This is a genomic window from Oxalicibacterium flavum, from assembly GCF_014635065.1.
In the GTDB taxonomy this organism is placed as follows: Bacteria; Pseudomonadota; Gammaproteobacteria; order Burkholderiales; family Burkholderiaceae_D; genus Oxalicibacterium; species Oxalicibacterium flavum.
In genome coordinates this window covers 170,290-285,632 of record NZ_BMCG01000005.1, presented here as the reverse complement: position 1 = coordinate 285,632, position 115,343 = coordinate 170,290, and the positions used below count along the sequence as shown (strand labels likewise).

105 protein-coding genes and 1 riboswitch (2 of these 106 only partly in view) are annotated in these 115,343 nt (G+C 61.5%); of the genes, 48 read left to right on the top strand and 57 right to left on the bottom strand.

The features are described 5' to 3' along the window. The 5 genes in view from IEV38_RS13500 to IEV38_RS13480 are tightly spaced (at most 18 nt apart) and all read right to left on the bottom strand, a layout consistent with a single transcriptional unit that may run on beyond the window. Window positions 1-1,459, bottom strand: the 5' portion of a protein-coding gene (locus IEV38_RS13500) for an ABC transporter substrate-binding protein (protein WP_188396917.1). 272 nt of this gene lie to the left of the window's left edge; 1,459 of the gene's 1,731 nt are visible here — the first part of the coding sequence; its start codon is at window positions 1,457-1,459; the stop codon falls past the left edge of the window. A gap of 18 nt (window positions 1,460-1,477) precedes the next feature. Then, window positions 1,478-3,610: a TonB-dependent receptor family protein gene (locus IEV38_RS13495; RefSeq protein ID WP_188396915.1), complete on the bottom strand. Its 2,133-nt coding sequence runs from the start codon at window positions 3,608-3,610 to the stop codon at window positions 1,478-1,480. Then, the gene (locus tag IEV38_RS13490) at window positions 3,600-5,327 is read right to left on the bottom strand and encodes a dipeptide ABC transporter ATP-binding protein (protein WP_229729051.1); all 1,728 of its coding nucleotides are present in this window, start codon (window positions 5,325-5,327) and stop codon (window positions 3,600-3,602) included. Before IEV38_RS13490 ends, IEV38_RS13495 begins: the two co-directional genes overlap by 11 nt. 8 nt (window positions 5,328-5,335) lie before the next feature. Further along, window positions 5,336-6,241, bottom strand: a complete 906-nt coding sequence (locus IEV38_RS13485) for an ABC transporter permease (RefSeq protein WP_188396910.1) — start codon at window positions 6,239-6,241, stop codon at window positions 5,336-5,338. A 17-nt stretch (window positions 6,242-6,258) separates the two neighbouring features. Then, complete coding sequence (locus tag IEV38_RS13480) at window positions 6,259-7,611, bottom strand: LLM class flavin-dependent oxidoreductase (RefSeq protein ID WP_188396908.1); 1,353 nt, start codon at window positions 7,609-7,611, stop codon at window positions 6,259-6,261. 536 nt (window positions 7,612-8,147) lie between these two features. On the opposite strand from IEV38_RS13480, the gene IEV38_RS13475 reads away from it, so the two are divergent. Together IEV38_RS13475 and IEV38_RS13470 are read left to right on the top strand one after the other, a co-directional pair. Then, window positions 8,148-9,062 carry a CysB family HTH-type transcriptional regulator gene (locus IEV38_RS13475; RefSeq protein ID WP_188396906.1) on the top strand — a complete coding sequence of 305 codons (915 nt, stop codon included), beginning with the start codon at window positions 8,148-8,150 and terminating at the stop codon, window positions 9,060-9,062. After that, a complete protein-coding gene (locus IEV38_RS13470) occupies window positions 9,059-9,631 on the top strand; it encodes a GNAT family N-acetyltransferase (protein WP_188396904.1) in 573 nt (190 codons plus the stop codon). The genes IEV38_RS13475 and IEV38_RS13470 overlap by 4 nt, the downstream gene beginning before the upstream one ends. 36 nt (window positions 9,632-9,667) lie before the next feature. On the opposite strand, the gene IEV38_RS13465 is transcribed toward IEV38_RS13470, so the two are convergent. The 12 genes from IEV38_RS13465 to IEV38_RS13410 all read right to left on the bottom strand — a co-directional run bounded on the left by IEV38_RS13465 (window position 9,668) and on the right by IEV38_RS13410 (window position 22,053). Continuing rightward, window positions 9,668-10,399 (bottom strand): class I SAM-dependent methyltransferase, encoded by a 732-nt coding sequence (locus tag IEV38_RS13465; protein ID WP_188396902.1) that lies wholly within the window; start codon window positions 10,397-10,399, stop codon window positions 9,668-9,670. 23 nt (window positions 10,400-10,422) lie between these two features. Further along, window positions 10,423-12,264, bottom strand: coding sequence for an ABC transporter ATP-binding protein (locus IEV38_RS13460; protein ID WP_229729050.1), 1,842 nt, complete (start codon window positions 12,262-12,264; stop codon window positions 10,423-10,425). Beyond that, window positions 12,261-14,228, bottom strand: coding sequence for an ABC transporter ATP-binding protein (locus IEV38_RS13455; RefSeq protein WP_188396901.1), 1,968 nt, complete (start codon window positions 14,226-14,228; stop codon window positions 12,261-12,263). The genes IEV38_RS13460 and IEV38_RS13455 overlap by 4 nt, the downstream gene beginning before the upstream one ends. A gap of 43 nt (window positions 14,229-14,271) precedes the next feature. After that, window positions 14,272-15,297 (bottom strand): aldo/keto reductase, encoded by a 1,026-nt coding sequence (locus IEV38_RS13450; RefSeq protein WP_188396899.1) that lies wholly within the window; start codon window positions 15,295-15,297, stop codon window positions 14,272-14,274. Window positions 15,298-15,414: 117 nt separating this feature from the next. Continuing rightward, entirely contained in the window at window positions 15,415-16,791 is a 1,377-nt protein-coding gene (locus tag IEV38_RS13445; RefSeq protein ID WP_229729049.1) for an LLM class flavin-dependent oxidoreductase, read from the bottom strand. Between the two features lie 305 nt (window positions 16,792-17,096). After that, window positions 17,097-18,110: an aldo/keto reductase gene (locus tag IEV38_RS13440; protein ID WP_188396897.1), complete on the bottom strand. Its 1,014-nt coding sequence runs from the start codon at window positions 18,108-18,110 to the stop codon at window positions 17,097-17,099. Between the two features lie 133 nt (window positions 18,111-18,243). Continuing rightward, window positions 18,244-18,720, bottom strand: a complete 477-nt coding sequence (msrC, locus tag IEV38_RS13435) for a free L-methionine (R)-S-oxide reductase MsrC (protein ID WP_188396895.1) — start codon at window positions 18,718-18,720, stop codon at window positions 18,244-18,246. 24 nt (window positions 18,721-18,744) lie between these two features. Then, on the bottom strand, window positions 18,745-19,176 hold the full coding sequence (locus tag IEV38_RS13430) for an ExbD/TolR family protein (protein WP_188396893.1): 432 nt from the start codon (window positions 19,174-19,176) through the stop codon (window positions 18,745-18,747). Between the two features lie 41 nt (window positions 19,177-19,217). Beyond that, complete coding sequence (locus IEV38_RS13425; protein WP_188396891.1) at window positions 19,218-19,649, bottom strand: ExbD/TolR family protein; 432 nt, start codon at window positions 19,647-19,649, stop codon at window positions 19,218-19,220. 1 nt (window position 19,650) lies between these two features. Further along, window positions 19,651-20,514: a MotA/TolQ/ExbB proton channel family protein gene (locus tag IEV38_RS13420; RefSeq protein ID WP_188396889.1), complete on the bottom strand. Its 864-nt coding sequence runs from the start codon at window positions 20,512-20,514 to the stop codon at window positions 19,651-19,653. A 67-nt stretch (window positions 20,515-20,581) separates the two neighbouring features. Continuing rightward, window positions 20,582-21,211 (bottom strand): energy transducer TonB, encoded by a 630-nt coding sequence (locus IEV38_RS13415; RefSeq protein ID WP_188396887.1) that lies wholly within the window; start codon window positions 21,209-21,211, stop codon window positions 20,582-20,584. 347 nt (window positions 21,212-21,558) lie between these two features. Next, entirely contained in the window at window positions 21,559-22,053 is a 495-nt protein-coding gene (locus IEV38_RS13410) for a Dps family protein (RefSeq protein WP_188396885.1), read from the bottom strand. 228 nt (window positions 22,054-22,281) lie between these two features. Here IEV38_RS13410 and IEV38_RS13405 point away from each other — a divergent pair, with 228 nt between their 5' ends. The 12 genes from IEV38_RS13405 (at window position 22,282) to IEV38_RS13355 (ending at window position 33,848) form a co-directional block, all read left to right on the top strand. Further along, on the top strand, window positions 22,282-22,656 hold the full coding sequence (locus IEV38_RS13405; RefSeq protein WP_188396883.1) for a hypothetical protein: 375 nt from the start codon (window positions 22,282-22,284) through the stop codon (window positions 22,654-22,656). Window positions 22,657-22,688: 32 nt separating this feature from the next. After that, window positions 22,689-24,029, top strand: a complete 1,341-nt coding sequence (gene miaB, locus IEV38_RS13400) for a tRNA (N6-isopentenyl adenosine(37)-C2)-methylthiotransferase MiaB (protein ID WP_188396881.1) — start codon at window positions 22,689-22,691, stop codon at window positions 24,027-24,029. A gap of 33 nt (window positions 24,030-24,062) precedes the next feature. Continuing rightward, window positions 24,063-25,172, top strand: coding sequence for a PhoH family protein (locus tag IEV38_RS13395; protein ID WP_188396880.1), 1,110 nt, complete (start codon window positions 24,063-24,065; stop codon window positions 25,170-25,172). Further along, window positions 25,159-25,614 (top strand): rRNA maturation RNase YbeY, encoded by a 456-nt coding sequence (ybeY, locus tag IEV38_RS13390; protein WP_188396878.1) that lies wholly within the window; start codon window positions 25,159-25,161, stop codon window positions 25,612-25,614. Before IEV38_RS13395 ends, ybeY begins: the two co-directional genes overlap by 14 nt. Before the next feature lie 13 nt (window positions 25,615-25,627). Then, the gene (locus IEV38_RS15410) at window positions 25,628-25,756 is read left to right on the top strand and encodes a hypothetical protein (protein ID WP_268234732.1); all 129 of its coding nucleotides are present in this window, start codon (window positions 25,628-25,630) and stop codon (window positions 25,754-25,756) included. A gap of 136 nt (window positions 25,757-25,892) precedes the next feature. Next, on the top strand, window positions 25,893-26,777 hold the full coding sequence (locus IEV38_RS13385) for a CorC family transporter (RefSeq protein ID WP_188396875.1): 885 nt from the start codon (window positions 25,893-25,895) through the stop codon (window positions 26,775-26,777). Between the two features lie 111 nt (window positions 26,778-26,888). Then, window positions 26,889-28,391 carry an apolipoprotein N-acyltransferase gene (gene lnt / locus IEV38_RS13380; protein WP_188397064.1) on the top strand — a complete coding sequence of 501 codons (1,503 nt, stop codon included), beginning with the start codon at window positions 26,889-26,891 and terminating at the stop codon, window positions 28,389-28,391. A 130-nt stretch (window positions 28,392-28,521) separates the two neighbouring features. Further along, a complete protein-coding gene (glyQ, locus tag IEV38_RS13375; RefSeq protein WP_188396873.1) occupies window positions 28,522-29,457 on the top strand; it encodes a glycine--tRNA ligase subunit alpha in 936 nt (311 codons plus the stop codon). Next, entirely contained in the window at window positions 29,454-31,556 is a 2,103-nt protein-coding gene (gene glyS, locus IEV38_RS13370) for a glycine--tRNA ligase subunit beta (protein WP_188396871.1), read from the top strand. The genes glyQ and glyS overlap by 4 nt, the downstream gene beginning before the upstream one ends. 37 nt (window positions 31,557-31,593) lie before the next feature. Next, window positions 31,594-32,175 (top strand): D-glycero-beta-D-manno-heptose 1,7-bisphosphate 7-phosphatase, encoded by a 582-nt coding sequence (gmhB, locus tag IEV38_RS13365; RefSeq protein WP_188396868.1) that lies wholly within the window; start codon window positions 31,594-31,596, stop codon window positions 32,173-32,175. Next, window positions 32,175-32,921: a lysophospholipid acyltransferase family protein gene (locus IEV38_RS13360; RefSeq protein WP_188396866.1), complete on the top strand. Its 747-nt coding sequence runs from the start codon at window positions 32,175-32,177 to the stop codon at window positions 32,919-32,921. Before gmhB ends, IEV38_RS13360 begins: the two co-directional genes overlap by 1 nt. A gap of 33 nt (window positions 32,922-32,954) precedes the next feature. Then, window positions 32,955-33,848, top strand: coding sequence for a M48 family metallopeptidase (locus IEV38_RS13355; protein WP_188396864.1), 894 nt, complete (start codon window positions 32,955-32,957; stop codon window positions 33,846-33,848). A gap of 82 nt (window positions 33,849-33,930) precedes the next feature. Here IEV38_RS13355 and gloA read toward each other — a convergent pair whose 3' ends face one another. The 5 genes from gloA to IEV38_RS13330 form a co-directional block, all read right to left on the bottom strand. Next, window positions 33,931-34,338 (bottom strand): lactoylglutathione lyase, encoded by a 408-nt coding sequence (gloA, locus tag IEV38_RS13350; RefSeq protein ID WP_188396862.1) that lies wholly within the window; start codon window positions 34,336-34,338, stop codon window positions 33,931-33,933. An 87-nt stretch (window positions 34,339-34,425) separates the two neighbouring features. Further along, entirely contained in the window at window positions 34,426-35,199 is a 774-nt protein-coding gene (rsmA, locus tag IEV38_RS13345; RefSeq protein ID WP_188396860.1) for a 16S rRNA (adenine(1518)-N(6)/adenine(1519)-N(6))-dimethyltransferase RsmA, read from the bottom strand. 38 nt (window positions 35,200-35,237) lie between these two features. Next, a complete protein-coding gene (gene pdxA, locus IEV38_RS13340) occupies window positions 35,238-36,272 on the bottom strand; it encodes a 4-hydroxythreonine-4-phosphate dehydrogenase PdxA (RefSeq protein ID WP_188396858.1) in 1,035 nt (344 codons plus the stop codon). Window positions 36,273-36,287: 15 nt separating this feature from the next. Next, window positions 36,288-37,715 (bottom strand): peptidylprolyl isomerase, encoded by a 1,428-nt coding sequence (locus IEV38_RS13335; protein WP_188396856.1) that lies wholly within the window; start codon window positions 37,713-37,715, stop codon window positions 36,288-36,290. A gap of 17 nt (window positions 37,716-37,732) precedes the next feature. Beyond that, on the bottom strand, window positions 37,733-40,015 hold the full coding sequence (locus IEV38_RS13330; protein ID WP_229729047.1) for an LPS-assembly protein LptD: 2,283 nt from the start codon (window positions 40,013-40,015) through the stop codon (window positions 37,733-37,735). 140 nt (window positions 40,016-40,155) lie between these two features. Here IEV38_RS13330 and IEV38_RS13325 point away from each other — a divergent pair, with 140 nt between their 5' ends. From IEV38_RS13325 to IEV38_RS13285, 9 genes are all read left to right on the top strand, one after another. Then, entirely contained in the window at window positions 40,156-41,205 is a 1,050-nt protein-coding gene (locus IEV38_RS13325) for an aminoglycoside phosphotransferase family protein (protein WP_188396854.1), read from the top strand. A gap of 31 nt (window positions 41,206-41,236) precedes the next feature. Further along, window positions 41,237-41,956: an N-acetylmuramate alpha-1-phosphate uridylyltransferase MurU gene (murU, locus tag IEV38_RS13320; RefSeq protein WP_188396852.1), complete on the top strand. Its 720-nt coding sequence runs from the start codon at window positions 41,237-41,239 to the stop codon at window positions 41,954-41,956. After that, window positions 41,953-43,293: a Xaa-Pro aminopeptidase gene (gene pepP, locus IEV38_RS13315; RefSeq protein WP_188396849.1), complete on the top strand. Its 1,341-nt coding sequence runs from the start codon at window positions 41,953-41,955 to the stop codon at window positions 43,291-43,293. The genes murU and pepP overlap by 4 nt, the downstream gene beginning before the upstream one ends. Before the next feature lie 4 nt (window positions 43,294-43,297). Continuing rightward, window positions 43,298-44,437 carry an FAD-dependent monooxygenase gene (locus IEV38_RS13310; protein WP_188396847.1) on the top strand — a complete coding sequence of 380 codons (1,140 nt, stop codon included), beginning with the start codon at window positions 43,298-43,300 and terminating at the stop codon, window positions 44,435-44,437. Between the two features lie 122 nt (window positions 44,438-44,559). Continuing rightward, window positions 44,560-44,982: a hypothetical protein gene (locus IEV38_RS13305; RefSeq protein WP_188396845.1), complete on the top strand. Its 423-nt coding sequence runs from the start codon at window positions 44,560-44,562 to the stop codon at window positions 44,980-44,982. Between the two features lie 92 nt (window positions 44,983-45,074). Next, a complete protein-coding gene (locus IEV38_RS13300; protein WP_188396843.1) occupies window positions 45,075-46,316 on the top strand; it encodes a TolC family protein in 1,242 nt (413 codons plus the stop codon). Beyond that, window positions 46,313-47,461: an efflux RND transporter periplasmic adaptor subunit gene (locus tag IEV38_RS13295; RefSeq protein WP_188396842.1), complete on the top strand. Its 1,149-nt coding sequence runs from the start codon at window positions 46,313-46,315 to the stop codon at window positions 47,459-47,461. The genes IEV38_RS13300 and IEV38_RS13295 overlap by 4 nt, the downstream gene beginning before the upstream one ends. A gap of 3 nt (window positions 47,462-47,464) precedes the next feature. After that, window positions 47,465-50,566: an efflux RND transporter permease subunit gene (locus tag IEV38_RS13290; RefSeq protein WP_188396839.1), complete on the top strand. Its 3,102-nt coding sequence runs from the start codon at window positions 47,465-47,467 to the stop codon at window positions 50,564-50,566. Between the two features lie 67 nt (window positions 50,567-50,633). Beyond that, window positions 50,634-50,960: a P-II family nitrogen regulator gene (locus IEV38_RS13285; RefSeq protein ID WP_188396838.1), complete on the top strand. Its 327-nt coding sequence runs from the start codon at window positions 50,634-50,636 to the stop codon at window positions 50,958-50,960. A gap of 64 nt (window positions 50,961-51,024) precedes the next feature. On the opposite strand, the gene IEV38_RS13280 is transcribed toward IEV38_RS13285, so the two are convergent. Then, the gene (locus IEV38_RS13280) at window positions 51,025-51,360 is read right to left on the bottom strand and encodes an HAD family hydrolase (protein WP_188396836.1); all 336 of its coding nucleotides are present in this window, start codon (window positions 51,358-51,360) and stop codon (window positions 51,025-51,027) included. A 256-nt stretch (window positions 51,361-51,616) separates the two neighbouring features. On the opposite strand from IEV38_RS13280, the gene IEV38_RS13275 reads away from it, so the two are divergent. Next, on the top strand, window positions 51,617-52,885 hold the full coding sequence (locus tag IEV38_RS13275) for a D-amino acid dehydrogenase (RefSeq protein ID WP_188396834.1): 1,269 nt from the start codon (window positions 51,617-51,619) through the stop codon (window positions 52,883-52,885). 7 nt (window positions 52,886-52,892) lie between these two features. On the opposite strand, the gene IEV38_RS13270 is transcribed toward IEV38_RS13275, so the two are convergent. From IEV38_RS13270 to oxc, 4 genes are all read right to left on the bottom strand, one after another. Beyond that, the gene (locus IEV38_RS13270) at window positions 52,893-54,035 is read right to left on the bottom strand and encodes an ABC transporter substrate-binding protein (RefSeq protein WP_188396832.1); all 1,143 of its coding nucleotides are present in this window, start codon (window positions 54,033-54,035) and stop codon (window positions 52,893-52,895) included. 236 nt (window positions 54,036-54,271) lie between these two features. Continuing rightward, entirely contained in the window at window positions 54,272-55,522 is a 1,251-nt protein-coding gene (frc, locus tag IEV38_RS13265; RefSeq protein ID WP_188396830.1) for a formyl-CoA transferase, read from the bottom strand. Between the two features lie 389 nt (window positions 55,523-55,911). Further along, window positions 55,912-57,165 (bottom strand): formyl-CoA transferase, encoded by a 1,254-nt coding sequence (gene frc / locus IEV38_RS13260; protein WP_188396828.1) that lies wholly within the window; start codon window positions 57,163-57,165, stop codon window positions 55,912-55,914. Window positions 57,166-57,467: 302 nt separating this feature from the next. Then, window positions 57,468-59,177 carry an oxalyl-CoA decarboxylase gene (gene oxc, locus IEV38_RS13255; RefSeq protein WP_188396826.1) on the bottom strand — a complete coding sequence of 570 codons (1,710 nt, stop codon included), beginning with the start codon at window positions 59,175-59,177 and terminating at the stop codon, window positions 57,468-57,470. A gap of 271 nt (window positions 59,178-59,448) precedes the next feature. Here oxc and IEV38_RS13250 point away from each other — a divergent pair, with 271 nt between their 5' ends. Further along, window positions 59,449-60,057: a Crp/Fnr family transcriptional regulator gene (locus IEV38_RS13250; protein WP_188396824.1), complete on the top strand. Its 609-nt coding sequence runs from the start codon at window positions 59,449-59,451 to the stop codon at window positions 60,055-60,057. 212 nt (window positions 60,058-60,269) lie between these two features. Here IEV38_RS13250 and IEV38_RS13245 read toward each other — a convergent pair whose 3' ends face one another. The 8 genes from IEV38_RS13245 to IEV38_RS13210 all read right to left on the bottom strand — a co-directional run bounded on the left by IEV38_RS13245 (window position 60,270) and on the right by IEV38_RS13210 (window position 68,938). Further along, complete coding sequence (locus tag IEV38_RS13245) at window positions 60,270-61,799, bottom strand: tripartite tricarboxylate transporter permease (protein ID WP_188396822.1); 1,530 nt, start codon at window positions 61,797-61,799, stop codon at window positions 60,270-60,272. 55 nt (window positions 61,800-61,854) lie between these two features. Continuing rightward, complete coding sequence (locus tag IEV38_RS13240) at window positions 61,855-62,376, bottom strand: tripartite tricarboxylate transporter TctB family protein (protein ID WP_188396820.1); 522 nt, start codon at window positions 62,374-62,376, stop codon at window positions 61,855-61,857. Window positions 62,377-62,487: 111 nt separating this feature from the next. Then, complete coding sequence (locus IEV38_RS13235; protein ID WP_188396818.1) at window positions 62,488-63,510, bottom strand: Bug family tripartite tricarboxylate transporter substrate binding protein; 1,023 nt, start codon at window positions 63,508-63,510, stop codon at window positions 62,488-62,490. A gap of 641 nt (window positions 63,511-64,151) precedes the next feature. Further along, the gene (locus IEV38_RS13230; protein ID WP_188396816.1) at window positions 64,152-65,162 is read right to left on the bottom strand and encodes a 2-dehydropantoate 2-reductase; all 1,011 of its coding nucleotides are present in this window, start codon (window positions 65,160-65,162) and stop codon (window positions 64,152-64,154) included. A 17-nt stretch (window positions 65,163-65,179) separates the two neighbouring features. After that, window positions 65,180-65,947, bottom strand: coding sequence for a fumarylacetoacetate hydrolase family protein (locus tag IEV38_RS13225; protein ID WP_188396814.1), 768 nt, complete (start codon window positions 65,945-65,947; stop codon window positions 65,180-65,182). A gap of 192 nt (window positions 65,948-66,139) precedes the next feature. After that, entirely contained in the window at window positions 66,140-67,015 is an 876-nt protein-coding gene (gene sucD / locus IEV38_RS13220; protein WP_188396812.1) for a succinate--CoA ligase subunit alpha, read from the bottom strand. Window positions 67,016-67,018: 3 nt separating this feature from the next. Beyond that, complete coding sequence (gene sucC / locus IEV38_RS13215) at window positions 67,019-68,185, bottom strand: ADP-forming succinate--CoA ligase subunit beta (RefSeq protein ID WP_188396810.1); 1,167 nt, start codon at window positions 68,183-68,185, stop codon at window positions 67,019-67,021. A gap of 417 nt (window positions 68,186-68,602) precedes the next feature. Beyond that, complete coding sequence (locus tag IEV38_RS13210) at window positions 68,603-68,938, bottom strand: HAD family hydrolase (RefSeq protein ID WP_188396808.1); 336 nt, start codon at window positions 68,936-68,938, stop codon at window positions 68,603-68,605. Between the two features lie 130 nt (window positions 68,939-69,068). Here IEV38_RS13210 and IEV38_RS13205 point away from each other — a divergent pair, with 130 nt between their 5' ends. Beyond that, window positions 69,069-70,052 (top strand): LysR family transcriptional regulator, encoded by a 984-nt coding sequence (locus tag IEV38_RS13205; protein ID WP_188396806.1) that lies wholly within the window; start codon window positions 69,069-69,071, stop codon window positions 70,050-70,052. 35 nt (window positions 70,053-70,087) lie between these two features. Here the strand turns inward: IEV38_RS13205 and IEV38_RS13200 are convergent, their stop codons facing one another. From IEV38_RS13200 to gcl, 12 genes are all read right to left on the bottom strand, one after another. Beyond that, window positions 70,088-72,487, bottom strand: coding sequence for a TonB-dependent receptor (locus tag IEV38_RS13200; protein WP_229729046.1), 2,400 nt, complete (start codon window positions 72,485-72,487; stop codon window positions 70,088-70,090). Window positions 72,488-72,636: 149 nt separating this feature from the next. Continuing rightward, on the bottom strand, window positions 72,637-73,608 hold the full coding sequence (locus tag IEV38_RS13195) for a FecR domain-containing protein (protein ID WP_188396804.1): 972 nt from the start codon (window positions 73,606-73,608) through the stop codon (window positions 72,637-72,639). A 4-nt stretch (window positions 73,609-73,612) separates the two neighbouring features. After that, entirely contained in the window at window positions 73,613-74,140 is a 528-nt protein-coding gene (locus IEV38_RS13190; RefSeq protein WP_229729045.1) for a sigma-70 family RNA polymerase sigma factor, read from the bottom strand. A 182-nt stretch (window positions 74,141-74,322) separates the two neighbouring features. Continuing rightward, entirely contained in the window at window positions 74,323-75,303 is a 981-nt protein-coding gene (locus tag IEV38_RS13185; protein WP_188396802.1) for an NAD(P)H-quinone oxidoreductase, read from the bottom strand. A gap of 74 nt (window positions 75,304-75,377) precedes the next feature. Further along, entirely contained in the window at window positions 75,378-76,169 is a 792-nt protein-coding gene (locus IEV38_RS13180) for a thiazole synthase (protein ID WP_188396800.1), read from the bottom strand. A 109-nt stretch (window positions 76,170-76,278) separates the two neighbouring features. After that, window positions 76,279-76,485 (bottom strand): sulfur carrier protein ThiS, encoded by a 207-nt coding sequence (gene thiS / locus IEV38_RS13175; RefSeq protein WP_371869886.1) that lies wholly within the window; start codon window positions 76,483-76,485, stop codon window positions 76,279-76,281. Next, complete coding sequence (gene thiC / locus IEV38_RS13170) at window positions 76,482-78,395, bottom strand: phosphomethylpyrimidine synthase ThiC (protein WP_188396798.1); 1,914 nt, start codon at window positions 78,393-78,395, stop codon at window positions 76,482-76,484. Before thiC ends, thiS begins: the two co-directional genes overlap by 4 nt. Window positions 78,396-78,478: 83 nt before the next feature. Then, a riboswitch (TPP riboswitch) is annotated at window positions 78,479-78,586 on the bottom strand. A 235-nt stretch (window positions 78,587-78,821) separates the two neighbouring features. Beyond that, window positions 78,822-80,237: a pyruvate kinase gene (gene pyk, locus IEV38_RS13165; protein WP_188396796.1), complete on the bottom strand. Its 1,416-nt coding sequence runs from the start codon at window positions 80,235-80,237 to the stop codon at window positions 78,822-78,824. 75 nt (window positions 80,238-80,312) lie between these two features. Further along, window positions 80,313-81,578, bottom strand: coding sequence for a glycerate kinase type-2 family protein (locus IEV38_RS13160; RefSeq protein ID WP_188396794.1), 1,266 nt, complete (start codon window positions 81,576-81,578; stop codon window positions 80,313-80,315). A 118-nt stretch (window positions 81,579-81,696) separates the two neighbouring features. Continuing rightward, window positions 81,697-82,584: a 2-hydroxy-3-oxopropionate reductase gene (gene glxR, locus IEV38_RS13155; RefSeq protein WP_188396792.1), complete on the bottom strand. Its 888-nt coding sequence runs from the start codon at window positions 82,582-82,584 to the stop codon at window positions 81,697-81,699. 133 nt (window positions 82,585-82,717) lie between these two features. Next, window positions 82,718-83,497 (bottom strand): hydroxypyruvate isomerase, encoded by a 780-nt coding sequence (gene hyi / locus IEV38_RS13150; RefSeq protein ID WP_188396790.1) that lies wholly within the window; start codon window positions 83,495-83,497, stop codon window positions 82,718-82,720. Window positions 83,498-83,501: 4 nt separating this feature from the next. Then, window positions 83,502-85,274, bottom strand: a complete 1,773-nt coding sequence (gcl, locus tag IEV38_RS13145; protein WP_188397054.1) for a glyoxylate carboligase — start codon at window positions 85,272-85,274, stop codon at window positions 83,502-83,504. Window positions 85,275-85,379: 105 nt separating this feature from the next. Between gcl and IEV38_RS13140 the strand changes: the two genes are divergently transcribed. Continuing rightward, window positions 85,380-86,285, top strand: a complete 906-nt coding sequence (locus IEV38_RS13140; protein ID WP_188396788.1) for a LysR family transcriptional regulator — start codon at window positions 85,380-85,382, stop codon at window positions 86,283-86,285. A 78-nt stretch (window positions 86,286-86,363) separates the two neighbouring features. Here the strand turns inward: IEV38_RS13140 and pntB are convergent, their stop codons facing one another. From pntB to panD, 3 genes are all read right to left on the bottom strand, one after another. Beyond that, the gene (gene pntB / locus IEV38_RS13135; protein ID WP_188396786.1) at window positions 86,364-87,770 is read right to left on the bottom strand and encodes a Re/Si-specific NAD(P)(+) transhydrogenase subunit beta; all 1,407 of its coding nucleotides are present in this window, start codon (window positions 87,768-87,770) and stop codon (window positions 86,364-86,366) included. 14 nt (window positions 87,771-87,784) lie between these two features. Then, window positions 87,785-89,386: a Re/Si-specific NAD(P)(+) transhydrogenase subunit alpha gene (locus tag IEV38_RS13130; protein ID WP_188396783.1), complete on the bottom strand. Its 1,602-nt coding sequence runs from the start codon at window positions 89,384-89,386 to the stop codon at window positions 87,785-87,787. Window positions 89,387-89,503: 117 nt separating this feature from the next. Continuing rightward, a complete protein-coding gene (gene panD, locus IEV38_RS13125) occupies window positions 89,504-89,866 on the bottom strand; it encodes an aspartate 1-decarboxylase (RefSeq protein WP_188396781.1) in 363 nt (120 codons plus the stop codon). Between the two features lie 363 nt (window positions 89,867-90,229). On the opposite strand from panD, the gene IEV38_RS13120 reads away from it, so the two are divergent. Beyond that, window positions 90,230-90,727: an NUDIX hydrolase gene (locus IEV38_RS13120; protein ID WP_188396779.1), complete on the top strand. Its 498-nt coding sequence runs from the start codon at window positions 90,230-90,232 to the stop codon at window positions 90,725-90,727. Next, window positions 90,720-91,838, top strand: coding sequence for a tRNA 2-thiouridine(34) synthase MnmA (gene mnmA / locus IEV38_RS13115; RefSeq protein WP_229729044.1), 1,119 nt, complete (start codon window positions 90,720-90,722; stop codon window positions 91,836-91,838). The genes IEV38_RS13120 and mnmA overlap by 8 nt, the downstream gene beginning before the upstream one ends. A 56-nt stretch (window positions 91,839-91,894) precedes the next feature. On the opposite strand, the gene IEV38_RS13110 is transcribed toward mnmA, so the two are convergent. Then, window positions 91,895-92,815 (bottom strand): GGDEF domain-containing protein, encoded by a 921-nt coding sequence (locus IEV38_RS13110; RefSeq protein WP_188396777.1) that lies wholly within the window; start codon window positions 92,813-92,815, stop codon window positions 91,895-91,897. A gap of 164 nt (window positions 92,816-92,979) precedes the next feature. Between IEV38_RS13110 and IEV38_RS13105 the strand changes: the two genes are divergently transcribed. The 8 genes from IEV38_RS13105 to bfr all read left to right on the top strand — a co-directional run bounded on the left by IEV38_RS13105 (window position 92,980) and on the right by bfr (window position 98,339). Further along, the gene (locus tag IEV38_RS13105; RefSeq protein WP_229729056.1) at window positions 92,980-94,611 is read left to right on the top strand and encodes an FMN-binding glutamate synthase family protein; all 1,632 of its coding nucleotides are present in this window, start codon (window positions 92,980-92,982) and stop codon (window positions 94,609-94,611) included. Window positions 94,612-94,798: 187 nt separating this feature from the next. Next, the gene (gene hemP / locus IEV38_RS13100; RefSeq protein WP_188396773.1) at window positions 94,799-94,993 is read left to right on the top strand and encodes a hemin uptake protein HemP; all 195 of its coding nucleotides are present in this window, start codon (window positions 94,799-94,801) and stop codon (window positions 94,991-94,993) included. Window positions 94,994-95,073: 80 nt separating this feature from the next. After that, on the top strand, window positions 95,074-95,397 hold the full coding sequence (locus IEV38_RS13095; RefSeq protein WP_188396771.1) for a hypothetical protein: 324 nt from the start codon (window positions 95,074-95,076) through the stop codon (window positions 95,395-95,397). A 110-nt stretch (window positions 95,398-95,507) separates the two neighbouring features. After that, complete coding sequence (locus tag IEV38_RS13090) at window positions 95,508-95,717, top strand: (2Fe-2S)-binding protein (protein ID WP_188396769.1); 210 nt, start codon at window positions 95,508-95,510, stop codon at window positions 95,715-95,717. A gap of 10 nt (window positions 95,718-95,727) precedes the next feature. Then, window positions 95,728-96,432, top strand: a complete 705-nt coding sequence (locus IEV38_RS13085) for an energy transducer TonB (protein WP_188396767.1) — start codon at window positions 95,728-95,730, stop codon at window positions 96,430-96,432. Window positions 96,433-96,444: 12 nt separating this feature from the next. Next, a complete protein-coding gene (locus tag IEV38_RS13080) occupies window positions 96,445-97,176 on the top strand; it encodes a MotA/TolQ/ExbB proton channel family protein (protein ID WP_188396765.1) in 732 nt (243 codons plus the stop codon). Next, window positions 97,176-97,586, top strand: coding sequence for an ExbD/TolR family protein (locus IEV38_RS13075; RefSeq protein ID WP_188396763.1), 411 nt, complete (start codon window positions 97,176-97,178; stop codon window positions 97,584-97,586). Before IEV38_RS13080 ends, IEV38_RS13075 begins: the two co-directional genes overlap by 1 nt. Window positions 97,587-97,862: 276 nt before the next feature. Further along, a complete protein-coding gene (gene bfr / locus IEV38_RS13070) occupies window positions 97,863-98,339 on the top strand; it encodes a bacterioferritin (RefSeq protein ID WP_188396761.1) in 477 nt (158 codons plus the stop codon). Window positions 98,340-98,401: 62 nt separating this feature from the next. Here bfr and IEV38_RS13065 read toward each other — a convergent pair whose 3' ends face one another. Further along, window positions 98,402-99,010, bottom strand: coding sequence for a glutathione S-transferase N-terminal domain-containing protein (locus IEV38_RS13065; protein ID WP_188396759.1), 609 nt, complete (start codon window positions 99,008-99,010; stop codon window positions 98,402-98,404). A gap of 205 nt (window positions 99,011-99,215) precedes the next feature. On the opposite strand from IEV38_RS13065, the gene purB reads away from it, so the two are divergent. From purB to nhaA, 6 genes are all read left to right on the top strand, one after another. Next, a complete protein-coding gene (gene purB, locus IEV38_RS13060) occupies window positions 99,216-100,583 on the top strand; it encodes an adenylosuccinate lyase (RefSeq protein WP_188396757.1) in 1,368 nt (455 codons plus the stop codon). A 162-nt stretch (window positions 100,584-100,745) separates the two neighbouring features. Further along, window positions 100,746-101,282 (top strand): cytochrome b, encoded by a 537-nt coding sequence (locus IEV38_RS13055; RefSeq protein ID WP_188396755.1) that lies wholly within the window; start codon window positions 100,746-100,748, stop codon window positions 101,280-101,282. Window positions 101,283-101,305: 23 nt separating this feature from the next. Further along, window positions 101,306-101,866 carry a YceI family protein gene (locus tag IEV38_RS13050; RefSeq protein WP_188396753.1) on the top strand — a complete coding sequence of 187 codons (561 nt, stop codon included), beginning with the start codon at window positions 101,306-101,308 and terminating at the stop codon, window positions 101,864-101,866. A gap of 49 nt (window positions 101,867-101,915) precedes the next feature. Beyond that, window positions 101,916-102,482 (top strand): YceI family protein, encoded by a 567-nt coding sequence (locus tag IEV38_RS13045; protein WP_188396751.1) that lies wholly within the window; start codon window positions 101,916-101,918, stop codon window positions 102,480-102,482. Window positions 102,483-102,555: 73 nt separating this feature from the next. After that, window positions 102,556-103,029: a MarR family winged helix-turn-helix transcriptional regulator gene (locus tag IEV38_RS13040; RefSeq protein WP_188396749.1), complete on the top strand. Its 474-nt coding sequence runs from the start codon at window positions 102,556-102,558 to the stop codon at window positions 103,027-103,029. Between the two features lie 83 nt (window positions 103,030-103,112). Continuing rightward, window positions 103,113-104,456 (top strand): Na+/H+ antiporter NhaA, encoded by a 1,344-nt coding sequence (gene nhaA, locus IEV38_RS13035; RefSeq protein ID WP_188396747.1) that lies wholly within the window; start codon window positions 103,113-103,115, stop codon window positions 104,454-104,456. A 67-nt stretch (window positions 104,457-104,523) separates the two neighbouring features. On the opposite strand, the gene secF is transcribed toward nhaA, so the two are convergent. The 5 genes from secF to queA all read right to left on the bottom strand — a co-directional run bounded on the left by secF (window position 104,524) and on the right by queA (window position 110,050). Then, window positions 104,524-105,468 carry a protein translocase subunit SecF gene (gene secF, locus IEV38_RS13030; RefSeq protein WP_188396746.1) on the bottom strand — a complete coding sequence of 315 codons (945 nt, stop codon included), beginning with the start codon at window positions 105,466-105,468 and terminating at the stop codon, window positions 104,524-104,526. An 86-nt stretch (window positions 105,469-105,554) separates the two neighbouring features. Beyond that, entirely contained in the window at window positions 105,555-107,414 is a 1,860-nt protein-coding gene (secD, locus tag IEV38_RS13025) for a protein translocase subunit SecD (RefSeq protein ID WP_188396744.1), read from the bottom strand. 78 nt (window positions 107,415-107,492) lie between these two features. Next, window positions 107,493-107,774 (bottom strand): preprotein translocase subunit YajC, encoded by a 282-nt coding sequence (gene yajC, locus IEV38_RS13020; protein WP_229729055.1) that lies wholly within the window; start codon window positions 107,772-107,774, stop codon window positions 107,493-107,495. A 129-nt stretch (window positions 107,775-107,903) separates the two neighbouring features. After that, window positions 107,904-109,031, bottom strand: a complete 1,128-nt coding sequence (gene tgt, locus IEV38_RS13015; protein WP_188396740.1) for a tRNA guanosine(34) transglycosylase Tgt — start codon at window positions 109,029-109,031, stop codon at window positions 107,904-107,906. Beyond that, window positions 109,025-110,050: a tRNA preQ1(34) S-adenosylmethionine ribosyltransferase-isomerase QueA gene (gene queA, locus IEV38_RS13010; RefSeq protein WP_188396738.1), complete on the bottom strand. Its 1,026-nt coding sequence runs from the start codon at window positions 110,048-110,050 to the stop codon at window positions 109,025-109,027. Before queA ends, tgt begins: the two co-directional genes overlap by 7 nt. Window positions 110,051-110,222: 172 nt before the next feature. Between queA and recG the strand changes: the two genes are divergently transcribed. The 5 genes from recG to IEV38_RS12985 form a co-directional block, all read left to right on the top strand. Next, window positions 110,223-112,316 (top strand): ATP-dependent DNA helicase RecG, encoded by a 2,094-nt coding sequence (gene recG / locus IEV38_RS13005; protein ID WP_229729043.1) that lies wholly within the window; start codon window positions 110,223-110,225, stop codon window positions 112,314-112,316. A 54-nt stretch (window positions 112,317-112,370) separates the two neighbouring features. Beyond that, window positions 112,371-113,318 (top strand): LysR substrate-binding domain-containing protein, encoded by a 948-nt coding sequence (locus IEV38_RS13000; RefSeq protein WP_188396734.1) that lies wholly within the window; start codon window positions 112,371-112,373, stop codon window positions 113,316-113,318. 46 nt (window positions 113,319-113,364) lie between these two features. Next, window positions 113,365-114,225 carry a 4-hydroxybenzoate octaprenyltransferase gene (gene ubiA, locus IEV38_RS12995; protein WP_188396732.1) on the top strand — a complete coding sequence of 287 codons (861 nt, stop codon included), beginning with the start codon at window positions 113,365-113,367 and terminating at the stop codon, window positions 114,223-114,225. Between the two features lie 107 nt (window positions 114,226-114,332). After that, window positions 114,333-115,094 (top strand): meso-2,3-butanediol dehydrogenase, encoded by a 762-nt coding sequence (budC, locus tag IEV38_RS12990; protein ID WP_188396730.1) that lies wholly within the window; start codon window positions 114,333-114,335, stop codon window positions 115,092-115,094. An 86-nt stretch (window positions 115,095-115,180) separates the two neighbouring features. Continuing rightward, a protein-coding gene (locus tag IEV38_RS12985; protein WP_188396729.1) for an MFS transporter crosses the window boundary here: on the top strand, window positions 115,181-115,343 show its 5' end (the start). 1,244 nt of this gene lie beyond the right edge of the window; 163 of the gene's 1,407 nt are visible here — the first part of the coding sequence; its start codon is at window positions 115,181-115,183; its stop codon lies off the right edge, out of view.

Genomic DNA, 115,343 nt, shown 5'->3' with positions numbered 1-115,343 from the left:
AGATGATCTCGTTGCTGTGATAGAGGATGTAGAGCCCGTCCGCCGTGTTGGTATGCCAGACGCCGGCGCCAAGCGCCTGATAGTCGTTGTCCCGCCGGCGATCCGATATCTGTGCGAGCGGCAGCTGAACGATGTTCAGATCGAAGCCGACCTTCTTCACATCGGACTGGATGGCGACGATGTCCGCGAGCGAACCGGCGCCCGAGACCAGCACGTCGGCCGCCAGCCGTTGCCCGTTCTTCACGCGATATCCTTGCGCGTCGCGCTCTTTCCAGCCGGCCTCGTCAAGGAGACGGTTGGCCTCGTCCGGAGCGAACTGCAGCGCCTTGACGAACGATGCGTCGTAGTAGCGCGTATTTGCGGCAAGGTAGTCGCTTTTCGGCTGGTACTCGCCGAAGCCGCTGATCCTGACGATGCCTTCGCGATCCACCGCCAGCGCGAACGCCCTGCGCACGTTCACGTCGTCGAACGGAAATTTTTCCGTATTGAAGGTTATTCCCCGATTCGGATTGCCCTTGCGAATGCGGCTGTCGAACAGCAGACGTGCGTCGTTGCGAATGGCTGCTGCATTCTGGGTCGGCGCATCGATGGTCAGGTCGTACTGACCGGCCGACAGCGAGGTGTAGCGGATCACCGCATCGGGAACGAAATCGATGTCGATGCGTTCCAGATAGGCCGCCCCTTCATGCCGCAGAAAATCCGGCGCCCATGCATAGTCGTCGCGACGCACCAGGCGAATACCCTGCTGGCGCGTATAACTTTGCACAACGAATGGCCCGGACCCGGCCGGCAATTCGGCGATCTGGCGAGGATTTTCCTTGATCTGTCTGGGCGACAGCATGGCCAGCCAGGACTGCGCCAGCACGTCGAGAAATGGTGCATACGGTTCGCGCAGGTGCGCGCGGAACGTATAGTCGTCGAGCACTTCGCCATTGATGTAAGGCGCGATGTAAGCCGCCGCCAGAGGCGACTTGGTGGCCGGATCGCGCATGTGCTCGAGATTGAGGCGCACCGCTTCGGCATTGAATTTCGCGCCGTCGCTGAACGTCACGTCGTCGCGCAGATGAAAGGTGTAGGTCTTGCCATCCGGCGAGATTTCCCACGATCTCGCCAACCACGGTGTCGGCTCCCCCTTGTCGTTCAGATAGACGAGGTTGTCGTACATCAGCCGCCCCAGCCACTGGGCGTTGGTGTGCGAGATCGCATGCATGTCAAGCGAGTTGGTATCGGAGGACACCGAGACCCGCAGCACGCCGCCCCGCTTTCCAGGTCCGGCCTCGAAGTAATCGCTGGCCGGATACTGGAAACTTTTCGCCGCCCCATCCTGCGGGCCCGACGCTGCACCACTGCCCGAGTCGCCCTGGCAGCCGGTCAGGAGTAGGCCTGCGGCAATCAATCTGATCACCGCCGCAGACCAGGCACCCATCCAGCCAGCCACGCTCGCTTTTTTCTGAATCATCCTGCTATCCGCCATTTCCTAGAACCGGAATGCAACACCGCTGTAGATGGAAAACCCATCACCCGGATAGAAGTTGGCCGAGTCGTTGCCGCCTGCGTTATAGGTGGTGTTGGCAGCGGTGGCGTATTTCTTGTCGCCGAGATTGCGGAAATCGAGGAAGGCTTTCCATTTGCGGTCGGGACTCTCGTAACCGAACTTGGCACCCCAGATCGTGGCCGACGGCGCCTTCAGCGTATTGGCGTAATCCACGTAGTAGCTGGACAGTGCGCGCACGTTCAGCCCCGCATAGAAACCGCCGGCCTGCTGGAACAGCAACTCGCCCTGATAGACATGCTTGGGCAAGCTCGGCAACTCGTTCTTGCCGAAGGTTGGATCGTCGCGGTAGTAGAAATCGTTGAAGGTATAAGCCTGGCGATAGGTCAGGCGATCGCCATCGGCGCCCTTCCACAATTTGGAAGCCAGTGCCGCTTCGATACCCTGGTGGATGGTCTTGCTGGCGTTGGCATTGGCGGTCAGTCCCGGATCGGAACCGGATGCCTGGCGGATCACGATGGTCAACAGCTCATTGCTGACGTTGGAGCGATAGAAAGATAGGCTGCCCTCATGCGTGTCGTTGCTGGCGCGCAGTCCGATCTCCGCGGTGGTGGCCTTTTGCGGCTGCAGCGGACGCACATAGGGAACGCCGGTGCTGCCCATCTGCCAGGTCACCGGCGGGTCGACCGAACGCGTGACGTTGCCGAACACCTGCAGGTTGTCGGATGCCTGATAACGCAGGCCCACGCGCGGCGCCACTGTACGATCAACATAACGTACCTCGCGCGGGAAAGTTTCGGTCGTGGTCAGGATGGTGCGCTCGATGCGCACGGCGCGGTCCACCTCGATCAGCGACAGGCCGGTCGACAGCGCATACTTGTCGGTCAGCTGCAGTTCATTGCCGACCGCCAGCACCGTATCGCGCGAGCCACTGTACTTGGTGTATTGGCGCTCGTTGGAACGCACGCCGTTGGCCTGGTTGTAGGCGGTCACGTCACCGTCCAGCAGACGCGTATCGCTGAAGCTGACGGTGGTGTCGCTAGGCTTCCCGAACAGCGTGTCGCCAGTGCGCAAGTAGCGCAGCGAAATGCTCGCATCCTTGGAGCGCCAGTCCTGCGGCTGCGCCGAATAGACCCAGCCGTTATCCAGCGGATAGTCGTTGTAGGCAAAGCCGGCTTCGAGCTTGGACTTGTCATCCAGCGTGAAGGTGGTCTTGTTGGTGATCAGCGTGGTGCCTGGCTTGCGGCGGCCGGACACGGCATTGTTGGCACGCGGATCGTTGCGGATCTGCGCCAGCGTCAGCGTGCTGCCGTTCTGCAATTCCTCGCCGCGATGGCGGATCACGAAACGCGTCTCGACGCGGTCGTTGAAGCGATGCCCGAGGTTCACGACGTAGCTTTCACCCGAGTTCGGCGTATCGCGCTGGAAGCCGTCGCGCTCGTTGTGCACATAGGCAAAGTAATAGTCGGTGTCGCCCGAGGCGGAAACGCCGCCGTGGCTGACCTGGTACTTGCGGTAACCGTAGCTGCCGGCCTCGAGGCTGACGAGGCTGCCGGGCGACGAACGTCCTGTATGCGTGACGAAGTTGATTGCACCGCCCAGCGACAGTGCCGAGTAGGCGAAGGCATTGGCGCCGTTGAGAATCTCCGTATAGTCCACGCCGTCCAGCGTCAGCAGGTCTTCCTGCGTGCCGCCCGGCCCCGTGATCGGCAGGCCGTCGTACAGATACTTGATGCCCAGCGAGTAACCCTGGTAGAAGGTATTCAGGCCGGAGCCGCGAATCGAGATCTTGTTGGCGCCGGTGCCGCTGGTGGCGGCGGCAAACACGCCCGGCTGATAGGCCAGCACGTCTTCGGCATTGGCGGCGCGGCCGCGTTCGACTTCCGCATTGTTGACCACGCTGGCGGTGCCCGTCACGTTCTTGAGACGCTCCTTGGCACGCTCCGCATCCTTCAGCGCCTTGGCCTTGACGACCACGGTTTCCTCGACCTGGGTTGCCGTGTCCTGTGCGGCCACTGCGCCGCTCGCCAGGCACAGCACGGCGCCGACGCTCAGAGTTCTCCATGCCATCGCATATCGCAACGACGACGACTTCACCAGCACGGGCTCAGGCAGCATCCCGTTCACCTTCTTCTTCATTCTGACCACTCCCCACGACAATTGAATTGGCTACGCGTTTTCTGACACCCAACTGCGGCACTGCACTCAGCAACGCCTGCGTATAAACGTGCTGAGGATTATCGAAGACTTCATGTACGCCGCCCGACTCGACCACCACGCCATCCTTCATGACCATGATGCGATCGCTGACGCGATGGATGACACCAAGATCGTGCGAGATGAAGAGGCAGGACAGGCCAAGCCGGTCCTTCAGATCGACCAGCAGGTCGAGGATCTGCGCCTGCACCGAGACGTCGAGCGCCGATACCGGCTCGTCGCAGATCAGGATGTCCGGCTGCGGCGCCAGCGCACGCGCGATGGCGACACGCTGGCGCTGTCCGCCCGACAGCTCGATCGGGCGGCGGTCAAGCAGCTGCGGATCGAGCCGCACCATCTGCAGCAGCTCGGCCGACCTCGCACGTGCGGCGGCAGCCGTGCGGTAGCCGGCAATTTCCAGCGGTTCTGCCAATACGCGCGCCACCGTGTAGCGCGGATCGAAGGAGGCCAGCGGGTCCTGGAACACCACCTGGATACGCCTGCGCTCGGCGCGCTGCTCGGCCGGCGTCATGCCCGCCCACAACCTGTCGTTCAGGCGCACGTCGCCGGCATCGGGCTTTTCCAGTCCAAGGATCATGCGCATCAGCGTGGTCTTGCCGGACCCCGATTCACCGACGATGCCGAGCGTCTCGCCCTTGCGCAGCGCAAAGGACACCTCGGACACCGCCTTGCGGCGCTCGCCGTTCGGCAATACGAAACTCTTGATGAGATTGTTGGCTTCCACCACCACCGGAGCCTGCCGCGCCAGCGCCGGCGTCATCTCGCTCGGCCGCAAGGCAAAGTGGCCGTCCGCGGTCTGCGCCACGCGCTGCCGGCCCTGGTCGCGCTTCTGGATCGAGAGCACGGCACCGAGCAAGGACTTGGTATAAGGATGCTGCGGATCGTGCAGAATCTGCTCGAGCGGTCCCTGCTCGACGATCTCGCCGTGATGCATGACGGCCACGCGGTCCGCCAGGCGCGAGACCACCGCAAAATCGTGGCTGACCAGCAGCATCGATCTCTGCGGCGTCTGCAGCGATTCCAGCAGATCGAGCACCTGCGCCTGAACGGCGGCATCGAGCGCGGTGGTCGGCTCGTCGGCCAGCAGCAGGTCGGGATGGCAGGCCAGTGCGGACGCGATCAGCGCGCGCTGGCGCAGACCGCCCGACAACTGGTGCGGATACTGGTGCAGACGCGTCTCGGGTTCCGGCATGCCGACCGAACGCAGCAGGTCGATCGCGCGCTCTGCACGCTGCCTCTTGTCGAGTTTGGTATGCAGGCGCAATGGTTCGGCCACTTCCTCGCCCACGGTACGCAGAGGATCGAGCGAACCCAGCGCATCCTGCATGACGAAGCCAATTTGACTGCCACGAATCGAGCGCCAGTCGGCCTCGCGGAAGGAGCGCAGATCGGCACCGTCGAATTGAAGACGCTCGGCCGTCACCTGGCTGCGCCGTCCCGTCAGGCCGACCAGCGTTCTGGCGGTCACGCTCTTGCCGGAACCGGATTCGCCGACCAGCGCCAGGCATTCGCCACGTCGGATCGAGAAGGAGATGCCCTTGACGACCTCCTTTCCGCTCTCGCCGAATCGCACTCTCAGGTCGACCACTTCCACCAACGGAGACGCCTTGCTGCTCACAAAACCATTCATTCGGCCTTGCCCTCGCTGCGCAACAACAGTTGTCTTCCCAGTGCCGTGATGGAGATGACCGTCAAGGTAATCGCCAGTGCGGGTGCGGTAACGATCCACCATGCGTTGGAAATGAAATTGCGGCCGACCGACAGCATCGCGCCCCATTCCGGCGAAGGCGGCGGCGCACCGAAGCCAAGGAAGCTCAGCGCCGCGCCCGCTGCGATCTTGCCGCCAACGCCGATCGCGGCAAGGATCAGAACCGGCTTGATCGAATTGGGCAGGATGTGACGGAAAATCAGCGTTATGGGCCGCAAGCCCAACGTGGTCGCCGCCTCGACGTATTGCGCGTGCCGGATCGCATGCGTCTGCGCACGGATCAGTCGTGCATAGCGCGGCACGCTGGCAATGCCGATCGCGACCACCGCATTGAACATGCCCTGCCCCCAGAAAGTGATGATCACCAGCGCCAGCAGCAGATCGGGGAATGCCAGCAGCACATCGATGCCGCGCATCAGCGTACTGTCGACAAGACGATGACCAAGCCCGGCGAGCAACCCGATCGCCACGCCGAGCATGAGACCGATCACGGTCGCCGCGATACCCATCAGCAGCGACGGACGCACGCCGTAGATGAGACGTGTCAGGATGTCGCGCCCGTTCTCGTCGGTACCCAGCCAGTGCGCGGCACTCGGCGCGCGGAAGGCATCGCGTGCCGAAGCGGCCAGCGGATCGCCCGATACAAGCAGACTTGGCCACAATGCGGCCACGATCAGGAACGAGACAAACAGGCCTGCCAGCAGAAGTCCCGGCCGCAACGTACGGAGCGCTGCGGGGAAACGCCAGCGAACCTTGCCGGCCGCGAAGTCGGCGCCGCCGACAAATTCCCTGCCTTCGAGTTGAAGCGTGGTTCCGGTTTGCATGAGAATCCCGCCTTCCCTCAGCCCGCCAGCAAGGCGTTGCGTTCTTCTTCGTACTGGCTGCGCGGGCGAGTCAGGCCCAGGTGATCGCGCAGTGTCGTGCCCGTGTATTCGGTACGGAAGATGCCGCGCTTGCGCAGCAATGGCACCACCTCATCGACGAAGATCTGCGCGCCCGACGGAAACATGTCCGGCATGATGTTGAAGCCGTCGGCCGCACCGGACAGGAACCATTCGGTCAGGGTGTCCGCGATCTGCTCGGGCGTGCCGACCGACAGCCGATGACCGCTGCGGATGCGGCGCGAGAGCTGGCGCACCGTCAGATTCTCGCGCCGCGCCAGATTGATTTGCGCCTCGAAGAAACCGTGCGAACTCTTGGTGACATCGCGCACATCGCCGATCTTGTGCCACGGCAGCGGTGCATCCAGATCGAGCTCCGACACGGCGATGCCGATGCGCGCCGCAATCTGTCCCGCCAGTCCCAGCTCGCCCTGATAGGAATCGAGTTCGTCGCAACGGCGATGCGCCTCTTCCTCGGTGCTGCCGATGACCGTCGACAGGCCTGGCATGATCTTCAGCGAATCCGGATCGCGCCCCCACTGCTGCGCGCGCTGCTTCATTTCCTTGTAAAAGGCCTGGCCGTCGGGCAGCGTGGTCTGCGTGGTGAAGATGGCATCGGCATAACGCGAGCCGAGCGACTTGCCGCCTTCGGACGAGCCTGCCTGCACCAGTACCGGACGCCCCTGCGGCGAACGCGGCACGTTGAGCGGACCTCTGACCGAAAAATGCGCGCCCGCATGGTTGATTTCGTGGATCTTGGATTTGTCGGCAAACACGCCGTTCTGCCAGTCGTTGATGATGGCGTCGTCTTCCCAGCTGTCCCACAGCCGGCGCGCGATGTCGACGAACTCGGCGGCGCGGCCGTAGCGATCCGCATGCAGCGGCGCACCGGTCAGGCCGAAGTTCTGCGCTGCGATGTCACCCGCCGTGGTCACGATATTCCACGCCGCGCGACCGCCACTGATGTGGTCGATGGAGGCGAGACGCCGCGCGAGGTTGTAGGGATCGTTGTAGGTGGTGGACGCCGTGGCGATCACGCCGATATGCTTGGTCGCCAGCGCCACCGCCGTCAGCAGCACGGTCGGTTCCAGCCGACCGCCAGGATGATGCGACACATCCCCGCCCAGCGCCGGACCGTCGGCCAGGAAGATCGCATCCAGCGTACCGCGCTCGGAAATCTTCGCGATGTTGACGAAGTAATCGACATCGAGCAGCGAACTGGAAGGCACCTCCGCCAGCCGCCATGCGGATGCGTGGCCGCCCAGGCCGAGAATGTTCATGCCGATGCTCATTTGACGTTGAGACGCTGCCATCACCCTTTTCCTGTTCTGCGGCATTGCCGCATTGCTGATTAGAGGACGAAACTTACAGGCAGCGAACGCGCGTCACAAACAATAAAAAATGCGATCCATAGCACGCAAAGTCGAATATCGTTCAGCGAAATATGTCATTGATGAATCCGCTGCAGAAATCGACACGCAAAAAAAAGCCCGCATCTAAATGCGGGCCAAGGTCTTCAATACAGAGGACGTTCAAGAGACGACTTGACTATATGCTCAACCATCCATGATGGCGACGAATCATTTCGCAGTAGCACATGCGAAATACGAATATGGCAAAGGCATCGCTGCCGGATGCACATTTCTTGAGCAAGGTTATGAGCGCCTCCTTTATAAGCATATTCAGACAAATTCGTTGTCATTGGAATCGAACCGTTTCTATGATTACCCGCATCCCTCGCAAGAGGATCGCAGTCCATGTTCGGATGCAAAGCAGTACCGCAGGTTGAAACCCCTGCGCCGAACGGGACATCGTTTTCACATTGCATTGAATCAATACAAGAGGTGTCATGAATTTTCAGCAGCTAAGGTTTGTGCGTGAGGCCGTCCGCAACAATCTCAACCTGACCGAGGTTGCCGCCGTGCTCTACACCTCGCAATCCGGCGTCAGCAAACAGATCAAGGATCTGGAGGACGAACTCGGCATCGATCTGTTCGTACGCTCCGGCAAACGTCTCACTTCGCTGACGCGCGCCGGTACCGGCGCGGTCGAGATCGTGCAGCGCATCCTGATGGAAACCGAAAACCTGCGCCGCTACGCGAGCCATTACTCCGGCGTGGATTCCGGGCGCCTGATCATCGCCGCCACCCACACGCAGGCGCGCTACACGCTGCCCAAGGTCATCGAGGCCTTCACAACCGAATTCCCGAAGGTGAAGCTGGAGCTGCACCAGGGCACGCCGAATCAGGTGGCGACGATGATCAACAGCGGCGAGGCCGACATCGGCATTGCCAGCGAAGTGCTTGACCAGTCGCCGGAGATTCAGGCCTTCCCATGCTTTTCATGGAGTCACCAGGTCATCGTGCCGAAGGATCACCCGCTCCTGAAGAAGGCGCCGGTCTCGCTGGAAGACCTGTCGCATTTCCCGCTGATCACCTACAACCCGCAGTTCACCGGCCGCAAATGCGTCGACGCCGCCTTCAGCAGTGCCGGCCTGGAGCCGGATTTCCGCCTGACCGCCATGGACGCCGACGTCATCAAGACCTACGTCAAGCGTGGCCTGGGCATCGGCATCGTTGCCGAAATGGCGCTCGACGGCATCGAAAACGAAGGCCTTGTGGTGTTGCCGACACAAGGACCGTTGTTCGGTTCGTGCACCACGCTGGTGGCGGTGCGCAGCGGCGTCTTCCTGCCCTCGTTCGCCTATCGCTTCATCGAAACCTTTGCGCCCAAGCTCAAGCTCGAAGACCTCAAGGCGGCATGAGTGCCCCGCTCCTGTCCGTCATTCCGGAAAGCTTCGAAACCGAACGCCTGCTGATTCGGGCGCCGCTGCCGGGTGACGGAGCAGCGGTCAACCATGCCATCCGGGACAGTATCGATGAACTTCGCCCCTGGATGCCATGGGCACAGGCCGTACCCAGCGTGGAACAGTCGGAAGAAAACATACTGCAGGCACGGCAAAAATTCCTGGACAGGACCGACTTGCGCCTGCTGCTGATCCGCAAGGAAACGGGCCAATTGATCGGCAGCAGCGGGCTGCATCGGATCGACTGGACCGTGCGTGCATTCGAGATTGGCTACTGGGTCCGCAGCACCGAGGCGAGACATGGCTATATCACGGAAGCGGTCCGCGGCATCGCCCGATATGCCATTGATGAGCTGGGGGCGAATCGGATCGAGATTCGCTGCGATGCACGCAATATACGCAGCGAGAACGTCGCGCGCCGCAGTGGCTTCACGTTCGAGGGTATCCTGCGCAATGAAAAGCGCGGCATGGACGGCACGCTGAGGAACACGCTCTTGTTTTCCAGAGTACGCGGCGTGGAATACTGATCATCCTTCGACCGGCCGCGAAGACGCCGATGCCGTTCAGCCGATACGGCGCGCATGCACCAGCAGAAAAGGCGGCCTGTGCCGCTCCCTTTCCCATTCGGGCCGCTGTGCCACCTGCTGCGTATCCGGCCCCCATTCATCCAGGTGCACGAGCGCAAAGCCGGCGGCAAGCAAGGGATTCAGGTAACCGGCAATCGTGCGGTGCTGTTTGACGACACCCGGCGCAAGCCAATCCGTCGTGCGCGCTCCTTCCTGCAGATAATCGTTGACCGGCCAGACCGGCCCGCCATGTCGCTCCTCCCATCCCTGACGATCCGGTGCCGTCACCAGCGGATGCTCGACGGAAAACAGAAAATCGCCCCCCTCCTCCAGCGCTCCATGGATTTCCCCGAACAGCCGCGGCAAGTTTTCCAGGTAATGCAGGACCAGGGAACTGTAGACGAGATCGAAGCCGCTTCTGCCCAGACGTACATGCTCGAGATCGGCATGGCGGTATGCGATACGCCTGTCCGTTGTACTGGCGCGGGCGCGGGTCAGCATGTTTTCCGATACGTCCAGGCCGAGCACCGTATCCGCACCCTGCTCCGCAGCCCAGCGGCAGAACCAGCCGAAACCGCAACCGAGATCGAGTACACGCGCACCGCGCAGATCTTGAATCCTCGCCCGCAGGGCCGGCCACTCCGGCGCGCCGTCCAGCCCTTTCAAAGACCGTTCGAGTCCGCTGTAGGCCTCGAAGAAACTGGCGTCATCGTAGATGTTCTGCGTCATCTCCGCGCTTTTCTTGTCGGTATTCAGGTATGCGGAACGTGCTCCGCCTCGTCTTCCGCCACCACGTCGTCGAACGACTCGTTGCTGCTAGCATGCAGCTTGGCATACAGCCCATCGTTTTCCAGCAGCTGTTCGTGTGTTCCCTTCTCGAGGATGCGGCCCTTCTGCAGCACGACGATGACGTCTGCGTCGCGAATGGTCGCCAAACGGTGGGCGATGATGATCGTGGTGCGTCCCTTGCGCAGCACGTTGAGCGCGCGCTGGATCTCCAGTTCGGTGAAGCTGTCGATGTTGGCGGTCGCCTCGTCGAGGATCAGAATCTTCGGCTTGGCAAGCAGCGCGCGTGCGAAGCTCAACAACTGGCGCTGGCCGATCGACAGGTTGCGACCGCGCTGGCCGAGCACGGTGTCGTAGCCGTCGGGAAGACGCACGATGAAGTCGTGTGCGCGCACGGCCTTGGCTGCTTCGATCACGTCTTCCATGCTGGCGTCGGGAATCCCGTAACGCAGATTGTCGATCACCGTGCCGCTGAACAGGAACGGCTCCTGCAGCACCATGCCGACGCAGCGGCCCAGCGAATCCAGCGTAAGGTCGCGCACGTCCTGCCCGCCGACTTTCACTTCGCCCTCCCACACATCGTAGAAACGATGGATGAGCGCGGCGATGCTGGTCTTGCCCGATCCGGTGGGACCGACCAGCGCCACGGTCTGATACGGCGCGATGTGCAGATCTAGCTCGTGCAGCACGGGCTGCCCCGGCCGGTAGCCGAAGGTGACGCGGTTGAAATCCACCGAGGGCGGCACGTCCTGCAATTGCACGGCATCCGGCTTGTCGCTCAGGTCAACCGGAATGTCGAGCACCTCGAAGATGCGATTGCCCGAAGCCATCGCGCGCTGCATGACCGTATATTGCATGGTCAGCGTGCGGATCGGATCGAAGAAGCGCTGCACGCAAAAGATGAAGGCGACCATGACGCCGACGTCGAGCTCGCCGGAGACGACGGAAGAGCCGCCGACCACGACCACGATCGCCATCGCGATCCCGGTCAGCGTATCCACGGTCGGCATCATGACCTGTGAGGCGCGCGAGGAACCGATCTGTGCCTGCAGGTTCTCGGTGGCGCGCACGTCGTAGCGTTCGAGGTTGACTGCCTCGCGGCGGTTTTCCTGGACCGTGCGGATGCCGTTGATGTTCTCCGCCAGTGCCGCATTGACGCTGGACGATGCCTCGCGTGCACGCGTGAACGCCTTGCGCGCCCACGGCAGCCAGACGCGCCGGATGACGAACAGCAGCGGCAACACCGCCAGCGTCAGCAGGCCGAGCTTGGTATCCATCGTCAGCAGCACGCCGATGATGCCCAGCAGCAGGAAGAAATCGCCGACGGCCGAGACCGAGGTTTCCATGAATTCCTGCAGCGAGTTCACGTCGCCCTGCAGGCGCGACATGAGCCGCCCAACCTGAGTCCGATCAAGGATGGACAGCGAGACCTGCTGCAGATGGTTGAACATGGCGCGCCGCAGATCGAAGATCACGCGCTGCGCCAGGCGCGCCGCCACCCATTCCTGGAAGAAATTGGACACCGCGTTCAGCACGATCAGCGCCACGAATACCGCCAGCACCGCATTGAACGGATAGGTGGCATTGCCAACCGCGCTGTCAACCGCGTACCGCACCGTGACCGGGATCGATACCTGCGCCAGCGTGAACACCGCCACGGTCAGGACCGTCGCCGCCAGTGCGCCCTTGTGCGGACTGATGTACTTCCACAGGCGCGACATGACACGGCTGTCGTATCGCGCAAAAATTTCCTCGCCGCGCTCGATGGCGGCTGGCTGGCCTTTCGGCTGTGCTTGCTTGCTGCTCAAAATGTCAACTCCGCTTGGTGTGTGCCGTCCTTGGCAGAAGTGGTTTCCTGGTGAGCTGGTGCGTGCGGCTGTTCTCCGCGATTCTGCAGCGCCCACAACTCCGCGTAATGGCCATCTGCTGCGACCAGTTCGTCGTGCGTGCCACGTTCGACGATGCGGCCTTCATCGAGCACGATGATGTGATCGGCGTGGCGCAGCGAGCTCAGGCGATGCGCGATGATGATGGTGGCGGTGTTCTTCAGCGTTTCCTTCAGTGCGGCGCGCACGCGCTGCTCGGTGGCCGGATCGATGGCGGCGGTGGAATCGTCGAGGATCAGCAGCGCCGGATTGTCAAGCAGGGCGCGCGCGATCGTCATGCGCTGGCGCTGGCCGCCCGACAGCGCCACGCCTCGTTCGCCGACGCGCGTGGTGTAGCCCTGCGGCAGTTGTGCCACATGCTCGTGGATCTGCGCGGTGTCGGCCGCCTCGATCACGCGCTCTTCCTCGGCCTGCGGTTCGGCATAGGCGACGTTGTTGTGCACCGAGGTATCGAACAGGAAGTTCTCCTGCTGCACCAGCCGCACCGCCTTGCGCAGCGATGCCAGTTGCAGGGTGCGCAGGTCCTGGCCATCGATGGAGATGCTGCCGGCAGCCGGATCGTAGAAGCGCGGGATCAGATGCGCGATCGTGGATTTGCCGCTGCCCGGCGGACCGACGATGCCGAGCACCTCGCCCTTGCGTACCGTGAAGCTGACGTCGGACAGCACTTTCTTGGCGGCCTCGCCTTTTGCATACGAAAAGCCAACCGAGTCGAACCGCAGCAATCCTTGCGTGACGACCAGCGGTTTCGCCTCGGGCGCATCCTGAATATCCGGCACGGAATCCAGCACGTCGAACAGACGAGCGCCGGACCCGGTTGCGCGCGCACTGGCATTGATGATCATGCCCACCTGGCGCAGCGGTTGCTGGAGAATGGTGATGAAGGTCAGGAACTCCGTCAGCAACCCCACCGTCAGCGTGCCGGCTGCGATCTGCTGACCGCCCACCCACAGCACCAGCGCCATGGAAATGTAATAGGCGAGCGTCATCGCGCTCAGCGAACTCATGCGCTGCGTGATGCGATGATTGGACAGCCGCAATGCAGCGTCCGAAATGCGATCGAACTTGGCCATCTCGAATGCGCCGGTGGTAAAGGCACGCACCACGCGCACACCCTGCAGGTTCTCTTCCATGTTCAGCGTCAGCTCCGCCATCATCTTCTGCAGACGCTGCCAGCTCACGCGCAGCTTGAGTCCCGTGGTCACGGCATTCCATGCCACAAACGGCACGAAGCTCAGGGCCAGCAGGCCCAGCGTGACGTCGATGCTGAGCAGGCGCCACGAGCCGACACCGAGCAGCAGGGTCAGCGTAATGACACGCAGCACGCCGAACTCCAGAAAAGCGCGTACACCTTCGAGATCAAGCATGCCGCGCGCGATCAGGTCGCCGGTGTGAATCTTGTCGTGGTAGCTGAAGCTCAGGCGCTGCAGTTTTTCGAAGAAGGCCATGCGCAGGTCATAGCCGACCTTCTGCGCCAGCGTCTCTCCCAGGTAGCCCTGCAATCCCGTCATGATGCCGCGTACCGCGCACACACCGACGATCAATGCGCCGCTGACAAGCAGCGACACCTTGACGGCACTGAAATCGCCCTGCGCCTCGGCCACCAGATGGCCGGCCTGATCGACCGCATTGCCGAGCAGCAGCGGCATCAGCAGGTTGAACACGGCGGCACCCAGCGCCGCCATGATCGCGAACGTGCAATGCCACGGATAGCGGATCGCCAGCCGTGTCAGACGGCCCAGCACTTCGGGCATGGCCTGCACGTCGATGTGCTCCGAGTGGTGTGGCAGCACCTTGGTTCTTTTCGTCCGATCCGGTTTGACTGCGGAATCGGTGGCGGCCGCGTCTTCGGGCTCACCCGTCGCGGCAGTGGAAGAAATACTCATGTCTTGTCCAGTTCCAAATGTTATTGATGTTCCGTCCCCGCGATCAGCCGGCGGCATGGGGCGCCACACGCGGCACGCGTCCCGTCACCGGATAGGAGGGATCGGTATAACCGGGCGTGCTCGGGTGGCCCGGCGGCACCAGGCGGTCGAACAGCGCCTCGTCCTCGGCCGTGAAGCGATAGGCCAGTCCCTTCAAATAGCCCTGCCATTGCTCGAGCGTGCGCGGCCCGCCGATGACCGAGGTCACGATGCGGTTGTTCAGCACCCAGCCGATCGCCAGCTCGATGCTGCTCGCGCCGTTCTTCTTCGCATGTTCCTGCAGTGCCTGCGCCAGCTGCAGCGACTCCTCCCGCCACTCGGTCTGCAGTGCACGCTTGTCGCCACGACCGATCCTGCTGCCTTCTTCCGGCTGGCTGCCCGGCAGATACTTGGCGGTCAGCACGCCCCTTGCCAGCGGGCTGTACGGCACCACGCCAAGGCCGTGATAGGCGCATGCCGGCAGATGCTCGACTTCGGGCATGCGATTGGCGGCGTTGTAGTAAGGCTGGGAAACGATGGGACCGTCGATGCCGAGCGCCTTGGCGATGTTGACGATCTCGCCCACCTGCCAGGCACTGAAGTTCGACAGCCCGTAGTAGCGGATCTTGCCCTGCGCAACGAGGTCGCCCAGCGTACGCACGGTCTCGACCAGCGGCGTGGCCGGGTCGGGCCGGTGCAGGTAATAGATGTCGATGTAGTCCGTTCCCAGTCTTTGCAGGCTCTGCTCGACGGCCTGTATGAGCCGCCGGCGCGACAGACCCTTCTGGTTCGGCCACGCATCGCTGCCGTTGCCGACCTTGGTTGCCAGTACCCATTTGTCGCGATTGGCGGCGATTGCCCTGCCGACGATGCGTTCGGATTCGCCCGCGTTATAGATGTCGGCCGTATCGATGAAGTTGATTCCCTGATCAAGCGCATGGTCGATGATCGCTTTGGAAACGGTTTCGTCAGCGGTACCGCCGAACATCATCGTGCCAAGACACAGACGAGAGACGAACAGGCCGCTATGTCCGAGTTTTTCGTATTGCATTCCTTTATCCTTTTCTGATCGCTTCCGCCGACCCGACCGCGAAATGTCCGAATGACAAGCGGCGCATTCACCTTGCATGCCGCATCTTCGTTACGACATGCCAAACGCGCGCCTGGTTCACGCCCGGTAACGCGATCCAATGTGGCTGGCGGGAAGCTTGTCGCCACGACCGAACAACTTGTGTCGCAGGCTTCCTTCTTCGTATGCTTCCTTGTACAGGCTGCGGTTCTGCAGTTCCGGAATCACGAGATCGATGAAATCGCGATAGCTCTCCGGTGCCACCGTGCGCGTCAGGTTGAAGCCGTCGATGTCGGTTTCTTCCACGTACTTCGCGATTTCATCGACGACCTGCGAAGGCGTGCCGACGATGGCACCGTTGCCGGAGCCGAAGCCGCGCGTCTCCAGCAGTTGTCGCCGTGTGGTGCCTTCCAGGAAACGACCGCCGCGCGCATTGCCGGTACGCTTGAGGCGGCCCGGATACATGGCCTCGAGCTTCTCCGACGTGATTTCCTCGTCCAGCCCGAAGCGTTCGAGGTCGATCGCCGCGCCGCTGCACATGTGCGCCAGCGATCCTTCCGCGCTTGCGTACTGCTTGTAGTCCTCGTACTTTTCCTGCGCAGCTTTTTCGCTGGTATCGACCACCACCGTCAGGCCCGAGAACACCTTGATATCATCGGCCTGCCGCCCCGCATCCACTGCCAGCTTGCGGATGTTGCCGACGATCTTCGCCAGCGCCTCGCGCGACGGCCCGCCGGTGAACACGCACTCCGCGTGGCGTGCGGCGAACTGGTTGCCGCGCTGCGAGGCACCTGCCTGGTAGAGCACCGGCGTGCGCTGCCGCGACGGCTCGGTCAGGTTATAGACGCCATCGACCTTGTAATACGGCCCCTCGTGCGTGATGCGATGGATCTTCTCGTGGTCGGCATAGATGCCGCGCTGCCTGTCGCGCAGGACCGCGCCATCCTCCCAGCTTCCCTCGAGAAGCTTGTAGAACACGTCCATGAAATCGTCGCCGCGGTCGTAACGATCGTCATGATCGATCTGCTGCTTGAGCCCCATCGCGCGCGCCGCACTGTCGAGATAGCCGGTCACGATGTTCCAGCCGACACGCCCCTTGCTCAGGTGATCGAGCGTTGCCATGCGCCGTGCGAACAGATAAGGCTGCTCGTAAGTCAGGTTGCAGGTCACGCCGAAGCCGATGTTCTTCGTCACATGCGCCATCAGCGGCACCACGTACAGCGGGTCGTTGACCGGCAATTGCACCGCCTCGCGCGCGGTCGCGCGGATGCCGTCGCCCAGCACGTCATAGACGCCGACGATATCGGCCAGGAAAACGGCATCGAACAGCCCTTTCTCCAGCAGCTTCGCCAGTTCGATCCAGTAATCGGCATCGTTGTAGTCAATCGAGTTGTCGCGGGGATGTTTCCACAGGCCGTGGTGAATATGGCCCACGCAGTTCATGTTGAATGCGTTCAATCGAATCTTCTTGGTCATTCCCTTTTTTCTCTTTTGGCGACAAACGATGGGACACAGATACAAGCGGCGCGGCAATAGCGGATTCGCCCGAGGCATTGCCGATACGGCGCAATGGGTCGGGACGGAAACCGGCTTCTGAATGCTGGATGACTGCAACTGCGGGGAGATCGCGACAATCCTTCCGTCGCGACTTGTCCGAATCGGACAAGATAGCAATGGCGGTTCAAAGAAAGAACCAAGCAAATTTCATTTTCATATTCCACGGTGGACCAATCTTCATATGCGCCACCGTGGAATGCTTAGCTCGCCCTGTGCTTAGGCAATCACCAGCGGTACTGGCTGGCACCGAAGTTGGCTTCGTAGAACGGCGCCACGTGCGTGCCGGGTGCAATGATCTGGTCGATGCGCTTCACGTCCTCGTCGGTCAACACCAGATCGATGGCGGCCAGCGCATCTTCCAGTTGCGCCAGTGTGCGCGGCCCCGTGATCGCGCTCGTGATGCCGGGACGCGAAGCGGTCCATGCCAGCGCCAGTTGCGACAACGGCACGTTCTTCTCGGCTGCCAGTTCGGCCAGCGGCTCGATCACGTCGAACACGGTGGCGACGAAACGCCTGGCCTGCATCGGATTCGGATTGGTGTAGCGCGAATCCGGCGGCAGCGGCTGGCCCTTGCGATATTTGCCGGACAGGATGCCGCCGCCGATCGGGCTCCACGGAATCACCGCCAGCCCGTAGGTCTGCGCCACCGGCAGCAGTTCGCGTTCGATACGACGGTCCAGCAGGTTGTAGGGCGGCTGTTCGGAGACGAAGCGGTTCAGCCCCAGCTCCTTGCTGGCCCACAGCGCTTCCACCACCTGCCAGCCGGCGAAGGTGGTCGAACCGATGTAGCGCACCTTGCCCGAGCGCACCAGGTCGTCGAGCGCGCGCAGGGTTTCGTCGATCGCGGTGCCCGGCTCCGGGCGATGGATCTGGTACAGATCGAGGTAATCGGTCTGCAGCCGGCGCAGGCTGTTTTCGACCTGCTGGATGATGTGGCGTCGCGAACTGCCGCGCAGGTTGGGATCGCTGTCGTGCATTGGCAGATGCACCTTGGACGCGAGGAAGATGTCGTGCCGCTTGCCGTTGCGCTTGAGGGCCTCGCCGGTGAATTCCTCGCTGCGGCCGCGTGCATAGACGTTGGCAGTGTCGATGAAATTGATGCCGGCATCGATGGCACGGTCGATGATGCGGATGGATTCGTCCAGTTCCGTCTTGTTGCCGAACATCATGCAGCCCAGCGTGAGCGGCGAGACCTTGACGCCGGTGCGTCCGAAATTGCGGTAATCGTTGATTGTCATGGTTTCAAAGAAATGGATCGCGTGGCGGCCAAGAGGTCATCACGCAAAGGAAAACGGCCGCTAGGCCGGGGAAAGATAAAACAGGGGAAATCTGCGAAAGATGGCGCAACGGTGTTGAAAAAGCCGGGCAGGATCAGACAAGCAGGGCCACCACCTCTTCGAGCCAGACACGGTCCACCTCGGAAAAATCATCGAGCCGCTCGCTGTCGATATCGAGCACGCCCGCCACGGCACCATTGCTGTCGAAGTAAGGCACCACGATCTCCGAGCGCGAGCGCGCGCTGCATGCGATATGACCGGGAAACAGATCGACGTCAGGCACGATGACGGTCGCTCCACGTTCCCACGCCGTTCCGCACACGCCACGCCCCTTGCCAATGCGGGTGCAGGCGACCGGTCCCTGGAAAGGCCCGAGCACCAGTTCTTCGCCCTGCACGCGATAGAAGCCGATCCAGTGGAAGCCGAACTGCGCGGACAGCGCCGCCGATACATTGGCCTGATTGGCGGTCAGGTCAGACTCGTCCGCTATCAGGGCGCGTAGCTGCGGCAGCAATTGCGCGTAGGCCGATACCCTGGTCGCAGACGGCACGATGCGCAGGGATTCAGCCATGGCGATGGCTCCGGCGATCGAATCTCATTGCGCGAACTGCTCGTTGCCCACCAGCCCCAGCTTGTTGGCGCCCAGACGTTGTGCAGATGCCAGCACCGATGCCACGGCGCGGTAAGGTGCATCCTTGTCGGCCCGCAGATGCAGCTCGGGCTGGTTGGGCTGCGCAGCGGCGGCCGCGAGCTTTTCGTCCAGCACGTGCTTGTCGATAATCTCTTCGCCGTTCCAGCTGACGATACCGCCGGCATCGACGTTCACCTCCACCACGTCGGGCAGCACGGCCGGTGGCGGCGGATTGCCGACCGGCATGTTGAGATTCACGTTGTGCAGCTGGATCGGAATGGTGATGATCAGCATGATCAGCAGCACCAGCATCACATCGATCAGCGGCGTGGTGTTCATATCGACCATGACGTCAGGCTCGCCGGAACCGCCCTCGGTTCCTACATTCATGCCCATTGTTTCGGCTCCTTCAATTCAGTATGCGTACCTGGCGGCGCTCATGCACCGCGTGCCGCCGGTTCGGTCACGAAGCCGATCTTCACGATGCCTGCGCGCTGGCAGGCGACGATGACTCGACCGATCGATTCGTAGCGGGCATTGGTGTCGCCGCGTATCTCGACTTCCGGCTGCGGGTCCTTCTGCGAAATTTCCTTCAGCCGCGCCGTCAGCGCATTCGCATCCGCCACCGGCTCCAGTCCCCAGAAGATCGCGCCGCTGCTATCGACAGACAGCGTAATGTTCTCCGGCTTGGTTTCGCGGACGTGGTTGGTCTCGTTGGGCAGCTTGACGTCGATGGTGTTGGTCACCACCGGGATCGTGATCAGGAAGATGATCAACAGCACCAGCATGACGTCCACCAGCGGCGTCGTGTTGATCTCGGAGACGACGTTGTCGTCGTCTCCCTTGTCGAACGTCAGTGCAGCCGCCATGTCATGCCGCCTTGAGCGCAGCGGCAGGCGAAGACGTCGTGGTCGTGCTCAGCAGAACGGCATGCAGCGTGGTGCTGAAATCCTGTACGCGCTCGAGCGCCGCCTTGTTGCGGCGAACCAGCAGGTTGTAGCCGAGCACGGCAGGTACGGCCACCGCCAGGCCGATGGCCGTCATGATCAGCGCCTCGCCAACCGGACCGGCCACCTTGTCGATCGAGGCCTGGCCGGAAAGGCCAATCGCGGTCAGCGCGTGGTAAATCCCCCAAACCGTACCGAACAGTCCGATGAAGGGTGCCGTCGAACCCACCGTCGCCAGAAAGGCCAGGCCATCCTGCAGGCGGCTTTTCACGGTATCGACCGAGCTGTGCAGGGCCTGCACCACCCAGGTGTTGAGATCGACGTGCTCGAGCAAGCCGCTGTGATGCTCGGTCGCCTTCAGTGCAACGGAACCGATGAAATGGAAGGGCGTACCGCTTTCCAGCGTATCCAGACCCTGGCGAACGGAACCGGCATCCCAGAACGTGCGTTGCGTATCGCGCGCCTGCTTGTGCAATTTACGTTGTGCCAGCAGCTTGGCGACGATGATGTACCAGCTGCCGATCGAGAACAGCAACAGGATCAACAGGGTTCCCTTCGCCACGGCATCGCTGCCGTTCCACAGTGCGCTCAGGCCATAGGGGTTCTCGACCGCCGGCACTTCAACCGATGCTGCATCGGCAGATGCCGCCTTGACAGCAGCAGGCGCCGCTTCCGTCGGCACGGAAGCGGCCGTACCGGCAGGAGCCGCTGGCGATGCCTGAACGGCGCCAGCCAGCGATAGGAAAAACGTAACGGCCAGAATGGACAAACGATAACGACTTAACATGACTTTCTCCACAATAAGAATTTGATGCTGATACAAATTGGCGACGACGTTGTTTCCCGCTGCCGCGTCACTCCACCTGGAATTCGAAAGGAACCTGGACCACGACATCCTGCCCCTGGCCGTTACAGCCGAAACGGCGGGCCGCATCCAGGGCGGCGCGGTTCAGCAGCGGATGGGCAGAGCGCAACAGGGTGAAGTCGCGTGACGTGCCATCCGTTCCCACCACGAACTGCACCAGTACGTTGCCCGTGATGTTGTTCTGCAGTGCCTGGCGCGGATACTCGAGCAACTGGCGGATGCGGGTCGAATTCGGACAGGCAACGCCGACCTTTGCCACGGCCGGAGCCGGCGGCGCTGGCGGTGCCGGCGGCACGTAAGGCTCGGGAGGCGTCTCGGCGACTGCCGCAATCGTGTTCTGCGGCGGCTGCACATTGACCGGCACTTCGGGCGGCGGCACGTAGGCCGGCGGCGGTTTTACCTTGGGCGGAGGTGGCGCCTTGGGCGGCGGAGGCGGCGGCGCCGTCTTGACCTCCTCGATGATCCGCGTCTCGATCGGCTTGGAAATGACGCTGATCATGTCGCGCGCCAGACCCGTGACCAGGGCATATCCGATCAGCAGATGGACCAGTACCGCGACACCGATACTGGTCAGCGATTTCCTGGAAAACTGCGGCTGTTGTTCTAACGTAAAATCCACTTTCTTCTCCGACATCCGCCCGCGCACGTTCGTCGCCGGCAATCCACCACCCCTCGCAAACCCTTTAAAACAAAGGCTTTGCAAGCCATCTGGGGCAATTTGGAAAGTCAGAATAGCACCGCGTTTTCCGATTCAATACCAACAAAATTTCATTTCTTTATCAACGATTCCTCATATCCAAATCTGCGAATCTGAAATTGCTCAACTGTTTTGTGCATGTCCGCACGGCACAGAGGAACCGGCGATGCCGCCGGCAACGGAAAACAAAAAAGCCGTAGCAGACGAACTGCTACGGCTTTCTTGGTCGGCCTCCTGTGAAGAGGCGGAGCGGATGCTTGTACTGTCGCTCAGCCTTCCAGCAGGCTGCGCAGCATCCACGCGGTCTTTTCATGCACTTCCAGACGGCGTGTCAGCAGGTCGGCGGTCGGCTGGTCGTTGGCCTTGTCAACAAGAGGGAAGATGTTGCGGCCGGTGCGTGCGGTGGCTTCGTGCGCGGTCACCAGGTGCGCGACCATGTCGAGCGCGGCGGGCACGCCGGTGACTTCCTTGATCGAGGCGAGCTTGGCGAATTGGGAATAAGTACCGGGCGCCGGGTAGCCCAGCGCGCGGATACGTTCGGCGATTTCGTCGAGCGCGCCCCACAGTTCGGTGTATTGCGTCATGAACATGGTGTGCAGGCTCGTGAACATCGGGCCGGTCACGTTCCAGTGGAAATTGTGGGTCATCAGATACAGGGTGTAGCTGTCGGCCAGGAAGCCGGACAGGCCTTCCGCGATCTTGGCGCGGTCTTTTTCCGAAATACCGATATCGATTTTGGTTGGGTTGGTTTTCCTGGTTGCCATGGTGGTCCCCTTCAAAGTGGAACCATGATGATAGCGCCATTTCTTGACACAGGCACAACGTCGGATCAAATGACATTGCCCGGCAAACAATCGGTACCGCGTGATATCATTACGGGTCGCCTAGGACGCGCATTTTCATTGTATTTTCAGTGACTTGCATGTCACCGCGAACGCGTTCCGCCATCGATTTCGATCCCGCAACGTCCCCGTCCTCAGAACGGAAATGACATGTCGATACTCCGCCCCGTGATGGTTTGCATGCTGCTCATTGCATCGCTTTCCCTGCCTGCGCATGCTTTCGAACGGCCGTTTCCTCAGATCGCCAAGCGCGGCACCATGACGCCGGACCTGCACCCGCACGTGACGATCAACGGCAAGCAGCGCACGCTATCGGCCGGCGCGCGCATCTGGAACCAGGACAACATGATCGAGATGCCGGCCGCGCTGCGCGGCAGCGATCTGGCGGTGCGCTACACGGAAGACATGAACGGCGAGGTCGATCGCATCTGGCTGCTGACGGACGACGAAATCAAGCGTCCGCCGGCGAAGGATGAGGTCGAAGCAATGCCGCTGCCGGCGCCGCTCGAGCAGGACCGGCCGTAACCGGCGCGGGCCGTTTCAACACAGAAGATTTCATGCAGAAAAAGATATACATCAAAACCTTCGGCTGCCAGATGAACGAGTACGACTCGGACAAGATGGCGGACGTGCTGGGCGCTTCCGACGGATTGGTCAAGACCGATCGTCCGGAGGAAGCCGACGTCATCCTGCTCAACACCTGCTCGGTGCGCGAGAAGGCGCAGGAAAAAGTGTTCTCCGACCTCGGCCGCCTGCGCGAACTCAAGCGCGGCAATCCCGATCTGCTGATCGGCGTCGGCGGCTGCGTGGCCTCGCAGGAAGGCGATGCCATCGTCAAGCGCGCGCCCTACGTCGATCTGGTGTTCGGTCCGCAAACCCTGCACCGCCTGCCGGACATGCTCAAGCAGCGCCGCTCGACCGGCCGCTCGCAGGTTGACATCAGCTTCCCGGAAATCGAGAAATTCGATCACCTGCCGCCAGCGAAGGTCGAAGGACCGACCGCCTTCGTCTCCATCATGGAAGGCTGCAGCAAGTATTGCAGCTATTGCGTGGTGCCCTACACGCGCGGCGAGGAAGTCTCGCGCCGCTTCGAGGACGTGCTGGCCGAGGTCGTCGGTCTCGAGGCGCAGGGCGTCAAGGAAATCACGCTGCTCGGACAGAACGTCAATGCCTATCGCGGCAAAATGGAAGATGGCGAGATCGCCGACTTTGCGCTGCTGATCGAGTACATCGCCGAACTGCCGGGTATCGAACGCATCCGCTTCGTCACCAGCCATCCCAAGGAATTCACGCAGCGCCTGATCGACACCTACGCCAAGGTGCCAAAGCTCGTCGATCACCTGTACCTGCCGGCGCAACACGGTTCCGACCGCGTGCTGGCGGCGATGAAGCGCGGCTACACCTCGCTCGAATACAAGTCGGTGATCCGCCGCCTGCGCGCGGTGCGACCGAACATCGCGATTTCGTCCGACTTCATCGTCGGCTTCCCCGGCGAGACCGATGCCGACTTCGAGGCGATGATGAAACTCATCGCCGACATCGGCTACGACAACAGCTTCAGCTTCATCTTCAGCCCGCGCCCCGGCACGCCCGCCGCCAATCTGGAAGACGACACGCCGCACGAGGTCAAGCTCAAGCGCCTGCAGCGGCTGCAAGCCGCGATCGACGCCAACACGCGCCGCTACAGCGACGACATGGTCGGCACGATTCAGCGCGTACTGGTCGAAAGCGTCTCCAAGAAGGAAGACGGCGATCTGCAGGGCCGCACCGAGAACAACCGCGTCGTCAACTTCGCCGGCGGGCCGCAGGGCAACCGCCTGATCGGCAGCATGGTCGATCTGAACATCACGCAGTCGCACGGCTATACGCTGCGCGGCGAGATCGTCGTCAAACAGTAAATCCGACAGTCAGCCCTCTTCCACGACCCCATCTTGAAAACAAAGACCGCCGTCCAGCCTTCGTACTTCATCCCCGAGCCGCTCGACAACAAGCGGCTCGCCCATCTGTGCGGGCCGATGGACGAGAACCTGCGCCAGATTTCGGCCGCGCTCGACGTCACCGTGTTCCGCCGCGGCGACCGCTTCATCGTCAGCGGCAGCAATGCCGAACGCGCAGTCGCCATCCTCGACCAGTTCTATCAGGAAGCCGACCGCGTCATCCCGCTGGAGGAAGTGCAGCTCGCGCTGGTCGAACAGCGCGCCAGCCTGGCCGAACCGGCACCGATCTCCACGCCGGTGGCAAAGAGCGGCGGCAAGGGCGCAAGCAAAGGCAAGGAGGTCGAATCGGTCGCCGATGCCGCGCCCATCACGCTCAAGACGCGCCGTCACGACCTGCGCGGCCGCACGCCGCACCAGCTGCAATACCTGCGCGCGATCATGGAGCACGACATCACCTTCGGCGTCGGTCCAGCCGGCACCGGCAAGACCTATCTGGCGGTGGCCTGCGCGGTCGATGCGCTCGAGCGCGATGCCGTCAAGCGCATCATCCTGACGCGGCCGGCGGTGGAAGCCGGCGAACGCCTGGGCTTCCTGCCGGGCGACCTGTCGCAGAAAGTTGACCCCTATCTGCGGCCGCTGTACGACGCGCTGTACGACCTGCTCGGCTTCGACCGCACGCAGAAGATGTTCGAGAAGCAGGCGATCGAGATCGCGCCGCTGGCCTACATGCGCGGCCGCACGCTGAACCACGCCTTCGTGATCCTCGACGAGGCGCAGAACACCACGCCCGAGCAGATGAAGATGTTCCTGACGCGCATCGGCTTCGGCAGCAAGGCCGTGGTCACCGGCGACGTCACGCAGATCGACCTGCAGCACAACCAGAAGAGCGGACTGGTCGAGGCGATCGACGTGCTCGCCAAGGTGCGCGGCCTGGCCTTCACGCATTTCTCGAGCGCCGACGTGGTGCGCCATCCGCTGGTCGGCCGCATCGTTGACGCCTACGAGCAGGCCAAGGGGATGGCGACACCCGCGTCCGGACCCGCTGCCAAATCGGCCACGAAGACCACTGCCACCCGCGGCGCTAACAAACATGTCGGAAAATAAACTTTCGCTGTCGGTCCAGTACGCCGACCCGCGCCTGCAGGACGCCCTGCCGCGCCCCACATTGCGGCGCTGGGCCAAGGCGGCGCTGTTTGCACCGGCACAGATCACGCTGCGCTTCGTCGATGCACAGGAAGGGCGCGAGCTGAACCGCGCCTACCGCGGCAAGGACTACGCGACCAACGTGCTGACCTTCGCCTATACCGAGAACGAGGAAGACGAGACGCAGGCCGACATCATCTTCTGCACCGAGGTACTGGAACGCGAAGCGGCCGAACAGAAAAAAACATTGGCGGCACATGCCGCACACCTGGTAATTCATGGCATGCTTCATGCACAGGGCTACGATCATGAATCGGACGAGGAAGCCGACGAGATGGAAGCCCTCGAAGTAGAAATTCTGGCAACACTGGGTTTTCCCAATCCGTATCAAAACCAACTTTGATGCCGAGGTAGCCATGAACGCGCTGCTGTATGCCCTCTGTGTGTTCGCTCTTCCGTTGTGGGTCTTCTGGGGCCTGCATATCGTGCTGGAATTCCGCGAATATTTCCGCGCGCAACGCGTCGAGCAGGAAGACGACGCCTGAGCGTTACGCACAAGGCAAAATCGGGGGCAGCTTGCCTTGCTGCAAACGATCCTGCAGGCCGGTGTTTTGAGACCGGATGGGGTTTTGTTGTATCCTGACTGTCCTTGAACTACCTTCCGCACCGGCATTTCGCCTTATGCAAGACCATTCACCCTCAGAAAAAACGGGCGATGCCAAGCCGCACCGCTCGCTGTTCGAACGTCTCACGGCGCTGATGGCGCCCGAACCCGAAAGCCGCACCGAACTCCTCGCCATCCTGCAGGACGCCCACGAACGCAAGCTGATCGACGCCGACGCCATGTCGATGATCGAAGGCGTGTTCCAGGTCTCCGAACTGTCGGCGCGCGACATCATGGTCACGCGCGCGCAGATGGACGTGATCGACATTTCCAAGCCGATCGAGGAATGGCTGCCGATGGTGCTGGAAACCGCGCACTCGCGCTTCCCCGCCGTTGACGGCGAACGCGACAACGTGGTCGGCATCCTACTCGCCAAGGACCTGCTGCGCTACTACGCCGAGGAATCCTTCGACGTGCGGCAGACGCTGCGCAAGGCGGTCTTCATTCCCGAATCCAAGCGCCTCAACGTGCTGCTGGCGGACTTCCGCTCCAAGCACAACCACATGGCGATCGTGGTGGACGAATACGGCGGCGTGGCCGGCCTGGTCACGATCGAGGACGTACTCGAGCAGATCGTCGGCGACATCGAGGACGAGTACGACTTCGACGAGGAAGAGGACAACATCCTCGCCATTCCCGACGGCAAGGACGGTCCGCGCTGGCGCGTGCGCGCACTGACCGAGATCGCGCAATTCAACGACGAACTCGGTACCGCGCTCGTCAATCCCAACGTCGAAACCATCGGCGGCTTCATCACCGATCACCTGGCACGCGTGCCGCGCAAGGACGAGGAAGTCGAGATCGACAACCTGCGATTCCGCGTGGTGCGTGCCGACGCGCGCCACATCCACATGCTGCTGGTGGAAAAACTTCCCTCCAGTGAGGAAGCGGTTGAAAGCTGAGCGCGCCTCCTGCCGCGCTCCCTCTTCCCTTTGCTCCGGCTCGCCCGCGTGATCGCGCGCCTGCTGCAGCCGGCGTTTTTGTCGGCGTTTCTGCCAGCTTTCTTCGTCGCCATGGCGGCCGGCGCGCTGAATGTCTTCGCATTCGCCCCCTTCGGCCTGTGGCCGCTGCAGATCGCCACGCTCGCGCTGCTGTTTCATCTGCTGCTCGCAGCACGTACGCTGCGCCACGGCATGCTGATCGCCTGGGCCTTCGGTTTCGGCTGGCTCGGTGTCGGCGTGCACTGGCTCTACATCAGCATGCATGTCTATGGCGGCATGCCGTCGCCCATGGCCGCGCTGGCGGTTGCCCTGCTGGCGGCGGCGCTGGCGCTGCTGTTTGCGTTCGGCGCCGGCGCGGCTGCCTGGCTGCGCACACGAAGACAATTGTCGGATCGCACCATGCTGTTGCTGGTACTGCCAGCCGTGTGGATGCTGGCGGAATGGACACGCGGCTGGATCTTCACCGGTTTCCCGTGGATCGGTTCCGGCTATGCTCACACCGCCAGTCCGCTTGCCGGCTTTGCGCCGCTGATCGGTGCCTACGGCCTCGGCTGGCTGGCAGCGCTGCTCGCGGGTTCGCTGCTGACTCTGCATACGAACAGGATGATCGTCATGCTGCCGCTGGCGATCCTGCTGGGCGGCTTCGCGCTGAAGTCCGTCGAGTGGACCGCACCGCATGGCAAGCCGATCTCGGTACGCCTGCTGCAAGGCAACGTGCCGCAGGAACTCAAGTTCGACGCCAGCCAGGCCAACCTCACGCTGCGCCAGTACGAGGACATGATCCGCGCCGCGCCGGCCGACCTGATCGCCACGCCGGAAACCGCGCTGCCGCTGCTGCTGCACCAGTTGCCGCCCGACTACCTGCCGCGCCTGGCCGAATACGCGAGCGCTTCGCAGAGCCACATCGCGCTCGGCGTGCCCGTCAGCGACAGCCCCACCTCCTACGCCAACAGCGTGGTCGGCATTGCTCCCGCCACGGCCAGCGCGTCCGCTCCCGCGCTGTACCGCTACGACAAGCACCACCTGGTGCCGTTCGGCGAGTTCATCCCGCTCGGCTTCCGCTGGTTCGTCGATATGATGCACATCCCGCTTGGCGACTTCACGCGCGGTACCGAGACGCCGGCGCCGTTCGCCGTCAAGGACCAGTGGGTGCTGCCCAACATCTGCTACGAGGATCTGTTCGGCGAGGAGATCGCCGGCCAGCTGCGCGCCAGCCACGCCGGGGGAACGCCCGAAGCCAGCCTGTTGCTGAACGTGTCCAACATCGCGTGGTTCGGCGATTCGATCGCGCTGCCGCAGCACCTGCAGATTTCGCAACTGCGTGCGATCGAGACCGGCCGCCCAATGCTGCGCGCCACCAACACCGGCGCCACCGCCGTCATCGACCCGCGCGGCGCGGTCAGCGAACGCCTGCCGCCGTTCACGCTCGGCGTGCTGACCACCTCGGTGCAGGGCTACCGCGGCATCACGCCCTACATCCGCTGGGGCAACGGCCTGATCGTCTGCGCCGCGCTCGCCATGCTGGCCGCCGCCTGGCTGCTGGGCGGCACAGGCAAGCCGCATCGCCCGCGCTGAACGCCGCAACACCGACTCCACCTGCCGCGCCCACCTGCACGCTGGGCGCCACCAAAACCCGTTAAAATGCTGGGTTCCGGCAAACCCGCCCGCTCGCCGTTCCGGCCGAGACCAGGAAATCAACAACAAGATGCTCACATTTCAACAAATCATTCTGAAGCTGCAGGCCTACTGGGATGCACAAGGCTGCGCCCTGCTGCAGCCCTACGACATGGAAGTCGGCGCCGGCACCTCGCACACCGCGACCTTCCTGCGCGCGATCGGCCCCGAGCCGTGGCGCGCCGCCTACGTGCAACCGTCGCGCCGTCCCAAGGATGGCCGTTATGGCGAGAATCCGAACCGCCTGCAGCATTACTACCAGTACCAGGTCGTGCTGAAGCCGGCACCGGCCAACATCCTCGAGCTCTATCTGGGTTCGCTCGAGGCGCTCGGCTTCGACCTGCGCCAGAACGATATCCGCTTCGTCGAGGACGACTGGGAAAACCCGACCCTCGGCGCCTGGGGCCTGGGCTGGGAAGTCTGGCTCAACGGCATGGAGGTCACGCAGTTCACCTACTTCCAGCAGGTCGGCGGCATCAACTGCAAGCCGATCACCGGCGAGATCACCTACGGTCTCGAACGCCTGGCGATGTACCTGCAGGGCGTCGATAACGTCTATGACCTGGTGTGGACCGAAGCAAACGGCAAGAAGCTCAGCTACGGCGACGTCTATAAACAGAACGAGGTCGAGCAATCGACCTACAACTTCGAACACAGCGACGTGGACTTCCTGTTCACCGCCTTCGGCGCGCACGAGAAGCAGGCGCTCAACCTGATGGACAACCAGCTGGCGCTGCCAGCCTACGAACAGGTGCTCAAGGCCGCGCACACCTTCAACCTGCTCGACGCGCGCGGCGCGATCTCGGTCACCGAGCGCGCTGCCTACATCGGCCGCATTCGCAATCTGGCGCGCAGCGTCGCGCGCAGTTACCTCGACAGCCGCGCCCGCCTCGGCTTCCCGATGGCCAAACCAGAACACGCCGCCGAAGTGCTGGCCCAGATCGAGAAGGACGCAGCCCAAGCATGAGCAACAAGAATTTACTGATCGAACTCTTCGTCGAGGAACTGCCGCCCAAGGCCCTCAGGAAAATCGGCGACGCCTTCGCGCAGAACCTGCAGGCATCGCTGCAGGCGCAGGGCGTGCTCGGCGCCGACAGCGTGCTGACGGCCTTCGCCTCGCCGCGCCGCCTCGGCATTCACCTGACCGACGTCAGCGAACAGGCCGACGACAAGCAGGTTTCGCAGAAACTGATGCCGGTCGCGGTCGGCCTGGACGCCAACGGCAAGGCCACGCCAGCGTTGCTGAAAAAACTGGCAGCGCTCGGCGCCGGCGAATCGGCGGTCGCCTCGCTCACGCGCGAATCCGACGGCAAGGCCGAGGCGCTCTACTTCAACAGCACCGTCACCGGCGCCACGCTGCCGGAAGCGGTGCAGAAGGCGCTCGACGACACGCTGAACAAGCTGCCGATCCCCAAGGTCATGACCTATCAACTGGCCGACGGCTGGGAATCGGTCAACTTCGTGCGCCCGGCGCACGGCCTGGTCGTGCTGCATGGCGCCGACGTGCTGCCGGTCTCGGTGCTCGGCCTGCGCGCCGGCAACACCACGCACGGCCATCGCTTCGAAGCCGGTCTCGATCCGGTCTATGTGCGCGACGCAGACAGCTACGCCAAGCAACTCGCCACCGAAGGCGCGGTGATCGCCGGCTTTGCCGAGCGTCGCGCCGAGATCGCGCGCCAATTGGCCGACGCCGCCGCGCAGGCCGGTGACAACCTGACGCCGATCGAGGACGATGCGCTGCTCGACGAGGTCACGGGTCTGGTCGAACGTCCCAACGTGCTGGTCGGCCAGTTCGAGGAAACCTTCCTCGACGTGCCGCAGGAATGCCTGATCCTGACCATGAAGGCGAACCAGAAGTACTTCCCGCTGCTCGACGCCAACGGCAATCTGAGCAACAAGTTCCTGATCGTCTCCAACATCCGCCCGGCCGATGCCAGCCTGGTCATCGGCGGCAACGAGCGCGTGGTGCGTCCGCGCCTGGCCGATGCCAAGTTCTTCTTCGACCAGGACCGCAAGAAGACGCTCGAATCGCGCCTGCCCGGCCTCGACAAGGTCGTCTATCACAACAAGCTCGGCACCCAGGGCGAACGCGTCGAACGCGTGCGCGCGATTGCCAAGGCAATTGCCGCCAAGCTCGGCACAGACGCGCAGCAGGTCGATACCGCCGCGCGCCTGGCCAAGACCGATCTGCTGACCGACATGGTCGGCGAATTCCCCGAACTGCAGGGCATCATGGGCCGCTACTACGCCCGGCACGACGGCCTGCCGGCCGCAGTGGCCGACGCCATCGAGGACCATTACAAGCCGCGCTTCGCCGGCGACGAACTGCCGCGCAATGCGGTCGGCACCGTGACCGCGCTGGCAGACAAGCTCGAAACGCTGGTCGGCCTGTTTTCCATCGGCCAGGTGCCGAGCGGCGACAAGGACCCGTTCGCGCTGCGCCGCCATGCGCTCGGCGTGATCCGCATGCTGACCGAAGGCAAACTCGCGATCGGCATCGACGAACTGATCGCCGCGGCCGAAGCACCGTTCGGCGGACTGTCGGCCGAACATCGCGCCGCGCTGCTCGGCTTCTTCTTCGACCGCCTCGCCAACGCGTTGCGCGAACAGGGCTACAGCGCGCAGGAAATCGATGCCGTGCTCGCCCTGCAACCGCAGCGCCTGGCCGACGTCACCAGCCGTCTCGCGGCCGTGCGCGCCTTTGCCGCGCTGCCGGAAGCGGCAAGCCTGGCTGCCGCCAACAAGCGCGTCGGCAACATCCTGAAGAAGATCGACGGCGACGTGCCGGCCACGGTGGATGCCGCGCTGCTGAAGGAAGACGCCGAGCGCGCGCTCAACGCGACGCTGGCACAGGTCAAGCCGGATGCCGACGCTGCCTTCGCGCGCGGCGACTACACCGCTTCGCTGCAGGCGCTGGCCGCGCTGAAGACGCCGGTCGATGCCTTCTTCGACAGCGTGATGGTCAATGCCGACGATGCGGCTCTGCGCGCCAACCGCCAGGGCCTGCTGGCAACGCTGCATGCGGCGATGAACCAGGTGGCCGACATTTCGCGCCTAGCGTCCTGATCCATCGACCCGAGTCTCCGTTCAGAAAGGCGCTGCGATGAAACTGATCATTCTCGACCGCGACGGCGTCATCAACCGCGATCAGGAAACGCCGGTCAGGTCGCCGGCCGAATGGGTGCCGATTCCCGGTTCGCTGGAAGCCATCGCGCGCCTGAACCAGGCCGGCTATCGTGTGGTGGTCGCAAGCAACCAGTCGGGCATCGCGCGCGGCCTGCTCGACATGATGACGCTCAATGCGATCCACCAGAAGATGCACACGGCCGCGCAGGCGGTCGGCGCCGAGATCGACGCCGTATTCTTCTGTCCACATTCGGCCGACGATCATTGCGACTGCCGCAAGCCGCAACCGGGCATGCTCAATGCGATCGCGCAACGTTTCGAGATCGGCCTGAAGGGCGTGCCGCACGTCGGCGATTCGCTGCGCGACCTGCAGGCCGGCTTCGTGGTCGGCTGCAAGCCGTATCTGGTCGGCACAGGCAAAGGCGAGCGCACCTTCGCGAAGGGCGGGCTGCCGCCGGGCACCGAGTTCCTGCCCGACCTGGCCGCCGTGGCCGACCATATTCTTTCGCTGCCGGCGGTTTCCGCGCGCCCGGCCGCCAACCGTCCGGGTGATTCCTGATGCTGTTCCTGCGTTCCCTCGTCTTCGCCATCGGCATGGTGCTTGCCACCACCGTCTGGGCCTTCGTCTGCTTCCTCGCGCTGCCGCTGCCGTACCGCACGCGCTACTACATCACCTCGCGCTGGAACGTCTTCATCGTCTGGCTGGCGAAGGTCGTGTGCGGCATCCGCTATCGCGTCGTCGGCTACGAGAACCTGCCCGACCAGCCGGTGATCCTGCTGTCCAAGCACCAGTCGGCATGGGAGACGATCTTCCTGTTCTACATCATGCCGCGCCCGCTGGTCTATGTGCTCAAGAAGGAACTGATGTACATCCCGCTGTTCGGCTGGGCGCTGGCGCTGTTGCGCATGATTCCGATCGACCGCAGCAACGGCAAGGATGCGTTCGCGCAGGTCGCCAAGTTCGGCCGCATGCGGCTGGCGGACGGCCAGTGGATCATCATGTTCCCCGAAGGCACGCGCACGCCGGTCGGCAGCCAGGGCCGCTACAAGGGCGGCGGCGCGCGTCTCGCGGTCGAGACGAACACGCCGGTGGTGCCGATCGCGCTCAACGCCGGCGAATGCTGGCCGCGCAATTCCTTCATCAAGAAGCCGGGCCTGATCACGGTATCCATCGGCACGCCGATCTCGCCGGAAGGCATGAACGCGGTCGATCTGATGGCACAGGTCGAAAATTGGATAGAATCGGAAATGCGCGTGATCTCGCCGCACGCCTATGCCGGCGAACAGCGCCGCGCAACCGATTGATCCGCTCCGACCACATATAACGACCAACCGCCCTTGAAGCTGCTCCGTCACACTGCTCCCGATCCGCAACAGCTCGCGCTGCAGCTCGACTTCTTCGCGAACGATCACGCCGCGCAGCCGAAGGTGGATCAACCGGCGCCGCCGCAATCGGCACCGCTGCAGGGCGGCATTGCGCCGGTCGAGCCGTCGCGGCCGCTGGCACAGGGCAAGCGTCGCATCCAGATCGGTGAACACGCGCTCGACTATGCGTTGGTGCGCTCCAAGCGCCGCTCGATCGGCTTCATGATCGACGACGACGGCCTGCGCATCACGGCACCCAAGTGGGTCACGCAGAGCGAAATTGACAATGCGATCCACGAGAAGCGGCGCTGGATCTTCAACAAGCTCAACGAACGCCGCGAGCGCTCGGCACGCCGCCTGCAGCCGCAGATGGAATGGCGCGACGGCGGCAAGCTGCCCTACCTGGGCGAGGACATCGTGCTGCGCCTGCGCACCAGCCTGGCGACCGGCATCGCCTACGACGAAACGACGCGCGAATTGACGATCGCCCTGCCGCAGGACGCGGCCGAGCAGCAGTTGAAGGATCGCGTGCAGGGCTGGCTGCAGCTCGAGGCCAAGCGCCTGTTCGGCGAGCGGTTGCCGATCTATGCGGAAAAACTCGGCGTCAGCTACCAGTCGTTCGCCTTGTCGTCAGCGACCACGCAATGGGGTTCGTGCACCGCCGACGGCCGCATCCGCCTCAACTGGCGGCTGATCCATTTTGCGCTGCCGCTGATCGACTACGTGATCGCGCACGAACTCTCGCACCTGCGCGAGATGAACCACAGCCCGCGCTTCTGGGCCACGGTGCAATCGGTGTTCCCGGAATTCGCGGCGGCGCGCAAGGCGCTGCGCGATCATGCGCCGGAGACGCTGCCGATCTTCTGATCGGCGTACCCGCTTCAATCCGCCATCGCAGAGATGGCTGTTCAGCTTCAGATATTCGGAACACGGTCCTGAAGCACGCGCTTCAGAACTTCTCGGTTCCCTCCCAATCCTTGCGTTCGATGAGCTCGACCTTGTAGCCGTCCGGATCGGCGACGAAGGCGATCACGGTACTGCCGCCCTTCACCGGACCTGCTTCGCGCGTGACGTTGCCGCCACCGGCCTTGACGTCGGCGCAGGCCTTGTAGGCATCGGGCACGGCGATCGCGATGTGACCGTAGGCGGTGCCCATCTCGTACTGAGTGACGCCATGGTTGTAGGTCAGCTCGAGTTCCGCGTGTTCGGGATTGCTGCCGTACCCGAGGTAAGCCAGCGTGTAGTTGTATTCGGTGTTTTCCACTTTCCGCAGCAGCGTCATGCCAAGCAGGCGGGTGTAGAAATCGACGGAGCGTTGCAGATCGCCGACGCGCAGCATGGTATGCAGGATACGCATGATAGTCCTCTTGAAAGCAGGGTTATTCGAAGACGAGATTGTATGCCCGCGCGGCATTTTCTGCCGACGGCCCTGCGGCAGGAGCGGCTAGGCGTGCAGCAGATTGGTCAGCGCCACGTACTGTTCCATGGCGATGGCTTCGGGACGCAGTTGCGGGTCGATGCCGGCGGCGATCAGCTGCTGCTCGTCGGCCATGCCGGCCAGACAATTGCGGATCACCTTGCGGCGCTGCGAGAACGCCTTCTGTACCACCTGCTCGAGCTTTTCGCCGTCGCAGGGCAAGGGCTGCGCGAGCGGGATCATGCGCACGATGGCCGAATCGACGCGCGGCGGCGGGTCGAAGGCGTCGGGCGGCACCACGAACATGAGCTCCATGTGGTAGCGCCATTGCAGCATCACCGACAGGCGGCCGAAGGCCTTGCTGCCCGGTTCCGCCACCATGCGTTCGACGACTTCCTTCTGCAGCATGAAATGCTGGTCCTGCACGCGTGGCGCGATCGACGCCAGATGGAACAGCAGCGGGCTCGAGATGTTGTACGGCAGGTTGCCGACCACGCGCAGCTTGCGCTCCGGCGGCACGGGAATGCTGGCGAAATCGAACTGCAGCGCGTCGGCCGAGTGCACGGTCAGCCGGTCCGCGCCAAAATTCTTTTTCAGATAGACGACCAGGTCGCGGTCGAGTTCGACCACGTGCATGTCGCCGACGCGATCGACGAGCAGGCGCGTCATGGCTGCCAGACCGGGACCGATCTCGACCATGGTGTCCTGCGGCTGCGGTGCGATGACATCGATGATGTTGTGCAGAACCGCGTCGTCCTTCAGGAAGTTCTGGCCGAAGCGCTTGCGTGGAATGTGTTTCATGAAGGAATGCCAAGGCCGGCATGCCGCCGGCCATCAGGTTAAGAGGAAGCGCCGGACGAGGCGCGCACGGCCTGCGCCATCTGCGCCGCAACGCGGATCGCCTCGACCATGCTGCCGTAGTCCGCCTGCCCCAGCCCGGCGGCAGCGAGGTCGAGCGCGGTGCCGTGGTCCACCGAAGTGCGGATGATCGGCAGGCCGAGCGTGATGTTGACGCCGAGGCCGAAACTCGCGTACTTGAGCACCGGCAAACCCTGATCGTGATACATCGCCAGCACGCAGTCGGCATGCGCGAGATGGCGCTGCTGGAACAGCGTGTCGGCCGGATACGGACCGCGCACCTCCATTCCCCTCGCCGCTGCCGCCTGCAATGTCGGCTTGATCACGTCGATCTCCTCGCGCCCCAGGTAGCCGTCCTCGCCCGCATGCGGATTGAGGCCGGTGACCAGGATGCGCGGCTGCGCGATGCCGAACTTGTTGCGCAGATCGGCATGCACGATGTCGAGGATAGCCGACAGGCGTTCGACCGTGATGGCCGCCGCGATGTCCTTCAGCGCCAGGTGCGTGGTCGCCAGCGCCACGCGCAGCGGTTGCGGCGTCGCATTGGTCGCCAGCATCATCACGACCTGCGGCGTGCCGGTGCGTTCGGCCAGGTATTCGGTATGGCCGGTGAACGGCACGCCGGCATCGTTGATCGTGGATTTCTGCAGCGGCGCGGTGACGATGGCATCGAAACGCTTCTGCATGGCGCCGTCGATGGCGACGTCGAGCGTCTGCAGCACGGCATGGCCGTTGTGCGCATCCAGTTGACCTGCCGTCACCGGCGCCGCCAACGGGCAGTCGATGACCATCAACTGGTCGCGTGCAGCGGAGGGAAACGCCACCTCATGCGCCGACAGCTGCACCAGTTCGATGGCGGGATTGATCGCCTGCGCGATGCGCGACAGCAGCGCGATATCGCCGATCAATACGCTGCATGCATCGGCCCGCAATTCCCACGCTGCACGCAGCGAGATCTCCGGCCCGATTCCTGCCGGCTCGCCGCAGGTGATGGCAATGATCGGGCGCTTGCTCATGCTCGGAGAAACGTCTTACTGCTCGTCGATGCGGTATTCGACGTAAGCCTGATCGCGCACCTGGCGCAGCCAGTCCTGGGTCGCCTCCTCGAGCTTCTGCTCGCGGATTGCCTGGCGTGCCGCCATCCGCTTGCGTTCCTGCGAGACGTCGTCGATCTTGCGTTCCTTGACCAGAATCAGGTGGTAACCGAAAGGCGATTCGATCGGTTCGCTGACCTGGCCGACCGCCAGTTCGTCCATCGCGCGCTCGAATTCCGGCACCGTGTCGCCCGGATAGATCCAGCCCAGATCGCCGCCCTTGGATGCCGAGAAATCGTTGGAATACAGGCGTGCCAGTTCCTCGAAGGTCGCCGCATTGTTGTCCAGGCGCTGCTTGAGTTCGGTCAGCTTGCGGCGCGCCTCGGCCGCCGTCACCACCTGGTTCACCTTGATGAGAATGTGGCTTGCGTGCGTCTGCTGCACGCTCGGCGTCGCCGCTGCCTGCTGGCCGCCATCCGCGCCGCCGCGCATCACGCTCTGCGTACGGCGGCCAACCAGTTTGAGGATGTGGAAGCCGTTGGCGCTGCGCACCAGCGGTGCGATCTGACCCTGCTGCAGATTGGCTGTGGCATCGACGAACAGTTGCGGCAGACGATCCTGCGCGCGCCAGCCGAGCTCACCGCCGTTCAACCCGTCCGGCGCATCCGAATAGGCGGCCGCCAGCTTGGCGAAATCTCCACCCGCCTGCAATTGCGCCAGCACTTCGTCCGCGCGCTGCTTGCTCTGCGCCAGTTGCTGCTGTGTCGGGTTTTCCGGGATGCGGATCAGGATTTGCGCAATATTCAATTCCTGCGGAGCAGCGGCGGCATTGCCGTTGTCGTGCGCGGCGAGGAAGACATCGATCTCAGCATCCGATACCTGAATCTTGTTGTCAACCTCCACCTCGCGCAGACGCTGCATGGTGATCTCGCTACGAATTTCCTCACGGAAGGCCGGATACGACATGCCATCCTGCTCGAGACGCTGGCGGAATTCGCTCATGCCCATGTTGTTCTGATCCGCGATCCTGGCGATGGCGCGGTCGAGCATCGCATCGTCGACACGGATACCGCGTTCCTTGGCCTGCTGCAGCTGCGCCTTCTCGACGATCATGCGTTCGAGCAACTGGCGCTGCAATTGCTGGACCGGCGGCATCTGTCCACCCTGGCTTTGCAGACGTTGCTCCACCATCTGCAAACGCTGCAGAAACTCGTAGCGCGTGATGACATCGCTGTTGACCACCACCAGGATCGCATCGGCCAGCCGCGGCTGTACGCGTGCGGCATTCGCGTTGCCAGAGGAAGCACTCATGTCCTGCGCCTGAACACCGGGCGCCAATCCGCAAAGCAGGCCCAATACCGTCAACGCCGTGCGTGCCTTGTGCGAATGACTCCGTACTGCGGGCATCGAAACAATTTTTTTCATGCCGAGTTTTTTCATGATTACATGCCACTTACATTGGATGGTTGACTGATGAGCTGATAGCCGGGAACGTTGTTGCGAATCGCCGTCATCGGATCGGAGCCCAGCCTGGTCAGGCCGCTTAGTTCGAGCTGGAAGAACAGGCTGGTGTTCGATTCGCCGGTACCGGTCGGCAGGCGCTGGGCGACTACGCGGAAGATCCAGCAATCGGCCTTGTATTCGAGGCCAAGCAGTCCTTCGGAAATCTTGTTGCCGGATTTGATCTTCTGATTGTTGTTCAGCAAGGCGTAGTCGGACAGCGAATAGTTGATGCGCCCCACACCATACCAGCGGTCACTCAACGGCCACTGTCCTGAGACGTCAATCTGGCTCAATTCGTTCGGCTTGTCGCGACGGTAGGTCAGGTTCAACACCTTCTTCGGCGCCGGCCGCCAGGTCAATCCGTAATTGGCCCGGCTGATGGTCTTCTGGGTTGCGCTGTATTGCAGCGTACCTTCTGTACTCAGCGTATCCGACAGTTTCAGAGCTGCCGCTGCCAGAATGTCCGATTTTTTGTCATCACTTGGCACCTGATTCGGCCGCAACGTCACCTGAGGCGCCTCGAAGTAATAACGCTGCCCCAATGCCAAACGCAATCTTTCCTCACCATTGTCCTCGATGAAACGCGAAACGATTGCTGCCGTCAGCTGATTAGCATCACTGATACGATCATTGCCGATGAAACGATTTTCATTGAAGATTTGCGCAAAGCTAAGATCAGCTTCGGCCGAATCGAAGTTCGGCAGCATGCTTTGGTCGCGATAAGGTGTCTTTACATAAAAAAGACGTGGCTCAATGGTCTGAGTCATCGCCTCGCCAAGGAAATTTGCTTCCCGCTCGAAGACCAAGCCGGTATTCAGCGAAAATGTTGGCAAGACACGGCTGTAGCTGGCGTTGATATCACTACTGGAATCCCGAATATCGTAACTCGTGGCATTCAACGTGACTTTTGGCGTAATGAAATAACCTGGTCGAATAATCGGATAGGAGATGCTCGAATTGACGTGGTAGCGGTCTCCGTTACGTGGAGTCAGTAATTCTCTTTCTCCGGTGATCCGATTCACAACGAAGCGACGATTGTTGATGTCAAGATAGTCGTCGGGATTATAGAATCTCGTCCCTTCCGCATTGAACGTCCAATCAAATCCATTGATGTCTTGGCGCGCGGAGGTGAAGGTGAGCTGAGGCAAACGATCGTAAGGGCGACCGATTCTCGATAATGAGTCCTGCAGAACCTGATAGTTGGAAGCCCTAGCACTGGCATTCCAGAAATCCCCCGCATAGTTGAAATACAAGTCACGCAACAGCAGGCGATTGGTACTGGTTGCCAGATCACGCGAAAAGTCACGCGGGTAGTTGTCGTCCGATGCCGCATTGATGTTCCAGCGGAACGAGGCACGCGGACTCAGGCGCTGGGTATGAACCGTCGAGATGAAATAGCGGTCGGTCTTGGTCTCGCGATCATTGCCCAGATATTCGAACTTGGTCTCGCCCGCATACGTATTCCCCAGATAGCGCGCCTCGCCGCCGATCTGCACGCCACGCTTGGCGATGATGCGCGGCGACAGCGTGAAGTCGCGGTTCGGCGCGATATTGAAGTAATACGGCACCATGATTTCCAGGCCGCCGCGGCTGCTGGTGCCGATACTTGGCGGCAGCACGCCCGACTTGCGCTCACCGGACAGCGGGAAGGACATGTAGGGCGTACCGATCACCGGCACACCCTTGAAATAGATGAGGGTGGTACCCGCAGTGCCGACGTCGCGTCCCTTGTCGAGGCGCATGGTGTTGGCGCTCAGATACCAGTCAGGATCGGGGCCTTCACAGGTACTGTAGGTGCCCTGATGAATGAAGGCGCGATCCTCCGATTCGAAATCGATGCGATTCGCGGCGCCCTGGCCATTGTTGGCCTTGATATGGTAGGTCGGATTATCGACATAGCCTTCGCCGGCGTCCATCTTGTAGCGCAGCTTGTCGCCCGTGTAGCGATCGCCAAAGCGCGTCATCCTCACATTGCCGCTGGCCTCCACTTCATCCTCCGCGATCCAGTAAGTCGCACGGTCCGCATTGAGGGTGGTGCCGCCGCGGATGACCTCCACATCGCGTTCCAGAAACAGCTCGCGGTCGGGACGTCCCGTCATCTGCTCGGAGCTGACGTTGGTCGGCGCATTGGCGTCGTTGTCCGGCGAAGAGGCCGCTGTCTGCGCCGATACTGCAAACGGCAAGGCGGAAATGGCTGCCACCATCGCCGTTTTCGCCATCATGGCCCGTGGCTGGGGAAGGAGGGAAGCAAGCCAGGTCATGAAAATAAGGAAGTGAGTACCATCGCTGGCGTCTTTTTGAAATTAATCCCTTATTATATGGGAACTCACAGCCCGCCAACCGGATTAGCCAAGCCTGCTTCATGTCATCCCCAGCCCAGCCAAACCTCCAGCCGAACTCCACGGACGATCTGCGTCTGAACGAAATCAGGAACTGGATCGCCACCTTCGATTCGCCTGTCCTGCACCCCGCTTCGCTGCGCCCTGCCTCGGCCGACGCCAGCTTCCGCCGCTATTTCCGCGCGGAAGACAAGGAAGGACGCTCGTGGATCGTGATGGATGCGCCACCGCCGCAGGAAGACGTGCAACCGTTCCTGCATGTGAACCGGCTGTTCGCGCAGACCGGCGTGTCGGTGCCGACCGTGGTGCAGCAGGACGTGGAACGCGGCTTCCTGCTGCTGTCCGACCTCGGCAGCACGACCTACCTGCAAGCGCTGTCACCGGATACCGCCCACAAGCTCTACCTCGACGCCATCGATTCGCTGGTGCTGCTGCAAACCCAAAGCCAACCCGACGTGCTGCCCGAGTACGACCGTGCACTGCTGCTGCGCGAGATGATGCTGTTCCCGGAATGGTATGTCGGCAAGCATCTCGGCACGACACTGAACGACAAGCAGCAGGCGGCGCTGAACGGCGTGTTCGATCTGCTGCTGGCGAACAACCTCGCGCAGCCGCAGGTCTATGTGCACCGCGACTACCATTCGCGCAACCTGATGGTGCTGCCGCAGGGCAATCCGGGCATCCTCGATTTCCAGGACGCCGTGTTCGGCCCGATCACCTACGACCTGGCCTCGCTGCTGCGCGACGCCTACATCCAGTGGGACGAAGAGCTCGTGCTCGACTGGGTGATCCGCTACTGGGAGCGCGCGCGCCGCGCCGGATTGCCGGTCAACCCGGACATCGACGCCTTCTATCGCGATTTCGAATTCATGGGCCTGCAGCGCCACCTGAAGGTGCTCGGCATCTTCGCGCGCCTCTACCATCGTGACGGCAAGGACGGCTATCTCAACGACCTGCCGCTGGTCATGGAATACACACGCAAGGTGTCCTACCGCTACAAGGAGCTGGCGCCGCTGGTCAAGCTGCTCGACGAACTGGAAAACAAGGCGCCGCAGGTCGGCTACACCTTCTGATGCCGGCGATTCCTCACGCGACGGTGACGCGATGAAAGCGATGATCTTTGCCGCCGGCCGCGGCGAGCGCATGCGCCCGCTGACCGATGCCTGCCCCAAGCCGCTGCTCAAGGTGCGCGGCCGTCCGCTGATCGTCTGGCACATCCTCAACCTGGTGCGCGCCGGCATCACCGAGATCGTCATCAATCACGCACACCTGGGTCACCTGATCGAGGAGGCGCTCGGCAACGGCGAACGCTTCGGCGCACGCATCGCCTATTCGGCCGAGGGCACCGCGCTCGAGACCGCCGGCGGCATCGCCCAGGCGCGCCACCTGCTCGGCGAGCAACCCTTCCTTGCCCTTGCAGGCGACATCTACTGCCCCCATTTCGATTTCAGACAGACATTCGACGTGCTGGAGGACAACGACGTCTGGGGCAATCCGCATCCGGCCGACCGGCGCGACGTCGCCTGGCTGTACCTGGTCAGGAACCCGGCGCACAATCCGCAGGGCGACTTCGCGCTGAACAGCTTCGGCATCGCCAATGAAGGCGAACCGCGCCATACCTTCTCCGGCATCGGCGTCTATCGTCCGTCGATGTTCGACGCCATCGAAGCGGGCCAGCCCGCCAAACTGGTCACGCTGCTGCGCGAATACGCGGCGCGCGGCCAGATCGGCGGCGAACTCTATCGCGGCGACTGGACCGACGTCGGCACCCCGGAACGACTGGCGGCACTGAATGCGCCGCCGACAGGAGGCATCATCAAATGAATCCCTATGCAACGCGCCGCGCGGCGCTGATCGCGCAGATGCAGGCCAGGGGCGGCGGCGTCGCCATCCTCCCGACCGCGCCCGAAGTCATGCGCAATCGCGACGCCGACTATCCGTATCGCCACGACAGCTATTTCTATTACCTGACCGGCTTCACCGAACCCGAAGCCGTGCTGGTGCTGGTCGCAGGCGAGAAAAACGAATCCATCCTGTTCTGCCGCGAAAAGAATCTCGAACGCGAAATCTGGGACGGCTTCCGCTACGGTCCGGAAGCGGCGCGCACCACCTTCGGCGTCGATGCTGCCCATGCGATCGACGCCATCGATGCCGAACTGCCCAGACTGATGGCCAATGCGCCGGCGCTGTATTACGCGCTCGGCAGCGACGCCAAGCTCGATGCGCAGGTGCAGCGCTGGCTGCAATCGGTGCGCGCGCAGGCGCGTGCCGGCGTCACGCCGCCGGCCGCCGCCTACGACGTGCAGATCCTGCTCGACGACATGCGCCTGAAGAAGGATGCGACCGAGATCGATATCATGCAGCGCTCGGCCGACATCGCCGCTGCCGCGCACCGCCGCGCCATGCGCCTCGCGCGTCCCGGCCTGCGCGAATACCATCTGGAAGCCGAACTACTGCACGAATTCCGCACCAGCGGCGCACAGTTTCCGGCCTACACCTCCATCGTCGCCACCGGCCCCAATGCCTGCGTGCTGCACTACCGCGCCGGCGATGCCGAACTCAAGGACGGCGACCTGGTGCTCATCGACGCCGGCTGCGAACTCGACAGCTATGCTTCCGACATCACGCGTACCTTCCCTGCCAACGGCCGATTCTCCGGCCCGCAGAAGGAACTCTACGAAATCGTGCTGGCCTCGCAGTACGCCGCGATCGAAGAGACGCGTCCCGGCAAGCGCTTCATGGACGGCCACGATGCCGCCGTGCGCGTGCTGGCGCAGGGCATGCTCGACACCGGCCTGCTCGACGCCGACAAGGTCGGCCATCTCGACGACGTGATCGAAAGCCGCGCCTACAGCCAGTTCTACATGCACCGCACCGGCCACTGGCTCGGCATGGACGTGCATGACGTCGGCGACTATCGCGACCCGGCGCCGGCCGGCGCCGACCGCCCGTGGCGCACGCTCGAAGCCGGCATGGTGCTGACGGTCGAACCCGGCATCTACGTGCAACCGGCCGAAGGCGTGCCGGAGCAGTACTGGAACATCGGCATCCGCATCGAGGACGACGCGCTGGTCACTGCCGACGGCGTGCACATCCTGAGCGCCGCCGCCCCCAAGACGGTGGCCGACATCGAAGCGCTGATGCGCGATACCGCGCGCTGACAGCATGCAGACCGACGTCGACATCGCCATCTGCGGCGCCGGACCGGTCGGCCTGGCACTGGCCGTCATGCTCGTGCAGCGCGGCATTGCACCCTCATGCATCGCGCTGATCGATGCGCGGCCGGCGCAACAGGCCGTGCGCGACCCGCGCTCGATCGCGCTGTCGTGGGGCAGCCGGCAGATTCTCGAACAGCTCGATGCATGGCCGTCCGCCGCCACCGCCATCGAACAGATCCATGTCTCGCGTCGCGGTCATTTCGGCCGTACGCTGATCGACCGCAGCGCATACCGCCTGCCGGCGCTCGGCTACGTGCTGCGCTACGGCGCCATCGTCGAGGCGCTCGAGCGCCAGGTTGCGAAGAGCGGCATCCGCCTGATACGTCCCGCCACCGTGACCGGCATCCTCGACGTGGAAGGCGGCGCCCGCATCGTGTTCGGGAACCAGCCATCCCTCGTCGCCCGTCTCGTGGTGCAGGCCGAAGGCGGCGTGTTCGGCGAACAGGAAAGGAAGAAACTGCATCGCGACTACGAGCAGACCGCCGTGGTCGCGCACGTGAAGGCCGATGCGCCGGTTCCGCACCGCGCCTTCGAACGGTTCTGCGACGAAGGCCCGCTGGCCCTGTTGCCGCAGGAAGACGGCTATGCGCTGGTCTGGTGTGTGCGCCCGGAATCGGCACGACGGCTGCTCGCGCTGGAGGACCGCAAGTTCCTGGAAGAACTGGGCCACGCGTTCGGCACACGGCTCGGACGCTTCACCGGCGTCTCCCCACGCGGCGCCTTTGCGCTCGGACTCAATGCGCACGTCGCCGATCGCCGGCACGTGGTCGCCATCGGCAATGCCGCGCAGACGCTGCACCCGGTTGCCGGCCAGGGACTCAATCTGGGCCTGCGCGACGCAACCGTACTGGCAAACATCCTGCAAACCGAAAGCCTGGAGAATGCGGCCCTCCTCTTCACCGCCGCGCGCCGCAGCGATCGTCGCACCACCACGCGGCTGACCGATCTGATGGCGCGCATCTTCGCCTCCTCGCCGCAGGGCAGCCCGGTGCAGGGAATCCTCGGACTGTCGCTGGGCTGCATCGACGGCCTGCCGTCCGCCAAGAAACTGCTGGCGGAACAAATGATGTACGGCCGACGCAACTGATCGCCGGTTCCGCTGCCGCTACGGCATGGAACTTGCTCGCAAGACCAGCGTCACAGTCCCTTGCGAGATCCGAAATGAAAGCGCGCTACACGAAAACCCGGGCTATCGGTACAATTCCGTCCATGCGTCATTTCTCTGCGTTCCTGTTCATGCTCTGTCTTGCGCTCTCGTGGGCGTGGACGGACTCCGTCGCATGCCAGGGTCCGCAGCAGAATGCAGCCTCCGTGCGCGGCGACTTCCCTGCCGCGCAGACCGCCCTGCTCCGGCAGGGATTGCCTACCGCCGACGGCACCTTTGCCCTCGTCGCCGAACGGCCGACCGCTCCCTGGAACGAAGCGTTTGCTGGCAACCATGGCTGCCAAGCCTCGCCTGGCGACAGCACACTTGCCGATACGCAGTCGCCCGATCCGCACGAACTCGACCTGCTGCTGTACGCTCCCCTGGTCAGTGCAGAAGTGCACAACGCACCGGCCCTCGCGTCCGCCCATCCGCCTCGAATGGGACCGGCTTTCCGCTCCTACCGCCCGCCTTCACTGAAGGCCTGATCTTCCCTTTCCTGTCGGAATAGCCTGCGAGCCATTCCTTTTCCTCGTCGCGTGCAGCAAGGCGCGGCGTGACCTCGCTTCAACGAAAGTCCATGAAACCAATCACACTCCTCGTGTCGGTGTGTCTGGCCGGCGTGTGGTCCTGTGCGACCGCAGCGCAGCCCTATACACTCGACCAGCTCCTGTCCCTCGCCATGCAGGGAAACAAGGGGGTGGAAGCAGCCGCAGCCGGTGTCGATGCTGCGCGCGCCGGCATCGCCTCGGCCGCTGCCTACCCGAATCCCGAAGTCGAATACACCAGCGGCCGCGTCTCGGCCCGCGTACCGGGTGCTGCAACCGGCACCGGCCAGACCGTCGCGATCACGCAAAGAATCGACCTGCCCAGCCAGCGCTACCTGCGTCAGGAAATGGCACGCAAGACACTCGGCGCCACCGCCGCCGGCCAGGATCAGTTCGTGGTTGAACTGCTGGCACAGGTCAAGCGCGGCTTCTATGAAACCCTGCGCCGCGAGGCCGAGTTCGAAGCCACGCTCGAGGACCTGGCGCTCACGCAGCAGTTGCACGAGCGCGCCCAGGTGCGCGTCGACGTCGGCGATGCGCCCAGGTACGAAGCCATCCGCGTTGGCGCCGAACTGCTGAACGCCCAGAAGAACAGCCAGAGCGCCCTGTTGCGCGTCAATCAGGCCAAGTCCTTCCTGCGCGGACAGATCGGCGAGATCCTGCCGGTCGGCTTCGCGGTCGAAGGCAGCATGGGCAAGGTGGCGCCGCTGACCACGCTCGAGGAATTGCGACAGACCATGCTGTCGACCAATCCCGAACTGATCCAGTATCGCCGCGAACTCGAACGTGCCGGGGTCGCCATCGATTACCAGCGCGCACTGCGCATGCCGAACGTGGCGCTCAAGGCGAGCTCGACGCGCGACCCCGAAGTACGCGACACGCAGTTCGGCATCGTCATGACGCTGCCGCTGTGGGATCGTAATCGCGGTCCGATCGACGAGGCCGCCGCCAATGCCATACGCGTCCGCGGCCTGCTCGAGGCACGCGAATTCGAGATGACGCAGCAGCTCGATTCCGCCTACCAGCAATACCAGATCGCCGCCTCGCAGGTCGAGGCGCTGGAATCGGGCATCGTGCGACAGGCCGAAAGCGCCCTGCGCGTCGCAGAAGCCGCCTATCGCTACGGCGAGCGCGGCATCATCGATTATCTCGACGCGCAACGCGTGCTGCGCACCGCACGCAACGACCTCATCGCCGCCCAGTTCGATCTGCACGTGGCCGCCATCGAAATCGAACGGCTGCTGGCCAAACCCCTTACAGGTACTCATCCATGAATCCGCGACTCTCTTCCTCCGCAGCGCTGATTGCGCTTTGCCTCTCGCTCGCCGCCTGCGGCGACAAACCGCAACCTGCCGCCGAGCCGGCCAAGCAGACCGATCCCAATACCGTCGTCGCCGACGAGGCGATGCGCGCCCGCATCAAGCTCGACACGGTCAAGATGGCGCCGTTCAGCGACGTGCTGCGCGTGGCCGGCCTGATCGACTTCGACCGCCAGCGCATGGCGCGCATCGGCGCGCCGGTCACCGGCCGCGTGGCCGACATCACGACCACGCTCGGCCAGGCCGTCAAGCCCGGCGACGTGCTGGCGCGCCTGCACAGCACCGAACTCGGCAGCGCGCAGCTCGCCTATCTGAAGGCGCGCGCGCAGGCCGAACTGCAGATGGACAACAAGGAACGCGCACGCCAGCTGTTCGCCGCCGACGTCATCGGCAAGGCCGAATTGCAGCGCCGCGAGAACGAGGCGGCGGTCGCCGCCGCCGAATCGCGCGCCGCGTCCGATCAGCTCAAGGTGCTCGGCATGTCGGCCGGCACGATTGCCAACCTCGGCAAGAGCGGCGAGATCAGTTCGTTCTCGCCGGTGGTCTCCACACTGCGCGGCTCGGTGGTCGAGTTCAAGGTCGCGCCGGGCCAGGTGGTGCAGCCCGCCGATGCGCTGTTCACCGTGGCCGACCTGTCGCAGGTGTGGGCCGTGGCCGAAGTGCCGGAGCAGCAGGCCGATCTGGTCGAGGTCGGGCAGATGGTCGACATCGAGGTGCCGGCGCTCGGTCATCGCCGCATCGCCGGCGAACTCATCTACGTCGGCCAGATCGTCAACCCGGAAACCCGTACCGTGCAGGTACGCACCGCGCTCGACAACAAGGACGGCCGCCTGAAGCCGGCCATGCTGGCGACCATGCTGATCGCCAGCCGGCCCACCGATCAGCTGGTGATTCCGGCTTCAGCCGTGGTCCGCTTCGAGAACGAGGATCTCGTCTATGTCGAGAGCAGGGAGGGCCAGTACCGCGCGACCCAGGTGCAACTTGGCCAGTCGCACAACGGCACACGTACCGTCGTGTCCGGCCTCAAGGAAGGCGACCGCATCGTGACCGAAGGCGCCTTCCATCTGAACAACCAGCGTACCGGCGTCGCCCAGGAGTAAGCCATGCTAGAGAAGACAATCCGCACCGCTCTGCAGCAGCGGCTGATCGTTGTCGTCCTGGCCGTCATCGCCCTCGTGATGGGCGCGGACGCCATGCGCAAGCTGTCGGTCGATGCCTTTCCCGATGTGACCAACGTACAGGTACAGATCGCCACCGACGCCACCGGCCGCTCGCCGGAGGAAGTCGAACGTTTCGTGACGGTCCCGATCGAGATCGCCATGACCGGCCTGCCCGGACTGGAAGAGATGCGCTCGCTGAACAAGCCGGGCCTGTCGCTGATCACGCTGGTCTTTACCGACGCCACCGACGTCTATTTCGCCCGACAACTCGTGATGGAACGCCTGATCGAGATCGGTTCGCGCATGCCGTCCGGCGTCACGCCGGTGCTGGGTCCGGTCTCGACCGGCCTCGGCGAGGTCTACCAGTACACGCTCGACAAACCCGACGACGGCGACCGCGAACTGACGCAGAAGGAACTGACGGAGCGCCGCATCGTGCAGGACTGGGTCGTACGTCCGCTGCTGCGTTCCATCCCGCAGGTCGCCGAGATCAATTCGCAAGGCGGCTACGTCAAGCAGTACCAGGTACTCGTCAACCCGGATCGCATGAACCACTACGGCATCAAGCTGAACCAGGTGTACGAAGGACTCGCGCGCAACAATGCCAACTCGGGCGGCGGCATCCTGCCGCACTACGCGGAGCAGTACCTGATCCGCGGCGTCGGCCTGATCGAGAACCTAGAAGACATCGGCAACATCGTGCTGGCCGAATCGAACGGCACGCCGATCTACGTGCGCGACGTTGCCACCGTCGGCATGGGGCACGAAGTCCGCTACGGCGCACTGGTGAAGAACGGGGTGACCGAATCGGTGGGCGGCATCGTCATGATGATGCGCGGCGGCAATGCGAAAGAGGTGGTGTCGCGCATCAAGGAGCGCGTCGCCGAGATCAACAGCCAGGGCATGCTGCCCGACGGGCTGCAGATCGTGTCCTACTACGATCGCAGCGAACTGGTCGACGCCGCCCTGTGGACGGTGGCCAAGGTGCTGCTCGAAGGCGTGGCACTGGTGGTGGTGATCCTCTTCATCTTCCTCGGCGACGTGCGTTCCTCGCTGATCGTGGTGGCGACGCTGGTGCTGACGCCGCTGCTGACCTTCTTCTTCATGAACCAGCTCGGCATCTCGGCCAATCTGATGTCGCTCGGCGGGCTCGCGGTCGCGATCGGGCTCATGGTCGACGGCTCGGTGGTGGTGGTCGAGAACGCCTTCGAACACCTGGGGCGTCCCAACAAGTACGGCAAGCGCAAGATACAGATCATCCTCAACGCCGTCCTCGAAGTGGCGACGCCCGTGGTGTTCGGCATCGGCATCATCATTCTCGTCTTCCTGCCGCTGATGACGCTGCAGGGCATGGAAGGCAAGATGTTCGCGCCGCTGGCCTACACCATCGCGATCGCGCTGGCGATCTCGCTGATCCTGTCGCTGACCCTGTCGCCGGTACTGTCGTCCTATCTGCTCAAGGGTGGCGCCGAGCACGACACGCGCGTCATCGCGTTCATGAAGCGGCACTATCTGCGCATGCTGGACTGGGTGCTGAAGAACGCGAAGAAGACGCTGGTGCTCGCCGTCGGCGCGTTCGCGCTCTCGGTCGCGCTGCTGCCGCTGCTGGGTACCGCCTTCATTCCGGAAATGAAGGAAGGCTCCATCGTTCCCGGCATCAACCGCGTGCCCAACATCTCGCTCGAGGAATCGATCGCGCTCGAGAAACAGGCCATGGGCCTGGTCATGCAAGTGCCGGGCGTGAAATCGGCGATCTCCGGCGTGGGTCGCGGCGAGAGTCCGGCCGATCCGCAGGCGCAGAACGAGTCGACGCCCATCGTCAGCCTGAAACCGAAGGACGAATGGCCGGAGGGATGGACTCAGGACACCATCGCCGCCGAGATCCAGAAGCGGCTGGCGGTCATACCGAGCGCCCAGGTCGTGATGGCGCAGCCGATCTCGGACCGCGTCGACGAGATGGTGACCGGCGTGCGTTCCGACGTCGCCGTCAAGGTCTTCGGCGAGGATCTCGATCGCCTGCTGCAGAAAGCACAGGAAGTCGCGCGTGTGGCCGAGAAGATCCAGGGCGCGCGCGACATCCGCGTCGAGCGCGTGGCGGGTCAGCAGTACCTGTCGATCAACATCGACCGCCAGGCCATCGCGCGCTACGGCCTGAACGTATCCGACATACACGACGTGATCGAGGTCGCCATCGCCGGCAAGACCGCCACCGAAATCTTCGAGGGCGAACGCCGTTTCTCGGCCGCAGTGCGACTGCCCGACGATTTCCGCGGCGACGTACAGGCGATCCGGCAGATCCTGCTGACCACGCCGCACGGCGTGCGCGTCCCGCTCGACAGCCTGGCGCAGATCGAGGTACGCGACGGTCCGGCACAGGTGAGCCGCGAGGGCGGCAAGCGCCGCGTGGTGGTCGCCATCAACGTCGAGAACCGCGATCTTGGCGGTTTCGTGGCCGAACTGCAGCAAGCGGTCCAGGGCAAGGTACAGCTGCCGTCCGGCTATTACTTCGAATGGGGCGGCCAGTTCCAGAACATGGAGCGCGCGCTCGGCCATCTGGCGATCATCGTGCCGGCCACCGTGGCTGCGATTTTCTTCCTGCTGTTCCTGCTGTTCAATTCGGTGCGCTACGCGACGCTGATCATCACCGTGCTGCCGTTCGCCTCCATCGGCGGCATCGTCGGGCTGTTCGTGACCGGCGAATACCTGTCGGTGCCGGCCTCGGTCGGCTTCATCGCGCTGTGGGGCATCGCCGTGCTCAACGGCGTGGTGATGGTGTCCTACATCAGGAAGCTGCGCACGGAAGGACTGGAACTGGCGGAAGCGGTCGTCAAGGGTGCCACCATGCGCTTCCGTCCCGTCATGATGACCGCCACCGTTGCCATGCTCGGGCTGGTGCCCTTCCTGTTCGCGACGGGACCGGGATCGGAAGTGCAAAAGCCGCTGGCGGTGGTCGTGATCGGCGGACTCATCACCTGTACCGCGCTGACGCTGCTGGTGCTGCCGGTGCTGTACCGCTGGTTCGACGACAACCCGGGCGAAGCCTGACCCGCTCGCAAACTAGGCCCGCGTCATCCACGGCGACGGCGCGGGCATCACAGGAAAGGAATGCATCATGAAGGAAATCAAGGCCATCATCCGTCCGGTGCGGCTGGACGACGTCAGCGAGGCGCTGCGCAATACGCCGGGCTTTCCCGGCATGACGATCACGCAGGTGGAAGGCTGTAGCGCGCCGTCACGGCATCAGCCGCGCGGGCACAAGGAAGAACTGCTCGATTTCTCGCCCAAGGTCCGCATCGAGATCGTGGTCGAGGACCAGTACGCCGCCCGCCTCTACGAGACCATCCGGCAGATCAGCGCCATCGGGCAGATCGGCGACGGCATCGTCTGGATGACGTCCGTCGAGCAGTTTCACTACATGTGGGAACCGTCTGCGCCCTGAAGGCAGCCGCATTGCGCGGCATGGCGCAGGCCGTCGACCACAGGCCGGCCATGCCGCATGAGGATCAGACGCCGACTTCGGCCTGCTGGAATTCGGCCCAGTTGACCGACGCAGCCTTCTTCGCACCGCCATCGGTCATGGTTTCGAAGCAGCGCGCCTTGGTGGACTGGATCGCATCAATCAGGAAATCCGGATCGTAGGCGTTCAGCAGGTGCGACTGATGCGTCTTCATGTAGGCCTTGATCCACTCGCGCTCGCACGGCAGGCTCTGCAGGGCGTGGAAAGTCTCGTCGTCCCAGTGCCAGCTCAGGCCGAGCTCGTAGAAGGCGGCATTGTAGGCGGCCAGATGGCAGGTGACTTCCGGGCCGATCGGGCATTGCTCAAGTACGGTATTGCTCATGGACTTCTCCTCGTATGCTGCAGGTGCTGCATCTCTGGCAATCGCGGCTTCGCATGTTTGCCAACCTTACTTGCATCCTAAACGCCATGAACGATTACGTATAGTTAAAGTATTTAATCAATATCATTATTCATAACTTATGAATTGGAAGCCGAGATTATGGCGCTTCTTGACAGCCGTCATGGGCGCGCCGAGTAAAACCCGGTAGCCTTGCGCATCTCCTGCCTGCCCCTGCGGCCTTCCCTGCGCATCCTTCATGAAGATCATCGTTCTCGGCTCCGGCATCATCGGCACCGCCTCGGCCTGGTTTCTGCATCAGGCCGGCCACGACGTCACGGTGATCGACCGCCAGCCCGGACCGGCGCAGGAAACCAGCTTTGCCAACGGCTGCCAGATCTCGGTCTCGCATGCGACGCCCTGGGCCAACAAGACTGCGCCGCTGACACTGCTGCGCTCGCTGGGCAAGGAAGATGCCCCGCTGCTCTATCGCTTCCGGCCCGAGTGGTTCCAGTGGAAATGGGGCATGCGCTTCCTGCGCGAATGCACGCCTGCGCGCACCGCCTACAACATCCGTCAGATCGTGGCGATCGCCGAATACAGCCGCCGCACGCTGCAGCAGGTCCGCGCCGAGACCGGCATCGAATACGACTGCCTGACGCGCGGCATCCTGCACTTCTATACCGACCGGAAGGAATTCGACAATTCGCTGGCATCGGCCGCCATCATGCGCGAGCTCGGCTGTCCGCGCGATCCGCTGACCATCGACGAAGCGGTGCGCCTCGAGCCGGCGCTGGCCGCCATCCGCTCGCAACTGGTCGGAGCCGATTTCACGCCAAGCGACGAATCGGGCGACATCCATGGTTTCACGACGGGGCTGGCGCAACGTGCCGCGCAAGGCGGCGTGCGCTTTCTCTTCAACCACAGCGCGACGCGCCTGCTCACGGAAGGCGCAGGCGCGTCGGCCAAGGTCATGGGTGTGGAAGTGATCGATGCGCAGGGCCGGCATCGCACGCTTCGGGCAGATGCCTTCGTGATGGCATGCGGAAGTTTTTCGGTCGATCTGCTGCGGCCGTTGGGGATCGACCTGCCGATCTATCCGGGCAAGGGCTATTCGGCGACCTATGCCATCGCGGATAGTGCTGCCGCACCCACGGTGTCGCTGATCGACGATGAGTACAAGCTGGTGGTATCGCGCCTGGGCAACCGACTGCGCGTGGCCGGCACCTGCGAGTTCAACGGCTATTCGCGCGAACTGAACCCGGCGCGCTGCGAGGCGATCACGCAACGCGCACGCACGCTGTTTCCGGCTGCCTGCGACTATGACAATCCGGTCTACTGGGCAGGGCTGCGTCCGCTGACGCCGTCCAACATCCCCTACATCGGCAGCACGCGCTATGCCAACCTGTACCTGAACACCGGCCACGGTTCGCTGGGATGGACCATGGGATGCGGTTCGGGCCGCGCGATTGCCGACATCATCTGCGGCCGGCTGCCGGAAGTGGATTTCCGCTTCACCGGCATGTAGCGAGCGATCAACGCACGTAACGTCCGTCCTTGCCGATCAGGGTCAGTTCGACGAAATCGCTGCCGCTGTGGTCGCGTTCGCCATAGCTGATCATGACGCCGCCAATATCGACGCGCTGCATGCCTTCCATCGCCCGGATCAATCCTTCACGCGTCAGGTTGCGGCCGGAGCGACGCAATCCTTCGACCAGTACCTTGGCCGAGATGAAACCCTCCATCGCCGCATACGATACCGTCATGCCGGACGTCTTCGCCACGCTCTGGAATTCCTTGCCAAGGCCGGTTACCGACGAGGTCGGCGGCGGCGTGATCTGCGAAACCATGACGCCGGCTGCATCCTTGCCGAGACTCTGGATGAAATCCTGGGAGGCATTGTTCGACAAGGTCATGATCTGCATGCGGCCGCCCCCTGCGCGGATCGCCTTGATCACGTTCACCGTATTGACGCCGGAGCTGACGATGATCAGTGCAGTGGGATTGGCCGCGATCAGTTTCTTCGCCACCGCATCGACATCCGGTTTTACGCGCGGGAATATCTCGATGACGGCTGGCGTCAGCTTGAACTGCGTCATGCCCTTGTTGAAGCCGTTCACGCCATCGATGCCGAGCGCATCGTCCTGCTCGTAGGTCAGCAAGCCGATGCTCTTCATCCCGAGCGTGTTGAAATGCTCGATGGCCTTGATGACTTCGTCCTGGTACTTGGCACGCACATTGAAAACCAGCCGGTTGAGCGGCACGTGCAGGCTTTCGGCACCCGTGCTCGGCGCGATCAGCGGCACCTTGCGCACGCCGATCTCGGGCAGGATCGCCAGCGTCTGCGGCGTGCCGCGGCTCTGGAACAGCGCGAACACCTTTTCCGATTCGATCAACGTACGCGCGTTGGCGGCCGCCTTCTCGGGCACATCCTGATCGTCGAGCGTACGCAGTTCGATGCGGCGGCCATGAATGCCACCCTGCTTGTTCACATGCGCGAAATAGGCTTGCGCGCCCTCGTTCATTTCCTTGACCGTGCCGGCCAGCGGCCCGGTCACGCCAATGGTCTGGCCGATCAAGATCGCGCCATCAGAGACGCCGTCTTCCGCGCCTGCCACCTGGAATGTCGCCGCCAGGCACAGACAGGCCAGCATCCTCGCCCATATCGCTCTTTTCATCTCTTCTCTCCTCCCGGGACATGCCGCCTGCGCCTTCCACATTCGTCTTGATGCGAATTGTTAAACCAGGAATGAGACTGCAGGACAGGATTATGAAGATTGCCTCAATGCAAGCTCGTTAGGCAAGCAGTTCATCCATGAACCAGGGACAATCTGCAACGACAACAGCGCTTTGTTTGCAGCCACACAACAAAAAACCCCTCCGAAGAGGGGTTTTTTCATGGCGGGGAGACAGATTACGAAATCACACGTTCAGCGCGCAGTTCCGCAATCAGTTCGGCCGAGTAACCGAGCTGGGTCAGCACTTCTTCATTATGCTCACCGAGCAACGGCGAGCGCGTCACTTCGGTCGGGCTGTCCGACAGCTTGATCGGGTTGCCGACGGTCAGGTACTTGCCGCGCACCGGGTGATCGACTTCCACGATGGTGCCGGTATCGCGCAGCGCCTGCTCTTCGGCGATTTCCTTCATCGACAGGATCGGGCCGCAAGGGATGTCGAACTTGTTGAGGATGTCCATCGCCTCGAACTTGGTCTTGGTCTTGGTCCATTCCTCGACCGTCGCGAAGATGTTCTTCAGGTGCGGCAGACGGGTAGCCGGCGTTGCGTATTCCGGATCGGTCAGCCATTCTTCCTTGCCGATCACCTTGCAGATCTGCTCCCAGACCGGCGCCTGCGCGATGAAGTAGATATAGGCGTTCGGATCGGTTTCCCAGCCCTTGCACTTCAGCACGGAGCCCGGCTGGCCACCGCCCGATGCATTGCCGGCACGCGGCACGGCTTCGCCAAACGGGGTATCCGGATATTGCGGATATTCCTTCATCACGCCGGTGCGTTCCAGGCGCTGCTGGTCGCGCAGCTTGACGCGGCACAGGTTCAGCACGGCGTCCTGCATGGAAGCCAGCACTTTCTGGCCACGGCCGGTGGTCTGACGCTGAATCAGTGCAGCCATGATGCCCAGTGCGAGGTGCATGCCGGTACCAGTGTCGCCGATCTGCGCGCCGGTCACCAGTGGTGGGCCGTCGTCGAAACCGGTGGTGGATGCAGCACCGCCTGCGCATTGCGCAACGTTTTCATAGACCTTGCAGTTTTCGTACGGACCGGGACCGAAACCCTTGACCGATGCCATGATCATCTTCGGGTTCAGTTCCTGGATGCGCTCCCAGCTGAAGCCCATGCGGTCCAGCGCGCCAGGTGCGAAGTTCTCGACCAGAACGTCACACTCCTTGATCAGCTTCTCAAGGACAGCCTTGCCCTTCGGGTTCTTGGTGTCCAGCGTGATCGAACGCTTGTTACCGTTCAGCATCGTGAAGTACAGGCTGTCGGCATCGGGGATGTCGCGCAGTTGGCTGCGCGTGACGTCGCCTTCACCTGCGCGCTCAACCTTGATCACGTCTGCGCCAAACCAGGCCAGCAACTGCGTGCATGCAGGGCCGGACTGTACGTGCGTGAAATCAAGAATGCGATAACCGCTCAATGCCTTACTCATCACTACTCCTTTGTCTGTACAAAAAAGCGCGAGCGAACATGAGTCCACTCACGCTGCGTTCAACTCAATCAAATCCGGTAAATTTGCGTCGCACTTCGGCGAACCATGGTGCGAGATATTATCACTACCGGCGCGGCTGGACATTCATCGCGCCTGTAGGAGGAGTGCCGCCGCAGCAATGCCGGAAGGCCATAGCTTGCAACTCGCCCCATCGTATTCGGGTGGCCGTATCATAGCGACGCCCGCCCCGTAACGGCATTGATCGCGGTCAATTTTCCACACGACGCAAAAATACCCTGCATTTTCCGCATGCAGCGTATTGCACTGCTTCCTCCTTCACCAATAAAAAAGCGCCCCGAAGGGCGCTTTTTTTTTACAACGACCGCGAATTAAACAGCCTTGTTGGCGTGGAATTCGGCGATCTGCTCTTTGGTGTAACCCAGTTGAGCCAGCACTTCATCCGTGTGTTCGCCGAGCAGCGGCGAAGCGGTGATTTCAGGCTTCAGATCGGAGAACTTGATCGGCGAACCGACGGTCAGGTACTTCTCGCCACGATCCTTGTGCTCGACTTCGACGATCGAACCGCTCTTGCGCAGCGATTCGTCTGCAGCGATTTCTTTCATCGACAGGACCGGAGCGCAAGGGATATCGAACTTGCGGAAGATATCAACTGCTTCGAACTTGGTCTTGTCCTTGATGAAGTCTTCGATGAAGGCAAAGATGTCAAAGATCTTGTCTTGACGAGCGATCGGGGTGTTGTAAGCCGGATCGTCGATCCACTCTTCCTTGCCCAGTGCTTTACAGATCGGAGCCCATGCGTGGCCTTGAACCGTGAAGTAGATGTAAGCGTTAGGATCGGTTTCCCAACCTTTACATTTCAGAACCCAGCCTGGCTGACCGCCACCGCCGGCGTTACCGCCACGCGGGACGACGTCGGTAAACTTGCCGTGCGGGTACTGCGGATACTCTTCCAGGTAACCGATCTTGTCCAGACGCTGTTGGTCGCGCAGCTTGACGCGGCACAGGTTGAGAACGGCGTCTTGCATCGAAACGGCAACTTTCTGACCCTTGCCGGTTTTCTGACGACCCATCAGGGCGGTCAGGATACCGATGGCGAGGTGCATACCGGTGTTCGAGTCACCCAGTGCAGCAGCCGAAACGGTCGGCGGACCATCCCAGAAACCGGTGGTTGAAGCAGCACCGCCTGCGCATTGCGCGACGTTTTCATAGACTTTCAGGTCTTCGTAGTGGTGACCTTCGGAGAAGCCCTTGACCGACGCCAGGATCATGCCTGGGTTCAGTTCCTGAATGCGTGCCCACGAGAAGCCCATGCGATCCAGTGCGCCAGGACCGAAGTTCTCGACCATGACGTCGGATTCCTTGATCAGCTTTTCCAGGACTTCCTTGCCTTGCGGGGTCTTGGTATCGAGCGTCAGCGAACGCTTGTTGCTGTTCAGCATCGTGAAGTACAGCGCGTCCTTGCCAGGAATGTCGCGCAGTTGCGAACGCGTTACGTCACCCGAACCTGGGCGCTCCACCTTGATAACATCCGCACCGAACCATGCCAGCATCTGCGTACATGCAGGACCTGCTTGCACGTGCGTGAAGTCGATGATCTTGATCCCTTCCAATGGCTTGCTCATATTGATAGCTTCCTTGTCAATTGTTTAACTTACTTCCTGAAACGGCATTCGTACTGCAATGCTTTTCAGAAATGGGAAATCCCAAGAGGCCTACGTGGAACCTTGCCGGCGCGTGCCGACTGGATTCTCTTATCCGGAGCAGTTCTGGTCTCTTTTCAGAATTTCAAGAGCCAGGCCGTCCCATTCGTTTGCCCCAAACCGCAATCAGGGAAAACAACGCGTCCGGTTTCCCGGACGCGCCAATCTTGTAACCATAAAACAATAGTCACCGCTTGTACATGGCTTGCGCCATGTACGGATGATTATTTCTTGCCGATCGTCGAAACGATGTTCAGGTTGCCGATACGGCCCGATTCGACACCAGCGGCCGGATCGATGATCGCGTCGATGATGGTCGTTTTGCCCGACTTGATCGAGTCTTCCAGTGCCTTGGCCAGCTCTTCCGGCGTGTTGACGCGAACGCCTTCGCCGCCCAGAGCGATACTGAGTTGGTCATAGCGGGTGTTCGGGTTGAACAGCATGCACGAGAACTGGTGTTCCGGGCTGGCTTCGTCACCGCGGTAGATACCGCCGTTGTTCATGACGATGACGGTCACAGGCAGGTTGTAACGGGTCAGGGTTTCGTATTCCATTGCGCTGAAGCCGAATGCCGAATCACCGCAGATCGCGACGACAGGCTTGCCGGTTTCAACAGCAGCGGCTGCAGCCGAACCCATACCGATGCCCATGACGCCCCAGGTGCCGGTATCCACACGCTTGCGCGGCAGGTACTGGTCGATGACCATACGTGCATTGTCGAGGGCGTTGGCGCCTTCGTTGACCAGGGTGATGTCCGGGTAGTTTTTCAGAACGTCACGGATTGCGCCCAGCGAGTTGTGGTAGTTCATGACCGGGGTGGCGGTCGACAGCTTGGTAGCCAGCTTGGCGCGGCTGCCGGCAGCGCGTTCTGCCACGGCGTTCATCCACTCGGTCGGCTTGTTCATGCCTTTCAGTGCGTCGCGCAGTGCGTTGACGCAGGACTGGACGTCGCCGACCAGCGGTGCGTGGATCTGCACGTTGCTGTCGATTTCGTTGGCCTGGATGTCGATTTGAACGAATTTCTTCGGATTGCCCCAGGTCTTGCCCTTGCCGTGCGACAGCAGCCAGTTCAGGCGTGCGCCGATCAGGACGACCACGTCGGATTCTTGCAGAACCATCGAACGGGCAGCAGCGCCGCATTGCGGGTGCGTATCCGAAACCAGGCCTTTTGCCATCGACATCGGGGTGAACGGAATGCCGGTTTCTTCGACCAGTGCCTTGATGTCGGCGTCGCACTGTGCGTAGGCAGCGCCCTTGCCCAGCAGGATCAGCGGCTTCTTGGCGTTCTTGATCAGTTCGGCGGCACGTTGCACGGCCGACGGTGCAGGGATCTGCGCAGGAGCCGGATCAACCGGGACCCACAGCGATTTCTTGCCTTCTTCGGCACTCATGACGGTGCTGAACAGACGTGCAGGGATGTCCAGATAGACACCGCCCGGACGGCCCGACAGCGCGGTGCGCACGGCGCGGACCACGGCAACGCCGATGTCTTCAGGACGGTTGATACGGAACGAAGCCTTGCAGTGCGGACGAGCGATGTTCAGCTGGTCCATTTCTTCGTAGTCGCCTTGTTGCAGGTCGACGATTTCACGCTCGGACGAACCCGAGATCAGGATCATCGGGAAGCAGTTGGTGGTGGCGTTGGCCAGTGCGGTCAGACCGTTCAGGAAGCCAGGTGCGGAAACCGTCACGCACACGCCAGGTTTTTTGGTCAGATAACCGGCCACCGATGCCGCGTAGCCAGCATTCTGCTCGTTACGGAAGCTGTAGAACTTGTTACCGCGCGCTTGCCACATACGGCCGATTTCGGTCACTGGGATACCGAGCAGACCGTAGATGTTGGTGATGCCGTTCATTTCCAGTGCATCCATCAGGAGATGGAAGCCGTCGGTCAGCTCTACGCCTTCGGGTACTACTGCAGTCGCGTTAGTCATGATGAAATGTCTCTTTCGATAAAGGTTGAGCAACGTTGCTCAGTGCCGGTACATACCGCACTTCGACGGTAATCCTTACTTGCAAGGCATCTCTGAAAATCCGATCGGCAGATTTTTAGAGACACCCTTTAAGAATGCGCATCACGCATCCTTATCAAGTGGGCGTATCATATCGATCGGCTTGCGCTTCTATCATTGACCCCGGTCAATTTTCATCGCATGATATCTGCCCTTGGTTCAACTCCTTCTGGTAGCCATTTCCTGACTGTAAATGCCCACTGTCGATAACCATCCTGACCGTAATGTCATACGCGTTCAACTCAAGCAGAATCATGTCCTGAAGGACGTGACGGAGCAGGAATGGGCAGAGCTGGAACCGCATTTGCTGGTGGTCGATTGCCCCAAGGGCGATTTCCTGCTGCACCAGGGCGTACACGAGATGGAACAGTACTTCATTCTCGACGGCATCCTCAAGCGCGTAGTGACGAATCAGCAAGCCAAGGAGATGATTCTACGCTTTGCCGACGAGCGCAGCATGGAAACCAGCTACGCCGCATGGCGCCTCAAGACACCCACACCGTACAGCATCATCTGCGTCACCAAGGCACGCGTCGTGAAATTGCCATTGCTGCAATGGATCGCCTTCCTTGATCGCCACGAACACATCAAGCAGGCCTTCGAACTTGACGTCATGCAATTGATGAGCGACATCATGGCGCACACCATCACCCTTCACTTGCTGGACGCGCCGGGACGCGTGCAACGCTTCGTGCGCAAGCATCCGGAATTGTTCGACCGCATACCCAAGAAAGAGTTGGCTTCCTACCTCAATTTATCCCCGGAAACGCTCAGCAGACTCAAACACCAAGGAAAAATCTGATTCTACACATGCGAATGGAATGATATCCCGTTCGCACGATGCCCGCTGCCGCACCCACCTCCACCAATAGCGCCCGCGGATTGCTCGCCATCGGCAGCACCGTCCAAGCTTGGCATTGCACACATCGCTTCGCTCCACACCCAGCGCTTCCGCACAATAAAAAAAGCCCGCAAGGCAACTGCCTTGCGGGCTTTTCAGAAAAACCGTACGTCTTATTCTGCTTCGCGATGTTCGGCGAATTCGTCCTTCTTCGGCGGACGAACCATTGCGATCAGGCGCGAGATCAGCGGCCAGAGCAGCATGACCAGAGCCAGAGTGGTGATGGTACCAACCAGCGGGTTGGAGAACATGACCATCACGTCGCCTTGCGAAACCAGCATCGCCTGACGGAACGAGTCCTCTGCCTTGTCGCCCAGCACCAGTGCCAGCACCATCGGCGCCAGCGGGTAGTCGAGCTTCTTGAACAGATAACCGACCACACCGAACACGATCATCAGCCAGATATCGAACGTCGCATTGCCCACCGTGTAGGCGCCGATGGCGCAAATCACGATGATGACCGGAGCGATGATCGAGAACGGGATGCGCAGGATCGAAGCGAACAGCGGCACCGTCGTCAGCACCACCAGCAGGCCGACCAGGTTACCCAGGTACATACTGGCGATCAGACCCCAGACGAAGTCCTTCTGTTCGACGAACAGCAGCGGACCTGGCTGCAGACCCCAGATCAGCAGGCCGCCCAGCAGAACTGCAGCGGTCGGCGAACCCGGAATACCCAGAGCCAGCATCGGCAGCAGTGCAGCGGTACCGGCAGCGTGGGCAGCGGTTTCCGGAGCGACGATACCTTCCAGTTCACCCTTGCCGTAGTTGTTGCCATTGCGGGACATTTTCTTGGCCAGACCATATGCCATGAACGATGCCGGCGTTGCGCCACCAGGCGTGACACCCATCCACATACCGACCAGGGCACTGCGCAGCGAGGTCACCCAGTACTTCGGCAGTTTCTTCCAGGTCTGGAACACGACCTTCGGATCGATCTTGGCCGATTTGCCGGAGAACGCCAGGCCTTCTTCCATCGACAGCAGGATTTCGCCGATACCGAACAGACCGATAACAGCGATCAGGAAGTCGAAGCCGCGCATCAGCTCTTCGAAACCGAAGGTCAGACGCAGTTGGCCCGTCACCGTATCCATGCCGACGGCAGCCAGCGCGAAGCCGAGTGCCATGGAAGCCAGCACCTTGAACGGCGAACCCTTGCCCATGCCGACGAAGCTGCAGAAGGTCAGCAGATACACCGAGAAGAATTCCGGCGGACCGAAACGCAGGGCAAACTTCGCCACCAGCGGCGCCATGAAGGTAATCATCACCACGGCCAGGAATGCGCCGATGAACGAAGACGTGAATGCACCCGTCAACGCCTCACCCGCATGCCCCTTCTGTGCCATCGGATACCCGTCGAATGTCGTGGCCACGGACCACGGTTCACCCGGAATATTGAACAGCACGGAAGTGATTGCACCGCCGAACAATGCGCCCCAGTAGATACAGGAGAGCATGATGATTGCCGAGGTCGGAGACATCGTGAACGTCAGCGGCAACAGAATTGCCACACCGTTCGCCCCTCCCAGGCCAGGCAGCACGCCGATCAACACGCCCAGAACGATGCCGATGACCATCAGCAAGAAGTTCGCAGGCGTGAAGATCACGGCAAACCCGTGAAACAATGCGCTAATTTCATCCATTTTATTGACTCCTTTGATTCGAGCTCATTCGATTGCGATTGATCGAGTCAATCGCTTAATAACCGGTGAAGCCCAAGAGATTGATCGCGCCTTTGTAGAGGGGGACCTTGAACCACACCTCGAACATCATGAAAAAGACGGTGTTGACTGCCAGCCCGGCAATGACTGCCTTGATCGGCGAGAACTTGCCGAGGAAGATCATGAACAGGGTGATATAGACGGCCGAGGCAATGTAGATACCGAAAACCTCGATTCCCCCTACATAGATGATTGCCGGTATCAACACTTGCAGGATGCGCTTCAGTTGCTCGCTATCGACAAAGATGTCGGTGTTCTTTTCCTTGCCGAACAGCGCCTGATAAAGCGTCCCTGCACCCGAGATGCAGATCACAAGGCCGATGTAAAAGGGGAAGTAGCCAGAGCCAGGGCCATCCGAGGTCCAGCCGGCGCCAAGCTCCCAGCTGGTGATCGCTACGATGAGTCCGAGCAAGAGCAGGATGCCTGCGACTACCGCCTCCACGATATAGGTGGCTACGCCTGTGCGAACGCCACCACTGGATTCCATATTCTGATCCATGGGGAATGCTCCTGAAAATTATTTATATGATTTTTTGGCAGACGAACGCTAGCGACACTACCGGTTGTCCGGTAGCGTCGTCAGTCAGTTCAGTGAGTGCCCCTGGAGGATTTACTTCTTGGCCAGGAAGCCGGCTTCACGCATCAGCGTTTCGTGCTGCTTCTCTGCGCTTTCCAGCCAGGTCTTGAAGTCTGCGCCAGTCTTGAAGGTCTGGTTGAAGGCACCTTTTTCCATGTACTCTTTCCAGTCAGGCGTTTCGCGCAGCTTGGTGAAGAGATCGACATAGAACGCCAGTTGATCAGGCGTCACACCAGCCGGCATGAAGATGCCGCGCAGCATGGTGTAGTCGGTAGGAATACCGGCTTCCTGGCAGGTCGGGATGTCGTTCCAGGATTGGGTATCGGTGACCTTGGCCTTGTACGGCATGCGCTCGTGATCGAACACGCACTGCGCCGTCAGCTTGCCTGCACGCCATTGGGAAACGGCTTCGATCGGGTTGTTCACCGTCGATTGGACGTGGCCGCCGACCAGCTGCACAGCCACTTCACCACCGCCTTTGAACGGCACGTAGATGAACTTGGTGCCGGTTGCCTTTTCCAGGCCGACCGTGATGATCTGGTCTTCCTGCTTGGAACCGGTGCCGCCCATCTTGAACTTGTTCGGGCCGGCTGCCTTCACGGCATCCATGTAGTCTTTCGCCGATTTGTAGTTCTGTTCGGCGTTGGTCCACAGAACGAACTGGTCAAGCGCCAGCATGGCCACTGGCGTCATGTCGCGCCAGTTGAACGGCACACCGGTTGCCATTGGCGTGGTGAACAGGTTGGAGAGCGTAATGATGATCTTGTGCGGATCGCCCTTGTCCTTCTTGATGCCGAGGAAGCCTTCTGCACCCGCACCGCCGGATTTGTTGACGATGATGAGCGGCTCTTTCATCAGCTTGTGCTTGATGATGACGCCCTGGATGAAACGTGCCATTTGATCGGCACCGCCGCCGGTACCTGCAGGCACGACGAATTCGACCGGCTTGGTCGGCTCCCAGGCTGCAAATGCTGAAGTGGTAGTCAGTGCGAGTGCGGCAATCGCGCCGGCAGTTGCCTTGGCCATACCGCGTGTGGAAATCAATTTCTTGATCATTACTGTCTCCTTGGAATAATAATTTTTGTTACAGGTACTGCTGCCACTTTTCAGAGTGCCTTTTGAGCCTCCGCATCGTGCGGCTCCGATGCTGGTTGAAACAATTCGTGTAGCACGATCATTTCCAAACGATGCGTCCTTTCGCCGGTAATCGACTGAAAGTGCGCTGAGGCTGGCTTTCTGCCGGTCCGACCACATCGTTCAAATTGCATGGAACAGTGGGAGTACTACGATCAATCGACATGGCCTCCTTTAACCTTGCCGACCAACCCGATCCAGAACTTCGATGGCACGCCGTCATTGTCGCGGCACGTCCTATCTCTGCTCCGAATCAATCCTGCACTGTTCCCTTTTTTCTAAAATTGCTTTGCGTCAGTGTGCCATCTTTGAGTGGCAAATGGGAATTTTTTTATGTCCTTGCAGCAATCCCATCACACTGATTTGCTCCGAATTCTCCGAGAAGATTCGGACCATTTCCTTGACCACGGTTAAGTTTTACGCATGTTTAACAAAACATCGCAAACCTGCGCAATACGTATTTATACGTACCGCATTCATCACGACCTTTCGCCGCCATCACCTACTCGCAAACAAAAAGGCCTGCGATTTCGCAGGCCTTTTTCGAATGCATGAATCGCGGATCAGGCGACTTTCTGCAGCTTCACGAGTCCGGATTCTTCACCCATGGTTTTCGCCAGCAGCTTGACCAGTGCGAAGACGGTATCGATATGCGGCGTCGGCGTGTCGGTCAGGCGACCAAGCTCTGCAACCGAACCCACCAGCGCATCGATCTCGGGATCACGACCTGCTTCGACGTCCTGCAGCATCGAGGTCTTGTGCTTGCCTACTTTTTCAGCACCGGCGATACGCTTCTCGAGCGGTACGCGGAATTCGATGCCCAGCTTGTTGGCGACGGTCTGTGCTTCGGTCATCATGGCAGCCGCCAGTTCGCGCGACAGCGGGTATTGGCAGATGTCCTGCAGCGTCGAGTGCGACAGCGCGCTGATCGGATTGAACGTCAGGTTGCCCCACAGCTTGAGCCACATTTCGGCGCGGATGTTGTCCAGCACCGGCGCCTTGAAGCCGGCATTGGTGAAGCATTCCGATACGCGGGTCGCGCGTTCGCTGATCGAACCGTCGAGTTCGCCGATGGGGAAACGGTCGCCTTCGATGTGCTTGATGACGCCCGGGGCGATCAGTTCCGATGCCGGATAGACGACGCAACCGAGAACGCGATCGGCAGGGATCTTGGCCGTGATGTTACCGGTCGGATCGACGCTCTTGACGCAGGTGCCGGCCAGCTTGCCGCCGTGGTTGTGGAAGTACCAGAACGGAATGCCGTTCTGCATCGTCACGATCACGGTGTCCGGACCGATCAGCTTCGGCAGATCGTCGGCGATGGCTTCGAGCTGGTGCGCCTTCATGGCCAGCACGACGATATCCTGATGACCGGCTTCGTCGTAGTTGTTGGTGGCCTTGACGTTGGAAGCAACGTGCTCGGTACCGTCGTGCATGATCAGCTTGGCGCCGTTCTTGCGTATGGCTTCGAGGTTGGCGCCGCGCACGATGAAGGTAACGTCTTCACCCGCGAGGGCCAGTTTCACGCCAACGTAACCACCGATGGCGCCTGCTCCGATAACTGCAATTTTCATAGCTTTCCTCAGACTATTTACTTGAAATCGTTGGTGAGCTTGCCGATGCCGGCAATCTCGACCTCGACGACGCTGTTCGGCTTCATGGAGCCGACACCGACGGAGGTACCGCAGAGGATGATGTCACCAGGGAACAGCGTCAGTTCCTGCGAAATCATGCTGACCAGTTGCTGGGTCGAGAAGCGCATGTCGCTGATGGGGTAATCCTGACGGACATCACCGTTGAGAATGGTTTTGACGACCAGCGTGGTCGGATCCAGATCGGTCGCGATGGCGGGACCGAACGGGCAGAACGTATCGAAGCCTTTTGCACGCACCCATTGCGCGAACGATTCGTCGCGATTGAGGATGTTGGCGACCGTCACGTCGTTGGCGGCGGTATAGCCGAACACGTAGTCGAGCGCGTCGGCTTCGGAGACGTTCTTGGCTTTCTTGCCGATGACGATGCCGAGTTCGCCTTCGAAGACGATCTTGTCGTCGGTAGGCGGCTTCTCGATCGTTTCACCGGGGTTCAGATAGGAATTCGGGGCCTTGATCAGATACAGCGGTTCTGCCGGATCTGCGAGGTTGAGTTTTGCGGCCAGCGCATGGAAGTTGTTCCACATCGCGATGACCTTGGTCGGCTGACACGGCATCAGCAGTTTGACGTCGTTGACGTTGACAACGGTGTCGGTCTTGACGGGGTTGGAAAACATGTCGCCGGTATAGACCTGAATGTTGTCGCCTTCAAGCGTACCGAACTGTGCATTGCCTGCGTGACTGAAACGAACCCAACGTTGTGACATGTTTTACTCTTTTCAAAAATTGTCGAAATTATAAACCCGCACTCGTGCAGTGGTCTATCGGATGCGGCGTCGCGCGCGGCGCGAAATCGACCGGATGCTTCGACTTGATGACAGATGGAAACTGCTTCCGCGGGTGCGATGCCGCTTCCCGCGGAAGCATTCGCTCCCGGACATGCGTCCGGGAAACGGGTCTTACAGAACCGACTTCAGCAGACGACCCATTTCAGCCGGGTTTTTCGTCACTTTGATGCCGCATGCTTCCATGACAGCCAGCTTCTCTTGCGCCGTACCCTTGCCGCCCGAGATGATGGCGCCAGCGTGGCCCATGCGCTTGCCCGGAGGCGCGGTAACGCCGGCGATGAAGCCGACCACCGGTTTCTTCATGTTGTCCTTGATCCAGCGTGCGCAGGTTTCTTCTGCTTCACCGCCGATTTCACCGACCATGATGACTGCATCGGTGTCAGGATCGTCGTTGAACATTTTCAGCACGTCGATGTGCTTCAGACCCGAGACCGGATCACCACCGATACCGACCACGGTCGATTGACCCAGACCGAACTCGGCCAGCTGGCCAGCGGCTTCATAGGTCAACGTGCCCGAACGCGACACGACGCCGATGCGGCCCTTCTTGTGGATGTGGCCCGGCATGATGCCGATCTTGATTTCGTCAGGCGTGATCAGACCTGGGCAGTTCGGGCCCAGCAGCAGGGTCTTGGAGTTTTCCAGACGTTGCTTGGTGCGAATCATGTCGCGCACCGGAATGCCTTCGGTGATGCAGATCACCAGATCGAGACCGGCGTCCACCGCTTCGTCGATCGCAGCGGCAGCGAATGGAGGCGGAACGTAGATCACGGAAACGGTCGCGCCCGTCTCTGCCTTCGCTTCGGCAACCGATGCGTAGATTGGCACGCCTTCGAACGACTCGCCCGGCTTCTTCGGGTTCACGCCGGCGACGAAGCAGTTCTTGCCGTTCGCGTACTCGAGGCACATCTTGGTGTGGAACTGACCGGTCTTGCCGGTGATACCTTGGGTGATGACCTTGGTGTCTTTGTTGATCAGGATAGACATTGATTATTTCCCCTGTGCTGCGTTGACGACTTTCTCAGCCGCTTCAGCCATGTTGTTAGCCGTGATGATCGGGAGACCGGATTCAGCCAGAATCTGCTTGCCCAGTTCTTCGTTGGTGCCCGCCATGCGAACCACCAGAGGAACCTTCAGATCAACCTGTTTTGCTGCCGCGATCACGCCGTTCGCGATGGTGTCGCAACGCATGATGCCGCCGAAGATGTTGACCAGGATCGCCTTGATGTCCGGGTTCTTCAACATGATCTTGAATGCTTCGGTGACTTTCTCGGTCGTGGCACCGCCGCCGACGTCGAGGAAGTTGGCCGGTTCACCGCCGTACAGCTTGATGACGTCCATCGTCGCCATTGCCAGACCGGCGCCGTTGACGAGGCAGCCGATGTTGCCATCGAGCGAGATGTAGGTCAGGTCGAATTTCGATGCTTCGATTTCTGCGGCATCTTCTTCGTCCAGATCGCGCATTTCCTGGATTTCAGGGTGGCGATACAGTGCGTTGGAATCGAAGTTGAATTTCGCGTCGAGTGCAACGATGCGGTCGTCGCCGGTCACGATCAGGGGATTGATCTCTGCCAGCGAGGCGTCGGATTCGTCGAATGCCTTGTAGAGGCCTTGCATGAATGCGCGCGCCTGGCCGATCGAACCTTCCGGCACGCCGATCTTGCGCGCGATGTCGTCGGCTTCGCTGTCGAGCAGACCTTTGGTCGGATCAATGAATACCGTGTGGATTTTCTCAGGAGTATGTTCTGCAACGTGTTCGATATCCATGCCGCCTTCGCTCGATGCCATCAGCGCAACGCGCTGGCTACCGCGATCGACAACCATACCGACGTACAGTTCCTTCTTGATGTCCGCGCCTTCTTCGATCAGCAGGCGCTTGACCAGACGGCCTTCAGGACCGGTCTGATGGGTCACCAGCGTCATGCCGAGAATGTCGTTTGCGTACTGGCGCACTTCGTCGAGCGACTTGGCAACCTTGACGCCGCCTCCCTTGCCGCGTCCACCTGCGTGGATCTGCGCCTTGACGACCCAGACCTTGCCGCCGAGTTTTTCAGCAGCCTGTACAGCCTCATCTACCGAAAAACAGGGAAAGCCTTTGGGTGTCGTGACACCGTACTTACGCAGTATTTCTTTTCCTTGATACTCGTGGATATTCATGATCGTCCTTATTGAAAACCAATTTTTTGGCAGCGATTCGCTACGAATATATTTTTTGCATTGAATCCACGCAAAAACCGTCAGGGGCTTCTTTCCAGCAAAGACTGCTATGTTAGCAATTTCCGACTCGAATTAAAACGGTGCGGCGAATTGTCCGAGAAGCTCCGACCGAACGCCTTGACCCCGGTTAAGTTTTTTTCATGTCCACATGCAAATTCATGCATGTGACAAACACACGCCCATCAATGGGAAATGCAAAGGAGAAAGAGGCCTGCCTCTCGCTTGCCGCGTCTTGAGCGAACAAGGAAAAACCGGGCTTTCCGGCGCACCGCAGTTACCGATAGGCAGGGGCGCGCATGATGCAAATGACCGTGCCGCGTCGCATCAGATCATGATGCGCCCAACGGCAGAGGATCGTCAGACGCCGATCTGACCGCGCTGAAATTCAGCCCAGTCGATCGCAGGCTTGCGGCTGCCGGCGGCACTCATGGCCTGATAGCAACGTGCCTTGGCGTTTTGAATGGCGTCGATCAGGAAATCCGCTTCATATACCTTGAGCAGATGCGACTGATCATTTTCCAGATAATGGCGAAGACGCTGGCTGCCACCGACCGTATCGGACAGGTCGTGACCGGTATCCGCGTCCCAATGCCAGCTCAGGCCCAGCTCGTAGAATGCGGCGTTGTACGCATTGCGATGCAAAGCCGCAATGTCATCTGCTGCATGGTGCTGCTTGCTGGAAAAACCGAACATGGCGCTCTCCTGAAAAATGCCGCGGTCCGGTTTCGCTCCGGACCGAGTTGCATCTTAGGGAAAAACAATGATTACGCATAGTTAAAGTATTTAATGCTAACGATTCCCTAAAGGTTATACTAGGAAAATCATGAAGAATGCCACCCTGCGCCAACTCAAGGTTTTCGAGACCGTCGCTCGCCACCTGAGCTTCTCGCGCGCGGCCGAGGAACTGCACCTGACGCAACCCGCCGTCTCGACCCAGATCAAGAAACTCGAAGACCATGCGGGCCTGCCGCTGTTCGAGCAACTGGGCAAGAAGATCTACCTGACGCCGGGCGGTGCCGAACTGCTCGACTACTGCCGCACCATCATCCAGCAGTTTCAGGAAGCTGAAGATGCCATGACCCACTTCAAGGGCATCACCGGCGGCAAGCTCAACGTCGCCGTGATCAGCGCGGGCGATTACTTTTTTCCGCGCCTATTGGTCGAGTTCGCGCGGCGGCACCAGGGCGTCACGCTCAACCTGTCGGTCCACAACCGCGATGGCCTGCTCAACCAGCTCGCCAACAACCTGACCGACATCGCCATCATGGTGCGCCCGCCGCTCGACATGGACACCGAAGTCCAGGCCTTCGCCCCGCACCCTTACGTGATCGTCGCACCGCCAGATCATCATCTGGTATCGAAGAAGAACATCCCGATCCAGACGCTGATGCGCGAACCGTTCGTGGTGCGCGAGAAAGGCTCGGATACCTGGAACTCGATGGAAGACGGCTTCGGCGGCAACCTGACCGACCTCAACATCGCGATGGAAATCCGCAGTATGGAAACCATCAAGCAGGCCGTCATCGCCGGCATGGGTCTCGCCTTCCTGTCGGCGCATACCATCAGCCTGGAACTGCAGGCCGGCAGCCTCGCCGTGCTCGACGTCGAAGGCTTTCCCGTCATGCTCAACTGGTACGTGGTGCACCGCAAGCACAAGCGCCTGCCTCCAGTGGCCCAGGCGTTCAAGGATTTCCTGCTGGAAGAAGGCCCGGCCCTGATCGAGAAGATCGTGCGCTACAACCCCAAGCCCGGAAGGCAGTTGAGCGATGCGCCGGTGAAGCGGAAAAGAAAAAACGCCACCGGCTGAAGTGCCGAGGCGTTTCTGCCAACCCAGCATGCACACTAGAACCGCTGAGTGAGTTGCAGACCAAAGCACCAAGCATCGCCGATGTTGGCTGAGTTGCCGTTTGAACTGATGCCGGTCAGATACTTTTCATTCAGCAGGTTTTTCGCGTACGCACTGAATGTAAAGTTGCGCGTCTGGTAGCCCGCCTGGGCATTGACAATTGTGAACGAATCAACGGCGGTAACAGGTCTGTTTGCGACCTCTCCCTTGCTGTAGTAGCCGTCTGTGAAAGATACGTCGCCGCCGACGAACCATCCGGATTGGCGCTTGTAGATCGCACCCAGCGATGCAGTCAGTGCTGGAGCTTCCGGAAACTCGTTCCCGGTTATGCTGGCACCGTTATACACGCCGTCCTTGAACTTCGTCTTCAGCAGGCCAAGGCCTGCATATACATCAAGCCCTGAATCGAGATTCCACCGCGCCTCAATTTCGGCACCATAGGATTCCGCCTGTCCTGCATTGATGGTGTAAGTGTATCCAGCACTAAGGATGGGATCCGGCACTGGAACGGGAACCTGCATATTGCTGTGATCGTAGTAGAAGACGTTGCCGTTGATCTGTAGCCGGTCATCCAGCCATTTGGAGCGATATGCCAGTTCGTAAGCCCACAACGTCTCCGACTCTACGGTGTTGATTGTTGTCGTACCGAGGATGTGTTCGGAAAACCCCGGACGATAGCCCTTGCTCGCTGTCAGGGCGATGTTCTGGTTTTCCGAAATCTCGAAAGCGAGGCCGATCTTGGGCAGGAACTCGGTGTTCGACACCGAACTTACCTCATCCAGCGTGGCATCAATCGTACCGGCCAGGACAACGCCCGTGACGTTGGCCGATACCTTGTCATGAAGCAGTCGCCCGCCCGCCAGAAGCGTCCATCGGTCCGTGAACTCGTAGCGTCCATCGGCATACACCGCCAACGATGTGCTCTTGTCTCTCGAATTGATCCTCTGAAGGGGAACTGTGTAGCCGAGGCCAAACACGTCCATTTCACTATCCCCCACGCTATGGCCTGAAGCGTAGCCTGCATACAGTCCAAGCACGCCGGAAAATGCGCTTTCCTCCGAACCATAGATCAAGCGAATGTCCTGCGAGAAATCCTCTCTGTCACGAGTGTCATCGCGGAAGAATGTCGCGGATCGTGGTGCGTTGATCTTCACTTTCGTGTCGACATACGAGGTAACCGACTGGATCGTCCAGTCGGGGTTGAACTCGTATTTCAGGTCCGCGATGTATCGGCTGACGGTGGTATCTCGAAACTCTTCAAATCCCGCGGTCACATACTCGCGGGCGAAAAAATCCGGGCCGGTGACTGTATTGTACGCAGGCTTGTCGTGCGTTCGGCTGACCGTAAATAAACCCGTGAAACCTGGCAGTGCACTTGGCGTGAAGAGCAGCTTGCCACGAAACTCCTCGAATTCTTCATCGCCTTGAGAGGCCCACTTCGGGTCGCTATACGAGATATCCTTGTCATCCCGGGCGACCTGGCCAGAAAGGCGGAACGCCAGTTGATCCTCGATGATCGGGGCGGAGACGGCGAAGGCCCCCGAATACAGGCCATCGCTGTCAATCTCCTGACGGAAGATCGCCTCTGGCTTGAAGGTTGGATCCTTGGTCTTGATGGCAACCGAGCCTGCCAGCGCATTGCGCCCCTGTAGGGTGGACTGCGGGCCGCGCAGGACCTCGATCTGCTCGACGTCCCACACACCTCTGGTGCCGCGGCGGGTCGCTTCGATGCCCTGCTCCGCGCCATCGACGCTTACCGAGATGACAGGATTGGATCGGCTGGGCTGCGTCGCGCCTTCGGCATTCATGCCGCGGATTGCGATGTTGGTGTTGCCGGAGTTCTCGAACATGCGAATATTGGGCGAACTGTTGAGAGCCTCATCGAGAGACTGCCGCACATAATCGTCCAACTCATCGGAAGTGACGAATTCGACGCTGGTGAAAGTGTTGAATGGGCTGCGCGCAAACTTCTCGCCACGGATGATGATCGGAGCCAGTACAGTCGCATCGATCCACGACTGTTCTGCCGTCGACAGCGCATTGGCTTCGGCCCGCGCCTGGCGCTCCAGCCCATAGCTACCATCCGCGCGCAAAACGGCTTCCAGTCCGCTGCCCTTCAGCAACTGGTCCAGCCCCTCCTGCACACCGTATTGCCCAGACAACCCGGCACTGCGCTTACCCTCCGTGTGTGTGCCATCGATCGAGATCAGAATCCCGGCTTGCGTAGCAAAGGCATTCAATGCCTGATCGAGCGTTCCTGCTGGTATTTGATATTGCCTGAGGCTCTGCGCAGCCTGTCCCGTCTGTTGCGCCTGCGATGCAGACGGCATGGTCGCCAGCCCCATGGACAGGCAGGCGAAAACCACAGCCTGCGACAAGACAGACAAAGTTGGCATGGAACGAGATGCCTTGCAATGACGGCGAATGAGTGACGATGACATGGTGCAGTTCCCCCCTGTTTTCAATGATGGATACAAGCTCCTGCAATGGAACCTTGTCTGTATCCCGAACGAGAAAGGAAAAGTGCTACGGCTTTCTGAAAAAATTATTCGGCCGATTGTTGCGGACCCACCGTGACCCAGTAGCGCGTGGCATAACTGACGCGAATCGGCAGTGTCTGCGCGAGTGCGCGCAAGGTCTGGTCGGTATCGCGCGCCGAATAGACACCGGAGACGATCAGCCCGGCCACGGCCGGATCGCAGCTCACGATGCCGCTGCGGTAGCGCGACAACTCTGCCAGAAAGTCATGCAAGGTCATGCGTTCTGCCACCAGCAGGCCACGCGTCCATTCGTGCGCGGCCATCAAGGCAGGCTGCGGTGCGTCGATGGCACGGCTATTGAACGATGCCTGCTGATTTGCATCCAGCCGCAAAGAATGCACTGCATTGTCTTGCGGCTGCAATTCGACAGCGCCCTTCTGCACCGTGACCAGTGAATGCTCCGCCTGCTGCCGTACCGTGAACTGTGTACCAATCGCACGTACCACACCTTGCGCTGTTTCGACCACAAAAGGACGTGCTGGCACTGCAGTGTCAGGCGCAGTGACAATATGAATTTCACCCTGCCGCAAGCGAATGCGGCGCAGGGCAGGATCAAAGACGATATCGACTGCGGTGGCGGTATTGAGGATCAGGTGACCGCCATCCGGCAGGGCCACCTCGCGCTGCTCGCCGCGGCCGGTGCTGGCATCGGCCAGTGCCATCTGCCATTGCGGCGTTCGCTGCGCAGCGTACAGGGCCACGCCGCTTCCGCCGACCAGCAGCAGGCTACGCAATACACGGCGGCGCGCCGTTTGCCGATACGCAGCGCGCAACACCTTGCCGGTCACGGGATCGGCCACATCCTGCAGGCCGGCATCGATACCCTGCACCTGCTGCCATGCACGTTGCTGCTCGGCACCGGCGGCGAGCCAGCGCTCGAAATCGTCGCGATCCTGCTTACTGCTCTCGCCGGACCAGAACGTCACCTGCCATTCGAGCGCCTGCTGCAGGATGACTGGCGATACGGAAGCACTCATGGCGTTATGCTCCACCCGGCAGGCAAACCAGGCAGGCTTGCGCGGCACGCAGCATGTACTTGCGCACGGTGGCCACCGACATGCCCATGTGATCGGCAATCTCCGAATAGGTCAGGCCATCGAAGCGCGACAGCAGAAAGGTTTCACGCACCTTGGCTGGCAGGGCATCGAGCATGGCATCGATGCGCAGCAGCGATTCGAGCACGATGGCGCGCTCTTCCGCAGACGACGCACAATGTACGGGCATGGATGCGAGCGCCTCAAGCCAGGCAGACTCAAGCATGCGTCGCCGATGCAGATCGACTACCAACCCCTTGGCGATCTGCGTCAGATGCGCGCGAGACTGTTCGGGCGCCGGCGATTGGCCGGACACCAGAATGCGCAGGAAAGTGTCGTGTGTGAGATCAGCCGCGTCGAAGGGATTGCCCAGCCGGCGGCGCAGCCAGCCCAGCAGCCAGTGATGGTGAGCTTGATAGAGCGCTTGCGAATCGAATGAGGAAGTTTCTGCAGGCAGGGTAACGCCGGGCTTCACGATATGGGAACGATTTTATATTGAGAATCGTTCTCATTTTATGGATGCCGCGATGATGTGGCAATCATGGCGTGGCATGGGGACAACAAAGACAGGCGTTGCCTTCTGGAGCGTACTCCTGACTCGCCCTTCGCGCTGGATTCCCGGCTGCCGTTATACGGGCAATCCCGTCAGGCCTTCTCTCAAACAACCTTGAGCACGATCTTGCCAATGTGCTGGCTGCTTTCCATCAATTCATGCGCCTTGGCGGCTTCTTCCAGATTGAAGACCTGATAAATGACAGGCTTGATCTTGCCGGATTCCAGCAGCGGCCAGACGCGCTCGCGCAGTTGCTGCGCAATCGCCGCCTTGAAGGCGACCGGGCGCGGACGCAACGTGGAGCCGGTGACGGTCAGGCGGCGCAGCAGGATCTGGCCGAGGCTGACAGTGGCCTTGTTGCCGCCAAGCAGCGCGATGAAGACCAGGCGGCCGTCGTCGGCCAGGCAGCGGATCTCGCGTTCGGTGTAGTCGCCTCCAACCATGTCGAGAATCACATCGACGCCCTTGCCATCGGTGGCTTCCTTGACGACCTGACCGAAGTCTTCCGTCTTGTAGTTGATGCCGCGCTCCGCGCCCAGCACTTCGCAGGCACGCGCCTTTTCGTCGCTGCCGGCGGTGGCGAACACGCGATGACCGAGCGCGGCGGCGATCTGGATCGCCGTCACGCCGATGCCGGAAGTGCCGCCCTGCACCAGCAGCGTTTCGCCCGGCGCGAGATGGCAGCGGTCGAACACATTGCTCCAGACGGTAAAGAAGGTTTCCGGCAGCGAGGCCGCTTCGATCGGGTCCATGCCTTTTGGAATCGGCAGGCATTGCGGTGCCGGCACCGTGCAGTATTCGGCATAGCCACCGCCCTGCGCCAGGCCGCAGACCATGTCGCCGAGCCTGAAGCCGCTGCCTTCGAGATCACCGCCGACCACCTCGCCCGCGACTTCGAGTCCCGGCAGATCGGACGCGCTCTTGGGTACCGGATAGTTGCCCGTGCGCTGCAGCACGTCGGGACGGTTGATACCGGCCGCGTGCACCTTGATCAGCAGTTCGCCGGCCTTGGGCTCGGGCATCGGGCGTTCGCAGAGTTTCAAGACATCCGCAGGGCCTGGCTGGGTGATTTCGATCGCGCGCATGGGAATCCTTTATCGATGACGACGTTGAAGGCAGCAGGATAGTCGATTATCGGAAGCGCTGCCAACGCAGCGCCCTACACCACGCGCCCAGCCATCGGCGACGATGGCGAGGCAGCGAACTTGCGGGCGATGCGGCCGGCAAGGAAAGCGTTGCGGCCGGCGTCGATGCCGAGCTTCATGGCGTGCGCCATGCGTACCGGGTCCTGCGCACCGGCAATCGCGGTGTTCATCAGCACGCCGTCGCAGCCGAGTTCCATGGCGATCGCTGCATCGGATGCCGTACCGACACCGGCGTCAACGATGACAGGCACCTTGCTCTGTTCGATGATGAGCGAGAGATTCCACGGATTGAGGATGCCCATGCCGGAGCCGATCAGCGAGGCCAGCGGCATGATGGCGGCGCAGCCGATGTCTTCGAGCATCCTTGCCTGGATCGGGTCGTCGCTGCAATAGACCATGACGTCGAAACCGTCCTTGACCAACGTTTCCGCTGCCTTGAGCGTTTCCGGCATGTTGGGGAACAGAGTCTTTTCGTCGCCCAGCACTTCGAGCTTGCAGAGCTTGTGACCGCCGAGGATTTCGCGGCCGAGCTGCAGCGTATAGACGGCGTCGGCGGCGTTGTAGCAGCCGGCGGAGTTGGGCAGCAGGGTAAATTCGGACGGCGGCAGCACGTCGAGCAGGCTCGGTGCATTTGGGTCCTGGCCGATGTTGACGCGGCGGATCGCGACAGTGACGATTTCTGCGCCGCTGGCGAGGCTGGCTTCGCGCGTCTGCGCGAGGCCCTTGTATTTCCCGCTGCCGACCAGCAGGCGCGAACGGTAGGCCTTGCCGGCAACGGTCAGTTGGGTATCGTTGAATGCGTTCATGATTGTCCTGCTTCAATAAAATCGATTTACATACCATCAAGACGAATACAAGCGCCGTGCCTGCCTTGATGGAAAAACAGGAAGGGCAGCCGGAGCCGCCCTTCCTCATTCAACCACCGCCGATGGGACGCACGATATCGACCCGATCGGCAGCCTGCAGACAGCACTGCGACCAGATGCCACGCGGTACGATCTCGCGATTGATTGCCACCGCCAGCGCATCGTTCTGCAACGATAGCGAGGCGATCAGATCGCCGACGGTTTGTCCTTCGTCGATCTGATAGCTCCATCCATTGAGTTCGATCTCCATCATCATTGCTTACGATAGAGCTCGGCACCGCTCTTGACGAATTCGACGGCCTTGACTTCCATGCCCTGCTTGAGCGCCTGGATTTCCGAGATGCCCTGGCTGGCCGCGTAGTCGCGCACTTCCTGCGTGATCTTCATCGAGCAGAAATGCGGACCGCACATCGAACAGAAGTGCGCGACCTTTGCCGAATCCTTGGGCAGGGTCTCGTCGTGGAATTCGCGCGCCTTGTCGGGATCGAGGCCGAGGTTGAACTGGTCTTCCCAGCGGAATTCGAAGCGCGCCTTTGACAGCGCGTTGTCACGAATCTGCGCCCCCGGATGTCCCTTCGCCAGATCGGCCGCATGCGCCGCGATCTTGTAGGTGATGATGCCGTCCTTCACATCCACCTTGTTGGGCAGACCCAGGTGTTCCTTCGGCGTCACGTAGCACAGCATGGCGGTGCCGTACCAGCCGATCTGCGCCGCGCCGATGCCGGAGGTGATGTGATCGTAGCCGGGTGCGATGTCGGTCGTCAGCGGACCCAGCGTGTAGAACGGCGCCTCATGGCAATGCTGGAGCTGCAAGTCCATGTTCTCCTTGATCAGGTGCATGGGCACGTGGCCCGGCCCTTCGATCATCACCTGCACGTCGTGCTTCCACGCGATCTGCGTGAGTTCACCGAGCGTCTTCAGTTCGCCGAGCTGGGCTTCGTCGTTGGCGTCGTAGATCGAACCCGGACGCAGGCCATCGCCGAGCGAGAACGAGACGTCATAGGCTTTCATGATCTCGCAGATGTCTTCGAAGTGCTCATAGAGGAAGGATTCCCTGTGATGCGCGAGACACCACTTCGCCATGATCGATCCGCCGCGCGAGACGATGCCCGTCATGCGCTTGGCCGTCAGCGGCACGTACTGCAGGCGCACGCCGGCATGAATCGTGAAGTAATCGACGCCCTGCTCGGCCTGCTCGATCAGCGTGTCGCGGAAGATTTCCCAGGTCAGGTCCTCGGCCTTGCCGTTGACCTTTTCGAGCGCCTGATAGATCGGTACCGTACCGATCGGCACCGGCGAGTTGCGAACGATCCATTCGCGCGTCTCGTGGATGTGCTTGCCGGTCGAGAGATCCATCACGTTGTCGCCGCCCCAGCGGATCGCCCACGTCATCTTTTCCACTTCCTCGCCGATCGAGGAAGTGACGGCCGAGTTGCCGATGTTGGCGTTGATCTTCACCAGGAAATTGCGGCCGATGATCATCGGCTCGACTTCCGGATGGTTGATGTTGGCCGGAATGATGGCGCGCCCCATGGCGATTTCGTTGCGCACGAATTCGGGCGTGATCTCGCGCGGGATGGCGGCGCCGAATGACTGACCCGGATGCTGGCGTCCCATCAGTTCGGCCAGCTTCTCGCCCTTGGGTCCCGAACGCTTGAGTTCTTCCAGATAGGCCTTGCGGTTCATGTTCTCGCGGATCGCGACGAACTGCATCTCGGGCGTGATGATGCCGCGTCGCGCGTAGTGCATCTGCGTGACGTTCTTGCCGGCAATCGCGCGGCGTGGCTTGCGATGCAGATTGAAACGCAGTTCGGCCAGCTTGGGATCGTTGAGACGTTCGATGCCGTACTGCGAGGTCGGGCCCGCCAGTTCCTCGGTGTCCTCGCGTTCGCGTATCCAGGGCAGGCGCGGCGTCGGCAGACCGGAGCGAATATCGATCTTCACGTCCGGATCGGTGTACGGACCCGAGGTGTCATAGACGTAGATCGGCGGATTCGTTTCCGCGCCGAACGAGGCAGGCGTGTCGGACTGCGTGATCTCGCGCATGGGCACGCGAATGTCGGGACGCGAACCTTCGATGTAAATCTTGCGGGAATTGGGAAGCGGCTGGATCGCGGCTTCATCTACCGTGGCGGTAGCGGAAAGAAACTTCGGATTGGCACTCATTTTGGCTCCTTGGCTAACTACAGGCTTGGAGCCAGCTAAGGAGGTGTGGAAGCAAACGAACGCACCTGCCGATCAGGTACGGACGCTCACTTCGTCAGCTTCCCTTCGCTGGCATTATCCAGATCAGGTTCAAGGGTTTTTCTCACCCGGCCGAACCAACTGCGTTCGGCCTAGGACCCCTAGCTATTTGCTTCTACTGCTTTTGTACTGCTTGTGCTGCATCGCGGTACGCATAGTCCCGTTCCAACGACAGCATCAGTCTATGAACTGCAGACCGTGCCGGCATTGACCGCGGTCAAACTTTGACGTCTGACATGAATGAATTGCCGCATCCTGCTCACATGCTCGCGCCGATCGCTTGCATATCGGCAATCCATTGATGTCAGTTCTGAAAAGCGGTCACCCGCCTTCCAGAACCGTCAGGCATTACTTGATCGTTGCGATGTGCAACAGGTTGGTCGTGCCCGATTCGCCGAACGGCAGGCCGGCCGAGATGGCGATGTAGTCGCCCTTCTTGGCAAAGCCTTCGCGTACTGCGGAGGTCACGGCTTCGCTGACCATTTCATCGACCGAATGCACGTCCTTGCCAACGATCGAGTGGATGCCCCACACCCATGCCAGGCGACGCGCGGTCTTGAGTTCCGGCGTGATGCTGAGGATGGAGGTGTTCGGACGCACGCGCGAGGCGCTCATGCTGGTGCTGCCGGACTTGGTGTAGGTCACGGTACCGGCTGCATTGATGGCGGAAGTGACATCGAGCAAGGCGTTGCAGATCGCATCTTCCGGCGTCGGGCGCGGTGCGACCTGTTGCGCGTCGAGCAGCTTGCGATAGACCGGATCGGCTTCCACTTCCTTGATGATGCTGTCCATCATCTGCACGGCACGCACCGGGTTCTTGCCGCTGGCCGATTCGGCCGACAGCATGACGGCGTCGGCGCCTTCGTAGATCGCGTTGGCGACGTCGGACGCTTCGGCGCGGGTCGGCATCGGCGACTCGGTCATCGATTCCAGCATATGGGTCGCGACGATGGTCGGACGGCCGTATTTGCGCGAAGCGCGGATGATTTCCTTCTGCGCGCGCGGCACTTGCGAGATCGGCAGTTCAACGCCGAGGTCGCCACGTGCCACCATCACGGAGTCCGATGCCTTGCAGATCGCATCGATGTCCAGCATCGCGGCCGGCTTCTCGATCTTCGACTGGATCAGGGCACGGTCGCCGATGATCTTGCGTGCGTCTTCGATGTCGGAGACTTGCTGCACGAACGACAGCGCCACCCAATCGACACCCAGCGACAGCGCGAATTCCAGGTCAACCAGATCCTTCGGCGTCATGGCCGGGATCGGCAGGATCGCGTCGGGCACGTTGACACCCTTGCGGTTGGAAATCTTGCCGCCGACGGTCACGCGCGTGACGATGCGGTCGCCCGAGTTGCTTTCGATCGCGACGCGAATCTTGCCGTCGTCGAACAGCAGGTTCTGGCCAGCCTTGACGGCGGCGAACAGTTCCGGATGCGGCAGATAAACGCGGGTTGCGTCGCCCGGGGTCTGGTCGCGGTCGAGCACGAACTGCTCGCCGGCGGTCAGCACGGCGGAGTCGCCGTTGAAGGTGCCCAGACGGATCTTCGGACCTTGCAGGTCGCACAGGATGGAAACCGGACGGCCGTACTTGGTTTCCAGGCCGCGCACGATTTCGTGACGGGCGCGGTGATCTTCGTGCGAACCATGGCTGAAGTTGAAGCGGAACATGTCCACGCCGGCTTCGAACAGCGCGCTGATGGTTTCGACGTCGCTGCTGGCAGGGCCGAGGGTAGCAACGATTTTGGCTTTGCGATTACGTCTCATGACAATCTTCTTCTAAAAGGAAAAATTAAAAACGGGCCGGCCGGGAACACTGCATTCCGGCCGGAGCATCGGGGGTTACAAAATCAGGATGGCGCGGAAGTCGTTGACGTTGGTGCGCGTCGGGCCGCTGACGATCAGGTCGCCGAGGCCGCTGAAGAAACCGTAGCCATCGTTGTTCTCGAGCATGGCCTTGGCACTCAGGCCCTTCTCTTCCGCACGCGACCAGGAGTCCGGCGTATAGATCGCGCCGGCGTTATCTTCCGAGCCGTCGATGCCGTCCGTGTCGCAGGCCAGTGCATAAATGCCGGGCGTGCCCTGCAGCGACACTGCCAGACTCAGCAGGAATTCCGCATTGCGGCCGCCGCGGCCCTTGCCGCGCACCGTGACCGTGGTTTCGCCGCCGGACAGGATCACGCATGGCTTGGCAAACGGCTGGCCGTACTTGGCGACCTGCTTGGCGAGCGCCGCGTGCACCATGCCGACATCGCGCGATTCGCCTTCGAGGTCGTTGGACAGGATGTAAGGCGTGATGCCGGCGGCGCGTGCCTTCTCGGCTGCCGCTTCCAGCGCATGCTGGGCGGTCGCCATCACGTGATGCTCGTTGCGTGCAAAACGCGCGTCACCGGGTTTCGGCGTTTCGCCGGCGCCGGATTCGAGATGCTGGCGCACGTTCTCGGGAATCTCGATGTTGTACTTCTTCAGGATCGCCAGCGACTGTTCGCAGGTGGTCGGGTCCGGCAACGTCGGGCCGGAAGCGATCACGCCCGGATCGTCGCCCGGCACGTCGGAAATCAGCAGCGTGATGACCTTGGCCGGCGCGCATGCGAGCGCCAGACGTCCGCCCTTGATGGCCGACAGGTGCTTGCGCACGCAGTTCATTTCGGAAATCGTGGCGCCGCTCTTGAGCAACGCCTTGTTCAATGCCTGTTTCTGCTCCAGTGTGATGCCTTCGCCCGGCAGGCTCAGCAGCGCGGAACCGCCGCCGGTGATCAGGCACAGCACGAGGTCGTCCTCGGTCAGGCCCTTGACCAGTTCCAGCATGCGGCCGGCAGCGGCGCGGCCGGCTTCGTCCGGCACCGGATGCGCGGCTTCGACGATCTCGATCTGCTTGCAGTCGGCGCCGTGCTCGTAGCGCGTGACGATCAGGCCTTCGACCTTGCCAGGCCACGTGTCTTCGACGACCTTTGCCATCGCCGCGGCGCCCTTGCCGGCGCCGATCACCAGCGTGCGTCCCTTGGCGGATTGCTTGGGCAGGTAGGCGGGCATGCACTGACGTGCGCTCACGGCCTCGACTGCGGTGTCATACAGGTCGTTCAAAAACTGGCGTGGATCAATCGACATGGGAGCAAATACTTTTAATGGGGTAAATCAAAATGAAAATTCGAACCGGCACTGCCACGATGCGCAATGCCGGTTCGATATCTGCAACTAACGCTGCAGTGGAACAGCGGTTGACGAATTACGCCTTGGCGATTTCGTGGTTCGACATGATCTCGATCGCACGGCACAGTGCCGAGTGATCCATGCCGGACAGGCCGTTGGCGGCGCAGGCATTCATCAGTTCCTGGGCGGCTGCGGTGTTCGGCAGCGAGATGCCCATCGACTTGGCGCCCTGCAGTGCCAGGTTCAGATCCTTCTGGTGCAGTTCGATGCGGAAGCCCGGGTTGAACGTACGCTTGACCATGCGCTCGCCGTGCACTTCCAGAATGCGCGAGTTGGCGAAACCGCCCATCAGCGCTTCACGCACCTTGGCCGGGTTGGCGCCGGCTTTCGATGCGAACAGCAGCGCTTCGGCGACTGCCTGGATGTTCAGTGCAACGATGATCTGGTTGGCGACCTTGGTGGTCTGGCCATCGCCGTTACCGCCGACCAGCGTGATGTTCTTGCCCATCAGTTCGAACAGTGGCTTGACGGTGCCGAAGGCAGCTTCCGAACCGCCGACCATGATCGTCAGCGAAGCGGCTTTCGCGCCGACTTCACCACCCGACACCGGTGCGTCCAGGTATTCGGCGCCGAGGTCGTTGACCTTCTTGGCGAAACCCTTGGTCGCGATCGGCGAGATCGAGCTCATGTCCACCACGATCTTGCCTTTCGACAGACCGGCGGCGACACCGTTTTCGCCGAACAGGACGGCTTCCACGTGCGGGGTGTCCGGCACCATGGTGATGATGACGTCAGCGTTCTTGGCAACTTCGGCGCCCGAAGCGCAGACCTTCGCGCCGCCGTCGATCAGTTCCTGCGCAGGCGCTTTCTGATCGTGAACGTACAGCTCGTGGCCACCCTTTTGCAGGTTGAGCGCCATCGGCGCGCCCATGATGCCCAAACCGATGAATCCGACTTTTGCCATGTTATTGACTCCTGATGTTTTGATGAAACGCGTCCGTAATGGTACGCGCTATGGTGTAGTACTTTTGTGACGAGGACGTGAAAGTCCGATAAACGTCATGGGCAGCCCGCAGACCGCCCATGATTTTTTCTTCTTACACGCCGTGCGCAGCGCGCCAGCCCAGACCTTCGACCGTGCCGGCTTTCGGTTTGTATTCACAACCGATCCAGCCCTTGTAGCCGATTTCGTCCAGATACTTGAACAGGAAGGTGTAGTTGATCTCACCCGTGCCTGGTTCGAAGCGACCCGGATTGTCAGCCAGCTGAATGTGCGGGATGACGGCCAGGTTGGCTTTCACCGTGTTCGCCAGTTCGCCTTCCATGCGTTGCATGTGATAGATGTCGTACTGGAAGAACAGGTTGTCCGAGCCGACCTTGGCGATGATGTCCAGGGTCTGCTTGGTGCCGGTCAGGAAGAAGCCGGGGATGTCGAAGGTGTTGATCGCTTCGATCAGCAGCGGGATACCCGCGGCCTTCAGCTTGTCCGCTGCGTACTTCAGGTTCGATACGAACGTCGCTTCTGCCTGCTCTTTCGACACGCCTGCCGGCACGATGCCTGCCAGGCAGTTGATGTGCTTGGTACCGAGCACCTTTGCGTATTCCAGCGCCTTGTCGACGCCTTCCTTGAACTCGGCCACGCGATCCGGGTGGCAGGCGATACCGCGTTCGCCACCGGCCCAGTTACCAGCCGGCAGGTTGTGCAGCACCATTTCGAGGTTGTTGGCTTTCAGTTTCGCCGCGACTTCCTCTGCAGGAAAATCGTAGGGGAACAGAAATTCGACACCCTTGAAACCGTTCTTGGCAGCTTGTTCAAAACGTTCCAGGAATGGAACCTCGTTGAACAGCATCGTCAGGTTGGCAGCAAGTTTCGTCATCGTATTACTCCTTTCCGGCCAGCGCGGGTTCGCCTTCCACCACGTCGATGATTTCTTCAAATTCGTTGATCGCGTTGATCTCGGTGCCCATGGCGATGTTGGTCACGCGTTCGAGGATGACCTCGACCACGACCGGCACCTTGAATTCCTTGATCCACTCCTGTGCTTTGCGCAGCGCAGGTTCGATTTCGCTCGGTTCGAACACGCGGATCGCCTTGCAGCCGAGGCCTTCGGTGACCTTGACGTGATCCACACCGTACGATGCGTTTTCGGTCGAGTTGATGTTGTCGAATGCCAGCGAGACGCAGTAGTCCATCGTGAACATGCGTTGCGCCTGACGGATCAGACCGAGGTACGAGTTGTTCACCAGCACGTGGATGTACGGCAGGTTGAACTGCGCGCCAACGGCCAGTTCTTCGATCAGGAACTGGAAGTCGTAGTCGCCGGTGATGGCAACGACTTCGCTGGCCGGATCGGCAACGCGCACACCCAGGGCGGCCGGAACGGTCCAGCCCAGCGGGCCTGCCTGACCGCAGTTGATCCAGTTACGCTCGTTATACACGTGCAGGAACTGGCCGGCAGCGATCTGCGACAGACCGATGTTCGAGACGTAACGGGTGTCCTTGCCGAACACCTTGTTCATTTCCTGGTACACGCGTTGCGGCTTGATCGGCGTGTTGTCGAAGTCGGTCTTGCGCAGCATCGTGCGCTTGCGCTTCTGGCACTCGGCGATCCACGCGTCGCGGTTCTTGAACTTGCCGGCGGCTTTCCATTCCTTGGCGACTTCGACCAGCAGGGTCAGTGCCGCTTTTGCATCCGACACGATGCCGAGATCCGGACCGAACACGCGGCCGATCTGGGTCGGTTCGATGTCGATGTGGACGAACTTGCGGCCTTGGGTGAAGACGTCGATCGAGCCGGTGAAGCGGTTGGCCCAGCGGTTGCCGATACCGAAGCAGAAGTCCGAAGCCAGCATCGTCGCGTTGCCGTAGCGGTGCGAGGTCTGCAGACCGACCATGCCGGCCATCAGCGGGTGATCGTCAGGCACGGTGCCCCAGCCCATCAGGGTCGGCACGACCGGCACGTTGACCAGTTCGGCGAACTCGCGCATCAGCGCGGTAGCGTCGGCGTTGATGACGCCGCCGCCCGAGATCAGCAGCGGACGCTCGGCTTCGTTCAGCATCGTCAGCGCGCGTTCGATCTGCTTGCGGGTTGCCGCAGGCTTGTAGACCGGCAGCGGTTCGTACAGGTCAGGATCGAATTCGATCTCGGCGACTTGCACGTCGAACGGCAGGTCGATCAGCACCGGACCCGGACGGCCCGAACGCATGATGTGGAAAGCCTGCTGGAATACCATCGGCACCAGGGCCGGCTCACGTACCATGACCGACCATTTGGTGACCGGCGACGAGATTTTCTCGATATCGACAGCCTGGAAGTCTTCCTTGTGAATACGGGCGCGCGGTGCCTGACCGGTGACGCACAGAATTGGGATCGAGTCGGCCGATGCGGAATACAGGCCGGTGATCATGTCGGTGCCGGCAGGGCCCGAGGTGCCCAGGCAGACGCCGATGTTGCCGGCTTTTGCACGGGTGTAGCCTTCTGCCATGTGCGATGCGCCTTCAACGTGGCGCGCCAGCACGTGAGCGATCGTGCCGTTTTTCTGCAGTGCCGAGTAAAACGGGTTGATCGCTGCGCCCGGCACGCCGAACGCCTGATCGATACCTTCCTTCTGCATAACCCAGACTGCTGCCTGGGCTGCGGTCATCTTTGCCATCATTACCTCCAGTGAACGAAATTTTTGCTGATACGTATACTAATTGCTGTGCAATTATTTGATAATAGAACTTTCGTTTAATCAATTAGATACTTAAAGTATCGAATGGATAAGCTCAAACAAATCGAGGCCTTTACCACCGCCGTCGATCAGGGAAGCTTTGCCGCCGCCGCGCTGGCGCTGCAGGTGACCCCGGTCATGGTCGGTCGCCGTGTCGATGCCCTGGAGAAACGCCTCGGCGTGCGGCTGCTGCATCGCTCGACGCGGCGCCTGGCGCTGACCGAGGAAGGCTCGGTCTATCTCGAGCATTGCCGCAAGCTGCTGTCGGAGCTCGATCAGGCGGAAAGCGCGATCTCCGCAGGCCGCCACAAAGTCACCGGCCACCTGATCGTTTCGGCTCCCGCTTCCTTCGGCCGGCTTCACGTGGCACCGTATGCCCCTTCTTTCTTGCAGCAGCATCCGGATCTGAAAATGTCATTCAACCTGACCGATCGCGTGGTCGATCTCGTGCAGGAAGGTTATGACATGGGGATACGCATCGGCGGCACCATCGAGCCCAACTTCGTGGCCGTCAAGCTGGCGTCCAACAAGCGCGTGGTATGCGGCACGCCGGAATACTTCGAGAAACACGGCAGGCCGAAGACACTGGACGATCTCGGCAAGCATAATTGTCTTGCGTTTAACTTGCAAGGCGGCCAGCAGCGCGGCTGGTACTTCAATCACCGCGGCAAGACGGTTTCGGTGCGCATCGACGGCAGCCTCGACTGCAACGACGGCGAACTGCTGCACCGCTGGATGACCGAAGGACTGGGCATCGCCTGGCGTTCCATGTGGGAAATCCAGAGCCAGCTCGAGAACGGCACGCTGGAAACCGTGCTCGACGAATACGCGATCCCCGAATACGACATCATGGCGGTCTATCCGCAACAACGCAACGTGCCGGCCAAGGTCCGGCTGTTCATCTGGCACCTGCAGGCCATGTACAACCAGCCGGGCTACTGGAGCAGGTAAGCGTTCACTCTTTACGTACTGCGAACACCGCACAAACAAAAAAGCCCGCTTGCGCGGGCTTTTTCATCTTCAGGCGGATCAGCCTTTCAGCGTCGTCAGCACTTCGTCCAGCATCTTCTTCGCATCGCCGAACAGCATGCGGTTGTTTTCCTTGTAGAAGAGCGGATTGTCGACGCCGGCGTAACCGGAAGCCATCGAGCGCTTCATGACGATGGTGGTCTCGGCCTTCCAGACTTCCAGCACCGGCATGCCGGCGATCGGGCTGTCCGGATCGTCCTGCGCATCCGGGTTCACGATGTCGTTGGCGCCAATGACCATGACGACGTCGGTATCCGGGAAGTCTTCGTTGATCTCGTCCATCTCCAGCACGATGTCGTACGGCACCTTGGCTTCAGCCAGCAGCACGTTCATGTGACCAGGCATGCGGCCAGCGACCGGGTGGATCGCGAAACGCACGTTGGCACCCTTGTCGCGCAGGAACTTGGTGATTTCGTTGACGGTGTGCTGGGCCTGAGCCACTGCCATGCCGTAACCCGGCACGATGACAATGCTCTTGGCTTCGCGCAGCAGTTCGGCGGTTTCCTGTGCGCTGACAGGCGTTGCTTCGCCGACCTGTTCCTTAGCAGCACCACCCGACTTGGCAGCACCCGAGCCGAAACCGCCGGCGATCACGCTGATGAAGTTGCGGTTCATGGCCTTGCACATGATGTACGACAGGATCGCACCCGACGAACCGACCAGCGCACCCGTCACGATCAGCAGGTCATTGCTGAGCATGAAACCGGTTGCCGAAGCAGCCCAGCCCGAGTAGCTGTTGAGCATCGACACCACGACCGGCATGTCGGCGCCACCAATGGCCATCACCATGTGAATGCCGAACAGCAGGGCGATTACGGTCATGATGATCAGCGGGGTCATGCCTTCCGAGACGGACTCGGCCTGGACGAACTGCACGCCAAAGTAGATGACGACCAGCAGCAGCACCAGGTTGAGCCAGTGACGCGCCGGCAGCAGCAGCGGTTTGCCGCCGATCTTGCCGTTGAGCTTGCCGAAAGCGATCAGCGAACCCGAGAACGTGATCGCACCGATCAGGATGCCAATGTAGATCTCGACGTCATGGATGGTCTTTTCCGCGCCTTCGAAATGCAGCGACGGATCGACATAGCTGGCGAAACCGACCAGTGCGGCAGCCAGACCGACGAAGCTGTGCATCATTGCGACCAGCTCCGGCATTTCGGTCATCTTGACGACCTTGGCTGCGTACAGGCCGATGGCGCCACCGATGACGAGGGCGATGACGATCCAGGCATAGCCGTCGGCGGTGACGCGCGGGCCGAACACGGTGGCCAGCACGGCAATCGCCATGCCGATCATGCCGTACAGGTTGCCGCGGCGCGAGGTTTCCGGGTGCGACAAGCCGCCCAGACTGAGGATGAACAGGATGGTTGCTCCAATGTAGGAGACAGTAGCCAGATTTGCAGACACTTGGGGTCTCCTTCTTAATTCTTACGGAACATGTCGAGCATGCGACGGGTCACGGCAAAGCCGCCGAACATGTTGATGGCGGTGAGGACGATGCCGAGGGCAGCCATCACCTTGATCAGCATTTCGGGACGCGTCACGCCTTCAGCCAGCGGCGGCGCCACCTGCACCAGCGCGCCGATCACGATGATCGACGAAATGGCGTTGGTCACGCTCATGAGAGGCGTATGCAATGCCGGCGTCACGTTCCAGACCACCATGTAGCCGATGAAGCAACCCAGTACGAACACGGTCAGATGGCCGAGGAACGCGGTAGGCGCGCCAAAGCCGATCAGGCCGAACAACAATGCTGCAAAAGCAAACATGACGACGACGCGCGTCGGCGACGACACCGTGGTGCTCGGACCATGGCCATGTGCCGGCGCAGGCGCGGCAGCAGGCTTGGGCTGTGCCGGAGCGGCCGACAGTTTGGGTGCCGGTGGCGGCCATGTCACGTTGCCCTGGTCGATCACGGTGGTGCCGCGAATGACTTCGTCTTCCATGTTCATGTGGATGGCGGCAGCGCCTTCGCCGGCCGGATCGACGCTGTTGGTCTTGATCAGGTCTTCCGACAGACGGAACAGGTTGGTTGCGTACAGCGTGGAAGCCGTCTTCGCCAGGCGCGTCGGCAGATCCTTGTACCCGATGATGGTCACGCCATGCACGGTCGTCACTTCGCCCGGAACGGTCAGCTCGCAGTTACCGCCCTGCTCGGCTGCCAGATCGACGATCACCGAACCCGGCTTCATCGATTGCACCATTTCAGCCGTGATCAGCTTCGGTGCAGGCTTGCCCGGGATCAGCGCGGTGGTAATGATGATGTCGACTTCCTTGGCCTGCTGCGCGAAGGTTTCGCGCTGGGCCTTCTGGAAGCCTTCCGACATGACCTTGGCGTAACCGCCGGTGCCGGCACCGTCTTCCTCGTAATCGACAGCGACGAACTCACCGCCCATCGAGATGATCTGGTCGGCAACTTCCTTGCGCGTATCGTTGGCGCGCACGATCGCGCCCAGGTTGGCAGCGGTACCGATCGCGGCCAGACCGGCCACACCGGCGCCGATCACGAATACCTTGGCAGGCGGCACCTTGCCGGCAGCCGTGATCTGGCCGGTGAAGAAGCGGCCGAACGCATTGGCGGCTTCGATCACGGCGCGATAGCCGGCGATGTTCGCCTGCGAGGACAGCGCGTCCATCTTCTGCGCGCGCGAGATACGCGGCACCGAATCCATGGCCAGCACGGTTGCCTTCTTGGCAGCCAGCTTTTCCATCAGCTCCGGATTCTGTGCCGGCCAGATGTAGCTGACCAGCGTACCGCCTTCCTTCAGCAGGCCGACTTCCTGCTCGTTCGGACCGCGCAGCTTGAAGATGATGTCGCTCTTGGCCCATACGTCGGCCGCGCTGACAATCTCGGCACCGGCGGCGCGATATTCATCGTCGCTGATGTTGGACAGATTGCCCGCGCCACTTTCCACTGCAATCGCATAGCCCTGCTTGATCAGCTTCTGCACGACCTCGGGAACGGTTGCAACCCGCGTTTCTCCGGGGAATGTTTCCCGCGGCACTCCTATAACTAAAGACATACCTTCTCTCTTAAGTTGTTTAAATTCCTGGTTGGATCAACGTGACCGGCACATGAATAAAAACCCGGTTCAAGCAGCTCAATGGCGCGACCGGGTTTTTTCTGGTGCTACAACGTGTTATTGCTGCTTCAGTCCCGTGATCCTGTTGTGTTCATCGACAAAAACGATCTTGGGCACATAGGTCTCGATCTCTTCGTCGCTCATCGGTCCATAGGTACAGATGATGAGCAGATCGCCGAGATGGGCACGGCGCGCAGCCGCACCATTGAGCGAAATCTCGCCGCTTCCCTTGACGCCCTTGATCGCATAGGTGGCGAAACGTTCGCCATTGTTCACGTTATACAACTCGATACGCTCGCCGACCTTGATATCAGCCGCGTCCAGCAGATCCTCGTCGATCCCGCACGAACCTTCATAGTGCAGATCGGCCTGCGTCACCGTCGCACGGTGGATCTTGGCCCTGAGCATGATGCGTTGCATGTTTCTTCCGTTTATTCAAACCTTGCCGGCGCCGTGTTTCGCGCAGACAAATCTATTCATTATGGCCGGCGCCTGCCGACTTGCCATCGGAGCCTGGCCCTTCAGGGCGCATCCGGGCAGGATCGTTACCGCATTGGAGCAGCCCGTTCGTCTGTCTTGCAAGAAAACGTCCTCGGCACGGCTTTCGCCGGCAGTCCGGAAAGCAAAGACGAGAGGATAAGCCCAAATGCCCGCCAAGCAAAGATTCGCGTTCTTTTTCGCGAAAAAACTCCGGCATTCTAGTACAAAATTAACAGCAGGGAAAACATTGCCGGCAAGTTGGCGCCGGGCACGTTAGAATTAAGGGTTATTCCGAAAGCCCTTATGTCCGATATCTGGAAACCATCCGTTACCGTTGCCGCCGTCATCGAACGTGACGGTCATTTCCTGCTGGTCGAGGAAGAGACCAGCGAAGGCATCCGCTTCAATCAACCGGCCGGCCATCTGGACCCCAGCGAGTCGCTGGAACAGGCCGTGGTCCGCGAGGCGATGGAAGAAACCGCCCACGAGTTCACCCCCACCGATCTGGTCGGCATCTATATGTCGCGCTACGTCTCGGCACGCACCGGGCAGGACATCACCTATCTGAGTTTCACTTTCTGCGGCAAGGTCGGCGCACGCCACGACCAGCCGCTGGATGTCGGCATCCTGCGCGCGGTCTGGATGAGCTACGACGAACTGGTGGCCTGCCAGGATCGGCACCGCAGCCCGTCCGTGCTGCAGCGCGTTGACGACTTCCTGGCCGGCAAGCGCATGCCGCTGTCCTATCTGATCACGCATTCGTCTGTCTATGATGTTGCCAAAGAGGCCATCAGTGGCTAAAAAGCGTGTCGTCATCGGCATGTCGGGCGGTGTGGATTCGTCTGTCTCGGCCTGGCTGCTGAAGGAGCAGGGCTACGAAGTCATCGGCCTGTTCATGAAGAACTGGGAAGACGACGACGATTCCGAATACTGCTCGACGCGCCAGGACTGGATCGATGCGGCCAGCGTGGCCGATGTGGTCGGCGTCGATATAGAAGCTGTCAACTTCGCCGCCGAGTACAAGGATCGCGTGTTTGCCGAGTTCCTGCGCGAGTACGAAGCCGGCCGCACGCCGAATCCCGACGTGCTCTGCAATGCCGAAATCAAGTTCAAGGCTTTTCTGGATCATGCCGTTGCGCTCGGCGCCGACCTGATCGCCACCGGCCACTACGCGCGGGTACGCGAAATCACATCCGGCCCCGATGCCGGCCAGGTGCAACTGCTCAAGGCAGTTGACGCCAGCAAGGACCAGAGCTACTTCCTGCACCGCCTGAACCAGGCGCAGCTGTCGAAGACGCTGTTCCCGCTCGGCGAGATCAGGAAGACCGAAGTGCGCAAGATTGCCGAACAACTGAAGCTGCCGAACGCGGCCAAGAAGGATTCGACCGGCATCTGCTTCATCGGCGAGCGCCCGTTCCGCGAATTCCTGAACCGCTATCTTTCCTATCAGCCTGGTCCGATGAAGACACCGGACGGCACCGTGGTCGGTGAGCACGTCGGCCTGAGCTTTTACACGCTAGGCCAGCGCAAGGGCATCGGCATCGGCGGCATGAAGACACACCGCAATGCCGACGGCACCAGCGACGCCTGGTACGTCGCGCGCAAGGATGTCGCCAACAACACGCTTTACGTGGTGCAGGGTCACGATCATCCGTGGCTGCTGTCGTCGGAGCTGTCGGCAGGTCAGATAAGCTGGATTGCCGGCACGCCACCAACCGATGAAGCCGTCTTTGCCAAGACGCGCTATCGCCAGTCCGACGTCGCCTGCCGCCAGCATACGGAAGCCGACGGCTTCTCGCTCTTGTTCGATGCGCCGCAATGGGCCGTCACACCCGGCCAGTCGGCGGTGCTGTATCAGGGCGACGTTTGCCTCGGCGGCGGCATCATCAATACCAGCGAAACCGCCGCCTGAATCAGGATGCGCCAAACAACAAAGCCGTCCTCGCGACGGCTTTGTTTTTCATGTGATCAATCTTCACTGGCAATGCAATTGCGGCCGCGCAGCTTGGCGCGATAGAGGCACCGATCGACGCCATCGATGAAGGAGGAAATGTCGTCGCCAGCCGCAGGAATGATGGCGCCGACACCCATGCTGATGGTCAGTATCTGGCTGACCTGCGATTGCGCATGCGCGATCTGTTCCTTGAAGATCAGACTGCGGCAGCGCTCCGCAACCTTGGCGGCGGATCCCTCGTCGGTTTCAGGCAGCACCAGCATGAACTCCTCGCCGCCGAAGCGCGCGCAGAAGTCGCGCGACCGCGTGGCAGCCGACGCCAGCGCCTTGGCGACACGCTGCAGGCAATGATCGCCCTGGATATGGCCGTAGCAATCGTTGTACTGCTTGAAATAATCGATATCGACCATGATCAACGCCAGCGGCCGCTTGTTGCGACGCGCGTTTTCCCATTCGAGCTCCATGACGGAATCGAACATGCGGCGGTTCGCCACACCCGTCAAACCGTCCTTGAACGACAGGGCCTCGAGCTCCCGCTGCATGTCGATCAATCTTGCCTCGGTCTTCTTGCGTTCGCTGATATCGAACATGAAACCGATCAGTGCCTCTACCTCGCCCTGTTCGTTCCGCACCACATGCACGACATCGCGTATCCAGACATAGCCGCCATCGCTCGTCAACGCGCGATAGTCGGCTTCGTGATCGATGCCATCCCTGGACTGTGAAATGCAGAAATTGACGACATTCTCGCGATCTTCCTCGTGAATCCGCTCCGCCCAGTCCTGTGCGCTGATCCAGCTGTCGGCCGACCATCCGAGTACGCTTTCGATTTGCGGGCCGATGTAGCTGAACTGCATCGTCTTCCAGTCTATTTTCCATGGAATCGCCCTCGTCGATTCCAGAAGAGTCTTATAGACCGCGCTATCAGCTTCCATGTCGCACCTGTTGAGACTTGTTTCGATCGCAGCCCGTATCCTTCTTCAGCCGCCTGCCGGCCAAGAATACAGGCGCCATTGAGCATGAGCAATTTTTTGCCGTTGTACACTGTGGTGCGGCGGCGTCATTTGTTCAGGCGCGCAATTCAGGAGACGTAATGCATTTGGTGCCCCTTCGTTACGCGGCGATGATTGCCGCGGTCGCGACTTTTATCTCGTCACTCACAGTCACTCTGGTGGTCGATAGCGGCTGGTGGTGGCTGGCCTTGCTGTCGGGCGCGCTGACCGTGCGCGGCATCATGGATATGCGGCAGAAAAACCACGCGCTGCTGCGCAACTACCCCCTGCTTGCACACTTCCGCTACCTGCTCGAATCGGTACGCCCCGAAATCCGCCAGTATTTTCTCGAGGAAGATGCGGCCGCCACGCCGTTCTCGCGCAACCAGCGCTCGCTCGTCTATCAACGCGCCAAGCAGGACATCGACAAGCGTCCGTTCGGCACCCAGCTCGACGTCTATCAGAGCGACTACGAATGGATCAACCACTCGATCAAGCCGGCCAAGGTCGGCTCGCATGACTTCCGCATCACCATCGGCGCCGACCGCGCGCATCCGTATTCCGCCAGCGTCTTCAACATCTCAGCGATGAGCTTCGGCTCGCTGTCGGCCAATGCGATCCGCGCCCTCAATCGCGGCGCGCAGATGGGCCGCTTCATGCACGACACTGGCGAAGGCAGCATCAGCCGCTATCACCGCCCCGAGCATCCGGACGAACCGGGCGGCGACCTGGTGTGGGAAATCGGCTCCGGCTATTTCGGCTGCCGTGACGAGCACGGCGGCTTCTCGCCCGAGCGCTTCGCCGCCAATGCGCGCCAGGCACAGGTGAAGATGATCGAGATCAAGCTGTCGCAGGGTGCCAAGCCCGGTCACGGCGGCATGCTGCCGGGGGCCAAGGTGTCGGCCGAGATCGCCGAGGCGCGCGGCATTCCGGAAGGCATCGACTGCATCTCGCCATCCTCGCACTCGGCCTTCGACACGCCGGTCGGCCTGCTGCAGTTCGTCGAGCAATTGCGCACGCTGTCGGGCGGCAAACCGACCGGCTTCAAGCTCGCGATCGGCCATCCATGGGAATTCTTCGGCATCGTCAAGGCCATGATGGCGACCGGCATCACGCCCGACTTCATCGTCATCGACGGCGGCGAAGGCGGCACCGGCGCAGCACCGCTCGAATTCACCGACCACGTCGGCGTGCCGCTGCAGGAAGCGCTGCTGCTGGTGCACAACACGCTGGTCGGCGCCGGCCTGCGCAACCGCGTCAAGCTCGGCGCCTCGGGCAAGATCGTGACTGCCTTCGACCTCGTGCGCACGCTCGCGCTTGGCGCCGACTGGTGCAATTCGGCGCGCGGCTTCATGTTCGCGCTCGGCTGCATCCAGTCGCAAAGCTGCCACACCGACCGCTGCCCGACCGGCATCGCCACCCAGGACCCGCTGCGCCAGCGCGCACTGGTGGTGCCGGACAAGGCGCAACGCGTGGCGAATTTTCACCAGAACACGCTCAAGGCGCTGGCCGAACTCATCGCTGCTGCCGGCCTCACGCATCCATCAGAGCTACGCCCGCATCATCTGGTGCGACGCGTTTCGACTAACCAGGTCAAGCTGGTGTCGTCGCTGCTGCCCTATCTCGAACCCGGCCAGCTGCTCACCGAAGCCGATGCCAGCTCCGTACGCCCTCTGCCCGAAGTCTTCGCACGCTACTGGCCGGTTGCACAGGCCGACTCCTTCAATCCCATCCACTGATTTCGCCCCATCCCGGTGCATATCTCCATGCACCGGAACCCCGCAACCACACTTACTTTCCCGCCATCAAGCGTCTTCACGCTTTCTTAAGCTCTCCACACCACAAATCCCGAAAAAAACTTGCATTCCTTTTTTAATTGGAGAATAATCTAAACAAGAATTGTTCTCATTTAATAAAGAGGATATAATGGCACTCACGGCACAACACAATGCACAGCAAACCCGCCTCTCCGCTCCACGCGCCCAGGCGACCGACAAACCAATCGAACGGATCAACAGCCGCGACTTGTTCCGGCAGATGCGGGAAGTTGAAATTGCACACGAAGGGCGGATCTATCGTCTTCGTCTGACTCAGCTCAACAAGCTGATTCTGACGGCCTGACCGCACTTCGCGACCAGCCAGCCCGCACGGCGACGATCTTGTCGTGCCAGCCAGCCAAACCAACCCACAAGGAGAGTTTGATGGCAAACGAAACAGCGGCGCGTGCATTGCAGGAACCGACGACGGCATCGGCGCAGCCGGAATTGCTTGTCTCGGCAGTGTTGCACCTGATGTCGCAATACACCGCGAACAATCAGGAAAGCAGTTCGTGCATCAAGCTGGCCTCGGTGATCGAGCGTCACCTGAAGGCTTTGGCTGATCTGCCCGATCTGGCCCCGGTACTGCGTGCGACCTGCCAGCAGTTATCGGAACAATGGGCAATGGTGGTGGAGCGGGCAATGCCGCCGCCACCGGAGAAGTTCGGAATACTGACGCGCCTGGTAGCAGGCAGTCGAATGAACTAGGAAACAGATACAGATGCAAACGATGCCGGCCTCGATGCCGGCTTCGCACATAGAAAGTACTTACATTTTTAGTTTTTTTAACCTAAAAAAGAAGACGCAAGAGGCATCGGATGATTGTTTGTGTTTGCAACAATGTTTCTGAAAGAAAAATTCGTCAAGCGGTTGATGGCGGCCTGACCAGGATGTCAGAATTACGCGATCAACTCGAGGTCGGCACATGCTGCGGGAAGTGCAATTCCTGCGCAAAACGCGTTCTGCGCGATCACCTGGCCGTACAAAATTCCGTTCAGCCCATCATTTTTACAGCCATGGCCGCATAAGCACTTTTTTATGAATGCATCATCAATGTCGTCTTCAGCACCAACACCGCTGCTCACACCACAAGTCTTCAACCAGCTACGCAGATATCTTCCTCTCCTGCTAGTCATCGGCCTGCACGTCGCACTGTTCTATGCGTTGCGCAGCGGCCTCGTGCATCAGGTCGCGCAGACGCTGCCGCGCGAGATCTTCGCGACCTTCGTCACGCTCGAACCGCCGCCGGAACCCAAGCCGCAGCCCGCGCCACCGAAAACCGTTCCCGTCGTCCAGAAACCGGTCGTCAAGCCAAAGCCTCGTCCCGTGATCACGCCGGAACCCTCGCCGCAGGCCATCACGGAAGAGCTGCCGCCTGAAGTGCCGCAGGAACAGGAATCCAAGGAACCGCCGATGGATGTGGCACCGACCGCACCGCCGGCACCGGCCGCACCGGCCATGCCCAAGATCATCTCGGGCGTTTCCTATATCAACGCACCGCGCCCGGTCTATCCGCCGCTCGATGCGCGCATGGGCAATGAAGGTACCGTCATGCTGCGCGTCCTGATCAACGAAAAAGGCAAGGCCGAACGCGTGGAAATCCAGAAATCCTCCGGATCATTGCGCATGGACGATTCTGCGCGCGAGGCGGTCATGCGGGCCTTGTTCAAACCGTATATCGAAGATGGCCGGCCAACCCCCGCGTTTGCCATCGTCCCCATCAATTTCACTTTAAACAGGTAAGAAGGAAACATCATGGAAGCAGTCAATCCGTACGGTCTCGAAAGTTTGTGGGCACAAGGCGACATGATCATCAAGACAGTCGCCGTCCTGCTGGTGGCAATGTCGATCGCCTCGTGGTACGTCATCATCAGCAAGGCAATCCAGCTGTGGCAGTATCGCCGTGCAGCACGCGCCGCCGGTCATGAATTCTGGGACGCCACCAGCCTCGAGGAAGGCACTACTTCGCTCGGCACCAACAATCCGTTCGCAGAAATCGCCGAAGCCGGCAAGACCGCGATGCGTCACCATGAAGCGCACAAGGGTCACCTGCACGATCAACTGTCGGTCAGCGACTGGATCACGCTGTCGCTGCGCCAGGCAATCGACGAATCGGCCGGCAAGCTGCAATCGGGCATGGCAGTGCTGGCTTCGGTCGGTTCGACCGCACCGTTCGTGGGCCTGTTCGGCACCGTGTGGGGCATTTACCACGCGCTGGTCGCCATCGGCACCTCGGGTCAGGCCAGCATCGACAAGGTCGCCGGTCCGGTCGGTGAAGCGCTGATCATGACCGCCATCGGTCTGGCAGTGGCAATTCCCGCCACCTTCGGCTACAACGCGCTGGTGCGCGGCAACAAATCGCTGATCGCCAAGATGAACAAGTTCGGCTTCGACCTGCACGCCCTGTTCGTCACCGGCGCCCGCGCCAACGATACCGGCACCAACGGTCCCAACGGCACCAAACTGGTCGCAGTCGGAGGCAAATAATGGCAATGGGTTCTCTGTCCGACGAGGACGATTTCAATCCGGAGATCAACACCACGCCGCTGGTCGACGTGATGCTGGTGCTGCTGATCATCTTCATCATCACGATCCCGGTCATGAATCACGCCGTCAAGCTGGACCTGCCACGCGCTGCCAGCCAGCCGAACGAGGTCAAGCCGGAAACCATCAGCCTGTCTATCGACGCTGACGGTCAGGTGTTCTGGAACGGCGAGCTGATGAACGACGCAGACCTGGCCAGCCGCATTGCCGACGCAGCCAAGGTCACGCCGCAGCCGGAACTGCATCTGCACGCCGCCCGCACCACGCAGTACGAGAAAGTGGCGCAGGTAATGTCGGCAGCGCAGGCAGGCGGCTTGAGCAAGATGGGATTCGTCACCGAAACGCCGAAATAAACCTCGCGCTTTCCTTTCGCAAAAAGCGCCGCAACGGTTTCGTTGCGGCGCTTTTTTCTTGGGGCGGAAGATCATCCATTGCCGCACGCCCGTTCCATCGGCAATCGCCGCAAACCCGCGCCACGCCTTGCTTGCAGCAATAGAAACACGAATGATTCCGGCTAACAAAATGCAGGCAAAATGGCACAAAATCGCTCTTCTTCGACTATCATGTGCGCCTGACTGATGCATGGGTTTCCTTTGCATCCCCATCATCCCACCGAACAGAGGCCCCCCATGAAAGGCGACAGCAACGTCATCAAGCTGCTCAACGCGCAGCTCACCAATGAACTCACCGCGATCAACCAGTACTTTCTGCATGCACGCATGTACAAGCACTGGGGTTTCGAAAAGATCGCCAAGAAGGAATACGAGGAATCGATCGGCGAAATGAAGCACGCCGACAAGCTGATCGACCGCATCCTGATGCTCGACGGTCTGCCCAACCTGCAAGCGCTGCACAAGCTGATGATCGGCGAAACCACGCCGGAAATGCTGGGCTGCGATCTGGAGCTGGAAAAGGCCGCACAGAAGACCGTCAAGGAAGGCATCGCCGCCTGCGAAGCCGTCGGTGACTACGTCTCGCGCGAACTGTTCCAGTACATCCTGGACGACACCGAGGAACACATCGACTGGCTGGAAACCCAGCTCGACCTGATCGAGAAGGTCGGCATCCAGAATTACCTGCAGGCACAGATGATCACGGAAGAATAAGATTTGTTGCCGGAATGAAAAGGGACGCTTCGGCGTCCCTTTTCTTGTTCGGCGACCTGCCTTTATTGCGGCAGCGTTTCCTTGAACGATGGGCGTTCGGACAATTTCTCGAACAGCTTTTCGAGCGCCGGATACTCGCCACGCCAGACGATTTCGGGAAAACGAAAATCCAGCCAACCCAGCACACAGCCGACGGCCACATCGGCCAGACTGTAATGCGTGCCGGCGCAGAATGCCTTGTCCTTGAGCCCGGTTTCCATCGCCTGCAAACCGCTCGTGATCTTCGTCATCTGGCGGTCCATCCACGACTGGCTGCGTTGCTCTTCGGGCCGCAATGTCCTCTCGAGGCGCAGCAGCATGCCGGCATCGAGCACGCCGTCGGCCAGCGCTTCCCAGCACTTGACCTCGGCACGCTCGCGGCCGTTCGGCGGAATCAGCTTGCCGACCGGCGTCAGGGTATCGAGATATTCGACGATCACGCGCGAATCGAACATCGCGCCGCCGTCTTCCATCACCAGGCAGGGCACCTTGCCGAGCGGATTGGACTGCTGAATCGTGGTATTGGGCGACCACACGTTCTCGAGCACGAAGTCGTATTCGATCCGCTTTTCCAGCATCACTATACGGACCTTGCGCACATAAGGACTGCCGAGGGAACCAATCAGTTTCATGGATGCGTAGCGTCAAAAATCGGAAGGCGATTATACCGTGCGCACCCCGAAAAACGCGGCATACCCCTGTCGGCAACAGTGCGGTTTTGCAACGGGCAGCGGTGGTAGAATAACGCCTTGCTTTTTCGCCGGCGGCGACCCCGATCGCCCTTCCGTTCCGGCGTGCATCGTTCATCCACGTCATCGCGTTCTACGCTCATCCATCATGTCGCTTTCCGCCCTTTCTGCCCTTTCGCCGCTGGACGGCCGCTACGCCGCCAAGACCGACAAGCTGCGCCCCATCCTGTCCGAATCCGGCTTCATGCATCATCGCGTGAAGGTCGAAATCGCATGGCTGCAGGCGCTGTCCTCGGCCAGCTTCGCCGAGATCAAGCCATTCTCCGCCAGCGCCAACGCCCTGCTGGACAAGCTGGCAACGGAATTCACGGAAGCCGATGCGCAACGCATCAAGGACATCGAAGCCGTCACCAACCATGACGTCAAGGCGGTCGAGTACTGGCTCAAGGAACAGGTCAAGGATGTGCCGGAACTGCTGGCTGCGACCGAATTCATTCACTTCGCCTGCACTTCGGAAGACATCAACAACACCTCGCACGGCATGATGCTCAAGGCCGCGCGCAACGACGTGCTGCTGCCGGCGCTGCAGGCCGTGATCGACAAGCTCACGCAACTGGCGCACGACAATGCCGAACTGCCGATGATGTCGCGCACGCACGGCCAGCCGGCCAGCCCGACCACGCTTGGCAAGGAAATGGCCAATGTGGTGGCCCGACTGAAACGTGCCGCAGAGCGTATTGCCAATGTACAAATCCTCGGCAAGATGAACGGCGCGGTCGGCAACTTCAACGCGCATCTGTCGGCCTACCCGAATACCGACTGGCAGGCATTCTCGAAGGACGTCATCGAGAGCCGTCTGGGCCTGACCTTCAACCCCTATACCATCCAGATCGAGCCGCACGACTACATGGCCGAGCTGTTCGATGCCATCGCGCGCGCCAACACCATTCTGCTCGATCTCAACCGCGACATCTGGGGCTACATCGCGCTCGGCTACTTCAAGCAGAAGACCAAGGCCGGCGAGATCGGCTCCTCGACCATGCCGCACAAGGTCAATCCGATCGACTTCGAGAATTCCGAAGGCAACCTCGGCATGGCCAATGCCGTGCTCAAGCACATGGCAGAGAAGCTGCCGGTTTCGCGCTGGCAGCGCGACCTGACGGACTCCACCGTGCTGCGCAACATCGGCGTCGGCTTCGGTTATGCGCTGCTGGCCTACGACAGCTGCCTGCGCGGCCTCAACAAGCTCGAGGTCAATCCGGAACGCATCGCACAGGACCTCGACGACACGTGGGAAGTGCTGGCAGAACCGGTGCAGACCGTGATGCGCCGCTATGGCATCGAGAACCCGTACGAACAATTGAAGGACCTCACGCGCGGCAAGGGCATCTCCAGGGAAGACATGCAGGCCTTCATCGCCACGCTGGCGATTCCGCAGGAAGCCAAGGACCAGCTGCTGGCGATGACGCCGGCCAGCTACATCGGCTACGCCAGCAAGCTCGCCAAGGCGATCTAACCCGGCGGGCCGGGGTCGTCAGCAACGACGATTCCAGGATCCGGCAACTTTTCACCGCGCATCCGTCAGAAGCCGTGCAACCCTCTCAACGAACGGGCTGCACGGCTTCTTTTGTTTTGCTATATTCGTTCTAATTAGAACTGTTTAAGAAAAATTCAAGCCATGTCCGCCCGCGCCCCTCGCTATACCCTGACCGCCATCGCGTTGCACTGGCTGATGGCGATCGCGATCATCGCGACCTTTCTGCTCGGATTGACCATGGTCGATATCCCCGGCATCACACCGACCAAACTCAAGTACTTTTCATGGCACAAGTGGGCGGGCATCACGATTTTCGGTCTGGCCTGCCTGCGGCTGCTGTGGCGTCTTACGCATGCGGCGCCAGCCTATGCCTCGCCCATGCCCGCCTGGCAGCATGCGGCAGCCCATCTGGCACATGGACTGCTCTATGTGCTGATCTTCGCCATTCCGCTGTCCGGCTATTTCTACAGCCTCGCAGCCGGCGTGCCCGTCACCTATCTGGGCATCTGGCCGATGCCGGTCTGGATCGCCCCCGACCCCGAATTGCGCGCGCTGCTCAAGCTCGTGCATTACTGGTTGAACATGCTGCTGCTCGGCGTGTTCGTTGTGCATGTGCTCGCCGTCGCCAAGCACCAATTCATCGACAGGGACCGCACGCTGCAACGCATGCTGCCCTGATCCCTCATCCCGAAAGGATTCCCATGTTCGCAAGCAAACCCGTACGCTGGATCGCCCTCGCCGGCCTTGCCCTGGCCCTGCCTGTGCTCGCAGCCACCGCTCTCAAGGCCGATGCCGCCAAAAGCAAGGTCACCATCACGTTCAAGCAGATGAACGTGCCGGTCGATGCGCAGTTCAGGAAATTCACCGCCGACATCGCCTATGACGCGGCCAAACCCGATGCATCGAAAGCCAATGTGGAAATCGACGTCGCCAGCTTCGATCTCGGCGACCCGGACTACAACAAGGAAGTGCAGAAGAAGGAATGGTTCAACACCGCGCAGCATCCCAAGGCCACCTTCGTCTCGACCCAGATCAAGCCCGGCGCCGCCAACAAGCTCGATGTCAGCGGCAAGCTGACCATCAAGGGCAAGACCACCGATGTGAGTTTTCCGCTGACGGTCGGAAAAGACGGCGCAGCCCAGGTGTTCGAAGGCACGCTGCCGATCAAGCGCCTGACCTACGGCATTGGCGATGGCGAGTGGAAGGACACCAGCATCGTCGCCGATGAGGTCACCATCAAGTTTCGTGTCGTTGCGCAGTAAATTGCATTCCCCGCAGTTTCATCATTCACACCAACAGGAGCCTCTACCCATGAAGTCGAAAATCGCCCTGCTCTGCCTGCTCGCAGCCGGCAGCACCTCTGTCTTCGCGCAGACCTACAACATCGAGCCCAGCCATACCTATCCGAGCTTTGAAGCCGATCACATGGGCATCTCGTTCTGGCGCGGCAAGTTCAACAAGACCAGCGGCACCGTGGTGCTGGACCGCGCCGCCAAGACCGGCTCGCTCGACATCGCCATCGATGCGGCATCGATCGATTTCGGCCACGACAAGATGAACGAGCATGCCCGCAACGCCGATCTGTTCAACGTCGAGAAATATCCGACCATCACCTACAAGAGCAAATCGATCAAGTACAAGGGCGACACGCCTTCGGAAGTCGATGGCGAACTGACGCTGCTGGGCGTGACCAAGCCCGTCAAACTGACCATCAACTCGTTCAAGTGCATCGAACATCCGATGCTCAAGCGCGAAGTATGCGGCGCCGATGCATCGGGCGAATTCAAGCGCAGCGATTTCGGCATGAACTACGGCCTGCCGCGCTTCTCGCCCAACGTGAAGCTGGCCATTCAGGTGGAAGCCCTGAAAGCCGACTGATATCATTGACGTCAGCGACATCGGGGCCGACGGCATGGACGTCGGCCTTTTTTCATTCGATATTCAGAGAAAAATGCGTGAACGTTATCTTCGCAGCATCCGGCTTCTCGCAGAGTGCTATCAGGCATTCGAACGACTCGCGCACGGCAACCTGCGCCGTCGCACCGGCCTCACGCCGGCCCAGTTCGACATCGTCGCCACCCTTGGCAATACGGCCGGCATGACCTTCAAGGAACTGGGCGAAAAGACGCTGATCACCAAGGGCACGCTGACCGGCGTGGTCGATCGGCTGGAAGAGCGCAAGCTGGTCACGCGCGTCACGCAACGCGAGGATCGGCGCTGCACGATCGTGCGCCTTACCGAGAGTGGCGAACGTGAGTTCGAACGTATCTTTGCGCCACACGTCGCCTATTGCAAGCAACCGTTCCTCGAATATGGCGAGCAGGACTTCGAGGCCCTTGAACGGCAACTGACCAAACTGCGCAATCATCTGCAGCAGGAAGACCGTCTTTCCTGCAACGGGAACGAGACCGACCAGATCGGTTAGAATGAGTGCGGGTGTTGGTACCGCATCGGGCGGCGCAACAGGTTAATGCGATGGTCGGGCCGCCACGCGGAGATCGCACGACCATGACCCGACCCTCGCCCCGGCAGTCCCTGCCGCGCGCGCAACGCCTTGCCGAACGCGCCTTTTCCACCCTCGAACGTTTCCTCCATATCGAAGCCTTCAGCGGCATGGTGCTGCTGGCCGCGGCTGCGCTTGCCCTGCTGCTGGCCAATTCGCCGCTGGCAGCGCACTACCACGCCTTCTGGCATGCGCCATTGAGCCTGGGTGTCGGTGCATGGCATTTCACGCAATCACTGCATTTCTGGGTCAACGACGGTCTGGTGACCATCTTCTTTCTCGTCGTCGGCATGGAAATCCGCCGCGAGATTCACGAAGGCGCGCTCGCCAGCATGCGGCTGGCGGCACTGCCGTTGATCGCGGCCGCCGGCGGCGTCGCGGTGCCCGCCCTGCTCTATCTGCTCGTCAACGGCGGCGGTGCACACTGGCAGGGCTGGGCGGTGCCGACCGCTACCGACATCGCCTTTGCGGTCGGCGTACTCGCACTGCTGGGCCGCTCGATTCCGGGGAATGTGCGCGTCTTCCTGCTAGCGCTGGCGATCATCGACGACATCGCGGCGGTCATCACCATCGCCCTCTTCTATTCGGGCGGACTGGACTACAGCGGCCTGTTCGTCATCGGCGCCGCGCTGCTGATGATCTGGGCCATGCAGTCAATCGGCATCGGCACGGCATGGGCCTATCTCGTTCCCGGTGCGGTGCTGTGGCTCGGCCTGCTGCAGACCGGCGCCCATCCCACGCTGGCAGGCGTGATGCTGGGCCTGATGACGCCGGTACTGCCGGCACGCACCCGCAGCCAGCCGCTCGACAGCGCCACACAGGCACTGCAGGAGCTGCGCATGCAGCTATCCTCATCGGAAGCGCCATACCGCTTTTCGCAATCGCTCAAGCAGCTCCGGCTTGCACAACGCAACCTGCTGGCCCCCGTCAGCCGGGTGCAGATGGCACTGCATCCGTGGGTTGCCTATGGCGTGATGCCGGTGTTCGCGTTGGCCAATGCCGGCGTCAGCCTCAACGGCATCGACCTGACGCTGGACGGTGCGCAAACGGTCATGCTGGGCACCGCCGCTGCGCTTGTGCTCGGCAAGCCGCTGGGCGTGATCGGCGCCAGTTTCATCGCCGTGCGCTCCGGACTGTGCAGTCTGCCGCCGCACGTGACATGGGCCGGCATCACGCTGGTCGGCCTGCTCGCAGGGATCGGCTTCACGATGTCGATCTTCATCGCCACGCTGGCCTTCGACTCGGCTGCCCTGCTGGATGCGGCCAAGCTTGGCGTACTGCTTGCCTCGCTGACGGCGGCAGTCGGCGGACTGGCGTGGGGCGTGATTTACGCCAGACGAAGGGGCTGACGCATCCGCATACTGGAAATGAAAAAAGCCGGCGATTGCCGGCTTTTTGTCGATGCGCCGTGTGTCGTCAGACCACCGCGCCGTCGTTTTCGGTCTTTTCCTTGACCGGCTTCAGCAGGTCCTCGCGCTTGACGCCCAGCCACATCGCGATCGCGGCCGCCACGAACACCGACGAATAGATGCCGAAGCAGATGCCGATGGTCAGCGCCATGGCGAAGTAGTGCAGCGTCGGGCCACCGAAGAAGAACATCGACAGCACCATCAGCTGCGTCGAGCCGTGGGTGATGATGGTCCGCGAGATGGTGCGCGTGATCGCGTGGTTCATGACCTCGACCACCGACATCTTGCCGAGGCGGCGATCGCGGAAGGTTTCGCGCACGCGGTCGAACACGATCACCGATTCGTTGACCGAGTAGCCGAGCACCGCCAGCACTGCGGCCAGCACGGTCAGCGAGAATTCCCATTCGAAGAAGGCGAAGAAGCCGAGGATGATGACCACGTCGTGCAGGTTGGCGAAGATCGAGGCGACCGCGAACTTCCATTCGAAGCGGAACGCCAGGTAGATCATGATGCCGATCACCAGCATGCCAAGCGCCATCAGGCCGTCGTGCGTGAGTTCCTCGCCGACCTGCGGGCCGACGAACTCGACGCGCTTGAGATCGACGCCTGCATCCTGCGCCTTCAATGCACCCATCACGCGTTCGCTGACCTGCGCGGTGTTGACGCCTTCCTGCACCGGCAGGCGGATCAGCACGTCCTGCGCGGTGCCGAAGCTCTGCACCTGCATGTCGGTATAGCCGAGCCCGCCGAGCTGCTTGCGCACGTTCTCGAGATCGGCCGCCTGCTTGTACTGTACTTCCATGACCGTGCCGCCCGTGAATTCGATCGACAGGTGCAAGCCCTTGGAGAACAGGAAGAATGCCGCCAGCAGGAACGTGCAAATCGAGATCACGTTGAAAACCAGCGCATGGCGCAGGAACGGGATGTCTTTCTTGATCCGGAAAAATTCCATCACTTACCTCTTGTGCGATCGCCCTGCATGCATTGGCGGGGCGATCCGTTATTGATCAGTTCAATATTCTGTTCATCCAGACCGGCTCAGTCGGCCGGCTTCCATACCTGGCCGATCGAGATCGTCGACAGGCGCTTCTTGCGGCCGTACCAGAGGTTGACCACGCCGCGCGAGACGAACACCGACGAGAAGATCGAGGTCAGGATGCCCAGCGCATGCACCACCGCGAAGCCGCGCACCGGACCCGAACCGAAGATCAGCAGCGCCAATGCCGCAATCAGCGTGGTGATGTTGGAGTCGAGAATGGTGGCCCAGGCGCGGTCGAAGCCGAGCGCGATCGCCGCCTGCGGCGTCTGCCCGGCGCGCAATTCCTCGCGGATGCGCTCGTTGATCAGCACGTTGGCGTCGATCGCCATGCCGAGCGTGAGCGCGATTGCCGCGATGCCGGGCAGCGTCAATGTGGCCTGCAGCAGCGACAGGATCGCCACCAGCAGCATCACGTTGACCGCCAGCGCGAACACGCTGAAGATGCCGAACATGCGGTAATAGATGATCATGAACACCGCCATCGCGACGAAGCCCCACAGCACGGAGTGGAAGCCCATCGAGATGTTCTCGGCGCCGAGCTGCGGGCCGATCGTGCGTTCCTCGATGATTTCCATCGGCGCTGCCAGCGAACCGGCGCGCAGCAGCAGGGCCAGATCGCTGGCTGCTTCCGACGAACCCATGCCGGTGATCTGGAAGCGCGAGCCGAGCTCGTCGCGAATCGTGGCGACCGTCAGCACCTCGCCCTTGTTCTTCTCGAACAGCACGATCGCCATTGCCTTGCCGACGCGCGTGCGCGTCGCTTCGCGCATGCGGCGGCCGCCGTCGCCGTTCAGGTCGATGCTGACCGACGGCTGCTGGTTCTGATCGAAGCTGGCCGAAGCGCTGGAAATGTATTCGCCCGTGATGATCGGGTCCTTGTAGAGCACCACCGGCGCGTTCTTGCCGACGCGGAACAACTCGGAACCGAACGGGATCGCCGCCGTTTCCTCGGCGCCGCGCGTCACGGTCTCGTCCACCAGGCGCACTTCGAGGGTGGCGGTCTTGCCGATGATGTCCTTGGCGCGCGAGACGTCCTGCACGCCCGGCAATTGCACGATGATGCGGTCGGCGCCCTGGCGCTGGATCACCGGCTCGGCCACGCCGAGTTCGTTGACGCGCTTGGACAGCGTGGTGATGTTCTGCTGCACCGCGTCCTCGATGGTCTGCTTGAGCACCGCCGGCTGCATGGTGCCGACCAGCTTGAGGTCGCTGCCTTCGCCGCTGTCGGCGAGGGTCAGCTCGCGCAACTCGTCGCCCAGCACGGCGCGCGCGCGATCGCGCGTCTCGCCGTCGCGGAACGAGACTTCCACGCTGTCGCCGATGCGGGCAATGCCGGCGTGGCGGATGTTCTTGTCACGCAGGATGCTGCGCACGCTGGACTGCAGGCCGGTCACGCGCTTGTTCATGATGGCCTTGGTATCGACCTGCATCAGGAAGTGCACGCCGCCGCGCAGGTCGAGGCCCAGGTACATCGGCGCCGCCTTCAGGCTTTGCAGCCACTGCGGCGTATTGGGCAGCAGGTTGAAGGCGACCAGATAGGTCGGATCGCTGGGATCGGTATTGAGCTCGCGCTCGAGCACGCCCTTGGCCTTGAACTGGACGTCGGTGGAGGGGAAGCGCGCACGAATCGTTCCCTGATTGCCGATCGTCTCGTAGAGCATGCCGGTCGATTCGATGCCATCCTTGGCCAGCGCCTGCTCGACCTGCGTCATCAGTGCCTGATCGACCTTGATGGTGGCCTTGGCGCTGCTGATCTGCACCGCCGGCGATTCGCCGAAGAAATTGGGGACGGTATAGAGCGCACCGATCACCAGCGTGACGATGATCGTGATGTACTTCCAGAGGGGGTAGCGATTCATAGCGATTCGGGATCAGGGTAAAACCTCAGGTCGAAAATCAACCCCACGTCCGGCCATGCGGAGGTGGGGTTGAGTTTCTTACAGCGACTTGATCGTGCCTTTTGGCAGCAGCGTCGTCACCGCGCTTTTCTGGATGACGAGTTCGGTGCCTTCCTGCACTTCGATGGCCAGATAGACATCCGACACCTTGGTGACCCGGCCCAGCACGCCGCCGGAAGTCACGACTTCGTCGCCGCGGGTGACGGCCTCGATCATGGCCTTGTGTTCCTTCTGGCGCTTCATCTGAGGACGAATCATCAGGAAGTACAGCACCACGAACATCAGGATGATAGGAACAAACTGGGCCAGGCTGCCCATCATGCCGCCCGGCGCGGCTGCGTATGCATTGGAAATAAACACGGAATGCTCCAGGTTGTTGTAAATGAATAGTCGGCTATTTTAGCATCGCAACTCCGGCAAACCGCCTTGCCGCGGTTCTTCGGGGAAATTCTAGGTTCCGCGCGCGCGATCCTCGTGGAACTGGCGCACGAAGGCGGCGAAACGCCCCTCCTCGATCGCCGCGCGCATCTGCTTCATCAGGTCCAGGTAATAGTGCAGGTTGTGGATCGTGTTGAGCCGCGCGCCGAGGATCTCGCCGGCGCGGTGCAGGTGGTGCAGGTAGGCGCGCGAGAAGTTGCGGCAGGCATAGCAGCCGCAGGTTTCGTCCAGCGGCTTCTTATCATCCTTATAACGCGCATTCTTGATCTTGACGTCGCCGAAGCGCGTGAAAAGCCAGCCGTTGCGCGCATTGCGGGTCGGCATCACGCAGTCGAACATGTCGATGCCGTTGGCCACACCCGCCACCAGGTCTTCCGGCGTGCCGACGCCCATCAGGTAGTGCGGCTTGTTGGCCGGCAGTTTCGGCCCGACGTGCTGCAGGATGCGCATCATGTCTTCCTTCGGCTCGCCGACCGACAGGCCGCCGATGGCGACGCCGTGGAAGCCGATGTCTTCCAGCCCGGCCAGCGATTCGTCGCGCAGGTGCTCGAACATGCCGCCCTGCACGATGCCGAACAGGGCGTTCGGATTTTCCTCGCGGTTGAATTCGTCGAGCGAACGTCTGGCCCAGCGCAGCGACATGCGCATGGACTTGGCCGCTTCTTCCGTGGTGGCCGGACGGCCGTCGATTTCATATGGCGTGCATTCGTCGAACTGCATGACGATGTCGGAATTGAGCACGCGCTGGATCTGCATCGACACTTCGGGCGACAAGAACAGCTTGTCGCCGTTGATCGGCGAGGCGAAATGCACGCCCTCCTCGGTGATCTTGCGCATCTCGCCCAGCGAGAACACCTGGAAGCCGCCGGAATCGGTCAGGATCGGCTTGTCCCAGCCCATGAAACCGTGCAGGCCGCCGAACTGCCTGACGATCTCGTTACCGGGCCGCAGCCACAGGTGGAAGGTATTGCCGAGGATGATCTGCGCGTCGATTTCCTTCAGTTCCAGCGGCGACATCGCCTTGACCGAACCGTAGGTGCCGACCGGCATGAAGATCGGCGTTTCGATGACGCCGTGGTTCAGCGTCAAGCGGCCGCGGCGCGCGTGGCCGTCGGTTTTCAGGAGTTCGTATTTCAGCATGGTCGTTTGGTCGTCAGGAACATCGCGTCGCCATAGCTGAAGAAGCGGTAGCGCTGCGCGATCGCATGCGCATAGGCGGCGCGGATGGTGTCGTAGCCGGCCAGTGCGGAGACCAGCATCAGCAGCGTCGATTTCGGCAGGTGGAAATTGGTGATCAGGCGCGTCACCGTCTTGAACGTGTAGCCCGGCGTGATGAACAGTTGCGTGTCGGCGCTGCCGGCCTGCAGCGCGCCGCTCTGCGACGCCGATTCCAGCGCGCGCAGGCTGGTGGTGCCGACCGCGATCACGTCGCGCCCCACCGCCTGCGCCGCGCGCACGGCATCCACGGTCTGCTGCGAGATCGTGTACCACTCGCTGTGCATGATGTGCTCGGCAAGGTTCTCGTTGCGCACCGGCTGGAAAGTGCCGGCACCGACGTGCAGCGTCACGTAGGCGAAGTGCACGCCTTTCGCTTTCAGCATCGCCAGCAGCGCATCGTCGAAATGCAGACCGGCGGTCGGCGCGGCGACCGCACCCGGATGTTTTGCATAGACGGTCTGGTAGCGCGTCTCGTCGAAGGCATCGGCATCGTGCTCGATGTAGGGCGGCAGCGGCAGGCGGCCGTGCGCGTCGATCAGTTCGAACACGTCGTCCGGGAACTGCAGTTCGTAGAATTCGCCGGCACGCTGGCCGACGATCACGTCGAAGGCATCGGCCAGTCTGATTTTCATGCCCGGCAGCGGCGACTTCGACGCGCGGATCTGCGCATGCACGTTGCGGGCATCGAGCACGCGCTCGACCATCACCTCCACCTTGCCGCCGGTTTCCTTGACGCCGAAGAAGCGCGCCTTCAGCACGCGCGTGTCGTTGAACACCAGCAGGTCGCCCGGCTGCAGCAACGCGACGATGTCGGCAAAGGCGCGATCGACGAGGCCGTCTTCCTTCACCTGCAGCAGGCGCGAGGCACTGCGCTCGGGCAGCGGCGTCTGCGCGATCAGTTCCTGCGGCAGGTCGAAATCGAAATCGGAAAGCGTGTACATGCGTCGAGTGCGTAGAGGAAGTCGATTAATATTCGGAGAGTCTGGCGCGGCGACGATGCAATCGCGCGGCAGAACTGCTAAGGTTGCAAGATTGTCCAGCCGGCGCACGAACAGTTCCGCCAGCATCGCAAAACCCGCTATTTTACGCCCTGCCGCCTGTTTTCGGCCCACCATGCCCGCACCGAAGAAAAAGCCCGCCACCAAGGAAACCGCCAAGAGCCCGGCCAGCAAGATCGCCGACAAGCTGGCGCGCCTGGGCCTGCGCAGCGACATCGACAAGGTGCTGCACCTGCCGCTGCGTTACGAAGACGAAACGCAGATCCTGACCGTGGATGAGGCCGGCCGCGCCTTCGGCCGCGCGGTGCAGGTCGAAGGCGTGGTCACGGCGTGCGAGGTCGCCTTCCGCCCGCGCCGGCAACTCGTGGTCACGATCGCCGACGACACCGGCCCGCTGACGATGCGCTTCCTGAATTTCTACGGCAGCCAGGTCAAGCAACTGGCCGAGGGCAACCGCGTGCGTGCGCGCGGCGAAGTGCGGCACGGCTTTTTCGGCGCCGAGATGGTGCATCCCTCCTACAAGATGGTGAACGCCGGCGCGCCGCTGCCGATCGGCCTGACGCCCGTCTATCCGGCCGGCGAAGGCCTGTCGCAAACCATCCTGCGCAAGGCCGTGGTCGATGCGATGGCACGCGTGGATTGGCGCGACACCCTGCCCGAGTCATTGCGCGCGGCGCACGACCTGATGCCGTTCGAACCGGCGGTGCGTCTGCTGCACAACCCGCCGCCCGACATCGACGAAAGCGCGCTGGCCGACCGTTCGCACGCGGCCTGGGTGCGCATGAAGTTCGACGAACTGCTGGCGCAACAGCTGTCGATGAAGCGCGCGCAGGAAGCGCGGCGCGCGAAAGGCGCGGCCGTGCTCGACAAGGCCGGCAAGCTGTCCAAGGCGTTCCTGCGGCAACTGCCGTTCAAGCTGACCGCCGCCCAGCAGCGCGTGCTGGCCGAAATCCGCCACGATCTCGCGCAGGCATTCCCGATGCAGCGCCTGCTGCAGGGCGACGTCGGTAGCGGCAAGACGGTGGTCGCCGCGCTCGCCGCCGCGCAGGCCATCGACAGCGGCTACCAGGCAGTGCTGATGGCGCCGACCGAAATCCTGGCCGACCAGCACTTCCGCAAGATCGCCGGCTGGATGGAACCGCTGGGCGTCAACGTCGCGTGGCTGACCGGCAGCCTGAAGGCGAAGGAAAAGCGTGAGGCCAAGGAACGCATCGAAGCCGGCGTCGCGCAGTTGATCATCGGCACCCATGCCGTGATCCAGGACGACGTGCAGATTCCGAAACTGGGACTGGCGATCGTCGATGAACAGCACCGCTTCGGCGTCGGCCAGCGCCTGACCCTGCGCAACAAGGGCGTTGGCGACGGCACCATAATCGGTAACAGCACGGTGCCGCATCAGCTCATGATGTCGGCCACGCCGATCCCGCGCACGCTGGCGATGACCTACTACGCCGATCTCGAAGTCTCGGTCATCGACGAACTGCCGCCGGGCCGCACGCCCATCGTCACGCGCGTGATCGACCAGAACCGGCGCGACGAAGTGATCGAGCGCGTGCACGCGGCCGCGCTCGAAGGCCGGCAGGCCTACTGGGTCTGTCCGCTGATCGAGGAATCGGAAGCGCTGCAGCTGCAGACCGCAACCGATACGCATGCCGCGCTGTCGGCTGCATTGCCCGGCCTGCGCGTGGGCCTCGTGCACGGCCGCATGAAGCCGCAGGAAAAACAGGAAACCATGGATGCCTTCGCGCGCGGCGAGGTGCATGTGCTGGTCGCCACCACCGTGATCGAGGTCGGTGTTGATGTACCGAACGCCTCGCTGATGGTGATCGAGCATGCGGAGCGCTTCGGCCTGTCGCAGCTGCACCAGTTGCGCGGGCGCGTCGGACGCGGTTCGGCAGCCAGCGTGTGCCTGCTGCTGTACCAGTCGCCGCTGGGACCGGTCGCCAAGGAAAGGCTGCGCATCATGCGCGAATCGACCGACGGCTTCGAGATCGCGCGCAAGGATCTGGAACTGCGCGGCCCCGGCGAATTCCTCGGCGCGCGACAATCGGGCCAGGCCATGCTGCGCTTTGCCGATCTGGAAACCGACCAGTGGCTGGTCGAGCGCGCGCGCGACGCGGCGCAACTGCTGCTGCGCGACGATCCGGCCACGGTCGATGCGCACCTGGCGCGCTGGCTCGGCGCGCGCGAAGAATACCTGAAGGTATAGAATAGGCATCCCGTTCGTTTCCTTTCCAGTTGACTCTTAGGGCATGGACCTGTCATGACGCTCACCGAACTCAAGTACATTGTCGCCGTGGCCCGCGAGAAGCACTTCGGTCATGCCGCGGAAGCCTGCTTCGTCGCGCAGCCGACGCTGTCGGTCGCGATCAAGAAACTGGAAGAGGAACTCGGCGTCACGCTGTTCGAACGCGGCGGCAGCGAAGTATCCACCACGCCGCTGGGCGCGCAGATCGTGGCGCAGGCCGAACGCGTGCTGGAACAGACCGCCGCCATCAAGGAACTCGCCAAGCAGAACAAGGACCCGCTGGTCGGCCCGTTCCGCCTCGGCATCATCTACACCATCGCGCCCTACCTGCTGCCGCCGCTGGTCAAGACGCTGATCGACCGCGTGCCGCAGATGCCGCTGGTGCTGCAGGAGAATTTCACCGTCAAGCTGCTCGAACTGCTGCGCCAGGGCGAGCTCGACGCCATCGTGGTGGCGCTGCCGTTCCCCGACCAGGGACTGGTGGTGCAGCCGGTCTATGACGAACCCTTTGTGGTCGCCGTGCCCGAACATCACGCATGGGCCACGCGCAAGAGCGTCAGCAGCGACGAGCTCAAGTCGGAAACCATGCTCCTGCTCGGCAACGGCCACTGCTTCCGCGACCAGGTGCTCGAGGTCTGCCCCGACGTGGCGCGCTTCTCGACATCCAACGACGGCATCGCGCGCACCTTCGAAGGCTCGTCGCTGGAAACCATCCGCCACATGGTCGCATCCGGCATCGGCATCACGGTGCTGCCGCGCGGCTCGGTGCCCGACATGCAGGCGACCGACGGCATGCTGCGATACATCCCGTTCAGCGATCCGGTGCCGTCGCGCCGCGTCGTCATCGCCTGGCGCAAGAGCTTCACGCGCGGCGCCGCCATCGACGCCGTGCGCGATGCGCTGCTGTCGTGCGAGCTGAACGGCATCACCATGCTGCCGGACGAACCTTCCACCGAAACCTGAATCCCCGGCCGGTCTGCACGATGCAGGCCGCGCAACCTATTTCCGCATGAACCGTCTTCGTCTCTACTTCAAGCTGATCCGCCTCGACAAACCCATCGGCATCCTGCTGCTGCTGTGGCCGACGCTGTGGGCGCTGTGGATGGCATCGGACGGCCAGCCCGACTGGCGACTGGTCCTCATCTTCACGCTCGGCACCGTGCTCATGCGCTCGGCCGGCTGCGCGATCAACGATTACGCCGACCGCGATTTCGACAGGCACGTCAAACGCACGGTGGACCGTCCGATCACCAGCGGCCAGCTGCCGGCGCGCGAGGCGCTGGTGGTGGCGGCCGTACTGGCGCTGCTGGCCTTCGTGCTGATCCTGCCGCTGAATGCGCTGACGCTGCAGATGTCGGTGGCGGCCGTGATCATCGCCGGCACCTATCCCTACTTCAAGCGCTTCTTCGCGATCCCGCAGGCCTATCTCGGCATCGCCTTCGGCTTCGGCATCCCGATGGGCTTCGCCGCCGTGCAGAACGGCGTGCCGGCCGCGGCCTGGTGGCTGCTGATCGCCAATGTGTTCTGGGCCATCGCTTACGATACCGAGTACGCGATGGTGGACCGCGACGACGACCTCAAGCTCGGCATGAAGACCTCGGCCATCACCTTCGGCCGTTTCGACGTGGCCGCCGTCATGTTCTGCTATGCGGCCAGCTTCGGCATCATCTTCGCGGTCGGCTGGCTGGAGTTCTGCCTGCGCGGCTGGTTCGCCGCCGGCATGCTGGTGGCGTGCGCCTGCGCGCTGCACCACTACTTCCTGATCCGCGAGCGCACGCGCGAAGGCTGCTTCAAGGCGTTTCGCTACAACAACTGGCTGGGCGCTGCCATCTTCGGCGGCGTGCTGCTCGATTACCTGGCACGCACCTGAAGCGCGTGTGAGACGGCGCACACGGCACGCGCAAAAACCCCGCCCGGCCTGAACCAAACCCGCGCCTGGCGATCACTCCAGTCTCACCCTTTTTCAAGGAGACTGCGATGCAACGATTCCATGACAAGGTAGTGGTCGTGACCGGCGCCGGTTCCGGCATCGGCGAGGCGACCGCGCGGCGTTTCTGCGAAGAAGGAGCGCGCGTGGTGCTGGCCGGGCGCACCGCGGCCAAGCTGGAAAAGGTGGCGGCCTCGCTGCCCTCCGGCCGCGCCGCGGTCAAGCCGACCGACGTTTCCGTCAACCAGCAGGTCGAGGACCTGATCGCGTTTGCCGTGCAAAAATTCGGCCGGCTCGACGTCCTCGTCAACGACGCCGGCACCTTTGCCGAGGGCAAGGCGACCGAGCTTTCGATCGAGGAATGGCATCGCGTGCAGGCCACCAATTCGGACGGCGTGTTCTACGGCGCGCGCTCCGCGCTGCCGCATCTGGAAAAGAGCAAGGGCTGCATCGTCAACGTGGCCTCGGTGTCGGGGCTCGGCGGCGACTGGGGCATGACCGCCTACAACGCGTCCAAGGGCGCGGTCGTCAACCTGACGCGCGTGCTGGCGCTCGACTACGCGGCCAGCGGCGTGCGCATCAATGCCGTGTGCCCGACCTTCACGCTGACCGACATGACGGCCGACATGCAGCAGGACCCGGAACTGATCAGGAAATTCGAGGAGCGCATCCCGCTCGGCCGCGCCGCGCAACCGGCCGAGATCGCCGCCGTCATCGCCTTCCTCGCGAGCGAGGATGCGGGCTTCGTCACCGGCGTGAACATGCCGGTGGATGGCGGGCTGACGGCGTCCAACGGCCAGCCGAAGATGTAACCGGCAGCCGCGCGCCGCTTCACGTATGCTGGCGGCATGGGCCGGACAGGGTGCCGCCCTCTCTTTTTCATCACTCCACACGGTCCATGGACAGTCAGGCTGTCAAACGTTATCTGCCCTGGGTAGTCGCAATCGCGCTATTCATGGAGCACCTGAACACCACCATCCTCAACACGGCGGTGCCGTCGATCGCCCACAGCCTCGGCGTCACGCCGCTGAGCCTGAAGGCGGTCGTCAGCAGCTACGTAT

What these genes read in the sequence shown, in the direction of transcription:
- IEV38_RS13495 (WP_188396915.1), bottom strand. Translation starts at nt 3,610, where the DNA reads ATGCTGCCTGAGCCCGTGCTGGTGAAGTCGTCGTCGTTGCGATATGCG.
- IEV38_RS13485 (WP_188396910.1), bottom strand. Translation starts at nt 6,241, where the DNA reads ATGCAAACCGGAACCACGCTTCAACTCGAAGGCAGGGAATTTGTCGGC.
- IEV38_RS13480 (WP_188396908.1), bottom strand. Translation starts at nt 7,611, where the DNA reads ATGGCAGCGTCTCAACGTCAAATGAGCATCGGCATGAACATTCTCGGC.
- IEV38_RS13475 (WP_188396906.1), top strand. Translation starts at nt 8,148, where the DNA reads ATGAATTTTCAGCAGCTAAGGTTTGTGCGTGAGGCCGTCCGCAACAAT.
- IEV38_RS13470 (WP_188396904.1), top strand. Translation starts at nt 9,059, where the DNA reads ATGAGTGCCCCGCTCCTGTCCGTCATTCCGGAAAGCTTCGAAACCGAA.
- IEV38_RS13465 (WP_188396902.1), bottom strand. Translation starts at nt 10,399, where the DNA reads ATGACGCAGAACATCTACGATGACGCCAGTTTCTTCGAGGCCTACAGC.
- IEV38_RS13455 (WP_188396901.1), bottom strand. Translation starts at nt 14,228, where the DNA reads ATGAGTATTTCTTCCACTGCCGCGACGGGTGAGCCCGAAGACGCGGCC.
- IEV38_RS13450 (WP_188396899.1), bottom strand. Translation starts at nt 15,297, where the DNA reads ATGCAATACGAAAAACTCGGACATAGCGGCCTGTTCGTCTCTCGTCTG.
- IEV38_RS13445 (WP_229729049.1), bottom strand. Translation starts at nt 16,791, where the DNA reads ATGACCAAGAAGATTCGATTGAACGCATTCAACATGAACTGCGTGGGC.
- IEV38_RS13440 (WP_188396897.1), bottom strand. Translation starts at nt 18,110, where the DNA reads ATGACAATCAACGATTACCGCAATTTCGGACGCACCGGCGTCAAGGTC.
- msrC (WP_188396895.1), bottom strand. Translation starts at nt 18,720, where the DNA reads ATGGCTGAATCCCTGCGCATCGTGCCGTCTGCGACCAGGGTATCGGCC.
- IEV38_RS13430 (WP_188396893.1), bottom strand. Translation starts at nt 19,176, where the DNA reads ATGGGCATGAATGTAGGAACCGAGGGCGGTTCCGGCGAGCCTGACGTC.
- IEV38_RS13425 (WP_188396891.1), bottom strand. Translation starts at nt 19,649, where the DNA reads ATGGCGGCTGCACTGACGTTCGACAAGGGAGACGACGACAACGTCGTC.
- IEV38_RS13420 (WP_188396889.1), bottom strand. Translation starts at nt 20,514, where the DNA reads ATGTTAAGTCGTTATCGTTTGTCCATTCTGGCCGTTACGTTTTTCCTA.
- IEV38_RS13410 (WP_188396885.1), bottom strand. Translation starts at nt 22,053, where the DNA reads ATGGCAACCAGGAAAACCAACCCAACCAAAATCGATATCGGTATTTCG.
- IEV38_RS13405 (WP_188396883.1), top strand. Translation starts at nt 22,282, where the DNA reads ATGTCGATACTCCGCCCCGTGATGGTTTGCATGCTGCTCATTGCATCG.
- miaB (WP_188396881.1), top strand. Translation starts at nt 22,689, where the DNA reads ATGCAGAAAAAGATATACATCAAAACCTTCGGCTGCCAGATGAACGAG.
- ybeY (WP_188396878.1), top strand. Translation starts at nt 25,159, where the DNA reads ATGTCGGAAAATAAACTTTCGCTGTCGGTCCAGTACGCCGACCCGCGC.
- IEV38_RS15410 (WP_268234732.1), top strand. Translation starts at nt 25,628, where the DNA reads ATGAACGCGCTGCTGTATGCCCTCTGTGTGTTCGCTCTTCCGTTGTGG.
- IEV38_RS13385 (WP_188396875.1), top strand. Translation starts at nt 25,893, where the DNA reads ATGCAAGACCATTCACCCTCAGAAAAAACGGGCGATGCCAAGCCGCAC.
- lnt (WP_188397064.1), top strand. Translation starts at nt 26,889, where the DNA reads ATGGCGGCCGGCGCGCTGAATGTCTTCGCATTCGCCCCCTTCGGCCTG.
- glyQ (WP_188396873.1), top strand. Translation starts at nt 28,522, where the DNA reads ATGCTCACATTTCAACAAATCATTCTGAAGCTGCAGGCCTACTGGGAT.
- glyS (WP_188396871.1), top strand. Translation starts at nt 29,454, where the DNA reads ATGAGCAACAAGAATTTACTGATCGAACTCTTCGTCGAGGAACTGCCG.
- gmhB (WP_188396868.1), top strand. Translation starts at nt 31,594, where the DNA reads ATGAAACTGATCATTCTCGACCGCGACGGCGTCATCAACCGCGATCAG.
- IEV38_RS13360 (WP_188396866.1), top strand. Translation starts at nt 32,175, where the DNA reads ATGCTGTTCCTGCGTTCCCTCGTCTTCGCCATCGGCATGGTGCTTGCC.
- gloA (WP_188396862.1), bottom strand. Translation starts at nt 34,338, where the DNA reads ATGCGTATCCTGCATACCATGCTGCGCGTCGGCGATCTGCAACGCTCC.
- rsmA (WP_188396860.1), bottom strand. Translation starts at nt 35,199, where the DNA reads ATGAAACACATTCCACGCAAGCGCTTCGGCCAGAACTTCCTGAAGGAC.
- pdxA (WP_188396858.1), bottom strand. Translation starts at nt 36,272, where the DNA reads ATGAGCAAGCGCCCGATCATTGCCATCACCTGCGGCGAGCCGGCAGGA.
- IEV38_RS13335 (WP_188396856.1), bottom strand. Translation starts at nt 37,715, where the DNA reads ATGAAAAAAATTGTTTCGATGCCCGCAGTACGGAGTCATTCGCACAAG.
- IEV38_RS13330 (WP_229729047.1), bottom strand. Translation starts at nt 40,015, where the DNA reads ATGATGGCGAAAACGGCGATGGTGGCAGCCATTTCCGCCTTGCCGTTT.
- IEV38_RS13325 (WP_188396854.1), top strand. Translation starts at nt 40,156, where the DNA reads ATGTCATCCCCAGCCCAGCCAAACCTCCAGCCGAACTCCACGGACGAT.
- murU (WP_188396852.1), top strand. Translation starts at nt 41,237, where the DNA reads ATGAAAGCGATGATCTTTGCCGCCGGCCGCGGCGAGCGCATGCGCCCG.
- pepP (WP_188396849.1), top strand. Translation starts at nt 41,953, where the DNA reads ATGAATCCCTATGCAACGCGCCGCGCGGCGCTGATCGCGCAGATGCAG.
- IEV38_RS13310 (WP_188396847.1), top strand. Translation starts at nt 43,298, where the DNA reads ATGCAGACCGACGTCGACATCGCCATCTGCGGCGCCGGACCGGTCGGC.
- IEV38_RS13305 (WP_188396845.1), top strand. Translation starts at nt 44,560, where the DNA reads ATGCGTCATTTCTCTGCGTTCCTGTTCATGCTCTGTCTTGCGCTCTCG.
- IEV38_RS13300 (WP_188396843.1), top strand. Translation starts at nt 45,075, where the DNA reads ATGAAACCAATCACACTCCTCGTGTCGGTGTGTCTGGCCGGCGTGTGG.
- IEV38_RS13295 (WP_188396842.1), top strand. Translation starts at nt 46,313, where the DNA reads ATGAATCCGCGACTCTCTTCCTCCGCAGCGCTGATTGCGCTTTGCCTC.
- IEV38_RS13290 (WP_188396839.1), top strand. Translation starts at nt 47,465, where the DNA reads ATGCTAGAGAAGACAATCCGCACCGCTCTGCAGCAGCGGCTGATCGTT.
- IEV38_RS13285 (WP_188396838.1), top strand. Translation starts at nt 50,634, where the DNA reads ATGAAGGAAATCAAGGCCATCATCCGTCCGGTGCGGCTGGACGACGTC.
- IEV38_RS13280 (WP_188396836.1), bottom strand. Translation starts at nt 51,360, where the DNA reads ATGAGCAATACCGTACTTGAGCAATGCCCGATCGGCCCGGAAGTCACC.
- IEV38_RS13275 (WP_188396834.1), top strand. Translation starts at nt 51,617, where the DNA reads ATGAAGATCATCGTTCTCGGCTCCGGCATCATCGGCACCGCCTCGGCC.
- IEV38_RS13270 (WP_188396832.1), bottom strand. Translation starts at nt 54,035, where the DNA reads ATGAAAAGAGCGATATGGGCGAGGATGCTGGCCTGTCTGTGCCTGGCG.
- frc (WP_188396830.1), bottom strand. Translation starts at nt 55,522, where the DNA reads ATGAGTAAGGCATTGAGCGGTTATCGCATTCTTGATTTCACGCACGTA.
- frc (WP_188396828.1), bottom strand. Translation starts at nt 57,165, where the DNA reads ATGAGCAAGCCATTGGAAGGGATCAAGATCATCGACTTCACGCACGTG.
- oxc (WP_188396826.1), bottom strand. Translation starts at nt 59,177, where the DNA reads ATGACTAACGCGACTGCAGTAGTACCCGAAGGCGTAGAGCTGACCGAC.
- IEV38_RS13250 (WP_188396824.1), top strand. Translation starts at nt 59,449, where the DNA reads ATGCCCACTGTCGATAACCATCCTGACCGTAATGTCATACGCGTTCAA.
- IEV38_RS13245 (WP_188396822.1), bottom strand. Translation starts at nt 61,799, where the DNA reads ATGGATGAAATTAGCGCATTGTTTCACGGGTTTGCCGTGATCTTCACG.
- IEV38_RS13240 (WP_188396820.1), bottom strand. Translation starts at nt 62,376, where the DNA reads ATGGATCAGAATATGGAATCCAGTGGTGGCGTTCGCACAGGCGTAGCC.
- IEV38_RS13235 (WP_188396818.1), bottom strand. Translation starts at nt 63,510, where the DNA reads ATGATCAAGAAATTGATTTCCACACGCGGTATGGCCAAGGCAACTGCC.
- IEV38_RS13230 (WP_188396816.1), bottom strand. Translation starts at nt 65,162, where the DNA reads ATGAAAATTGCAGTTATCGGAGCAGGCGCCATCGGTGGTTACGTTGGC.
- IEV38_RS13225 (WP_188396814.1), bottom strand. Translation starts at nt 65,947, where the DNA reads ATGTCACAACGTTGGGTTCGTTTCAGTCACGCAGGCAATGCACAGTTC.
- sucD (WP_188396812.1), bottom strand. Translation starts at nt 67,015, where the DNA reads ATGTCTATCCTGATCAACAAAGACACCAAGGTCATCACCCAAGGTATC.
- sucC (WP_188396810.1), bottom strand. Translation starts at nt 68,185, where the DNA reads ATGAATATCCACGAGTATCAAGGAAAAGAAATACTGCGTAAGTACGGT.
- IEV38_RS13210 (WP_188396808.1), bottom strand. Translation starts at nt 68,938, where the DNA reads ATGTTCGGTTTTTCCAGCAAGCAGCACCATGCAGCAGATGACATTGCG.
- IEV38_RS13205 (WP_188396806.1), top strand. Translation starts at nt 69,069, where the DNA reads ATGAAGAATGCCACCCTGCGCCAACTCAAGGTTTTCGAGACCGTCGCT.
- IEV38_RS13200 (WP_229729046.1), bottom strand. Translation starts at nt 72,487, where the DNA reads ATGCCAACTTTGTCTGTCTTGTCGCAGGCTGTGGTTTTCGCCTGCCTG.
- IEV38_RS13195 (WP_188396804.1), bottom strand. Translation starts at nt 73,608, where the DNA reads ATGAGTGCTTCCGTATCGCCAGTCATCCTGCAGCAGGCGCTCGAATGG.
- IEV38_RS13185 (WP_188396802.1), bottom strand. Translation starts at nt 75,303, where the DNA reads ATGCGCGCGATCGAAATCACCCAGCCAGGCCCTGCGGATGTCTTGAAA.
- IEV38_RS13180 (WP_188396800.1), bottom strand. Translation starts at nt 76,169, where the DNA reads ATGAACGCATTCAACGATACCCAACTGACCGTTGCCGGCAAGGCCTAC.
- thiS (WP_371869886.1), bottom strand. Translation starts at nt 76,485, where the DNA reads ATGATGATGGAGATCGAACTCAATGGATGGAGCTATCAGATCGACGAA.
- thiC (WP_188396798.1), bottom strand. Translation starts at nt 78,395, where the DNA reads ATGAGTGCCAATCCGAAGTTTCTTTCCGCTACCGCCACGGTAGATGAA.
- pyk (WP_188396796.1), bottom strand. Translation starts at nt 80,237, where the DNA reads ATGAGACGTAATCGCAAAGCCAAAATCGTTGCTACCCTCGGCCCTGCC.
- IEV38_RS13160 (WP_188396794.1), bottom strand. Translation starts at nt 81,578, where the DNA reads ATGTCGATTGATCCACGCCAGTTTTTGAACGACCTGTATGACACCGCA.
- glxR (WP_188396792.1), bottom strand. Translation starts at nt 82,584, where the DNA reads ATGGCAAAAGTCGGATTCATCGGTTTGGGCATCATGGGCGCGCCGATG.
- hyi (WP_188396790.1), bottom strand. Translation starts at nt 83,497, where the DNA reads ATGACGAAACTTGCTGCCAACCTGACGATGCTGTTCAACGAGGTTCCA.
- gcl (WP_188397054.1), bottom strand. Translation starts at nt 85,274, where the DNA reads ATGGCAAAGATGACCGCAGCCCAGGCAGCAGTCTGGGTTATGCAGAAG.
- IEV38_RS13140 (WP_188396788.1), top strand. Translation starts at nt 85,380, where the DNA reads ATGGATAAGCTCAAACAAATCGAGGCCTTTACCACCGCCGTCGATCAG.
- IEV38_RS13130 (WP_188396783.1), bottom strand. Translation starts at nt 89,386, where the DNA reads ATGTCTTTAGTTATAGGAGTGCCGCGGGAAACATTCCCCGGAGAAACG.
- panD (WP_188396781.1), bottom strand. Translation starts at nt 89,866, where the DNA reads ATGCAACGCATCATGCTCAGGGCCAAGATCCACCGTGCGACGGTGACG.
- IEV38_RS13120 (WP_188396779.1), top strand. Translation starts at nt 90,230, where the DNA reads ATGTCCGATATCTGGAAACCATCCGTTACCGTTGCCGCCGTCATCGAA.
- IEV38_RS13110 (WP_188396777.1), bottom strand. Translation starts at nt 92,815, where the DNA reads ATGGAAGCTGATAGCGCGGTCTATAAGACTCTTCTGGAATCGACGAGG.
- hemP (WP_188396773.1), top strand. Translation starts at nt 94,799, where the DNA reads ATGGCACTCACGGCACAACACAATGCACAGCAAACCCGCCTCTCCGCT.
- IEV38_RS13095 (WP_188396771.1), top strand. Translation starts at nt 95,074, where the DNA reads ATGGCAAACGAAACAGCGGCGCGTGCATTGCAGGAACCGACGACGGCA.
- IEV38_RS13090 (WP_188396769.1), top strand. Translation starts at nt 95,508, where the DNA reads ATGATTGTTTGTGTTTGCAACAATGTTTCTGAAAGAAAAATTCGTCAA.
- IEV38_RS13085 (WP_188396767.1), top strand. Translation starts at nt 95,728, where the DNA reads ATGAATGCATCATCAATGTCGTCTTCAGCACCAACACCGCTGCTCACA.
- IEV38_RS13080 (WP_188396765.1), top strand. Translation starts at nt 96,445, where the DNA reads ATGGAAGCAGTCAATCCGTACGGTCTCGAAAGTTTGTGGGCACAAGGC.
- IEV38_RS13075 (WP_188396763.1), top strand. Translation starts at nt 97,176, where the DNA reads ATGGCAATGGGTTCTCTGTCCGACGAGGACGATTTCAATCCGGAGATC.
- bfr (WP_188396761.1), top strand. Translation starts at nt 97,863, where the DNA reads ATGAAAGGCGACAGCAACGTCATCAAGCTGCTCAACGCGCAGCTCACC.
- IEV38_RS13065 (WP_188396759.1), bottom strand. Translation starts at nt 99,010, where the DNA reads ATGAAACTGATTGGTTCCCTCGGCAGTCCTTATGTGCGCAAGGTCCGT.
- purB (WP_188396757.1), top strand. Translation starts at nt 99,216, where the DNA reads ATGTCGCTTTCCGCCCTTTCTGCCCTTTCGCCGCTGGACGGCCGCTAC.
- IEV38_RS13055 (WP_188396755.1), top strand. Translation starts at nt 100,746, where the DNA reads ATGTCCGCCCGCGCCCCTCGCTATACCCTGACCGCCATCGCGTTGCAC.
- IEV38_RS13050 (WP_188396753.1), top strand. Translation starts at nt 101,306, where the DNA reads ATGTTCGCAAGCAAACCCGTACGCTGGATCGCCCTCGCCGGCCTTGCC.
- IEV38_RS13045 (WP_188396751.1), top strand. Translation starts at nt 101,916, where the DNA reads ATGAAGTCGAAAATCGCCCTGCTCTGCCTGCTCGCAGCCGGCAGCACC.
- IEV38_RS13040 (WP_188396749.1), top strand. Translation starts at nt 102,556, where the DNA reads ATGCGTGAACGTTATCTTCGCAGCATCCGGCTTCTCGCAGAGTGCTAT.
- nhaA (WP_188396747.1), top strand. Translation starts at nt 103,113, where the DNA reads ATGACCCGACCCTCGCCCCGGCAGTCCCTGCCGCGCGCGCAACGCCTT.
- secF (WP_188396746.1), bottom strand. Translation starts at nt 105,468, where the DNA reads ATGGAATTTTTCCGGATCAAGAAAGACATCCCGTTCCTGCGCCATGCG.
- secD (WP_188396744.1), bottom strand. Translation starts at nt 107,414, where the DNA reads ATGAATCGCTACCCCCTCTGGAAGTACATCACGATCATCGTCACGCTG.
- yajC (WP_229729055.1), bottom strand. Translation starts at nt 107,774, where the DNA reads ATGATGGGCAGCCTGGCCCAGTTTGTTCCTATCATCCTGATGTTCGTG.
- tgt (WP_188396740.1), bottom strand. Translation starts at nt 109,031, where the DNA reads ATGCTGAAATACGAACTCCTGAAAACCGACGGCCACGCGCGCCGCGGC.
- queA (WP_188396738.1), bottom strand. Translation starts at nt 110,050, where the DNA reads ATGTACACGCTTTCCGATTTCGATTTCGACCTGCCGCAGGAACTGATC.
- recG (WP_229729043.1), top strand. Translation starts at nt 110,223, where the DNA reads ATGCCCGCACCGAAGAAAAAGCCCGCCACCAAGGAAACCGCCAAGAGC.
- IEV38_RS13000 (WP_188396734.1), top strand. Translation starts at nt 112,371, where the DNA reads ATGACGCTCACCGAACTCAAGTACATTGTCGCCGTGGCCCGCGAGAAG.
- ubiA (WP_188396732.1), top strand. Translation starts at nt 113,365, where the DNA reads ATGAACCGTCTTCGTCTCTACTTCAAGCTGATCCGCCTCGACAAACCC.
- budC (WP_188396730.1), top strand. Translation starts at nt 114,333, where the DNA reads ATGCAACGATTCCATGACAAGGTAGTGGTCGTGACCGGCGCCGGTTCC.